Origin of the sequence: uncultured Halopseudomonas sp. (assembly GCF_963977355.1) — a bacterium.
Lineage (GTDB): Bacteria > Pseudomonadota > Gammaproteobacteria > Pseudomonadales > Pseudomonadaceae > Halopseudomonas.
On the sequence record NZ_CAXBOV010000004.1, the window covers coordinates 1 to 114,498 of the forward strand.

General features: G+C 56.1%; 106 protein-coding genes (1 of these 106 only partly in view). 62 read left to right on the top strand and 44 right to left on the bottom strand.

The features are described from left to right. The 3 genes from AAC076_RS02615 to AAC076_RS02625 all read left to right on the top strand — a co-directional run. On the top strand, positions 1-182 hold a 182-nt coding region (locus AAC076_RS02615), incomplete at its 5' end, for a hypothetical protein (protein ID WP_339842810.1). Between the two features lie 122 nt (positions 183-304). Then, the gene (bfr, locus tag AAC076_RS02620) at positions 305-769 is read left to right on the top strand and encodes a bacterioferritin (RefSeq protein ID WP_339842811.1); all 465 of its coding nucleotides are present in this window, start codon (positions 305-307) and stop codon (positions 767-769) included. Between the two features lie 324 nt (positions 770-1,093). Then, positions 1,094-2,641, top strand: a complete 1,548-nt coding sequence (locus AAC076_RS02625; protein WP_339842812.1) for an MFS transporter — start codon at positions 1,094-1,096, stop codon at positions 2,639-2,641. A gap of 83 nt (positions 2,642-2,724) precedes the next feature. On the opposite strand, the gene fusA is transcribed toward AAC076_RS02625, so the two are convergent. From fusA to AAC076_RS02640, 3 genes are all read right to left on the bottom strand, one after another. Next, positions 2,725-4,815 (bottom strand): elongation factor G, encoded by a 2,091-nt coding sequence (gene fusA / locus AAC076_RS02630; protein WP_339842813.1) that lies wholly within the window; start codon positions 4,813-4,815, stop codon positions 2,725-2,727. A gap of 326 nt (positions 4,816-5,141) precedes the next feature. After that, a complete protein-coding gene (locus AAC076_RS02635) occupies positions 5,142-6,062 on the bottom strand; it encodes a hypothetical protein (RefSeq protein ID WP_339842814.1) in 921 nt (306 codons plus the stop codon). Between the two features lie 111 nt (positions 6,063-6,173). Further along, the gene (locus AAC076_RS02640) at positions 6,174-6,941 is read right to left on the bottom strand and encodes a transporter substrate-binding domain-containing protein (RefSeq protein WP_339842815.1); all 768 of its coding nucleotides are present in this window, start codon (positions 6,939-6,941) and stop codon (positions 6,174-6,176) included. Positions 6,942-7,096: 155 nt separating this feature from the next. Here AAC076_RS02640 and AAC076_RS02645 point away from each other — a divergent pair, with 155 nt between their 5' ends. Then, complete coding sequence (locus tag AAC076_RS02645; RefSeq protein WP_339842816.1) at positions 7,097-7,885, top strand: pseudouridine synthase; 789 nt, start codon at positions 7,097-7,099, stop codon at positions 7,883-7,885. A 201-nt stretch (positions 7,886-8,086) separates the two neighbouring features. Here the strand turns inward: AAC076_RS02645 and AAC076_RS02650 are convergent, their stop codons facing one another. Genes AAC076_RS02650 through AAC076_RS02660 form a run of 3 tightly spaced genes read right to left on the bottom strand, consistent with a single transcriptional unit; the run spans position 8,087 to position 10,854 of the window. Continuing rightward, positions 8,087-8,383, bottom strand: a complete 297-nt coding sequence (locus tag AAC076_RS02650; protein ID WP_339842817.1) for a hypothetical protein — start codon at positions 8,381-8,383, stop codon at positions 8,087-8,089. A gap of 15 nt (positions 8,384-8,398) precedes the next feature. Next, the gene (locus AAC076_RS02655) at positions 8,399-9,484 is read right to left on the bottom strand and encodes a DMT family transporter (protein WP_339842819.1); all 1,086 of its coding nucleotides are present in this window, start codon (positions 9,482-9,484) and stop codon (positions 8,399-8,401) included. Further along, complete coding sequence (locus AAC076_RS02660; protein WP_339842820.1) at positions 9,481-10,854, bottom strand: NAD(P)/FAD-dependent oxidoreductase; 1,374 nt, start codon at positions 10,852-10,854, stop codon at positions 9,481-9,483. Before AAC076_RS02660 ends, AAC076_RS02655 begins: the two co-directional genes overlap by 4 nt. Before the next feature lie 491 nt (positions 10,855-11,345). On the opposite strand from AAC076_RS02660, the gene AAC076_RS02665 reads away from it, so the two are divergent. Continuing rightward, positions 11,346-12,008 carry an SDR family oxidoreductase gene (locus AAC076_RS02665; protein WP_339842821.1) on the top strand — a complete coding sequence of 221 codons (663 nt, stop codon included), beginning with the start codon at positions 11,346-11,348 and terminating at the stop codon, positions 12,006-12,008. A gap of 227 nt (positions 12,009-12,235) precedes the next feature. Here AAC076_RS02665 and AAC076_RS02670 read toward each other — a convergent pair whose 3' ends face one another. Together AAC076_RS02670 and AAC076_RS02675 are read right to left on the bottom strand one after the other, a co-directional pair. After that, positions 12,236-12,955, bottom strand: coding sequence for an extensin family protein (locus tag AAC076_RS02670; protein WP_339842823.1), 720 nt, complete (start codon positions 12,953-12,955; stop codon positions 12,236-12,238). Positions 12,956-12,989: 34 nt separating this feature from the next. Beyond that, the gene (locus tag AAC076_RS02675; RefSeq protein ID WP_339842824.1) at positions 12,990-13,610 is read right to left on the bottom strand and encodes a hypothetical protein; all 621 of its coding nucleotides are present in this window, start codon (positions 13,608-13,610) and stop codon (positions 12,990-12,992) included. A gap of 91 nt (positions 13,611-13,701) precedes the next feature. On the opposite strand from AAC076_RS02675, the gene AAC076_RS02680 reads away from it, so the two are divergent. Further along, entirely contained in the window at positions 13,702-14,835 is a 1,134-nt protein-coding gene (locus tag AAC076_RS02680; protein ID WP_339842825.1) for a glutathione S-transferase family protein, read from the top strand. A gap of 4 nt (positions 14,836-14,839) precedes the next feature. Here the strand turns inward: AAC076_RS02680 and AAC076_RS02685 are convergent, their stop codons facing one another. Continuing rightward, positions 14,840-16,108, bottom strand: a complete 1,269-nt coding sequence (locus AAC076_RS02685; RefSeq protein WP_339842826.1) for a DEAD/DEAH box helicase — start codon at positions 16,106-16,108, stop codon at positions 14,840-14,842. A 280-nt stretch (positions 16,109-16,388) separates the two neighbouring features. Here AAC076_RS02685 and AAC076_RS02690 point away from each other — a divergent pair, with 280 nt between their 5' ends. The 7 genes from AAC076_RS02690 to AAC076_RS02720 all read left to right on the top strand — a co-directional run bounded on the left by AAC076_RS02690 (position 16,389) and on the right by AAC076_RS02720 (position 21,450). Then, entirely contained in the window at positions 16,389-16,997 is a 609-nt protein-coding gene (locus AAC076_RS02690; protein ID WP_339842828.1) for a LemA family protein, read from the top strand. Beyond that, a complete protein-coding gene (locus AAC076_RS02695) occupies positions 16,994-17,761 on the top strand; it encodes a TPM domain-containing protein (RefSeq protein ID WP_339842830.1) in 768 nt (255 codons plus the stop codon). Before AAC076_RS02690 ends, AAC076_RS02695 begins: the two co-directional genes overlap by 4 nt. A gap of 19 nt (positions 17,762-17,780) precedes the next feature. After that, positions 17,781-18,398: a TPM domain-containing protein gene (locus AAC076_RS02700; RefSeq protein WP_339842831.1), complete on the top strand. Its 618-nt coding sequence runs from the start codon at positions 17,781-17,783 to the stop codon at positions 18,396-18,398. Positions 18,399-18,424: 26 nt separating this feature from the next. Further along, positions 18,425-19,126, top strand: coding sequence for a competence/damage-inducible protein A (locus AAC076_RS02705; protein WP_339842956.1), 702 nt, complete (start codon positions 18,425-18,427; stop codon positions 19,124-19,126). 43 nt (positions 19,127-19,169) lie between these two features. After that, positions 19,170-19,898: a DsbA family protein gene (locus AAC076_RS02710; RefSeq protein ID WP_339842832.1), complete on the top strand. Its 729-nt coding sequence runs from the start codon at positions 19,170-19,172 to the stop codon at positions 19,896-19,898. Positions 19,899-19,964: 66 nt separating this feature from the next. Further along, a complete protein-coding gene (locus AAC076_RS02715; RefSeq protein WP_339842833.1) occupies positions 19,965-20,660 on the top strand; it encodes a VWA domain-containing protein in 696 nt (231 codons plus the stop codon). 40 nt (positions 20,661-20,700) lie between these two features. Further along, the gene (locus tag AAC076_RS02720) at positions 20,701-21,450 is read left to right on the top strand and encodes a molecular chaperone DnaJ (protein ID WP_339842834.1); all 750 of its coding nucleotides are present in this window, start codon (positions 20,701-20,703) and stop codon (positions 21,448-21,450) included. On the opposite strand, the gene AAC076_RS02725 is transcribed toward AAC076_RS02720, so the two are convergent. The 5 genes from AAC076_RS02725 to AAC076_RS02745 all read right to left on the bottom strand — a co-directional run bounded on the left by AAC076_RS02725 (position 21,447) and on the right by AAC076_RS02745 (position 25,252). Continuing rightward, on the bottom strand, positions 21,447-21,776 hold the full coding sequence (locus AAC076_RS02725) for a hypothetical protein (protein WP_339842835.1): 330 nt from the start codon (positions 21,774-21,776) through the stop codon (positions 21,447-21,449). The genes AAC076_RS02720 and AAC076_RS02725 overlap by 4 nt on opposite strands. Before the next feature lie 46 nt (positions 21,777-21,822). Further along, positions 21,823-22,998 (bottom strand): saccharopine dehydrogenase NADP-binding domain-containing protein, encoded by a 1,176-nt coding sequence (locus tag AAC076_RS02730; RefSeq protein ID WP_339842837.1) that lies wholly within the window; start codon positions 22,996-22,998, stop codon positions 21,823-21,825. 266 nt (positions 22,999-23,264) lie between these two features. Further along, positions 23,265-23,684, bottom strand: a complete 420-nt coding sequence (locus tag AAC076_RS02735; RefSeq protein ID WP_339842957.1) for an HPF/RaiA family ribosome-associated protein — start codon at positions 23,682-23,684, stop codon at positions 23,265-23,267. A 361-nt stretch (positions 23,685-24,045) separates the two neighbouring features. Beyond that, positions 24,046-24,810, bottom strand: coding sequence for an NAD-dependent deacylase (locus tag AAC076_RS02740; RefSeq protein WP_339842838.1), 765 nt, complete (start codon positions 24,808-24,810; stop codon positions 24,046-24,048). 184 nt (positions 24,811-24,994) lie between these two features. Beyond that, the gene (locus AAC076_RS02745) at positions 24,995-25,252 is read right to left on the bottom strand and encodes a hypothetical protein (RefSeq protein WP_339842839.1); all 258 of its coding nucleotides are present in this window, start codon (positions 25,250-25,252) and stop codon (positions 24,995-24,997) included. Between the two features lie 203 nt (positions 25,253-25,455). Between AAC076_RS02745 and AAC076_RS02750 the strand changes: the two genes are divergently transcribed. Further along, the gene (locus AAC076_RS02750; RefSeq protein ID WP_339842840.1) at positions 25,456-26,088 is read left to right on the top strand and encodes a LysE family transporter; all 633 of its coding nucleotides are present in this window, start codon (positions 25,456-25,458) and stop codon (positions 26,086-26,088) included. A gap of 287 nt (positions 26,089-26,375) precedes the next feature. On the opposite strand, the gene bfr (AAC076_RS02755) is transcribed toward AAC076_RS02750, so the two are convergent. From bfr (AAC076_RS02755) to AAC076_RS02770, 4 genes are all read right to left on the bottom strand, one after another. After that, a complete protein-coding gene (gene bfr, locus AAC076_RS02755; protein WP_339842841.1) occupies positions 26,376-26,840 on the bottom strand; it encodes a bacterioferritin in 465 nt (154 codons plus the stop codon). A gap of 141 nt (positions 26,841-26,981) precedes the next feature. Continuing rightward, the gene (locus AAC076_RS02760) at positions 26,982-27,194 is read right to left on the bottom strand and encodes a bacterioferritin-associated ferredoxin (RefSeq protein WP_339842843.1); all 213 of its coding nucleotides are present in this window, start codon (positions 27,192-27,194) and stop codon (positions 26,982-26,984) included. Positions 27,195-27,264: 70 nt separating this feature from the next. Continuing rightward, positions 27,265-30,411: an efflux RND transporter permease subunit gene (locus tag AAC076_RS02765; protein WP_339842844.1), complete on the bottom strand. Its 3,147-nt coding sequence runs from the start codon at positions 30,409-30,411 to the stop codon at positions 27,265-27,267. A gap of 4 nt (positions 30,412-30,415) precedes the next feature. After that, positions 30,416-31,537, bottom strand: a complete 1,122-nt coding sequence (locus AAC076_RS02770; protein ID WP_339842845.1) for an efflux RND transporter periplasmic adaptor subunit — start codon at positions 31,535-31,537, stop codon at positions 30,416-30,418. 215 nt (positions 31,538-31,752) lie between these two features. On the opposite strand from AAC076_RS02770, the gene AAC076_RS02775 reads away from it, so the two are divergent. From AAC076_RS02775 to AAC076_RS02785, 3 genes are all read left to right on the top strand, one after another. Beyond that, on the top strand, positions 31,753-32,001 hold the full coding sequence (locus AAC076_RS02775) for a DUF2789 domain-containing protein (RefSeq protein ID WP_339842959.1): 249 nt from the start codon (positions 31,753-31,755) through the stop codon (positions 31,999-32,001). Positions 32,002-32,153: 152 nt separating this feature from the next. Beyond that, positions 32,154-34,289, top strand: coding sequence for a 5-histidylcysteine sulfoxide synthase (gene ovoA / locus AAC076_RS02780; protein ID WP_339842846.1), 2,136 nt, complete (start codon positions 32,154-32,156; stop codon positions 34,287-34,289). A 54-nt stretch (positions 34,290-34,343) separates the two neighbouring features. Then, a complete protein-coding gene (locus tag AAC076_RS02785) occupies positions 34,344-35,537 on the top strand; it encodes a pyridoxal phosphate-dependent aminotransferase (RefSeq protein ID WP_339842847.1) in 1,194 nt (397 codons plus the stop codon). A gap of 11 nt (positions 35,538-35,548) precedes the next feature. Here AAC076_RS02785 and AAC076_RS02790 read toward each other — a convergent pair whose 3' ends face one another. Continuing rightward, entirely contained in the window at positions 35,549-37,330 is a 1,782-nt protein-coding gene (locus AAC076_RS02790; protein ID WP_339842848.1) for an ABC transporter transmembrane domain-containing protein, read from the bottom strand. Between the two features lie 85 nt (positions 37,331-37,415). Here AAC076_RS02790 and AAC076_RS02795 point away from each other — a divergent pair, with 85 nt between their 5' ends. Continuing rightward, positions 37,416-38,849: a sodium-dependent transporter gene (locus AAC076_RS02795; protein WP_339842849.1), complete on the top strand. Its 1,434-nt coding sequence runs from the start codon at positions 37,416-37,418 to the stop codon at positions 38,847-38,849. Positions 38,850-39,005: 156 nt separating this feature from the next. Next, positions 39,006-40,184: a multidrug effflux MFS transporter gene (locus tag AAC076_RS02800; protein WP_339842850.1), complete on the top strand. Its 1,179-nt coding sequence runs from the start codon at positions 39,006-39,008 to the stop codon at positions 40,182-40,184. Here the strand turns inward: AAC076_RS02800 and selB are convergent. From selB to AAC076_RS02855, 11 genes are all read right to left on the bottom strand, one after another. After that, complete coding sequence (gene selB / locus AAC076_RS02805) at positions 40,181-42,025, bottom strand: selenocysteine-specific translation elongation factor (protein WP_339842851.1); 1,845 nt, start codon at positions 42,023-42,025, stop codon at positions 40,181-40,183. The two genes, AAC076_RS02800 and selB, sit on opposite strands and share 4 nt — an antisense overlap. Next, on the bottom strand, positions 42,022-43,419 hold the full coding sequence (gene selA / locus AAC076_RS02810; protein ID WP_339842962.1) for an L-seryl-tRNA(Sec) selenium transferase: 1,398 nt from the start codon (positions 43,417-43,419) through the stop codon (positions 42,022-42,024). The genes selB and selA overlap by 4 nt, the downstream gene beginning before the upstream one ends. Positions 43,420-43,521: 102 nt before the next feature. After that, on the bottom strand, positions 43,522-44,052 hold the full coding sequence (locus tag AAC076_RS02815) for a UGSC family (seleno)protein (protein ID WP_339842852.1): 531 nt from the start codon (positions 44,050-44,052) through the stop codon (positions 43,522-43,524). Then, positions 44,049-45,485 carry a hypothetical protein gene (locus AAC076_RS02820; RefSeq protein ID WP_339842853.1) on the bottom strand — a complete coding sequence of 479 codons (1,437 nt, stop codon included), beginning with the start codon at positions 45,483-45,485 and terminating at the stop codon, positions 44,049-44,051. The genes AAC076_RS02815 and AAC076_RS02820 overlap by 4 nt, the downstream gene beginning before the upstream one ends. A 136-nt stretch (positions 45,486-45,621) precedes the next feature. Then, positions 45,622-47,058 carry a methyl-accepting chemotaxis protein gene (locus tag AAC076_RS02825; RefSeq protein ID WP_339842854.1) on the bottom strand — a complete coding sequence of 479 codons (1,437 nt, stop codon included), beginning with the start codon at positions 47,056-47,058 and terminating at the stop codon, positions 45,622-45,624. Between the two features lie 253 nt (positions 47,059-47,311). Beyond that, complete coding sequence (gene fabB, locus AAC076_RS02830) at positions 47,312-48,529, bottom strand: beta-ketoacyl-ACP synthase I (RefSeq protein ID WP_339842855.1); 1,218 nt, start codon at positions 48,527-48,529, stop codon at positions 47,312-47,314. 11 nt (positions 48,530-48,540) lie between these two features. Next, positions 48,541-49,056 (bottom strand): 3-hydroxyacyl-[acyl-carrier-protein] dehydratase FabA, encoded by a 516-nt coding sequence (gene fabA / locus AAC076_RS02835; protein ID WP_339842856.1) that lies wholly within the window; start codon positions 49,054-49,056, stop codon positions 48,541-48,543. Positions 49,057-49,312: 256 nt separating this feature from the next. Then, entirely contained in the window at positions 49,313-50,881 is a 1,569-nt protein-coding gene (locus tag AAC076_RS02840) for a class I adenylate-forming enzyme family protein (protein WP_339842857.1), read from the bottom strand. 125 nt (positions 50,882-51,006) lie between these two features. Next, the gene (locus AAC076_RS02845) at positions 51,007-52,938 is read right to left on the bottom strand and encodes an ATP-binding protein (protein ID WP_339842858.1); all 1,932 of its coding nucleotides are present in this window, start codon (positions 52,936-52,938) and stop codon (positions 51,007-51,009) included. After that, positions 52,935-53,825: a hypothetical protein gene (locus tag AAC076_RS02850; protein WP_339842859.1), complete on the bottom strand. Its 891-nt coding sequence runs from the start codon at positions 53,823-53,825 to the stop codon at positions 52,935-52,937. The genes AAC076_RS02845 and AAC076_RS02850 overlap by 4 nt, the downstream gene beginning before the upstream one ends. Positions 53,826-53,921: 96 nt before the next feature. Then, complete coding sequence (locus tag AAC076_RS02855) at positions 53,922-56,042, bottom strand: TonB-dependent receptor (RefSeq protein WP_339842860.1); 2,121 nt, start codon at positions 56,040-56,042, stop codon at positions 53,922-53,924. A 215-nt stretch (positions 56,043-56,257) separates the two neighbouring features. On the opposite strand from AAC076_RS02855, the gene AAC076_RS02860 reads away from it, so the two are divergent. The 7 genes from AAC076_RS02860 to AAC076_RS02890 all read left to right on the top strand — a co-directional run bounded on the left by AAC076_RS02860 (position 56,258) and on the right by AAC076_RS02890 (position 62,351). Beyond that, positions 56,258-57,301, top strand: coding sequence for an NAD(P)H-dependent glycerol-3-phosphate dehydrogenase (locus AAC076_RS02860; protein ID WP_339842861.1), 1,044 nt, complete (start codon positions 56,258-56,260; stop codon positions 57,299-57,301). Positions 57,302-57,304: 3 nt separating this feature from the next. Further along, the gene (locus AAC076_RS02865; protein ID WP_339842862.1) at positions 57,305-57,640 is read left to right on the top strand and encodes a DUF4389 domain-containing protein; all 336 of its coding nucleotides are present in this window, start codon (positions 57,305-57,307) and stop codon (positions 57,638-57,640) included. After that, positions 57,637-58,107 (top strand): phosphohistidine phosphatase SixA, encoded by a 471-nt coding sequence (gene sixA / locus AAC076_RS02870; protein ID WP_339842863.1) that lies wholly within the window; start codon positions 57,637-57,639, stop codon positions 58,105-58,107. Before AAC076_RS02865 ends, sixA begins: the two co-directional genes overlap by 4 nt. A gap of 154 nt (positions 58,108-58,261) precedes the next feature. Next, positions 58,262-59,947 carry an AMP-binding protein gene (locus AAC076_RS02875; protein WP_339842864.1) on the top strand — a complete coding sequence of 562 codons (1,686 nt, stop codon included), beginning with the start codon at positions 58,262-58,264 and terminating at the stop codon, positions 59,945-59,947. Between the two features lie 35 nt (positions 59,948-59,982). Next, entirely contained in the window at positions 59,983-60,402 is a 420-nt protein-coding gene (locus AAC076_RS02880; RefSeq protein ID WP_339842865.1) for a hotdog fold thioesterase, read from the top strand. A gap of 176 nt (positions 60,403-60,578) precedes the next feature. Then, the gene (locus tag AAC076_RS02885) at positions 60,579-61,442 is read left to right on the top strand and encodes an alpha/beta fold hydrolase (RefSeq protein WP_339842866.1); all 864 of its coding nucleotides are present in this window, start codon (positions 60,579-60,581) and stop codon (positions 61,440-61,442) included. A gap of 63 nt (positions 61,443-61,505) precedes the next feature. Further along, a complete protein-coding gene (locus tag AAC076_RS02890; protein ID WP_339842867.1) occupies positions 61,506-62,351 on the top strand; it encodes a DUF4892 domain-containing protein in 846 nt (281 codons plus the stop codon). A gap of 7 nt (positions 62,352-62,358) precedes the next feature. Here the strand turns inward: AAC076_RS02890 and AAC076_RS02895 are convergent, their stop codons facing one another. Beyond that, a complete protein-coding gene (locus AAC076_RS02895) occupies positions 62,359-64,818 on the bottom strand; it encodes a penicillin acylase family protein (protein WP_339842869.1) in 2,460 nt (819 codons plus the stop codon). A 103-nt stretch (positions 64,819-64,921) separates the two neighbouring features. On the opposite strand from AAC076_RS02895, the gene AAC076_RS02900 reads away from it, so the two are divergent. The 4 genes from AAC076_RS02900 (at position 64,922) to AAC076_RS02915 (ending at position 69,019) form a co-directional block, all read left to right on the top strand. Next, the gene (locus tag AAC076_RS02900) at positions 64,922-65,944 is read left to right on the top strand and encodes a patatin-like phospholipase family protein (RefSeq protein WP_339842870.1); all 1,023 of its coding nucleotides are present in this window, start codon (positions 64,922-64,924) and stop codon (positions 65,942-65,944) included. A gap of 52 nt (positions 65,945-65,996) precedes the next feature. Next, a complete protein-coding gene (selD, locus tag AAC076_RS02905; protein WP_339842871.1) occupies positions 65,997-67,034 on the top strand; it encodes a selenide, water dikinase SelD in 1,038 nt (345 codons plus the stop codon). Continuing rightward, complete coding sequence (mnmH, locus tag AAC076_RS02910; protein ID WP_339842872.1) at positions 67,034-68,137, top strand: tRNA 2-selenouridine(34) synthase MnmH; 1,104 nt, start codon at positions 67,034-67,036, stop codon at positions 68,135-68,137. Before selD ends, mnmH begins: the two co-directional genes overlap by 1 nt. A gap of 120 nt (positions 68,138-68,257) precedes the next feature. Then, positions 68,258-69,019 (top strand): SDR family oxidoreductase, encoded by a 762-nt coding sequence (locus AAC076_RS02915; RefSeq protein ID WP_339842873.1) that lies wholly within the window; start codon positions 68,258-68,260, stop codon positions 69,017-69,019. 18 nt (positions 69,020-69,037) lie between these two features. Here the strand turns inward: AAC076_RS02915 and AAC076_RS02920 are convergent, their stop codons facing one another. Beyond that, positions 69,038-69,610: a Smr/MutS family protein gene (locus tag AAC076_RS02920; RefSeq protein WP_339842874.1), complete on the bottom strand. Its 573-nt coding sequence runs from the start codon at positions 69,608-69,610 to the stop codon at positions 69,038-69,040. Positions 69,611-69,708: 98 nt separating this feature from the next. Here AAC076_RS02920 and prmB point away from each other — a divergent pair, with 98 nt between their 5' ends. Next, positions 69,709-70,623 carry a 50S ribosomal protein L3 N(5)-glutamine methyltransferase gene (gene prmB, locus AAC076_RS02925; RefSeq protein WP_339842875.1) on the top strand — a complete coding sequence of 305 codons (915 nt, stop codon included), beginning with the start codon at positions 69,709-69,711 and terminating at the stop codon, positions 70,621-70,623. Between the two features lie 3 nt (positions 70,624-70,626). Here the strand turns inward: prmB and AAC076_RS02930 are convergent, their stop codons facing one another. Both AAC076_RS02930 and AAC076_RS02935 read right to left on the bottom strand, forming a co-directional pair. After that, complete coding sequence (locus tag AAC076_RS02930) at positions 70,627-71,418, bottom strand: hypothetical protein (protein ID WP_339842876.1); 792 nt, start codon at positions 71,416-71,418, stop codon at positions 70,627-70,629. A gap of 79 nt (positions 71,419-71,497) precedes the next feature. Beyond that, positions 71,498-72,265 (bottom strand): TSUP family transporter, encoded by a 768-nt coding sequence (locus AAC076_RS02935; protein WP_339842877.1) that lies wholly within the window; start codon positions 72,263-72,265, stop codon positions 71,498-71,500. 114 nt (positions 72,266-72,379) lie between these two features. Between AAC076_RS02935 and aroC the strand changes: the two genes are divergently transcribed. The 5 genes from aroC (at position 72,380) to AAC076_RS02960 (ending at position 76,298) form a co-directional block, all read left to right on the top strand. After that, positions 72,380-73,471, top strand: coding sequence for a chorismate synthase (gene aroC, locus AAC076_RS02940; protein WP_339842878.1), 1,092 nt, complete (start codon positions 72,380-72,382; stop codon positions 73,469-73,471). 28 nt (positions 73,472-73,499) lie between these two features. Further along, the gene (locus AAC076_RS02945) at positions 73,500-74,648 is read left to right on the top strand and encodes an MFS transporter (RefSeq protein WP_339842879.1); all 1,149 of its coding nucleotides are present in this window, start codon (positions 73,500-73,502) and stop codon (positions 74,646-74,648) included. A gap of 90 nt (positions 74,649-74,738) precedes the next feature. Continuing rightward, positions 74,739-75,284, top strand: a complete 546-nt coding sequence (locus AAC076_RS02950; protein ID WP_339842880.1) for a hypothetical protein — start codon at positions 74,739-74,741, stop codon at positions 75,282-75,284. Positions 75,285-75,332: 48 nt separating this feature from the next. Beyond that, complete coding sequence (locus AAC076_RS02955; RefSeq protein WP_339842881.1) at positions 75,333-75,524, top strand: PLDc N-terminal domain-containing protein; 192 nt, start codon at positions 75,333-75,335, stop codon at positions 75,522-75,524. After that, positions 75,525-76,298, top strand: coding sequence for an SDR family oxidoreductase (locus AAC076_RS02960; RefSeq protein WP_339842882.1), 774 nt, complete (start codon positions 75,525-75,527; stop codon positions 76,296-76,298). Between the two features lie 8 nt (positions 76,299-76,306). Here the strand turns inward: AAC076_RS02960 and AAC076_RS02965 are convergent, their stop codons facing one another. Next, positions 76,307-77,080: a ferredoxin--NADP reductase gene (locus AAC076_RS02965; protein WP_339842883.1), complete on the bottom strand. Its 774-nt coding sequence runs from the start codon at positions 77,078-77,080 to the stop codon at positions 76,307-76,309. Between the two features lie 98 nt (positions 77,081-77,178). Between AAC076_RS02965 and AAC076_RS02970 the strand changes: the two genes are divergently transcribed. Next, positions 77,179-78,075: a LysR substrate-binding domain-containing protein gene (locus AAC076_RS02970; protein ID WP_339842884.1), complete on the top strand. Its 897-nt coding sequence runs from the start codon at positions 77,179-77,181 to the stop codon at positions 78,073-78,075. A gap of 44 nt (positions 78,076-78,119) precedes the next feature. Here the strand turns inward: AAC076_RS02970 and AAC076_RS02975 are convergent, their stop codons facing one another. From AAC076_RS02975 to AAC076_RS02985, 3 genes are all read right to left on the bottom strand, one after another. Next, positions 78,120-78,656 (bottom strand): glycine zipper 2TM domain-containing protein, encoded by a 537-nt coding sequence (locus AAC076_RS02975; protein WP_339842885.1) that lies wholly within the window; start codon positions 78,654-78,656, stop codon positions 78,120-78,122. Between the two features lie 128 nt (positions 78,657-78,784). Beyond that, positions 78,785-81,685 (bottom strand): EAL domain-containing protein, encoded by a 2,901-nt coding sequence (locus tag AAC076_RS02980; protein ID WP_339842886.1) that lies wholly within the window; start codon positions 81,683-81,685, stop codon positions 78,785-78,787. Positions 81,686-81,729: 44 nt separating this feature from the next. Continuing rightward, positions 81,730-82,647 carry a LysR family transcriptional regulator gene (locus AAC076_RS02985; protein WP_339842887.1) on the bottom strand — a complete coding sequence of 306 codons (918 nt, stop codon included), beginning with the start codon at positions 82,645-82,647 and terminating at the stop codon, positions 81,730-81,732. 157 nt (positions 82,648-82,804) lie between these two features. Between AAC076_RS02985 and leuC the strand changes: the two genes are divergently transcribed. The 17 genes from leuC (at position 82,805) to AAC076_RS03070 (ending at position 101,498) form a co-directional block, all read left to right on the top strand. Continuing rightward, a complete protein-coding gene (leuC, locus tag AAC076_RS02990; protein ID WP_339842888.1) occupies positions 82,805-84,238 on the top strand; it encodes a 3-isopropylmalate dehydratase large subunit in 1,434 nt (477 codons plus the stop codon). Then, the gene (gene leuD / locus AAC076_RS02995; RefSeq protein ID WP_339842889.1) at positions 84,235-84,882 is read left to right on the top strand and encodes a 3-isopropylmalate dehydratase small subunit; all 648 of its coding nucleotides are present in this window, start codon (positions 84,235-84,237) and stop codon (positions 84,880-84,882) included. Before leuC ends, leuD begins: the two co-directional genes overlap by 4 nt. Positions 84,883-84,906: 24 nt before the next feature. Next, positions 84,907-85,989 (top strand): 3-isopropylmalate dehydrogenase, encoded by a 1,083-nt coding sequence (gene leuB, locus AAC076_RS03000; RefSeq protein ID WP_339842890.1) that lies wholly within the window; start codon positions 84,907-84,909, stop codon positions 85,987-85,989. Positions 85,990-86,065: 76 nt separating this feature from the next. Further along, positions 86,066-87,178 carry an aspartate-semialdehyde dehydrogenase gene (asd, locus tag AAC076_RS03005; protein ID WP_339842891.1) on the top strand — a complete coding sequence of 371 codons (1,113 nt, stop codon included), beginning with the start codon at positions 86,066-86,068 and terminating at the stop codon, positions 87,176-87,178. 76 nt (positions 87,179-87,254) lie between these two features. Beyond that, positions 87,255-88,277 (top strand): aspartate-semialdehyde dehydrogenase, encoded by a 1,023-nt coding sequence (locus AAC076_RS03010; RefSeq protein WP_339842892.1) that lies wholly within the window; start codon positions 87,255-87,257, stop codon positions 88,275-88,277. Between the two features lie 176 nt (positions 88,278-88,453). Continuing rightward, positions 88,454-91,294 (top strand): FimV/HubP family polar landmark protein, encoded by a 2,841-nt coding sequence (locus AAC076_RS03015; RefSeq protein ID WP_339842893.1) that lies wholly within the window; start codon positions 88,454-88,456, stop codon positions 91,292-91,294. Between the two features lie 3 nt (positions 91,295-91,297). Continuing rightward, on the top strand, positions 91,298-92,152 hold the full coding sequence (truA, locus tag AAC076_RS03020; protein WP_339842894.1) for a tRNA pseudouridine(38-40) synthase TruA: 855 nt from the start codon (positions 91,298-91,300) through the stop codon (positions 92,150-92,152). A 57-nt stretch (positions 92,153-92,209) separates the two neighbouring features. Next, entirely contained in the window at positions 92,210-92,821 is a 612-nt protein-coding gene (locus AAC076_RS03025; RefSeq protein ID WP_339842895.1) for a phosphoribosylanthranilate isomerase, read from the top strand. Then, positions 92,818-94,035, top strand: coding sequence for a tryptophan synthase subunit beta (trpB, locus tag AAC076_RS03030; RefSeq protein WP_339842896.1), 1,218 nt, complete (start codon positions 92,818-92,820; stop codon positions 94,033-94,035). Before AAC076_RS03025 ends, trpB begins: the two co-directional genes overlap by 4 nt. Before the next feature lie 55 nt (positions 94,036-94,090). Then, a complete protein-coding gene (trpA, locus tag AAC076_RS03035) occupies positions 94,091-94,894 on the top strand; it encodes a tryptophan synthase subunit alpha (protein WP_339842897.1) in 804 nt (267 codons plus the stop codon). 44 nt (positions 94,895-94,938) lie between these two features. Continuing rightward, positions 94,939-95,844: an acetyl-CoA carboxylase, carboxyltransferase subunit beta gene (gene accD, locus AAC076_RS03040; RefSeq protein WP_339842898.1), complete on the top strand. Its 906-nt coding sequence runs from the start codon at positions 94,939-94,941 to the stop codon at positions 95,842-95,844. Then, positions 95,844-97,133 carry a bifunctional tetrahydrofolate synthase/dihydrofolate synthase gene (gene folC, locus AAC076_RS03045; protein WP_339842899.1) on the top strand — a complete coding sequence of 430 codons (1,290 nt, stop codon included), beginning with the start codon at positions 95,844-95,846 and terminating at the stop codon, positions 97,131-97,133. The genes accD and folC overlap by 1 nt, the downstream gene beginning before the upstream one ends. Next, on the top strand, positions 97,126-97,689 hold the full coding sequence (locus tag AAC076_RS03050; RefSeq protein WP_339842900.1) for an SPOR domain-containing protein: 564 nt from the start codon (positions 97,126-97,128) through the stop codon (positions 97,687-97,689). Before folC ends, AAC076_RS03050 begins: the two co-directional genes overlap by 8 nt. A gap of 63 nt (positions 97,690-97,752) precedes the next feature. Beyond that, on the top strand, positions 97,753-98,235 hold the full coding sequence (locus tag AAC076_RS03055) for a CvpA family protein (protein WP_339842901.1): 483 nt from the start codon (positions 97,753-97,755) through the stop codon (positions 98,233-98,235). 50 nt (positions 98,236-98,285) lie between these two features. Further along, positions 98,286-99,791 (top strand): amidophosphoribosyltransferase, encoded by a 1,506-nt coding sequence (gene purF / locus AAC076_RS03060; protein WP_339842902.1) that lies wholly within the window; start codon positions 98,286-98,288, stop codon positions 99,789-99,791. Between the two features lie 47 nt (positions 99,792-99,838). Continuing rightward, entirely contained in the window at positions 99,839-101,056 is a 1,218-nt protein-coding gene (locus AAC076_RS03065; protein WP_339842903.1) for an O-succinylhomoserine sulfhydrylase, read from the top strand. A gap of 157 nt (positions 101,057-101,213) precedes the next feature. Next, on the top strand, positions 101,214-101,498 hold the full coding sequence (locus tag AAC076_RS03070; RefSeq protein WP_339842904.1) for a ComEA family DNA-binding protein: 285 nt from the start codon (positions 101,214-101,216) through the stop codon (positions 101,496-101,498). Positions 101,499-101,534: 36 nt separating this feature from the next. Here the strand turns inward: AAC076_RS03070 and AAC076_RS03075 are convergent, their stop codons facing one another. After that, positions 101,535-102,980: a methyl-accepting chemotaxis protein gene (locus tag AAC076_RS03075; RefSeq protein WP_339842905.1), complete on the bottom strand. Its 1,446-nt coding sequence runs from the start codon at positions 102,978-102,980 to the stop codon at positions 101,535-101,537. A 165-nt stretch (positions 102,981-103,145) separates the two neighbouring features. Between AAC076_RS03075 and rnd the strand changes: the two genes are divergently transcribed. Then, on the top strand, positions 103,146-104,288 hold the full coding sequence (rnd, locus tag AAC076_RS03080) for a ribonuclease D (RefSeq protein ID WP_339842906.1): 1,143 nt from the start codon (positions 103,146-103,148) through the stop codon (positions 104,286-104,288). Further along, complete coding sequence (locus AAC076_RS03085) at positions 104,285-104,578, top strand: YcgL domain-containing protein (RefSeq protein WP_339842907.1); 294 nt, start codon at positions 104,285-104,287, stop codon at positions 104,576-104,578. The genes rnd and AAC076_RS03085 overlap by 4 nt, the downstream gene beginning before the upstream one ends. A 23-nt stretch (positions 104,579-104,601) precedes the next feature. On the opposite strand, the gene AAC076_RS03090 is transcribed toward AAC076_RS03085, so the two are convergent. Then, the gene (locus AAC076_RS03090) at positions 104,602-104,835 is read right to left on the bottom strand and encodes a DUF3820 family protein (RefSeq protein WP_339842908.1); all 234 of its coding nucleotides are present in this window, start codon (positions 104,833-104,835) and stop codon (positions 104,602-104,604) included. 123 nt (positions 104,836-104,958) lie between these two features. Between AAC076_RS03090 and AAC076_RS03095 the strand changes: the two genes are divergently transcribed. Next, complete coding sequence (locus tag AAC076_RS03095) at positions 104,959-105,330, top strand: glutathione S-transferase N-terminal domain-containing protein (RefSeq protein WP_339842909.1); 372 nt, start codon at positions 104,959-104,961, stop codon at positions 105,328-105,330. 9 nt (positions 105,331-105,339) lie between these two features. Here the strand turns inward: AAC076_RS03095 and queD are convergent, their stop codons facing one another. Beyond that, positions 105,340-105,696, bottom strand: a complete 357-nt coding sequence (gene queD / locus AAC076_RS03100; RefSeq protein ID WP_339842911.1) for a 6-carboxytetrahydropterin synthase QueD — start codon at positions 105,694-105,696, stop codon at positions 105,340-105,342. A 72-nt stretch (positions 105,697-105,768) separates the two neighbouring features. Then, a complete protein-coding gene (locus AAC076_RS03105) occupies positions 105,769-106,170 on the bottom strand; it encodes a TM2 domain-containing protein (RefSeq protein ID WP_150278964.1) in 402 nt (133 codons plus the stop codon). Between the two features lie 81 nt (positions 106,171-106,251). Here AAC076_RS03105 and AAC076_RS03110 point away from each other — a divergent pair, with 81 nt between their 5' ends. The 4 genes from AAC076_RS03110 to AAC076_RS03125 all read left to right on the top strand — a co-directional run bounded on the left by AAC076_RS03110 (position 106,252) and on the right by AAC076_RS03125 (position 110,242). Next, positions 106,252-107,610, top strand: coding sequence for a YcjX family protein (locus AAC076_RS03110; RefSeq protein ID WP_339842912.1), 1,359 nt, complete (start codon positions 106,252-106,254; stop codon positions 107,608-107,610). Next, complete coding sequence (locus AAC076_RS03115; protein WP_339842913.1) at positions 107,607-108,644, top strand: DUF697 domain-containing protein; 1,038 nt, start codon at positions 107,607-107,609, stop codon at positions 108,642-108,644. The genes AAC076_RS03110 and AAC076_RS03115 overlap by 4 nt, the downstream gene beginning before the upstream one ends. Beyond that, a complete protein-coding gene (locus AAC076_RS03120) occupies positions 108,631-109,323 on the top strand; it encodes a hypothetical protein (RefSeq protein ID WP_339842914.1) in 693 nt (230 codons plus the stop codon). The genes AAC076_RS03115 and AAC076_RS03120 overlap by 14 nt, the downstream gene beginning before the upstream one ends. Before the next feature lie 124 nt (positions 109,324-109,447). Then, positions 109,448-110,242 (top strand): thioesterase family protein, encoded by a 795-nt coding sequence (locus tag AAC076_RS03125; protein ID WP_339842916.1) that lies wholly within the window; start codon positions 109,448-109,450, stop codon positions 110,240-110,242. Between the two features lie 15 nt (positions 110,243-110,257). Here the strand turns inward: AAC076_RS03125 and cmoB are convergent, their stop codons facing one another. Both cmoB and cmoA read right to left on the bottom strand, forming a co-directional pair. After that, positions 110,258-111,223, bottom strand: a complete 966-nt coding sequence (gene cmoB / locus AAC076_RS03130) for a tRNA 5-methoxyuridine(34)/uridine 5-oxyacetic acid(34) synthase CmoB (RefSeq protein ID WP_339842963.1) — start codon at positions 111,221-111,223, stop codon at positions 110,258-110,260. Beyond that, entirely contained in the window at positions 111,223-111,963 is a 741-nt protein-coding gene (gene cmoA, locus AAC076_RS03135) for a carboxy-S-adenosyl-L-methionine synthase CmoA (protein WP_339842917.1), read from the bottom strand. The genes cmoB and cmoA overlap by 1 nt, the downstream gene beginning before the upstream one ends. Before the next feature lie 349 nt (positions 111,964-112,312). On the opposite strand from cmoA, the gene AAC076_RS03140 reads away from it, so the two are divergent. After that, positions 112,313-114,498, top strand: partial view of a FimV/HubP family polar landmark protein gene (locus AAC076_RS03140; RefSeq protein ID WP_339842918.1) — the 5' portion only. Its footprint extends 22 nt past the window's final position; only the first 2,186 of its 2,208 coding nucleotides appear in the window; its start codon is at positions 112,313-112,315; the stop codon falls past the right edge of the window.

The following is a 114,498-nucleotide window of genomic DNA, read 5'->3' on the forward strand; positions in this document are numbered from 1 at the left end:
ATATCCAGCATAAAGGCAGCCGTATTGGCGGGGGCGAACATCCGATGTTCCTTGTGCTGGAAGAGTCATTAGTGATGAAGGCCGTGCCTGGCCGAGGGGGAATTATCGCAGATGGTGTCATTCTAAGGTGTGAGCGAGTCGGCAAAAATAACGGGCAGTTAGGACGGGAAAGGCTATTCTGATCAATAGGATAAGTGCGCCAAATGTTGCGCAATGGGTGCCTCGGTTAGGCCCGTTACCAATAGCAATTGAAGGATCGTTGGGGCACAATCGACTTTCGGCAAATGAGGGTGGGGAGTAACTTATGAAAGGCAATCAGGAAGTCATCGACTGTCTTGTGTCGCTGTTACGCGGCGAACTGGGTGCGCGCGATCAGTATTTTCTCCACTCGCGTCTTTACGATGATATGGGCTACAGCAAGCTGTATGAACGTATCAACCACGAAATGGAAGAGGAAACGCAGCACGCTGACGCTATTCTCAAGCGAATCCTGTTTCTCGAAGGCCGGCCCGATATGACGCCCGATGTTATTTATCCTGGCGACAACGTACCCGATATGCTCGCCTCGGATCTCCGGTTGGAGTACGAAGTGCGCGACAACCTGGCCGCGGCTATTGCCCTGTGCGAGTCACATAAAGACTACATTACTCGCGAGATGCTTGAGGTTCAGTTGGCTGATACCGAAGAGGATCATGCCTATTGGTTGGAGCAGCAACTGCGCCTGATCAAGATGGTTGGATTGCAGAACTACTTGCAGTCTCAGATCTGACCATTTCGGCCATGCCCTGTGGGGCTCGTCACGTCTCCCGCTGAATACCCCAGGCCCAACCGCTCTACCATCTACTCAAGTCAGTCCCAGCAGTCGACCCCAGGTTGAATCTGCTGGTGCGCGCCAGATGCGTGCGTGTAGCCACTTGAGAGAGTTTTGGTCGCTGGCCAGTAGACTTCGCTCTCCGGCGCTTAAACTGCTGGCACCTTCAAGTAGGCATTTTTCGCGTAACTCCTGAAGACGTTTTGAGCGGCTTGGGCCTTCTGTATCTTGCGGATACCATGCATGCGGGGGTATAAGACCCGATCCCTTCTGGAGGCATCAATGAATACCACCGATCCCCATGATCCCCTGAGCTGGCAGCCAGCCGGACGTCGCGAATGGTTGGGGCTGGCAGTGCTGGTATTGCCTACTTTGCTACTTGCGCTCGATATGACGGTATTGCACCTGGCCGCCCCGCAATTGAGTGCAGATTTACAACCAAGCAGCGCGCAGCTTCTCTGGATACTGGATATTTACGGCTTTATGGTGGCTGGTTTCCTGATCACCATGGGCACGCTGGGCGATCGGATAGGGCGTCGGCGTTTGCTGCTGATTGGTGCTTTTGCCTTTGGTGCTGCGTCGATCGCGGCCGCGTTTTCAACCACATCGGGCATGCTGATCGCTACTAGGGCGCTGCTCGGGGTGGCTGGCGCTACCCTCATGCCCTCAACCCTTTCGCTGATCCGTAATATGTTCCATGTGCCCCATGAGCGCACCCTGGCAATTACCGTGTGGATGACAGGATTCATTGTTGGTACGGCCATTGGGCCCCTTGTTGGTGGTCTTGTACTGGAGTTTTTCTGGTGGGGCGCAGTATTTCTTCTGGCGGTTCCGGTTATGGCGCTCCTGTTGCTGGTGGGCCCTTTTCTGTTGCCGGAGTTCCGCGACGAACAGGCCGGGCGTCTGGATTTTACGAGTGCACTGCTCTCGATATCCGCCTTGCTCATGGTTATCTTCGGGCTCAAGGATATGGCCCGGGACGGACCCAATTTGCTGGCTGTGCTGGCCGCGCTGGCTGGCATTACGATTGCCGTATTCTTCGTGCGCAGACAGCGCCGGCTCGCTGATCCGATGCTGGATATGGATCTGTTCCGACGCCGTGCCTTCACGGTGTCCGTGATTGCAATGTTGATGTCGATCCTTGCCTTGTCCGGCGCGTGGTTGCTGATTTTTCAGTATCTGCAGGGGGTAATGGGTTTGAGCGCCCTGGCAGCAGGCGTGGTGATGTTGCCATCGGCTATATTACAGACGATTGTTTCCCTGCTGGTTCCGCGGATGTCCCGGTGGCTTCAGCCTTCCTGGCTGGTTAGCGGTGGCTTGTTGGTGGCCGTTATGGGATTTGCCGCTCTGATACTGGTAGAGGGTGCGTTTGGCCTCTGGTGGATGATCCTGGGAACCATCCTGCTCGGTGTAGGCGTAATGCCGATGATGATTCTCGGTACTGATCTGGTCATGAGCTCCGTTCCCCCGGAGAAAACGGGCGCCGCTGCGGCTACCTCTGAAACCGCAACGGAGCTTGGAATGGCGATGGGTATTGCCGTAATCGGCAGTGTCGGGGCAGCAGTCTACCGGCGGCATATGGCCGAGCAGATGCCTGTGGGACTGAGTGCCGAACAGGTCGAAGTGGCCAGCGATACACTGGGCGGGGCGCTGGGCATCGTTCAGGTGTTGCCGGCAGAGCTGGCCGAATCGCTGCTTATTGCTGTGCAGGGGGCTTTCGCTGAAGCACTGCATGCCAATGCCCTGATAGGCGGGGCAATCATGCTCGCTGCCGCCTTACTGACGGCAGTCTTCTTGCGCGAGGTACGGGTGAGGGCGGGGGGGCATTAACGAGTCATGATGTAAAAAATGGGCACAAAAAAACGCCCCGCCGATTTTCATCGGCGGGGCGTTTTCGATTGCTGGCCTACTGCTTAGTTCTTGGCCGCTTTCTTCTCTTTCTCTTTCGCAATGATGGTTTCAGCTACGTTGGCCGGGCATGGCGCGTAGTGAGCAAACTCCATTGAGAACTGACCACGGCCTGAGGTCATGGTACGCAGCGTGCTGATGTAGCCGAACATTTCTGCCAGCGGTACATCGGCCTTGACGCGAACGCCAGTGGCACTGATTTCCTGGCCCAGGATCATGCCGCGACGACGGTTCAGGTCACCGATAACATCACCCACGTGATCTTCCGGAGCGTACACGTCGACCTTCATCAGCGGCTCGAGCATCTGCGGACCTGCTTTCGGCATAGTCTGGCGGAAGGCACCCTTGGCTGCGATTTCGAACGCGATGGCCGAGGAGTCAACAGCGTGGTAGCCACCGTCTTTCAGCTCGACTACAACGTCCAGTACCGGGAAGCCGGCCAGTGGGCCGATGCCCATCATCGAGTTGAAACCTTTTTCGATGGCTGGGAAGTATTCCTTGGGAACGTTGCCACCGGTAACCGAAGACTTGAAGGTGAAGCCAGTGTTCGGCTCGCCGGGTCTGATGACATAGTCGATCTTACCGTACTGACCGGAACCACCCGACTGCTTCTTGTGGGTGTAGCTGTCTTCAACGTCCTTGGTGATCGTCTCGCGGTAGGCAACCTGTGGCTGACCAACGAGCAGGTCCACACCGTAGGTGCGACGCAGGATGTCGACCTTGATGTCCAGGTGCAGTTCGCCCATGCCCCTGAGAATGGTTTCGCCGGAATCGATGTCGGTCTCGACACGGAAGGTCGGATCTTCAGCAACCATCTTGCCGATTGCGACGCCCATCTTCTCGGTGGAGCCTTTATCCTTCGGAGTAACCGAAATCGAGATCACGGGCTCGGGGAAGACCATGGCTTCCAGAGTACAGGGGTGCTTGGGATCACATATGGTGTGACCGGTCTGCACGTTCTTCATGCCGACGATGGCGATAATGTCGCCCGCGGTGGCAAAGCTCAGCTCGTTACGCTCGTTGGCCTGCATTTCAACCATGCGGCCTACGCGCTCGGTCTTGCCGGTGAACGAGTTGAGGACGGTGTCACCCTTGTTCAGCTTGCCGGAGTAGATGCGGCAGAAGGTCAGGGCGCCGAAACGGTCATCCATGATCTTGAACGCCAGGGCGCGGAAGGGTTCGTCTTCGGACACGATGGCGTAATCGCCGTTGGCGTTGCCTTCTTCGTCAGTCAGCGGCTGAGGATTAACTTCAGTCGGTGTTGGCAGGTAGTCGACAACTGCGTCCAGTAGCAGCTGCATGCCCTTGTTCTTGAACGCAGAACCACAGTAAGTCGGGAAGAACGCCAGTTCTAGGGTACCCTTGCGGATGCAGCGCATGATGTCTTCAATGGAAGCTTCTTCGCCTTCCATGTAGGCCATCAGAAGGTCGTCGTCCATTTCCAGGGCAGTCTCGACCAGTTCACTACGGTACTTCTCGACGTCATCGACCATGTCGGCGGGGATGTCGGTGATCTCGTAGTTCTCGGGCTGGCCAGAGGCATCCCAGATGTAAGCCTTGCGGGTCAGCAGATCGACCACGCCGGAGAAGGTGTCTTCACGGCCGATCGGCAGGGTCATGATCAGGGGCTTGGCACCCAGTACTTTCTCGACCTGGGCAGTAACGCGCAGGAAGTCGGCACCAATACGGTCCAGCTTGTTGACGAAGATCAGACGCGAAACTTTCGATTCGTTCGCGTAGCGCCAGTTGGTTTCGGACTGGGGCTCAACGCCGCCGGAACCACAGAATACGCCGATGCCGCCGTCGAGTACTTTCAGCGAACGATATACTTCTACGGTGAAGTCAACGTGGCCGGGGGTGTCGATAACGTTGAAACGGTAGCCTTTCCAGAAGCAACTAACGGCTGCTGACTGAATGGTAATACCGCGCTCGGCTTCCTGTTCCATGAAGTCGGTAGTGGACTCGCCTTCGTGAACTTCGCCTAGCTTGTGGATACGACCGGTCAGCTTGAGAATACGCTCGGTAGTAGTGGTTTTCCCGGCATCAACGTGGGCGAAGATACCGATGTTTCTGTAGAGGTTTAAGTCAGTGTTCATAGCGCTCTCTGATAAGCCGGGTGGAAATAAAGGCGCTCATCATACAGGATTAGAAGCAGTTTCGCTCTGCTTTTGCGACAGAAAGGGGGCTTTGACTCAATACAGACTTCTGACAAGCGTCCCAGGGTGCGGCGCTAGTGTATTTGTCTGCCTCTGTTTCGAGTTTTGCTGCCTCAAGAACGGGCGCTACGGTCCTGTGCATAGACCACTGGGTGTCTGAGCTCGAAGAAGCTGAACAAGGGTAATGGGAGGCTTTTCTGGGCGGTTACGGGTCAGGCCAATGGCGACCCGAAAGAGCCGCCATCATTACGTGTTACCAAGCCAAGCTAGGCAGACGCTTCTGACTCGTAGTTGGCATACGAGTGTTTCAGAGTGGCATGGTTGAGCAGCATTTGCGCCTTGAGGGTTTCTCCGCTGGCATCATAAATGCTTGATAACACCCAGTAGGATTCAGTGCGTTTACTCTCGGACAGTGCAACGATTTCACGCCGAATGAGATAGTCCTCACCAACAAAAAGCGGTCCGTCGATCATGCGGATCTCCTGATCGGCGAACAAACCAATGACCGGCTGCTTTACCGGGAACTCAGCCTCCTTGCTGGTGTACTCGGCCAGCACGCTGATCATTTCCATTGGTATGATGGCGCGGCCCCAGGGCGCGCTGCCTGGATCGGAATACCACGGGGAATTTTCGGTGATGCCTTCAAGTTTCTGCGCGAGCGAAAAGGGATAGAGGTTGCCCATATGCTGCTGGGGATCCATGCGTACCTTTTCGTCCCGAGCGCCAGTCATACCGACGTGCAGGTCAGAGAGGATGATCAGTTTCTCCGGCGGGCGCAGTTTTGCCATACGCTGATCCAGCAGGCTTTCACCCGCTTCCGGACTCAGGCTGGCGCTGGCTTCGAGCACGGGCGTGCCGTCAGCTTTTTCTGCCCAGGCTCTAACTTTAGTGGCCCCAGGTGCTGGACGCTCGACGAACGCACGAACCTGTTCACCTTCAACGACCATATTCTGAAAGTGTGCTGAAAAACACCCACGCTCGAACCAGGCCTGTCCCCATATCTCTGCGAGCAAGGGGGCAAACTGACTAAAGTGGGTAGGGCCTTCGATAGGGCCTGCTCTGAACCCCAGTTTTTCAGCCATGCTGTCGTCGTGGATGGAGGTGTGACCGCTGTATTCCTGATCGGCCAGCATTTGTTTGGGCTCACGGACTGGGCCGCACAGAAATAGGGGAGTATTGAAGCTCATCGGAAATCCTTGATATGGCTATTGAATTCAAACACACCAAGTTTAGGCGCCACTGGACATAGGCGGCAAATGGCCTGTTATTGCGGCATTCAGGGTATTTATGCAGTTGTGTTACTGGGTCAGCGCAATTGATCTTTTCTGCTCTGCATGACTGACCCGCTCGTACGCCTTGGTCAGCGATGCGGCAACGTCAGGCGCATCGAAAAGTTGGCGGGAAATGACGTAAACCAGGGGCCAGCGATCAATGGCTTCGCATTTGGAGCCAGGCTGAGGGTTATCCAGCAGGACGTGCTCTATAGGGTCGTTGTAACTGATCAGATAGTCGGCACGACCTTTCTCCAATAGCTGCATGGCTGAATCATGATCCGGGGTGACTATGGGTTCGCGGACACTGTTCTGGAAAATGTCGTCCAGTTGCGCGCGATAGGTATAGCCTCTTATCAGCACCAGTTGGCTGCGGCTCAAGTCTTCGAGCGTGTCGAGCAGTGGCGTCCCTTCGAGTGAAAACGCGCACAGAGTGATTTCGATACCGATGGAGGGGGTTTCCAGGGTAGCGTCGCTCAAAGCAGGAACCGCCTGAGAGCCTGGCCAGATATCGATTTCGCCGTTTCGCAGGCCCTTGTAGATGCGTTTGATCGGGTAGACCTTCCAATCAAGCTTCAGGCCACTTTGCGCAGCGAGACTGTTGGTCAAATCAATAACACTTCCCGCTGCTTCACCATTCTCGTCGAGATAGGCCAGCGGTGGGTAATGGAGAAACGCTGCGTTGAGGGTGCGCATCGGCTCCTCCGCACGCGGATAGCTGGTCACCAGTGCAAGGGTCAGCCCCAGAAAAAGGGAGCGTCCCAACGGATTGTCTAGAAGCGCTTTTACATTCATTTTTATATTAACAGTTCAGTTATTTAGCTTCGCCCATCAGCCTAGCTGCCAATTCCAGCGTCGTCGACAGGGAGATTGAACCCATTCGGGTTAGACTGCGCAGTTAGTGGGCGATGCAGGTTGCAGGTGAGACCGCTAGCTCAACGCGTCTTAGTATGGAAAACAGGTTTCGACTCAAGGTGACATTAAACAATCCGTTAACCGAGATTTATCGGGATCAATGGCTTCTGGTTGTGCACAAGCCCGCTGGTTTACTGGTCCATCGCAGTCCTATAGACAGGCATGAGACCGAATTTGCCCTTCAATATGCTCGCTCCTTGAACGGGGGCGAGCACGTTTACCCCGTACACCGTCTGGATCGTCCCACATCTGGATTGTTGCTTTTTGCCCGTGATCCCGAGTCGGCTAGCGTACTGGGGAAAATGTTCATGGACGGGCTTGTGCAAAAAACTTACCTGGCCATGGTGCGAGGTTGGCCGCACGAGTCGGGCGTTATTGACCATCCTCTACGCGAGCATCCAACTGACCGACGTCTCAAGCACGAAGAGCAGCCTTTAAGGGAAGCGCAAAGTTGCTACCAGCGTTTGGCTACGGTGGAAATCCCGATCGAGATTGAAGGTTACCCTGCTAGCCGCTACAGCCTGGTGGAGTTGTCTCCACAGACGGGTCGCAAGCATCAGTTACGTCGGCATATGCAGCACATAAGTCATCCGATCATTGGCGACACCAATTACGGCAGGACTCGCCACAATCATTATTTTGCCAAGCGCTTCGGACAAGGCCGCTTGATGCTGGCGGCAACTGCAATGGAGTTCATACACCCATGCACAGGGACTCCATTGGCGTTGAGCTCAATGCCAGAGGCTTCTTTTATTCAGGTGTTATCGGTTTTCGGTGAGGGATTGCCGATGCTTGACCTGATGCATCAAAGCAATCAGCTCTGATACACCAGATCTTTACACCAGCGCTGGAGCACGTGGGGGCGTCAGCGTCTTGCGGTCAGAGCTTGGTTACAAAGGTACGCGCCTGGTAAAGGGCAAGGCCACTAAGCACGATGATGACGGCGACGGCGAGCACGTCAGCCCCCGGAAAACCCCAGAAATCAGACATGTTATCTCCTAGTTGTGGATATCAAATGGCACTGGCTATGAGGCCAGTGCGGTATCGAGCATGCGTTGACGACCAAAGTCATTGAGCCTGAACTTGAACAGCACGCGACCGAGACCAAAATAGGCCTGGTCATCGAGTGTTTCTTCAACGCTCTCGATGATGCCGCTGGAGAACAGGTCGGTCAGCGTGACGCGGGTATTACCGCGCCAGTAGGCACCGCTGAGACCATATTCACCCATTAACGCGTCGGTGACTTGCCAGTCCCAAATACCCTCTTCCTGCCACTCATTGATCAGCTGGAGAATGCGGCCTTTCATATGTAGTTTGCTCATGGGTAGCTCCTTTTATCAGGTGTTGGCCGCGCTGACGGCGGGTGAGTTGCTGTCGCTTTTCACGGCACGAACGACTTCGAGCACTTCATCGCTTTCCGTGAACATGACAAACCCGCCCGTGACGAACAGGGCCAGACCTGCAAGGAAGTTCCACGCGGGAAACTCGAGGGTGAATGCGGCGAGAAAGATAACCGCAAAAAGTCCATACAACGCCGCAATCGCTTGTCCACGTCCAACCCCTATCAAAGGGAAGGACTTGTACCAGGAGACATAGCAGAAGGCGAAGGTGACGCCAGCCAGTGATAACCAGCCTATGGCTGCCCAGTTGAACGTCGCTACGACCATTTCCACGACCGGTTGGTCGGTGAACAGATAGATGGCTGGTAGAATCAGCACGATCCAGTACAGGACTTCGGCCGAGAAGCGTACGGTAATACCCACATCCGGGTCTGCGACATCCAGCCCGCGACCTGCGATTGCGCCCTCGACACCCCAGCCAATCGCCGCCATGGCGCCGCCGAGATAACCCAGCCAGCCAGAGTCCCCGGTACCGGTGAATTCACCGATGATGCCGGGTGCATAAACGGTTATGCCCCCCGCCAGGATAATGAAAATACCCACAGCTGCTCGACGGGTTATCTTCTCCTGATACCAGAGTCTGGCGAGGGTGGCGCCAACAATGGGATACATCAGCGCAGATATGGCCGCGAAAGCGCCGCCAATAAAGCCTATCGCCAGATACGAGCCAAAGATCGCCATTGGTCCACCGAAAATGGCACCAATGAAAAACCACTTGGATATGTAGCGCATCTGCCGGATGGTGCGAATGTATTCGCCCCATTTGCCCAGTACGGCATTCCAGACGAACAGAAAGAACAGCACGGCAATCGCATTGAAGGTGGTCAGTACTGCGGCGGCCAGCAGGAACTGCGCGTTGGTGTCGTAGCTCAGGTCGACATAGGGTGCTTCAAACCAGACTGCAGAGCCTGGTAAATACCAGGCACCCCACAGCACCGCGCACCACATGGCCCACATGAAGCCCCAGCGTATGCTGCTTGAAGTAAAGCGCGAACGAGCCTGGCTCAGGCCTTGTTGGCTCATGCGCTCACCTTTGTTGGCTGGATGGTCTGCCCCTCGTCAAGAAAAGCTTCGAGCGAGTCGTCCATCGCGTCCATCCATGGCGTGTGGTGGACTGGCGCCAGGGTGCCGGTCAACGTGGAGCGATAGCTCTTGTTGCGATAGCCGAGAATGTCCGCTTCCTTGTCGTGTTCCCATTGCTTGAATATGGCGGCAACAGCGGTCACATCAAAGGCGGGGTAGTCGGTCGGCTCAAGCAGATCAATTATATAAGCTGCCTGGAAGTCGATTTCATCGACGGGGTTTGCGAGTTTCAATTCGCGGTCTACCCATTCGCTGCTATCGGCGGCCATCGCTTCACCTGACGGTAGTGCAATGCGGTCAAGCATCACATCACGGGCATACCAGGCCTGGGCGTCAAACATGTTGAAGGTGTAGTACTGATCCTGCATGCCAAGGAAGAACAGCTTTGGATTGGCTAGGGACACGATTCCCTTGTACAAACCTTCCGGGTACATACGGTTGTGGGTAGTCAGTGTCATCTCGTTTGGCAGAAACGGGAAGTGATGCTGATAGCCCGTGCACAGGATGATTGCATCAACCGCTTTGCTGGTGCCGTCTTTAAAGTGTGCAGTTTTGCCGATCACTTCGGTGAGCAAGGGTACTTCGTTGAAGGACTCCGGCCAGTCGAAGCCCATGGGCTGAGAGCGGTAGCTGAATGTAACCGACCTGGCGCCGTACTTGTGGCACTGGGTGCCGATATCTTCCGCCGAGTAGCTGCTGCCAATCAGTAGCAAATCCTTGCCCTGAAACTCACAAGCATCGCGGAAATCGTGGGCATGCAGTACACGACCGGGGAACTGCTCGAGACCTTCGAAATAGGGCGCGTTGGGCGTCGAGAAGTGCCCGGTAGCCACAATAACGTGATCGAACTCTTCGGTGCTCAGCTCGTCCTGCTTGAGGTCGCGCACGGTGACTGCAAACTTGCTGGTAGCCTCGTCGTAAGCAACCCAATGCACTGCCGTATTAAAGCGAATGTGCTGCCGCATATTACTCTTGGCGACGCGCCCCATGATGTAGTCGCGCAATACAGCGCGTGGCGGATAGGAGGGAATCGGACGACCAAAATGCTCCTCGAAGCTGTAGTCGGCGAATTCCAGACACTCCTTGGGGCCGTTCGACCAGAGATACCGATACATGCTGCCATGTACTGGCTCGCCATAGGCATCAAGGCCTGTGCGCCACGTGTAATTCCACAGGCCGCCCCAATCGCTTTGCTTTTCATAACAAACGATCTCGGGGATTTCAGCACCGTCGCGTCGGGCTGCTTCGAAAGCACGTAGTTGGGCCAAGCCGCTTGGGCCAGCGCCTAGAATGGCAACTCTAAAAGTCATATAGATTCCTGATTTCAGGCGATGCACCGTGCGCCGAGCTGGATTCAGCCCGCCGACGATTTAACGCGGAGAAGAGCGCGGCTCAGACCATCAAGGGTCAAGCCATCAAGCTCTGTAGTGATGCGCACTGAGGTCGGATTTACCGATGGCGCGATGTTATGAAGGCTGCATCTGTCGTTGAAACAGAAGGCCGGGGGCGGGCTGGCCACCAATGAAACGCGAGATTTCGAGAAAACGCCGGAGGGAAGCGCTCGAACTGGTCAAGCAGCAGAAAAATACTTTGTAACTCGTATGCCAGGTCCCCACCATAACACGGTCGAGGTGTTCACCTTCCCGCTGCGTTGGGTTCGCCGCCCGGCGCATCGTTACGACGACGGCCGCGGGGCATTATGAGCGTTTGATTAGTCCGTTAAGTGCCACCCGGTTTTGAACGGGCTCCTGGCAAGGATGCTAGGCTTCTATTCTTCAAAGCCATCAATGGGAACCCTTCAATGAACAATGTACTTATTACAGGTGCCAACCGCGGAATCGGGCTGGAACTGGCTCGCTTGTATGCTAGCCGGGGTGACCAGGTAACGGGTGTCTGCCGCGAGTCATCCCCAGAACTTGACGCTGTTGCGGCAAGGGTCGTGGAGGGCATCGATGTGACCAGTGAAGCCGACGTCCAGCGTCTGGCGGATGGGCTTGCTGGGGGCTGCGTTGATCTTCTGATTAACAATGCAGGCCTTTTGCAGGATGAAAAGCTTGGCTCAATAGATTTTGATTCCCTACGCACCCAGATGGAGATCAACGCCTATGCTCCTTTACGGATGGCGCAGGCTTTGCTTCCGCTGATACCCAAGGGCGGCAAGATCGCTAATATCACCAGCCGTATGGGCTCCATAGCTGATAATGACTCGGGTGGACGCTATGGATATCGTGCTTCCAAGGCGGCCCTGAATGCCTTCGGCAAGTCCCTGGCCATGGACCTCAAGCCGAGGGGAGTTGCGGTGGCACAATTGCACCCGGGTTATGTGCAGACACGCATGGTCGGCTTTGGCGGGCATATCACGCCAGTGGAGTCTGCCCGCGGCTTGGCTGAGCGAGTTGACGCTCTGACGCTGGAGAATACCGGGGGCTTCTGGCATAGCAATGGAGACGAGCTGCCGTGGTAATACCACCCGCCAATGGATCCCCGCGTTCGCGAGGATGACGGGTATGGGGGAGCGGATTGTTCGGTTGGGCCGTAGTGCCCAAGGTCCCCGAAGCCCTGGCATACCCCGTGGCACCGCCCGTAAACACCCCGTCATTCCCGCGCACGCGGGAATCCAAACGGTGTTTCAGGGCTAACTCCCATGGGCTGTCAATGAGGTCATTCCCGCGCGCATGACTTCATTTGGATCTAGCGACAGAAGCCGTAGTTACTGGTGTCCAGATGAAAATGGTTGGCGTGGGCCTGGTTGTATTCCGGGCCCAGTACGGTGCCGAAGTAATCACAGGCGCTATCCTGAAATGCCCGCAGGAAATTTGCGGAGCCCGACTCCCCGGTTTCAGCCCAGTCATCAAGTACCGATACGCGCTCACCGTTGGCAAGACGAAAGCCTGCTATGTCAAAGGCCGAAGCTGTCGCATGCTGGCTGCGACGTCCCTCGGAACGGTTGTAAACATTACGGCAGGCAAAGCTGCCGTAGTGGTCGATTCTCTCCACTCGACTATCCATATGCGTCAATGCCAGGCGCTGCAGTTCATTCCGCTCGAACATGGTCCAGGCCACAGCCCAGGGGCAACTGACGGTGAAGGGCGAACTGAACGTGATGTCGCTGCGCTCGATCCTGACCACGTTTTCCAGGGGACACCCTGTCACCGGCGTGTAGTCGTCCAGCGAGGTATAACTGAGCGCTTTTCCAGAGGCTGTGGCCAGCGCAGCACTGCATTCAGTGGGGCTGTTGATAAGTTGCGACAGTTTCAAGCGTGTCACGGGTGTCAGGGGATGATCCACTGACAGCGGCGCCCATGGGTTCCATTCTGCAGGCAGGGCCTCCCAAGGACGCAGCAGATATATCAGCAGACACAACAGGACAAAGGCGAGGAGTTTCGATAGTCGTAAAAGGGTGGTTTTCAAATAGCGCCTCATGATGCTTTTTGCGCGTTACTGGTTAGCCGTTGTACAGGTAATAGACTCGTTTGCGTGCCGGCGCGACAAGGATCATGCCGATGCGGCCATAGGCGTAATAACTGCCTGGGGCGTTAACCAGTTCGTTGGCTTCGTCGACATAGTGCTGGCTGATCTCAATACAGAAACCATAAGCACAGATATAGTCCATTACATTCAGAGTGCTGTCTGCTTGCTGTGGTTCCCAAGGTCGCTTGGGCGCCACCGGCGTTTCTTGCCAATCTGTGTAATACCCTCGCCAGCGACGCTCCTGTTGGTCAGGGTTGGCCGGCATCGCTTCGAGATAGGTCACTCCCTCGGTGCTGATCGCATTCGCGACTGCTTCGGGTAGCGGATAGACTCGGATTCCCGCTTCGTTACCACCCGGTCCGAATCCCCAGGCTTCTTCCTTGCTATATTCCACTGTTGTCACGTTGAGGGCGTCGGGTACCGCGCTTAACTGGAAGTCGCGTTCGTAGGATTTGAATGCGATGTAAGGCCCACCGACGATCAACAGAATCACCGGCAGGGTGACACGCCACGGCAGCTTCACCAGCAGGTAAAAGGCAGCACACAACAGGGCCGCGAGCAGCAGGAAAAAACCGATAACAATCACATAAACCATGTATTCATAACGCCTATTCGTCTTGCTTACAGGACAATCTCTGCTTATAACTGCCCGACGCATAACACCAACCCGAGGGAGTCGACCGAGCATGCATACCGATAACACACCTTACATACTCTACGGCGCGCCGCATTCCCTTTATACCGGCAAGGCCCGTTGTTACCTGCGCAACCAGGGTATCCCCTATATGGAACGTGCGACTACTCATCCTGATTTCGCGGCGCGCATTCTGCCGCAGATTGGCCGAGGCATCATTCCTGTACTGGAAACACCCGATGGCCAGGTCATTCAGGATACCGTCGATATCATCGACTACTTCGAAAAACGCGGTGTGCCATATCCGGTGTATCCCGACGGGCCGCTGCAACGTGTGATCGCGGTCATCGTCGAGTATTACGGCGGTCAGTCGATGCTCAAGCATGCAATGCATTATCGCTGGTCTTACCTTGAGCAGCAGGAGAACTTTCTGGTTCATGCGTTCGCCAGCGGATCAGGTGCCGCTATGGCAGAGAAGATCATGGGGCGCATGCAGGCCTATCTACCTCGCCTGGGTGTCACCGAGCAAAGCATCCCTGAAATTGAAGCTTCCTACGAAGCGCTGCTGGCTATCCTGGACGCGCACTTCGAGCAGATGCCTTACCTGCTCGGCGATCGGCCTTGCATAGGCGACTACGGTCTGATCGGCACTCTGTTCGCGCACCTGGGGCGCGATCCGGTGCCCGCCCAGATCATGAAGCTGCAAGCACCGCGGGTATATCGTTGGGTCGAGCGGATGACGGCGCCTGGTCTGGATGTGGTTGAGTATCCAGAGCGAGACGCGCACTTCTGGCCGGGAGACGCCATACCGCCGACCCTGGAGCCTCTGCTTGAGCACATCGCCAGCGAGATTTTCCCTGAGCTGAGCGACAAGCTTGCTTTCATCGCTGAATGGGTTGCAAGGACTCGGCCAGCTGATGGCGAGCCGGTAACGGAAAAACCGCAACAACGGCAACTGGGTATGGTAAATACAACCTTCAAGGGTATACCGCTTGAGGTCGGTGTAGAGCCCTATCTGCTGTTTCTTTTGCAGCGTGCTGCGGATGTGCTGGCGGAGCTGGCCCCGACAGAATCCGAGCGTGTTGAAGCTTATCTGGAGCGCTTCGGATTAATGGCAGCGGTGCCGCAGGGGTTGGCGTACAGCGTTGCAAGGCGGAACAATATCGAGGTGTGGGCGGTGAAGTGAACCCTTAGTCGCTTTCGAACCAGTTGCCCAGATGAATCTTGCCTTTCCCTGGGCTTTTATTCGATGTGACTTTGGGTTTCTTGGGTTTTTTCGGCTTCTTGATAATCTGGCCGCCGGACACCGTCGCCGGCAAGCGGTGCACAGGCAAGAAACCGGGCTCATCGTGACGGGGTAAAATTTGATTGGTCAGTGCTTCAATCGCCGCCAATTGATCAACCTCGTCGGCACTGACCAGTGACACCGCCTCGCCACTGGCGCCAGCGCGGCCTGTGCGGCCTATACGATGCACATAATCCTCAGCGACAATGGGAAGATCAATATTGACGACTTGGGGCAGGTCGTCAATATCCAGGCCGCGCGCCGCGACATCCGTTGCGACCAGCACCTGGACTTCTCCCGTCTTGAAGCGGGCGAGGGCGCGCAAGCGGGCCGGTTGAGGTCGATCCCCATGAATGGCGTCGGCACTCAGGCCGATGGATTGCAGTGTCTGGACCAGTTGGTCCACCGCATTGCGGGTTTTGGCAAACACCAGGACCTGGCCCCATCGACGATTCGCCAACAAATGCACGAAGAGCTCTACCTTGCGTTTCTTGTCCACAGGTATAACCGATTGTGTGACTGTGGCTGCGGTCATGGTGTCTGGACTGATATCGATAATCAGCGGGTCGCGCAGCAGGTTCGCTGCCAGGGTACGAATGGCTGCTGAAAAAGTGGCGGAAAAGAGCAGGGTCTGGCGTTTGCTTGGCAGCGCGCAAAACACCTGTTGCAGCTCGTCTGCGAAACCCAGGTCCAGCATTCGATCGGCTTCGTCCAGAACCAGTATCTGCAGCTGACCGAAAGTCACCGCATTCTGACGATAGAGGTCCAGCAGCCGCCCCGGTGTTGCCACCAGTACATCCACACCCTTGCGCAAAGCCATCATCTGGGGATTGATGGAGACGCCGCCATAGACGGCGTAACTGCGCAGAGGCAATTGATCGCCGTAGGTGATAAAGCTCTGCAAAACCTGCTCGGCCAGTTCACGGGTAGGTACCAGAATCAGTGCGCGCGTCTGGTTGCTGGCAACCCGGGGACCTTCCTGCAGCAACTTGTGCAGGACCGGGAGGGCGAAACCAGCGGTTTTGCCTGTGCCCGTCTGCGCAGCTGTCATCAGATCCCGGCCTTTTAGAATGGCCGGGATAGCCTCGGTCTGGACTGCGGTAGGCGAGCTGTAATTGAGTCGGTCAAGTGTGCGCAGAAGTGGATCGAGCAGACCCAGGGAGGAAAACGTCATGGATGACATGCCAGCAAAGGAGAATCTTTACAGTTTACCCGTGGCCTGCAGGGGAAAGCGAACGCAGCAACCATTAAGGGTCGATCAAGCTTGGCCCGGCTTTGGTCTATCGTTGAATAGCGCGGAGTCTCGTCCTGATTTGTTGCAATAGAACCTTTGCGGGTTGTTCGTGTCGCCTTTCAACCCAGCCTCTTTTATGTTCTGCTCTTCATGCCGTGATGTGAATGCTCACGGACGCGATGCCGTGCAAGGCAAACGTTAATGGAATGGATAGCACAACATGCCCACTCAGTCTTTACGAATTACCTGGCAAATGACACTTGTCCTTCTGCTTGGCAGCCTGCTCGCAGGCTGTGGCATAAACAACATTCCTACCTATGACGAGCAGGTCAAATCAGCCTGGTCTCAGGTAGAGAATCAGTACCAGAGGCGTGCAGATCTGATACCCAACCTCGTTGAAACCGTCAAGGGCTTCGCTCGTCAGGAACGCGAAACATTGACCGCGGTTGTCGAGGCCCGGGCCAAGGCTACGTCGATCCAGATCAGTGCCGATGACTTGAACGATCCAGCCAAGATGCGGCAGTTCGAGCAGGCACAATCTCAGTTAACAGGTGCGCTCAGTCGTTTGATGGCTGTGTCGGAGCGTTATCCGGATCTCAAGTCCAACCAGAATTTTCTGACACTGCAGTCGCAACTTGAGGGCACCGAAAATCGTATTGCGGTGGCCAGGCGCGATTACATTGCCTCTGTGCAGCAGTACAACACTGAAATTCGCACTTTCCCGGGGCGTATCTGGCATAGCCTGATGTACGGGGACATGCCTATCAGAGAAAATTTCGAGGCCACTACCGAGGGTGCAGAGCAGGCCCCAGCAGTGCAGTTCGAATGAGTGTGCGCAAACTACTCGCGCCCTTCCAGCTGCTTGCGCTGCTGTTGTTCAGTAGCGCCGTTGTTGCTCAGGTGCCAGCTGCAGAGGTGACGCTTCCGGAGTTGACCGGCCGTGTGGTTGATCAAGCGGAGATGGTTGGACCGCAAACCGAAGCGCGCCTTACCCAAATGTTGGCGGCCCATGAGCAGGCAACGGGAGAACAAGTGGTAATTGTGACCGTGCCTGACCTTCAGGGCCGCAGTATCGAAGAGTTTGGTGTTGATCTTGGCCGTGCCTGGGGTATCGGTGAGGCTGACGAAGACACCGGGGCATTACTGATCGTGGCACGCGACGACCGCAAGATTCGTATTGAGGTGGGGTATGGACTCGAGGGTCGTCTGACCGATGCGCAGTCATCGGCCATCATCAACAGCATCATAACTCCGGCTTTCCGCGCGGGTAACTTCGAGCAGGGTATTGCCGAGGGCAGCGCCGCGATGGTCCAGGTTCTGGGTGGCGACCCGCTAAAGACTGCCAGCGGTCGACCGGTCTCCGCAGACGGTGACAAGCCGCCAGGTGGGTTATTTGTCATTCTGTTTTTCGTCGTGATTTCGCTGATACGTGGGGCCTTTGGTGGTCGCGGTGGCCGCGGCGGCGGAGGATTTGGTAGTGCCGTTCTGGCTGGCGCTCTGCTCGGCGGCATGGGTCGCGGCGGTGGTGGAGGCGGAGGTTTCGGTGGTGGCGGAGGCGGCTTCGGTGGCGGTGGCGCCTCGGGCGGCTGGTAAACTCAATCATGGATTCCAAATGACACTTCTTACGCAAGATGAACAACAGCAGGTCGCGGATGCGATTGATCGTATCGAGCTCGAGACCGACGCGGAGGTGGTAACCGTGCTTGCGGCCCGCGCCGACGATTATTATTACATTCCATTGTTATGGGCCGGGGTGCTTGCTCTGCTCATTCCGGGCCTGGTGGTACTTCTCACTGGCTGGCTGGGTGCCGCTGAGCTACTGCTCGCGCAATGGGTGACTTTCATTGTTCTTGCTTTGGTCTTTCGGCTACCGCCGGTAATTACCCGGTTGATCCCGCGCTCGGTAAGACACTGGCGCGCCAGCAATCTCGCTCGGCGTCAGTTCATAGAGCTCAATCTACATCACACCGATGGTGCTACAGGCATGCTGATATTCGTATCTGAAGCCGAGCGTTATGTGGAGATTCTGGTTGATCGGGGTATCTCCGGGCATATTGATAATGCAGTGTGGGAGTCGATTGTCGAAGCCTTCACTTTCAAGGTCCGCGAGGGCAAGGTGCTCGAAGGGTTTCTGGGCTGTATTGACTCGTGTGGCATTCAATTAAGTCAGCATGTGCCGGGTACGCATGACCGTAACGAGCTGTCCAACCGTCTGGTGGTGCTGTCCTGAACCGTCGAACGATAGGCCTCATTCTGATTGGCGATGAACTGCTCAATGGTCGCAAGCAGGATGCGCACCTGCCGGCCATGATTCCGCGCTTCGCCCAGCGAGGCCTGGAAATCGATTGGGTCAGCGTCGTAGGCGATAACCCGGGGCTTATAACGCGTGCGCTACAGGATTCACTTGGCCGGGGGGATATCGTTTTCTGTTTCGGTGGCATAGGTGCGACACCGGATGACCTTACCCGGCAGTGCGCCGCAGCAGCCCTGGGCGTGGATATCGAGTTACATCCCGAAGCGGAGCAGGAAATCCGTGCCCAGTTGGGCGAGAGGTTGAACGCCAATCACCTGCGTATGGGCGAATTTCCCTCGGGTTCTCGCATTATCCCCAATCCGATCAACCGTATACCCGGTTTTTCGATGAGAGATCACCATTTTGTACCCGGTTTTCCACGAATGGCCTGGCCAATGGTCGAGTGGGTTCTTGATCACGATTACGCCGATCTGCAGGCTCCGGGTCAGCAAGTTACTCAGACCCTTGTGCTTACTGATACGTCTGAGGGTCCGTTGATCCCACTTATGGAACAACTCTTGACCGAGTTTGCCCATCTGCGTCTTGCCTGTCTGCCCAACGCTGATGGCCGCCAGGAAGTCGAACTGAGTCTTCGGGGCACCCCCGAGCATGTGGTGGCGGGAATGGACCGGCTGCGCGAGTTATTGATTCTGCGCGAAAAGTAAATGCTAAGCTGGCGGTTAAAATCAAGCAGTGGAGGAGCTGAACATGGGTGAGTCAAAGCGTCGTCAGGCAACGGGGGAGGCGAGCCCTCCGAGGCGCAAGGAGAAAAGCCGAAACGCTATCGTGTGGGGCCTTGTGGTAGTGGTTGTAGTCGCTGCTCTGGCCCTGACCTTCTATTTGGCTACCCCTGGTACTGGCCCGATTGCACTGCCATCGGTTCCAGATGATCAGCCTGCGTTTCCCGCCGAGGTAGACCGCTTTGGAATGCAATTGGGCGATCCCGACGCACCCGTGGTAGTCCGTGAATTTGCCGATTATCAATGCCCGGCTTGCGCGCGCTTTTCAGGTGTTCTTGAGCAACTGAAAAGTGAATACATAGATACCGGCAAAGTTCGTCTGGTGTTTTTTGAAATGCCTCTGGCCCAGCACAAAAACGCAGTACCCGCCGCAATTGCAGCACGCTGCGCCGGTGAACAGGATGCGTACTGGGGCATGCACGATGCGTTGTTCACAAACCAGGCTAGCTGGAGCACATCGAGCGACCCACAGCCTTTGTTTGCTGGGTATGCCCAGGAGCTGGAGCTGCATGAGGGGCGTTTTCAACGTTGTACCTCGACCGAGCAAACACGCTCCGCCGTCGAGGACAGCCTGGCTGTGGCGAAGCAGCTGAGGGTCGTCAGCACGCCCACAGTGATTGTTGACAACATCCCGTTGACACGAAGCAACTGGGAACAGCTTTCGGGTGTTATCGAGCAACAGCTCGATAGGGACTAACACTCCGAGTCGGGGCGATGACTGGCAGGCTGCTGGTCATCGTCCATGAAACCAAGGCTATCAGATATGTCCGATAAACCGATCGCAGCTCGTTCCGATCGTAACTCGATCGATGCCTTCATCAATCAGGTGCGCTCTCTGCCTGCTCGTCCTGAGAAGGAAGGCAGGCTGATCTTTGCCCTGGATGCGACTGCCAGCCGTGAGGCTACCTGGGACCAGGCTTGCGACCTGCAAAGCGAGCTTTTTGTGACAGCGCAAGGCCTGGGCGGTTTGTCGATTCAGCTTTGCTATTATCGAGGCTTCCGCGAATTCAAGGCCACGGGCTTTGTAGGTCAGACGAGTCAATTGCTGGGTTTGATGAGCGGTGTCCGTTGTCTGGGCGGTATTACCCAGATCGGGCGGGTGTTGGGCCATGCTCTGCAGGAAACTCGCAGCAGGCCAGTCAAAGCCGTTGTGTTCATTGGTGATTGTTGCGAAGAGTCTGTTGATGAGCTGTGTCACGCAGCAGGGGAGCTGGGTATGTTGCGTACCCCGGTCTTCATGTTCCAGGAGGGCGGAGATCCCCATGCGCAAGCCGTGTTCCGTCAAGTGAGCAAGCTGTCAGGGGGCGCCTATGCACCTTTCGACCGAAGCAGCCCGCAGTTGCTGAGGGAATTACTTGCTGCAGTGGCCGTTTATGCCTCAGGAGGTGCCAAAGCCTTGCGAGATTATTCCAATAAGAGCTCCGCAGAAGTGAAACGCCTCACGCAGCAGATAAAGTAAACGTAATGCCGCGATAATATTTTTATTTGATGGAGCGTTTATGTCTGCATTCTTGCTTTTGGGGCTTCTCGTTGGCGTTGGTGGCTGGCTCTGGATACGCTCCACTCCAGCAGGCCAGCGTAAACCGGTCATTCTCAAGCTGGTGATTATAGGTACCGTTGCAGTGGTTGCCCTTCTTGCGCTGACTGGACGTTTTTACCTGGTGCTAGCACTTCTGGCCGGTTTGTTCCCACTGCTGCGCAGGATGCTTCCAGGCCTGCTGTTGGGACGATTTTTCCGGGGATTTGGTCTGCCGGGAATGGGGTCTGGCCGCAGCAAGGCCAGTACCGGCAACCAGTCCCGGGTATCCAGTCAGATTCTTGAAATGACACTGGATCATGACAGCGGCGATATGAGCGGCAGGGTGCTTGAGGGACCTTTTGCAGATCAACAACTGGCCGATCTGAGTGAAGCGCAATTTATCGAACTGCTAGGCTATTGCAGGCAGAACGACAACGACTCGGCGCGTTTGCTCGAGAGCTATCTGGATCGACGCTTTGGTGATTCCTGGCGTGCCGATGATTCAAGTGGCGAAACTGGCGGTGACTCCCGCGAGCAGGGAAGCAAAGCAGGTGCCGGATCACTGACCGAAGCCGAGGCTCTTGAGGTACTCGGATTGGAAGCGGGTGCAACGCAGGAAGAGATTATTCAGGCGCACCGTCTGATGATGCAGAAAATGCACCCTGACCGCGGCGGTAGTACCTACCTTGCCTCATTGATCAACGAGGCGAAAGACGTACTTCTCGGTTAGCCTGAGCGATTCGACGAATTCTCGGGTCCGCTTGCGGGCTCGTATTCCTTGCAGCGGACGCCGCCGGAGGAAAGACAATGCGTCACCCAGCTGGAGTCTGGCTTGATATCGAAGGGCATCTGGGGCCCGGTCAGAATAGCCTGTTTTGCATCTTCACTATTATCAAACCGCACCGGAAGATGATAGCCAGCTTGCGCTACCTGTTCGGGAAAGACGATTTGCGTACCTGGGCCGTCTGCAATACTCCAACCGTTATCGCGTAGTTTGACCGCGTAAAGCGCACGGTCGACGGGTATGGCTTCGCTGTAATCGTTGACTATATGCAATGCGATCTCCACTCAAAGCCCCCTGTAGGCAGGGGGCCATTCATGTTCAGCCCTCGACCTGAAAGGTCAGGCCGGCGTTTTTCTCCAGACGCTCAATCAGCAGCGAGCCAAGGGCCGATGCCGGTGTCCATATACCACCGGAGGCAGCGCCCGGATTTTTAACCAGACACACAGCGCTTTCGGCGATCATTTTTGATGTAGACCCGTATCCAGGATCCTTGTCACCCTTGACGCTGACCCTGAGGCTGTCGCCCTTGTCATTGGAGCCGGCAAAGAGTACGTCGTAGTAGCCGTTCTCACGCTCTTCCTTGGATGGTCCTTCCCCTGGTTTGCGTGGGTCGTTAGCCATGGATTTGTCGGCGGCTACCGCCTTCGCAGTGGCTTCACCTTTTTCGCCAGGTCCGGTCAGCATCATCTCATCGTAAACAAAGCCCTCGCCATATTCATGGCCGAGCAGGAAATTGGAACGATGGATGTTCTTGGTATTGATGGTGGCCATGACAAAAGGGGCAGACCAGCTGTTAAGGTCCTCGTCGTAGCTTGGAGCGTTACCTGAGGGCTGATCGGCGCCGGTGAAGCCCGGAGTCAGCGCGAAAGGATTGCCCAGTACTTTCATCATCTCCGGTTTTTTGGCGGCTGCGGCCATGGTGGCCTTGAAGCTGGCCAGGGTGCCACCAGAGAAGGTGCCTTTCATCGCACGAACGCGGCCTTTGATACGGGGCATGGACGAACCGAACTTTTTCTTGGCAGCTTCCTGAAGAAAGAAGGCTCCCAGATCAAATGGCACAGAATCAAAACCGCAAGAAAATACTATGCGCGCGCCGCTAGCCTTGGCGTCGTCCTGATGCTTGGCGATCATTTCGTGCATCCAGGCCGGCTCGCCACACAGATCCACATAGTCGGTGCCAGCCTTGGCGCAAGCGGCAACCACATCAGATCCGTAGAGCTGATAAGGACCCACAGTGGTCAGCAATACCTTGGTCTTTTCCACCATGGCCTTGATTGAAGCGGGCTCATTGGCATCTGCGAGCACGGTGGGAACGTCAGCGGGAATGCCCATTTCCTCACGAACACTATCAATCTTGTCCTGGCTGCGGCCAGCCATGGCCCATTTGACCTCGCCGTTGACGCCATACTGCTTGTTCAGATATTCGCATACCAGCCGCCCGGTGTAGCCGGTGGCGCCATATACGATGATGTCCAGTTCTCTATCAGCTGACATGGTTTTTCCTCTATTGCGAAGGGTGTATGAATCAATCCTAGACCAGCTCCTGCATCCATCAAGAAAAGTAGATCAGGGAGTTGCTGGCTCTGTGAGTCGACAATAGGCTGAACAGAGTCATTGCTGAAGCACTATCGTTTTGCGCCATTGGCGGATATAGATAATGGGAATTGGAGGTAGGAAAGGGTGAGCCTGGGGGGAGTGGATCAGGGGTTAGGGGACTGGAGGAGAGCAACCAGCCTGGCTGCTCTCCTTGTACCTTTGTATCAGAGCAGTTGTTCTTTTTCGAGAAACTCTTCTTCCAACAATGCATCACGATTCTCGCGGGCGGCTTCGTCATCAACTGAAGCTTCAGCCATTTTTATGGGATTACCACGTACGTCCAATTTGCCCATCAGGTGCTCCAGAGCATGCCGAGCCTTTTCTGCTGCCCCGTTGACCGCCAACTCAAGGGATTCGTCATGGTTGGTGACCGAAAGAGGCTGGTGACCACGGGGACGCATTTCAATTTGGCAGCGCTTATCTCGCGCGCCGGATTTATGACCGTTCTCATCGCTTACATGCACTTCAACTCGAGTCAGAAAGTCGTCAAAGCGCTCCAGTTCGTTTACTACGGCCGCAGTGACCCATTCCTGGAACGAGACGCTGGCAGTTTCAATCTGATGACTATTAATCAGTACTTGCATCATAGTGTAGTTCCATTTTTCCGCTGTGAAATCGTTTGGCTCATGTCACCACCGTAGAGCAGCCAAGACGGATTGGCAACTGCTCTGCACAGTCTCTTTGATGCTCGTCAGTGAAAGCTGTTTTCTGGCATCTTAATGTCTACTCCGTCGACTCGCCAGCGTTGATAACAGAAGCCAGTGTGGACCGAAAAATTGATCAACCGGCACCGACAGACACCGACCAATCTCATTACCTTGGACGATCAATTACAGAGAAAAATTCATGTTATCTGCGCGAAAAAAATCAGTAGCCCTTGGCGTCTATGATTGTTCGCTAAATACACCGACGTGCTCTACACGGTTACCTGAAAAGTCTGGTGAGTTAGCCGAAGGCATCCCTGAGCAGTATGGGTAATATCTCGGCGGCGGGTCCCTGGATTGATGATTCCCGCGGATGACTCAGAACGGGTTGCGGGTTGATATGCACCACTGAAGCGCCGTTCTTCAAAGCAATATCCGGAATCAAGGCGGCAGGCTGGACGACTCCGGAGGTGCCAATGGATAAAACCAGATCGCAATCGCCCGCTGCATCGAACGCCTGCTGGAAAGCTCGCTCTGGCAGCGACTCACCGAACCAGACAACGCCGGGCCTGACGGGATTATTGCATCGCAGACACCTGGGAGGACTGATGCTGCGATTTTCTTGCGGATTCTCCAGCCATAGCTCAGCATCAAATCGATGCGGCGCAGCGCAGACAGAACAGCGCGGGGATTGCAAATCACCGTGCAGGTGTATGACGTTACTGCTTCCTGCACGTTCATGCAGATCGTCCACATTCTGGGTAATCAGTGTGAGGCGAGGCACCCGGCTCTCAAGCTGTGCTATTGCGTTATGAGCGCGATTGGGTTGTGTGCGGTGTATCTGCCAGCGGCGCCACTCGTACCAGCTCCACACCAGGTCTGGATCACGTGCGAATGCCTCCGGCGTGGCGAGGTCCATCGGGTCATGTTTTGCCCACAGACCTGTGAGCGCATCGCGAAACGTGGGTATGCCACTTTCTGCCGAAACTCCGGCGCCGGTAAACACAACCACGTGCTCTGCCTGCTTTAACAGAGGTAAAGAGTATGCAATGTCGTCTTGGTTCATGCTTACCGGATCCTGGCATAAGACGTCTTGCTTTTTAGCTTAGACCTTGTTCGGCAAGCTTCAAAGCAGGGGTGGGTTGAACCGATGGCACACCCTGTCTCTAGCTCCTGAAGCTTTACTGCCAAGTTTTAATAAAAAAAGGGCCCTCTCGGGCCCTTTTTAGTACCTATTGCAGCAGCTCACTTTACTCGCCAACTTCAGACTCTGCGGGATAGGTCTTCTTGTACGCACTGCTATGAACCGCATCATCGGTGCCGGGCACTTCGCTGCGGGCCTTTGCATCTTCTGCCATTGACTCGGTTTCGACGCCTACGTCCGTGCCAGCACGCGGGCTCTCTTCATGGATAGTGGTAGGCGGAGTGGTGTCTTCGGCTACGACGGGGGCGGCGATACCCAATGTTGCGATGGCTGCTACGGCTGTAAGCATTTTCATGTTAATCATAATAATCTTCTCCATAGTTGGTTTCGCGGCAAGGAAAAAATACATATGCCGCTTGCCTTCACTTGAGTTGACAGAAAATGAGCACCGGAGTTCCTTTTATCTGCATCGGTAAGCTCTTTGCGCTCTCAAGGATGTCTACACAAAGCTACACACCAGGCTGGATGGAAGGGCATACTCATCCGCATACATTCAGGGGTATTCAAATGAGTATGGAAACCTGGCTGGCCTTTCTGCTGGCTTGCTGGATCATCAGTCTGTCGCCAGGGGCTGGTGCAATAGCATCGCTTTCCAGTGGCCTTAACTACGGCTTCGGACGGGGCTACTGGACGGCTATTGGCCTTCAATTCGGGCTTTTGCTCCAGATTGGTGTGGTGGCGGCGGGTGTTGGCGCGCTGCTGGCGACCTCTGAAACGGCTTTCAGTTTGATCAAGTGGTTTGGCGTTGCCTACCTTCTTTTTCTGGCTGCAAGACAATGGCGCTCTCCAGGGATGGCTGTGGATCCAGAGAGCGGTGTTCGCCCTGTAGGTCAGCCCCTGGCGCTTATGTTTCGTGGGTTCCTGGTCAATGTCAGCAACCCCAAGGCCGTGGTATTCATGCTAGCGGTCTTGCCGCAGTTCCTGAATCCTGCAGCACCAATGACCACTCAATATCTGGTTATGGCAGCCACGATGGTTGTCGTCGACCTGATCGTCATGGCCGGTTATACCGGCTTGGCTTCACGGGTGTTGCGGCTACTCAATTCGCCCGGTCAACAACGCATGCTCAACCGTGTCTTTGCCGCGCTTTTTGGCGGCGCCGCCATGTTGTTGGCTACTGTGCGGCGCGCCAGCATCTAGACTGCGCAGAATGCCTCGATGACCACCGCCATCATCAGCAATGGGTGCATGGCGTTGTTCTCCAGTGCGCAACGGAATCGACCCCTCTGAGCAGAGGACTCTTCGAATGGTTTTTGATAACGCAGAGAAGAGACTCAAGAAGTTGAATCCGGCGCCGTCCCCTCATGAAAAGGTGGGTTCCAGGCTGGTATTGGGGCGAGGGCGCAGCGATGGTGTTATCTGAAGGCGGGCACAACTTTAGGGGTAATCGGCCACCAGGGTGGTGGCCGGCCGATTCTCGTGAACTATTACATCTGTGATTGCAGGAAATTCTCCAGCCCCAGACTATTGATCAGGCTCAGCTGGGTTTCCAACCAGTCGACATGATCTTCCTGAGACTCGAGAATGTTCTCGAGAACCTCGCGACTGCCGTAGTCCCCGGCGGTTTCACAATAGGCTATGGCAGTTCGTAAATCGGGTAGGGTTTTCATTTCCAGTTTGAGGTCGGACTGAAGAATCTCGGGTACATCTTCCCCGATCAGCAACCTGCCCAGGTCCTGAAGGTTAGGCAGACCTTCAAGAAAAAGAATGCGCTTGACCAACTTGTCGGCGTGTTTCATGACATCGATGGATTCGTGGTATTCGCGCTCACCCATTTTTCCCAGGCCCCAATCCTGCAGCATGCGCGCATGCAGAAAGTACTGGTTAATGGCAACCAGTTCGTAGCCAAGAATGCTGTTGAGTTGCTGAATAACCTTTTTATCGCCTTTCATGACCCTGCCCCTCGAATGCGTTTGATAGGTGAGTCTGGAGTGCGGGATAGAGGCTGTCAATTAGTCACGTGGAAAGGGCGGGGAGTGGGAACTGACAAGATTGCCTGCTCCGACCTGTGAGTAAAAGCAGCAATCTGAAGTTCAGGCAGCAAAAAACTGGGAAGTATTCATGGTACTGGCTGATGCACCGGCGAGGCTGGATTCATTCAACAGAGATTTGCAGTCGCGCCCACACTTGCCACATTGGTTTGCTACGTCGAGCGCGTCACGTAAATCGCGCATGTTGCACGCGCCTTCGTTGATCGCGTTGCGAATCTGCTTGTCGGTTACACCCTTGCAAAGGCATACATACATGGAGTTCTTCCCATAGGTAGTCGCTATGTTCTGTATGCTAATGCTAACGAGAATGATTGTCAAACAGGATTCACTTAGTGATCTTTCCTGTTCGTTTTTGCCAGTTCAAAACCATCACGGTAAGCGCAGGCAGCATGGTCAGGGTAACCAGGGTGGCACCGATAATACCGGCCATGACTATTACGCCTACCCCCCGGTAAAGCTCACTACCGGCACCTGGGAGAAACACCAGAGGAGCCAGACCACAGATCGTCGTGATGCTGGAAATCGCAATTGGGCGCAGCCGTGACTCAACCGCCTCACGAACGGCTTCGACCGGATTCATGCCTTCATCCCGCACGTTACGGGTGGATCTGTCGACGATCAAAATGGGATTATTGACCACCGTACCCATCAGAATCAAAAAACCGAGCATAGAGATCATATCGAAGGGCTGGCTGAGAGAGCCGAGTCCCAACGCCTGCATAATCTCACCAATGAGGTTGAGTACAGCGAGCCCGGCAATGCCACCAGCAAAACCCAGGGGTATGGTGAGCATGATGAGCAGGGGATAACCCCAATGACTGAATATGGCCACCATCAACAGATAGACGATGACTAGCGCTACCAGATAGTTATCGGTCAGTGAGTCGCGAGTGGCATCAAGTTGATCAGCGGCGCCAGAAATGGTCAGCGTGACCCCGTTGGGCACCTGGCCGCTTTCCTGCAGATATCCGACTACATCCTCCCGAACAATGGCCACACCGGTTTCCAGTGCGACCGAACGCGGGGGAATGATATTAAGAGTAATAGTCCGTCTACCGTCCTTGCGACGTACTGTACTGGTATCAACCGTCTCCTCGATGGTAACCAGCTCCGAGAGTAGGAGGGTTTCACCAGCCGGCGTATGGACTGCAATCTTGTCCAGGGTTTCCAGCGTGGCGTTGGGACCCTGCTGGTTGTACAGATACATGTCGATCTTGTCGTCTTCGAGGAAGAATTCGTTGACGAATGCGCCATCGGTGAGAACCGCTACAGCAAAGCCGATATCCTCGGTGGTCATGCCAACATCAGCCGCACGATCAAAGTTGGGTTTGACCTGCAATAGCGGCTGGGCCAACGACAGGCTCGATGGTTGAGATTGAACTCTAGGGTCGTCAAAAACGTCTTCGGCTCGACTATAGGCGGCCTGAGCGACTTCATACAGGGACGCAAGGTCGGGGCCGGAAATATCCAGATTGACGCTACGGGTGCCACCGTCGTTGCTGCTGATAATCGAGCCCCGTGCGGCGAAGGCGCGCATGCCCGGGTAGGTCTCGTACTTTTGCTCCAGCGCATCCATCAGGTCGCGAATGTCCGCTGGATCCTTGGACTGGGTAATGATGCGAATACCCTGAGGGGTAACGCCCATGTTGATGTAGGCCATGGCGGGTACTTCGGTTTCTCCGCGCTGATATTCTCCGGGCTCATCATCCACAAAGGGCAGGAAGTAGGCCTGGAGTTCATCGGCATAGCCCTGCATGGTTTCTAGGTTGTAACCCGGCGGTGCGTTCATCGACGCAAAGGTCTTGGGTTCTTCGCCCTCGGGCAGATACTCGGCAGGGGGCGTCAGGAGCAGGACGATAGCCAGACTTGTTCCCAGCGTTAAAACCACGCAGCCTAGGCGCCGCGGGGCGGTAGCGATCAGCCAGCCCAGAGCGCCAATAACCCTGTTACGCACCCGCTCGCGTCCGCCGCCACTGAGAGAGCTGTCCTTGAGTTCCAGACGCGCGCTGAGGGTGGGCACCACGGTTACGGCCACCAGCATTGAAACCAGGATCGAGGCGGCGATGGCAATGGCCACGTCCGAGTAGAGCTGGCCTGCTTCTTCAGTAATAAAAACCACCGGCAAGAACACCATGACGGTGGTGAGTGATGAGGCGAGCACAGCGGGCCAGACTTTCTGAACGCCAGAGATAGCCGCGCGCAGCCGGTCCAGGCCGCGGCGGCGCTCCAGTTCGATGCTCTCCAACACCACAATACTGTTATCCAGCGTCATCCCGATGGCAAAGGCAACCCCTGCAAGGGATATGACATTGACCGTCCTTCCGAACAGCATAAGGCCCAGAAAGGCTGCAATGGTGCAGATCGGAATACCCAGCACGCCAAGCAGGGTGGCGCGGAACGAGCGCAAAAACACGTACATGATCAAGGTCGACAGCAGTGCACCGAGAATAAGATTTTTCCAGACGTTGAAAATCGACGCTTCTACATAAACAACATCATCGGCAGAAAGCTGCAGACGCATACCCGCAGGATTGAGCAATTCCCGATTGGTGAGCTCTACTTCCTCCAGCATGGCTTCCTTGATCTGGATGACATTTGAGCCGCTTTGACGTCGCACGGAGAGACTGATGACCGCGTCGCCGTTGATGAAAGAGCGATCGCGGATCTGGAAATGATCAAGACTTATTTGTGCGACTTCACCCAGACGCACCACGCTGTCACCCTCACGCTTGAGAACCATCGAGCGCATTTTGTCCAGATCCTCGAAGCGCCCTACGGTGCGCAGCAGGTAGCGTCTCTTGCCACTGTTGATTTCGCCGGCCGATACATCCTGATTGCGCTCGGCTATGGCGCTGCGTACCTCGCCCAGGGTGAGATCCCGAGCGGAGAGTTGATCAGGATCAAGGCGGATCTGTATCTGTCGCTGTGCGCCGCCACGAACCTCAATCTGGGCGACATCCGGAACGCTGGACATCCGCGTACGGACATTGTCCTCAATGAAATCACGCATCATGTCCATATCGAGGTTGCGCGGGTTGCCGGGCAGCGGTGCGACGTAGAAATACATGAACGCGTTTGCCGAGAACGACGTGGCCGTCACTCTCGGCTCATCGACATTCTCAGGATAGGAGGGCACCTGGGTAAGGGCATTGTTTACCCGTATCAGGGTTTCGGTGATGTCGACGGCGAATGGGAAATCCAGTTCGATCTCCGCCGAGCCTGTATTGGCACTGGAGGTGATCTCTTCCAGATAGGGAATGTTGCGCAGGAATTCCTCCTGCTCGATGAGAATCTCCTTTTCTATATCCTGCGGGGTCGCGCCCGGCCAACTGGTCTGAACCGTAATGGTCCGGGTTTCCAGGTCGGGGATCATCTGTACAGGAATTCGCAGCGCTGCGATCACGCCCAGTACGCAGATGATCAGTACGCTGACGGTGACCAGGATCCCGTGTCGAACTATCTGCTCGAACATGCCCTCAGCGCTCCGAGTCGATGATGTTTACCTGCTGATCTTCGCGCAATGCTTCGTTGCCTCGGGTGACTACTTCCAGGCCAGTCTCCAGGCCGGAGATGATCTCGACCTGGCCATCGAAGCTCAGCCCCGGTTGCACCTGTCGCTCGGTGACTGTGGCGCTATTATCCTCCCCAGCGCGCTTGATGACCCAGGTAGTGACCCGACCATCCGGGTATCTCAGCAATGCATCTCGATTGACGACTACCCCCCGTTCTCCGTTAGCCAGCCTGAGCGTGGCATCCACTGACATCCCGGCAATCAGCATGGGCGGACTGCTGTCTTCATTCAGTGCAACCCTGAGAAGAAATGTACGGGCACTGTCACTGCTCTGGGGCACTTTGTGCGCCACTTGGCCCGAGAAGCTCTGGTCTGGGTATGCGTCAAAGCGCAAAGTAACCGCAGCGTCTTTTTGAATCATGGGATAGAAACGCTGGGGCACCTGAAAGTCGGCGCGAAGTGGCGCGGTAGAAATGATTTGCAGCAGTCCGGTACCAGGGTCGACCCACTCACCGATTTCCACCAGTTTCTGGCTCAGTGTTCCGGGGAACGGCACTGTTACCTTGTGGCGGCGCAGCTCTGCTTCGCGTTGCCTGATCTCGGCCTCGGCCACAGCCAGGGCTGCGCGCTCGACCTCTACAAGCGATTGACGGGTGCGAATCTCGCTTGCAGCAATGTTGCGCGAGCCCAGGGCCTGAGCTTCAGAGAGGCGGCGTTCGCTATCTGCCACTCGCTCACGGACGCTGGATGTGGCTGCTCGTGCCCGCTGCAGTGCTATTTCGGCTAATTCAGGGTTAAGTTCGAGAAGCGTGTCGCCCGCCTCAAGCTTGTCACCTATGTCCACTTCAAGACTGCTTATCAGTCCTGCTACTTCCGCAGACAGGGTTGCGATTCGGGCGGCGGAAAGCGTTCCGGTCAAGGGCACTTCGTTGACCAACTCCCTTTCACGAACCTCTTCGGTGACTACTCGCGCTCCTCGTTCTACATCCTGGGCCAAGGCAACCGAAGAAAAAGAGCTACCTGACAAGCATGCTAAAGCGATGAAAGACTTCCAGGTCCAGGATCGTGCGCCTACTGTCAGGTTCATGGGCAAAAGGTCCGTTATAAATCAAAAAATCAGGATACACGTGCCCTCTGACCGCGCAACCGCAAGGGCTGGAACAGAAACGTTGTGAAGTAACTTTGTGTGCATCGCTACGCTGGTATGGAACTGATTGCCTTTATTGTCATCTCAGTTAGATAGCAATCGCTTGCTGGGACCAGTAAGCGGTTTTCGATATGACCGACCTTCAGGAGAACGAAATGGATACGCAGCACAAGAATATGCAGATACTTTTCGAGCAGTTGGGAATGGATGGAGACGACGCCAGTATCGAAGCATTTATTGCCGACCATTATCCCCTGTCAAAGGACATTAAACTGTCCGAGGCGTCATTCTGGACTCCCAGTCAGGCCGCTTTTCTCAAGGAAGAGATTGTAGAAGATGCCGAGTGGGCACCCGTTGTTGATGAGCTGAACGCGCGACTTCACGAGAATGCATCCCCTCGATAAGAGCCCGACGCCGGGCGAATGACCGCTCGGCGGAGCGATGTAATCGCTGACGACACGAATACACACGATTTTAGGAAAGCACAACGCGGGGTCGATGTCATAATTGGGGGTGAACTCAAGATCAGCGGAACCACCGCCCAAGGACCTTGCCAATGACCATTGCCGAACAATTTCATGCCTCCGGGACTGCTCTACTACAGAGGACTCCGGCCCTTGACGGCCAAAACCCGGAAAGCAAACGGGCCGAGATAGCTGACTACTACAACGCGGTCTCGGACCGTTACGAGTCCCTTTTCCAAACCCTGGCGTGTGATGAGGCCTACTATAAAAAGGCCATTCCACTGCGCCACCCCCTGATTTTCTATTACGGCCATACCGCTACTTTTTTCGTCAACAAGCTGGTGCTCGCCAAGTTGCTGCCAGAGCGCATAGATCCTCGCCTTGAGTCGATCTTTGCGGTGGGTGTGGATGAAATGAGCTGGGACGATCTCGACGAGACTCACTATGAGTGGCCCAGCGTTGCCGAGGTGAAGGCCTACCGTGAGAAGGTGCGGGCTGCCGTATTGAATCTGATTCATACCTTGCCACTGCAGTTGCCCATTACCTGGAGCGGTTCATGGTGGCCAATCATCATGGGTATAGAGCACGAGCTCATTCACCTGGAAACCTCTACCGTGTTGATTCGCCAGCATCGACTTGAGTACCTGCGTGGCGATGCTGACTGGGCTCCTTCAGGTGAGCATGGTCCAGCGCCGGTCAACGAGCTGTTGACCGTCGCTGGCGGGTCAGTAAGCCTTGGCAAACCCCGTGATGCAATCAGCTACGGCTGGGATAACGAGTACGGTCATCGGGAAGTCGAGCTGGAGGAATTCAAGGCAAGCAAGTACCTGGTGTCCAATGGCGAGTTTCTCGAATTTGTCGAAGCCGGCGGTTATCAAAATGATGCATTTTGGGACGCGGAGGGCACCCAGTGGAAACAGTTTGCCCAGGCGGCTCACCCCACCTTCTGGATTCCCGGTGCCCAATGGCACTTGAGACTGATGACAGAAGAAGTGGATATGCGCTGGGACTGGCCGGCAGAGGTGAACTATCACGAAGCCAAGGCATTCTTTAACTGGAAGGCCGAGCAGAGCGGTAAGCCTGTACGCCTTCCCACCGAAGATGAGTGGTATCGACTTTACGATGTTGCCCAGCCCGGTGAAGTTCCGAGCGATGGTCCTGCGTCAGCTAATCTGCAACTCGATCATGGTGCATCCTCGTGTCCGGTTAACCGTTTTGCCCACGGCGAATTCTTTGATGTGGTGGGTAACGTGTGGCAGTGGACCGAGACACCCATGTATCCCTATGACGGATTCGAAGTTCATCCTCTGTACGACGATTTCACGACGCCGACATTCGATAATCAACATAATCTGATCAAGGGCGGATCCTGGGTCTCCTGTGGCAACGAAACGTTGCGCAGCGCCCGTTATGCTTTCCGCCGTCACTTTTTCCAGCACGCGGGGTTTCGTTACGTGTCCAGTCATGCCAAAGCAAAAGAGCCTAATGCCTATTACGAAAGCGACCGGCAGATGTCGGAATACGCCGAGTTTCATTACGGTGATACCTGGTTCAACGTGCCTAATTTCCCGGCAGCAGTAGCGCAGCTGTGTATTGAAGCCATGGGTGAACGCCCTGCACAAAGTGCGCTGGATCTGGGCTGTGCATCTGGTCGGGCCACCTTTGAACTGGCACGGCATTTCGATCAGGTCACCGGTATCGATTTCTCGGCCCGCTTTGTCAGTCAGGGAGTTGAGATGGCAGAGCAGGGTGTGCTGCGCTACACGCTTACCGAAGAAGGCGACCTGGTGTCCTATCGCACTGCCACGCTTGAGCAGCATGGACTGGAGAACACCACAGACAAAGTCTCGTTTTTCCAGGGTGATGCCTGCAATCTCAAGCCGCAACTGACCGGCTACGATCTGATAATGGCCGTCAATCTTATAGACCGTCTGTATAATCCTGGGCAGTTCCTGGGTCAGGTCCACCAGCGTATCAACCTCGGCGGGTTGCTGGTAGTCGCCTCACCCTACACCTGGCTGGAGGAGCATACGCCGAAAGAACAATGGATCGGCGGATACAAGAAGGATGGAGAAAGCTACACGACACTGGATGGTTTGCGCGACATACTGGGCGACCATTTTGTGCAGATAGGTGATCCGCGCAAACTGGAATTTGTGATTCGTGAAACGCAGCACAAATTCCAGCACAGCTTCTCCGAGGTCACCGTCTGGGAAAGAATCCGCTGAGCTGCAGGCTTGCTGCTCGGCAGCCATAACGGCAACGCAAGGGAGAGCAATACTGTGGCGGTTAAGGCAGCAATCGATTTCGATTTTGATCGGCAGATAGAGCGCAGCAATACCAATTCGGTAAAATTTGATGCGCTCAAGGCGGTGTTCGGCAGTGAGGATGTATTGCCGATGTGGGTGGCAGATACAGATTTTGCTGCGCCTGAGGCAGTGGTTCAGGCATTGGTAGAGCGGGCGCAGCATCCCGTATATGGCTACTCGCTATATCCCGACGGTCTTTATGAGTCGATGATCGATTGGTTCGCAGAGCGCCACAGCTGGAGGATAGATCGCGATTGGATCATGATCGCGCCTGGTGTGGTTCCCTCCCTCCACGCAGTGGCAATGGCCTTTGCCGCGCCGGGTGAGGGTATTGTTGTGCAGCCGCCTGTTTACCCGCCATTTTTTGCAGCAGCGGCAAAAACGGGTCGCTCGTTGGTGATCAACCCCTTGGTTCACCGTGATGGTGAATACACCATGGACCTTGAACAACTCGAACGCTGCGCGTCACAGGCGCGCATCCTTGCTCTGTGCTCCCCGCACAATCCAGCAGGTCGGGTATGGCGCGAAAGCGAACTGCAGGACATGCTCGAAATTGCTCGACGGCACAACCTGCTGATACTTTCCGATGACATCCACTGTGATCTGACCTTCCCCGGCCACAGGCATACCATGCTGGCTTCGCTGGCTACCGAGCAAGACCAGATCATTACCGCAGTTGCACCCAGCAAGACTTTCAATATTGCCGGTATGGGGCTCTCGGCTCTGGTTGTTCCTGATCCTGCACACCGGCAAGCGTTAAAGACCACATTTGAAGCGATGCATATCGAACCTGCCAATCCCTTCAGTATTGTCGCCTTTGAGGCTGCCTACCGGCACGGCGGTCCCTGGCTGGATGCGCTGCTCGAATATCTGCAGGGTAACGTGCAACTGGTCAGCCGCTATCTTGCAGCGCACCTTCCCGAGATTCGTATGGATGAACCCGAGGGCACTTATCTGCTCTGGCTCGACTGCAGCCGTCTGGGTATGAGCGACGCCGAACTGAAATCCTTTTTCATTCACCAGGCACGAGTCGGAATGAACCCCGGCACAAGCTTCGGCGATGCTGGTAGTGGTTACATGCGTCTGAACATTGGTACGCAGCGGGCTGTTGTGCAGGAAGCACTGGAGCGTATTGCACTCGCTGTGCGCACACTGAAAAACCGCTGAGAGCTGACGTCTCAACGCCGCCCTGACGGTTGTGCCGCACCAAACTGCAGATGTGCCAGTCGTGCATACAGCGGGTTGCTTTCAATCAACTCGTTGTGTGTCCCCAGCGCAACAAGCTTTCCACCGTCAACCACGGCAATCCGGTCTGCATGCTTTACCGTGGCCAGTCTGTGGGCAATTACCAGTGTGGTCCGTCCCTTCATGAGTTGGGGCAGCGCTTGCTGGATAAGGTGCTCGCTCTGGGCGTCCAGGGCACTGGTGGCTTCGTCCAGCAGCAGGATGGGCGCATCGGTGAGCAAGGCGCGCGCAATCGCCAGGCGTTGCTTCTGGCCTCCGGACAGGCCCAGTCCCGCGTCGCCCAGGTGCGTGTCGTAGCCCTGCGGCATCTGTTGAATGAATTCATCAGCATGCGCCGCGCGTGCCGCGGCCATGACCTCGGAAAGGTCAGCCTCTGGACGCCCGTAGCGGATGTTTTCTGCCACGCTGCCGTGAAACAGTGCAGGAGTCTGTGAGACCAGAGCAAAGCAATGACGTAGATCAAGGGGATCAAGTTGGCGGATATCGCACCCTTCAAGGGTGATGCGGCCTGCCGATGGATCAAAAAAACGTAGCAGGAGATCAAACAGAGTGGATTTACCCGCGCCTGATGGACCAACCAGTGCCAGGGTTTCACCCGGGGTTACCTGCAGGCTGAAATGGTCGATCGCATTTACCTCTGGCCGGCCAGGATAGGCGAAGCTCAGGTCATCGAACCCAATATTGCCCAGCACCGCGGCAGGTAAATGGCAGCGCTCGCTTTCAGGTGGCGGAGCAATTTCGCTTTCGGTGCGCAGTAGTTCGGCGATCCGCGCTCCTGCACCGGCTGCACGTTGCAGCTCACCGATTACTTCGCTGAGGGCCCCGGCTGAAACGCCGACAATCAGGCTGTAGAAAACAAACGCTGCCAGTTCGCCACCAGTTATGCGACCGGCGATTACGTCCATTCCTCCTACCCAGAGCATGATACCGATCGCGCCCAGCACCAGTAGAATGACCACGAAGGTTAGCCAGGCACGCTGGCGAATCCGGTGGCGAGCAACCTGGAAGGCCTCCTCAACGACACCTGAGAAGTGGGCTTTGTCCTGGGACTGGTGGTTATAGGCCTGGACTGTCTTGATTTGCCCGAGTATTTCTCCCACATAGCTACCCACATCAGCTACCCGATCCTGGCTCAGGCGCGACAAAGCGCGTACCCGTCGGCCAAAAAACAGGATTGGCGCTATCACCAGGGGGATGGCAAGCATCACGATGCTGGTCAGTTTCGGGTTGGTGATGAATAGCAGTATGACGCCGCCTAGCAACATCAGCGCGTTACGCAGGGCGATGGAGACGGTGGAGCCGATTACTGATTGGAGTACGGTCGTATCTGCGGTCAGGCGCGACTGGATTTCAAGTCCACGGTTGCTCTCATAAAACCCCGGATGTAGCTCGACCAGATGATCAAAAACCTGGCTGCGTATGTCTGCGACGACTCGCTCACCGATCCACGACACCAGGTAGAAACGTGCGAAAGTCCCGATAGCCAGTGCCAGAATCAACACCGCAAAGATTGCGACGGACTGGTTGAGCAGCTCCGGTGATCGGGTTGCGAAGCCCTGGTCCACGAGCAGACGCAAACCTTGACCCAGCGAAAGGGTAATGGCTGCGGTAAAGGTCAGGGCCAACATGGCCCCGAGAACCTGCCAGCGGTAGGGCGCAATAAACCATCTGGCTAATGACAGGGCTTTTCGGGTTGAGGCAGGGGCTGAGTTCATGGCATGTCCGGTCGAGCTCGTAGGTTGCCTATGGTACTCTTGCCGGCGTTTTTTTCTCGACTATTCAGCCCTGGAACTCTTTCTGATGAGCTCACGAAATATCTGGACCCACAAAGGCACTTTTTTGCTCGCCGCCGTCGGCTCGGCGGTCGGCCTGGGCAACCTCTGGCGCTTCCCTTATCTGGCAGGTGAAAACGGTGGTGGTGCCTTTATTCTGGTCTACGCCGTAACCATCGCGATGGTCGGTATTCCGATTCTGATCGCCGAGACTCTGCTTGGCCGCTCCAGTCGTAGAAGTCCGATTCTGGGCATGCAACATCTTACCGAGAGCCACGGTACCAGCCGAGGCTGGAGGACGATTGGCTGGATGGGGGCAGTTGCCGCCTTTCTTATCCTAAGCTTCTATTCAGTTATCGCCGGTTGGGCAATTCACTACACGCTGCAGATGTTTTCCGGTGCCCTGGCTGGGGCAGACGCCACTGAGATTGGCGCATCCTTTGATACTTTGCTGGCTTCTCCGGGATTGCTGATCACCTACCACACCCTGTTCATCGCTGCCTCGGGCCTGATTGTCGGCATGGGTGTACACCGGGGTATCGAGGGCGGTCTGCGCTTCATGATGCCGGCACTCTTTCTGATTCTGCTGGTTGTACTCGGGTACGGGGTAATGGTTGGCGATGCAGGTGCTGCATTGAGCTTCCTGTTCACTTTCAATCTTGCCGATCTGACCCTGGAGGGATGGCTGGAAGCCATGGGGCAATCGTTTTTCACCCTGAGTCTGGGTATGGGCGCCATCATGGCCTACGGCGCTTACATGTCTGACGAGGCCTCGCTTACCCGTACCGCTATCGCCATCGCCCTGGTCGACACAATGATTGCTCTCATGGCCGGCGTCGCGATCTTTGCCCTGGTATTTGGCAGTGGTCTGGAGGCGGGGCAGGGGCCGGGTCTGATGTTCGTAACCCTGCCTATAGCATTCGCCGAACTACCGGGCGGTTCATTTCTGGGAGGTGTGTTCTTCATACTGGTTATCGGAGCAGCGCTGACCTCAGCCATTTCATTAATCGAGCCGGTCGCAGCCTGGCTGGTTGAGGGTTTTGGGTTCAGTCGTCCGCTGGCCGTTCTGATAATGGTAGTTGCTTGCTGGCTGCTCGGACTGCTGACGGTGTTCAGCTTCAACATCTGGTCGGAGGGCACGATTACCCATGAGTTATTTGGCCGCTCACCCTTCGATGTGCTGGAATTCATCACCAATATTCTGATGCCGTTGGGCGGATTGCTGATTGCCTTGTTTGCCGGTTGGGCACTGACTCGTGAGCAGGTCATGGCACAGATGGCGACCAATGCAAGCTGGTTTGCGGTATGGCAATTTCTTGTGCGCTTTGTCGCGCCGACTGCGGTTGCCTTTGTATTTCTGCGCACCATTCCGCAAATAGAAGGCAACGTGGTGCCCGCAGTACTTGCCTTGCTGATGATTGTTGCCTTCACCGCTGGACGGACCTTCCTGGTCCGCCGCTGATCCCAGTGCCGGACAGGCTCTTTGTCTGTCCGGCTTTGCAGTCACACCCCCAGGGCCCTTTGCTGCAACACTGTGTTTCCGGCAGTTGTGGCCGATTTCTGGCATCATGACCTGCTACGCACCGGAATCTTCCGCCGTCGCTAATCGGAACACGTCATGCCCTTCAACATACTGCTCATCCTTGGTGGGCTCAGTGCCTTCGGCCCCCTGGCGATTGATCTTTATCTGCCCGCCTTTCCAGCCATGGCTGAGTCCTTTGGTACGGATATAGAGCATATTCAACTGAGCATGTCGGTCTACTTTCTGGGCCTGGCCTCAGGACAGATTTTTTATGGACCGTTGGCCGATCGTTTTGGTCGGCGTAAACCGCTGCTCTTTGGTATCGGTCTTTTTGCCCTTGCCTCCCTGGCCTGCGCTCTTGCTCCAACACTGGAGTGGCTGCTGGCTGCCCGTTTCGCCCAGGCACTTGGTGGCTGTGCAGGCATGGTTGTAACCCGTGCCGTGGTTCGCGACCTGTGCAAACCGATTGACGCTGCCAAGGCATTCTCGCAACTGATGCTGGTTATGGGCGTTGCCCCCATTCTGGCTCCATTAGGCGGTGGCTTGCTGCTCAAGCTTGGTGGATGGCCATTGATCTTTCTTTTTCTTGCGGTCTTTTCAGCACTTTTTGCGTTTGCCGTATTCTTCGGCCTGCGCGAGACCCTTTCCAATCTTCAGCCGCCTGCGGCGCTTTCCAGTGCCTTTGGCAGATATCTGCAACTGCTGCGCGAGCCAGTGTTCATGTTCCATGCGCTGACGGGGGGCATAGCGATATCGGGTATGTTCGCCTATATCGCTGGTTCGCCCTTTATCATTATCGAGCTATACGGCGTACCCGCGGAGCATTTTGGTTGGTTCTTCGGTGCCATTGCTGCTGGTTTCATCCTGTTTGCCCAGTTCAACAGTCGCATGCTCCGGCGCCGGCCGCCCGTTAAGCTTTTACAGCGCACTACGCTTATCTATCTGGTGTGTACATTCTGGTTGCTGGGTACGGCTCTCTGGCAGCCTGATGCGCTCTGGCCTTTGTTGTTGCCATTATTCGGCAGTGTTGCGGTCGTGGCGTTGGTGCTACCCAACTCTTCGGCGTGCGCCATGGCGGGGCACGGGCATCAGGCTGGTGTGGCTTCGGCGTTGATGGGAACCATGCAGTTCATCATCGCCGGTATTACCTCAGCGCTGGTGGGTGTTCTGCACAATGGTACTGCGGTGCCAATGGCAGGGGTGATGGCCGCCTGTGGAGTCCTGGTGGTTCTTATGGCGCGCCAGGCACGTCGGGCAGGCGGGCTGGATTTCTAGCGCACTACCCGATAGCTGCCCAGCGGTCGGGTCAGGCCAACACGATCAAAATACTCAAGGACAGCCACACTGTGGTTGCGGCCAATACCGCTGCGATCACGAAAGTCTGCCGTGGAAATATGACCATCATGATGGTCTGCTGCCAGACGTCTCGCGTCATCGAACAGCCGGTCAGCATCGGCGGGCAGCAGATAGCGGTTTCGGGCTACGTAAACCAGCAGCCCTGCGATGCTGAGTCGGTCCAGCCAGGCCACTAGTTCATGCTTGTCGACTGCCAGCTGAGTGACAAGATCCCCTATCACCGGTGGACGGGGGCTGCAGTCTAGAAATGTGCGATGTACCCGGTCAAACCATTCAAGTAGCTGCGCCGCGGGCTTTGGCTCATGGGTCAGCAGGTGCAGACAAGGCCCGGTCTGCCGCAGGCGGCGCTTGTCCAGCTCCTGACGCAGTATTACCGCCAGTACTCGGCTATCTGCTGCCAGAGCCAGTTGTTCGGCCAATTGCGGCCGAGTAGGACCCAGCAGTTCAGGGCAGGTCTGGTGATACTGGGTAACCATGGCTAAAGCTTGCTCAGACAGATTATCCAGGGCTGAACGACGCCACATCCAGTCCCCAATCTGCAGCCTGTCCCGGTAAGTTGACGAAACAGCCTCTAGCCCGCGGCTGAGCGTGAATCGCTGGATATCGACACCTTCTGGTTGAACGTCGAGCATGGCCTCCAGTGCCTGATGGCTATCGACATTATCCATGGCTTTGATGACGGCAAGACGCTCAGGTTTCTGACGACCGCGCTGGGGAGCAAAGGGATCGACGATCACGCCACTGCCCAGCAGCGTTCTTGAGGCAGGATCGCGAACAATGAAGTGATCTCCGTGAAAGCAGCACAATGGCCGCTCCAGAACCCATTGACCGTAGCTGACGGAAGACTCCAATCCCTTTAGCGGCACCAATCTAGCGTTTACAACGGCGCTGCCGATATGCAGTTGTACGTTACCTCGCAGGCTCTGCTCCTTGAGACAGAGTCGTGCATCAAACCTGTTGGTAGGAGCCCTTGTTCCCTTGGCCAGAAGCTGGCTGCCGCGCCCGAAGGCAGCGTCTTCGAGGTCGCCGCTCAGGTTGATGGCGCAACGTTGGCCGGCAAGTGCCCGTTCTGCCTCCTGGTGATGAATCTGAATACCCCGAACGCGGACTAGTGCGCCGTTATCGGAAAGCTGCAGCGAGTCGCCGACTTGAATCTGACCGCCGAGCAAGGTGCCGGTGACAACCGAACCCAGACCCGGCTGCTTGAAGTGACGGTCGACGATCAGACGAGCTTGTCCAATGGGGTCCGGCTTCGGCGTAGAGGATGCCCACAATTGTAATTGCCCTTGGATCGCCTCCACTCCGGTACCGAGCAGGCTATCGACCCGAAAGCATACTGGATCACGGGCGCCTTGCTTTTGAACGAGACCCAGAACGTCCTGCTCGATTATCTGCATCTGTTCAGGTGTGGCCAGAGCGCTTTTGCTGATTACAACCATGACTTGCGGGATGTTCAGCAGCCCGATCAGCTCAATGTGCTCATGTGTTTGCGGCATCACGCCGTCGTCTGCGGCGACAACCAGCATCATTGCATCTACACAGCCGATGCCGGCGAGCAGGGTTCGCATGAATTTTTCATGGCCGGGCACATCGACAAAATCGATGCTTTGTTCCGGGGTGCCTGAAAGATAGGCGTAACCCAACTCAATACTGATACCGCGGCGCCGTTCCTCCTCAGTACGGTCTGTGTGCTGTCCAGTCAGTGCCTTGATCAGCGCTGTCTTGCCATGATCCACATGGCCGGCAGTGGCAACAATCATGTCGTCGTATCGCGGGCAAGCTGCTCGAGCAGTTGTTGTTCCTCATCCAGGCATCGAAGGTCGATGAGCAGACGGTTGTCGTGAATCCGACCAATCACAGGTATTGGCATATTCAGCAGGGCGCGCTGCAGTATCAGCAGTTGGCGGTTAGCCGAACGAGCAGGACCGCTGGGTGTGAACGCAATCGCCTCACTGGGTAATCTTTCGATCGGTAGTGAGCCACTGCCAATCTGCCCCATGACCTCTATCCTGCTTACGGTAGCCCGGTCGCGTGCCCACTGGCGCATGGCGGGAAGCAGGCGCTGGGCCTGGTCGGCAATATCAGCGTGGGGGCGGCTCAACCAGCGCAGGGCAGGCAGGCGCTTTGCCAGGGTTTCGGGGCTTGCATAGAGACGCAGCACGGCCTCGAGCGCCGCCAGGGTGACCTTGTCGCAGCGCAGCGCACGTTTGAGCGGGTTCTTTTTCAGCTTTTCGATAAGGCTGCGTTTACCAACGATAATCCCCGCCTGGGGCCCGCCGAGCAGTTTGTCGCCACTGAAGGTTACCAGATCGGCACCGGCACTCAGGCTGTCCATCGGTGTTGGCTCATAGGGCAGGCCCCACTGGCGCATGTCGATCAGGCTGCCACTACCAAGGTCCACGGCGTATGGCAGACCGTGGGCATGGGCGCTGTCGGCGAGTTCGCGCTCGGCGACGCTGGCAGTAAATCCCTGAATGACATAGTTGCTGGTATGGATGGTCATCAACATGCCTGTTCGGGAGCTTATTGCTTCATCATAGTCACGTCGGTGTGTGCGATTGGTGGTGCCCACTTCATGCAGTTTCGCCTGTGCACGACGCATGATGTCAGGGACTCGAAATGCGCCGCCGATCTCTACCAACTCCCCCCGTGAGACCAGCACTTCCTTGCCCTTGGCAAGGGTGTTGAGGGTTAAAAGCACCGCTGCCGCGTTATTGTTGACCACGGTTGCTGCTTCGGCGCCGGTCAGGCGACATAGCCAGGCCTCTACGTGACTGTCTCGGTCTCCGCGCTTGCCCCTGTCCAGATCGAATTCCAGATTGCTCGCACCCCGAGCCACATCGCACATGGCCTGTATGGCTTCCTCGGGAAGTGGCGCACGGCCCAGATTGGTATGCAGCACGGTCCCGGTAAGATTAAACACTTTGCGCAATGAGGGTGAGAGGTAGGCATGCAGCTCTCTCTCGATGTCCGCGGTGAAACTGTCTGGTTCACAGGGCTGTCTGGCAGTGCGTAACCTGTCCAGCTGATGGTTGACCAGACGCTTTACCAATGTCAGGCCATGTTGTTCTGCCAGCACGCGGATAAGGGGCCAGTTGAGTATCTGGTCCATGGCGGGGAGGGTGCGGCGGGTATCCAGCTCGGTGGTTAACACGGTGGAATGAGCCTCGTGATCGGTGAAAGAAGAGCTTCGGCTGAAGGCACCTTGGTACGGTGCCAATCAGCCTAAACTCCAGACGGGCAGGGCCCGCCACGATCACGCGCCTTGCAACGTCAATGCCTGCAGAATGTTATCCAGTGCCTGGTCTGCCAACGACCTGAGCTCATCATCGGTACGGTCCTGAATCGGGTGTTGAACGAAGACCATCTTCGGCTCCATACCCAATGCCTTGGACTGCATTTTTGCAGCATCGATGAACTCGGTAGAGGCTATGCCAACACCGGGGATCTGTCTGCCTTCCAGGTCGCCTATATCATGCATACAGCACGAGGTACAGGAACCTCAGTCGGCCAGCCCTTCTACCAGCACATCACACTCACTGGCGATCTGTTGTTTCAGATCCGTGGGTGCGATGCGCGCAAAGGTGGGCTTGCGATAGCGTTTAACCTCGATACCGCGCTCACTGAGCAGCTCGTCCAGACGATCCAGCAACACGTTGCCGCGTGCCTTGGAAATGTCCAGTAGGCCGACAGTCAGGCCGTCGAGCGTAGCCGGCCGGGTCGATAGACTTCGGCTTGCCGCAGAGCGCTCGGCGGTCGGGTCGAGCAGTACGGTTGGCGATGTCATGCCAATACCTCCTTGCTAACCGGGGTGGAGCCGGTTGGGCCAGAAGCAGCCCAGCCAGCGATTACAGCGGAAAACAGACCGGCCGGGCCACCGGCGCGCACGATCAGTAATCCACCAGGTCGAAACTTGGGTAGATCAGCACCGGCAAAATTTTCCGGCATGCCTTCAGTAATATCCTGGGCACCCATTACCAGGTCCTTGCCCGGCAGGGTCAACAGCTTGCCCAGCTCTTCATACAGGCGGGCCTTGCTCCAGCCTGCATCGGTGAAGACTCGGCAGTGCTCTGGTGAAACCACCAGCATTGCATCACCGTGCATGACAAGTTTGTGATGGTCGACCGAGCGCAGCGACAGCGCAAAGCTTCGTGCCAGAGATTCGGGCGTGCGGGATTTCTGGTCAACTATGGCCTGCACACCTTCCGCGGCGAATAGAGTCACCACTGATTGGTCTGAGGTAAAACCCCGTTCCACTGCCAATGACTCCCAGTCACTGTCTTCCGCTTCGGCAAAGCAGAAGGTGTATTTGCCCGGGGTGCCCATGGTGGCGCGATCGATTTCGCCGGGGCGGCCGCCTCCGACGTTGCGTACGACCAGTTGCAGGGCTCGGCCAATACTGGCATTGGCGCGGTTGCCCTGACCCAGGCAGTTGACGCCGGAGTTCATGCCCACCCGCTTGGCGGCGGGACCGTTCACCAGCACCAGTGGACTTGCAAACATCGTGGTACAGAGCAGACCATGCATGCCGAACTCGTCGATCAGGGCTGCTTCAACTGCCGCCAGCACCAAAGGCATGTATTCGGGTTTACAACCGGCCATGACAGCATTGATAGCGACCTTTTCCACGGTGCAGGGGACCAGATCAGGAGGCATCAATCCCAGCACGTCATCAGGTTTGCGCGAGGTACCCTGAAGCATGCGATAGACGCGCTCGGGGGTAGGCGGGACAACGGGCAAGCCGTCGCTCCAGCCCCGTTCGTGGCAGGCCTCGATCGGATCTTCGCTGTCACCTATTTCTATTTCTCGGGAACTGAATTTGATCGCACCAAAGCGAATGGCAAGCCTGTCCGCAATGCCAGGGTCCTGGGTCTTGGAACCGCAGCCCGGTCTTGATGCCGGTAGCTCGGCACCAAGCCCGGTAAGTCCGGTGAGCTTCTCCCAGTCTTCGCGAAACCAGCCGTAAGTGCGCTCGACTTCGTCTCCCTTTTCACGCTTGATCAATGTGGGAACAATTTCGCAGCCCAGTTGCCAGGACCATTCCAGGGTGTCGTCAGCGATTTGCTCTCCCTGGCCCACATCGAAATCGGCGGTATCCTGCACAATCACTGTGAGGGGAAGTGATCCACTGGCTAATTGGGTGAGCACAGGTTCGATCAGGGCGCAGGTAGGACATGCGCGCTTGAGTATGACAATGAGTCCATCAGGTAGTGTTTGCATACGTGAGTTTTAGCAGCTTATGGCTGCCAGGCAAGCACTATCATCAGGTTTTATGGGGTGAGGCCGTTGTCGCATATCGAGACAAATAACCTCGACGCTTTTTGTGCAAGCAAGGTCGTTTGTCCGATTGTCCGTTCTAAATGGCTATGCTCGGTTGCGGCTGGAGACCTCCAGTGGAATTGTCCGAGAGTAAAGCCGACAGACGGACGTCGGCGCCAAGCACGTAGCGTAATCGACCTTCCTTGTCGAACACCGGCGTAGAGAGGGTGAAGCAAAATGCGTCGGTCGCAGATGATCTGTACACAGGGCTGATGTGCGCTACGAGTTTTTCCTTGGCCGCGCGGAACCAGGGACGCGTCGACCAGTTTTTGCCACGCACGCTGTCTTTTGCCGGTAGTAGATCTGCGGCCAGAACGTTCTCGCTAACCTGTATGCCATCGGCACCTACGAGGTACAACAGTTCGAGGCGGTTGTCACGGGCGATGCACTGCTGCATTGCACGCTCAGCTTCACGGATACTAGCGCCCATGGAGGGCTCCGCGGCCAGGGCGGTGACGCTTTCCAGGATTTGTTGATGAATACCTAGCTGAAAGTCGCCAAGACCCTCCAAAAGTCTGTCGCTTTCATTACGCACAGCGTCGCTGTGTTCACGTACTTCAGTGGCACCGCGCTGCAGCTCGCTCGCAACGTCAGCCACATTTTGTACGTCCCGACTCACAGAACGCACGGCTGCGCCTATTTGCTCAGTCCCGCTAGCCATGCCGGCAACGCGTTGATCCAACTGCTCCATGGCACCCGTTGCCTGAATCAGCCCCTTGTCTACCCGCTGTATGCCTTCTCGTCCATCAGCAACTGCCAGGTGCATGCTTGCACCCGCATCGTTTAAACGCTGCATACTGGACCGAAATCCGTCGATAATCTGGCTGACCTGGTTGGTGGCTTCAGTGGTATTTCCGGCCAGACGTCTGACCTCGTCTGCAACCACCGCAAAGCCTCGACCGAGCTCGCCGGCACGAGCGGCTTCTATGGCTGCATTCAATGCCAGCAGATTGGTTTGCTGGGAAATGGTCGCGATCATGCTGATGACCTGATTGACTTCCTCTATCTGCTTGCCGAGCTGAATGATTTCGCTAGCAAGTTGTTCCTCTGTATTCTGAATTGTCTCCACTTGTTTTAATACCAGCTGGCTGTCTCCGGTGCAGTCCTTGAGCTGAACTGTGACATCCCTGGAAAGATCAGCGACCGCAGTGGCACCCGGGACCAGCTCTGCTTCGAGGCTGGCGCTGATCTCCTCGACGGCACTGGCTATCAGTTCAGAGGATTGCGCCAGTTGTTCGCCATGTTTTTCGGTGGTGCGGGCAATACTGGCAAGTTGCGGCGCGTGGGCGGCTATTCCGACTGCGGCATGCAGGCTCAATGTGATGCGTTGTTGGAGTTTGGCGGTGAATTGGCCAAGCTTGCCGACCAGGCCGGGTTGGGCGGGTATCTCCAGGCTCAGGTCCATGTTCTGAAACAGGCGGTCCAGCCGCTGTGTGTCATGCTTGCCGCTGCGGTTAAGGTTGAAGATGCCCATGGCTGCTCCTTGCGTTGGATATCAAAGTGATATTGCCTTTGTCTGCCAAGAGCTTTAGCAAGGAAGGTGCCAGCGGCTGGTGTCCTCCAGCGGGCGTGCGATCAGGCTTAGATCAGAGAAGCACCGGCAGATGTGCGCCATCTTCGGGCGGGGGGCGCTTAATTGGAGCGCTGAGGGTTTTTCCGGTGCCAGAACGCCTTCGGGCGGCCATGGCCGCCCGAAGGGATACTACTAGTCTGCTTCTAACCAAACATCAGGCATCGGCCCAGCGTTTGAGCACGAGGGTGGCGTTGGTACCGCCAAAACCAAAGCTGTTGGACATCACCAGGTTGGCGGCCTGATCAGCCTTTTCGCGCAGGATGGGCAGGTTACCGACGTTCTCGTCCAATTCGTCAATATTGGCAGAGGCAGTCAGGAAGTTGTCGCGCATCATGAGCAGACAGTAAATGGCTTCCTGTACGCCTGCGGCGCCCAGGGAGTGCCCACTCAGGCTCTTGGTTGAGCTGATCTTGGGTGGGTTGTCGCCAAACACTTCACGGATGGCCTTGAGTTCTGCAACATCGCCCACGGGGGTCGATGTCCCATGCGTGTTCAGGTAATCAATTTTACCATCCACGGTGGCTAGCGCCTGCTGCATGCAGCGCACGGCACCTTCGCCGCTTGGCGCAACCATATCGTAACCGTCGGAAGTAGCGCCGTAGCCGACAATCTCTGCGTAGATTTTGGCGCCGCGAGCGAGCGCATGCTCGAGCTCTTCGACCACGACCATACCGCCACCGCCAGCAATAACGAAACCGTCACGCTTGGAGTCATAGGCGCGCGAGGCCTTGTCCGGCGTCTCGTTATACTGGGTGGAAAGGGCGCCCATGGCATCGAACAGCATTGATTGGGACCAGTGTTCCTCTTCACCGCCACCGGCGAATACGATGTCCTGCTTGCCCATCTGGATCTGCTCCATCGCACTGCCGATACAGTGAGCGCTGGTAGCGCAAGCGGAAGAGATCGAGTAGTTGATTCCCTTGATCTTGAAGGGCGTGGCCAGGCAGGCAGAGACTGTGCTCCCCATGGTGCGTGGTACGCGGTAGGGTCCGATTTTTTTCACACCCTTTTCGCGCAGAATATCGATGGCTTCCATCTGATTCAGCGTGGAAGCGCCGCCGCTACCAGCAATCAGGCCGATTCGCGGGTTGCTGATCTGTTCTTCGGTAAGGCCGGCATCAGCAATTGCCTGCTGCATGGACACGTAGGCGAAGGCTGCAGCATCTCCCATGAAACGCTTGACCTTGCGGTCGATAACGGCCTCAAGATCCATATCGACGCTGCCGGAAACATGGCTGCGCAGACCCATTTCTGCATAGGAAGGATTGAAGCGGATGCCGGACTTGCCGGTTTTCAGGCTCTGGACAACGCTTTCCAGGTCCTGGCCGAGGCAGGAAACGATGCCCATACCAGTAATAACGACGCGACGCATGGTGAGTATCCTCAGAAGCTATCGGTAGAAGTAAACAAGCCTACCCGCAAACCTTCAGCGGTGTAGATTTCGCGGCCATCCACAGCCATGCTGCCGTCGGCAATGCCAAGGGTCAGGGAGCGATTGATGGTGCGTTTGATATGGATGGTGTAAGTGACCTTCTTGGCGCTGGGCAGTACCTGGCCGACAAACTTGACCTCTCCAGAACCCAGGGCACGGCCCTTACCGGCGAAGCCCAGCCAGCCGAGATGGAAACCGACCAGCTGCCACATTGCATCCAGGCCGAGGCAGCCTGGCATGACCGGATCACCCTCGAAGTGGCAGGCAAAAAACCAGAGGTCGGGATGAATATCCAGTTCGGCAACAATTTCGCCCTTGCCATAGCGGCCGCCCGTATCGCTAATGTGCGTAATACGATCGATCATCAGCATGTTGGGGGCGGGTAGTTGTGCGTTTCCGGGCCCGAACAGTTCGCCACGGCTGCATTGAAGCAACTCTTCCCGGTTGTACGCATTCTGTTTTGACATATTGGCTCCTGCTCATCCCCGTTCGGTGGGGCGGTATGGTTTCTGCTTGACGAGTTCAGTCTCTTCTCGTCAGCGTAAGCTAGACTGCCCGCCCGACTGGAAAGTCACAAAAAGTGCGCTACGCCGGCAGCTAAGGCGTTGAGGATACCCGCGATGACTGCCGAGAACAAAGTTTCTGTCACCTCAGCACCGCCGGGTCTGATCTGGATCAACCCTTGCCAGCCGGATTTGCATTGGCAAGGGAGGCTTGATTGGCTCAGTCCAGCTCGCCGAATTGCGCCTGAAACTGGTCGCGCAGTTCGCGTTTAAGCACTTTTCCGATTGCGCTGCGTGGCAGTTCCTCAGTGAGTATCAGACGGTTGAGACGCTGGGTCTTGCCAACGCGCTGATTGAACCACTCTCGGATACTCTCGGCCTCGGTGCTGATGCCGGGTTTGAGGACCGCATAGCCAACTGGTGTCTCGCCCCAGCTTCGCGATTGTACCCCGATGACGGTGACATCCTGCAGGTCTGGATGCTTGCGCAGTTCGAGTTCCAGGTCGCTGGGATAGATGTTGAAGCCACCCGTTATGATCATGTCTTTTCGGCGATCCATCAGGGTAAGAAAACCATCTTCGTCAAAGCGACCGACATCGCCAGTGCGAATGAAGCGCTTGCCCTCGGTATCGTACCATTCAGCTTCCGCGGTTTTTTCCGGCTTGTTCAAGTAGCCGGTCATCATTGCCGGGGAATGCCCGACAACTTCACCTACCGATCCTGGAGCCAGCTCGTTACCTTCCTCATCAATTACCCGGATGTCATGGTTTTCAAGAGGTTTGCCAACCGTGTGCAGCTTGTCAGGAAATTGATGGGCCGCGAGCATGCATGAGCCACCGCCTTCTGTCATGCCGTAGAACTCGATGAGACCGCCCGGCCAGCGCGCCAGAATGTCGGCTTTTAGTTCGGCGTGGAAGGGTGCGCTGGTGCTGAATTTCATCTGGTAGCTGGACAGGTTGTAACTATCAAAATCCTCACGTGCCATGAGCCGTTGGTACTGCACCGGCACGAGCATGGTATGGGTCACCTGATGCTGCTCTGCGAGCTTCAGATAGGCTGCACCGTCGAACTTGGCCATTAATACCACTGTGCCGCCCAGGCCCAGTGTGGGCAGGAATGAAACCAGGGTGGTGTTGGAGTATAGGGGCGTGGAAATCAGTGTGACGCAATCGGGGCCGTAGCCGAATACCAGCCCCCGCTGAATATGCGACCAACGCATTCCATGGGACTGCACAATGCCCTTGGGTTCTCCGGTGGTGCCTGAAGAATAGATGATGTTGAACGGCATCTCCGGAGTAATGGTCACTGGCTTGGGTTGGGCGTCGGCCAGCCAGGCACTGAAGCTTTCCTCGGTACGACTGTCGTCCATGCTTAGCAGGCGAACCTGTTTGTCAGCATTGACTGTCGCCAGTGCCTGATTCACGGCCTTATCGACAAACACCAGACGGGCACCTGAGTCACGGACCATGGTCATCAGGCTTTCAGGGGTCGAGGAGGGCGCTAGTGGCGCAACTACGACGCCAGCGCGCAAGGCACCGATATACAAGAGTGCATAGGCGATAGAGTTGCTGCCGCAGATCGCGATGCTGTCACCGGCGACGAGGCCGTCACGCTGCAGTGCTGTGGCCACTCGACTTGCCTGGTAATCAAGCTCGCGGAAATTGAGTTGCTTGTCTGCCTGAATGAGTGCTGGGTGTTCACCGCGCTCAATTGCATGGCGAGCGATAAGTTCGGGAAGGAGGCAAAATGGCGTTTCAAGTGTGACAGGCGTGCTTGAAGTAGCGCTCATCGATGGTCGGCCCTGTGTTGGTTGGTATGGGGATGCCTTCAGGCATGGCTATAAATAAGTAGCCGGCTAGTATCGCTTCTCTACGGGCGCTTTGACAGGCACGAAATGTCAGTCGATCAGGGACATCAATAGTTGTTCTGATCGACGCTCAGCCATGTGTCCAGGCTGCGCTGCAGGGCCTGTCGCGAGATGGGCTTGCTGAGGAAGTCCTGCATACCTGCAGCTATACAGTGCTGACGATCATCCTCAAAAGCACTGGCTGTGAGCGCAATACAGGCCAGAGGTTTGCTACCGCGGGTTTCACAGGTGGTCAGGTAACTTTTGTAAACGCTGATGCCACCAATGTCGGGCAAGTGAAGGTCCATCAGGATGATTGAAAAGTCCCGGTCTCTCTGGTTGAGCATATCCAGCGCCTGCTGACCGTTTTCCACGGTGACAACGCTATGGTTAAGAGTGCGAAGCATGCCCTCAATTACCATCTGGTTTACCGGGTTATCCTCGACCAGCAACAAGGGGCGTGGGCTGTGTATGACTTTACGCGGCTTGTAATTGATCGGTGGTGCCTGAAGCTCTGGCTCGGCAAGAGGCAGGGGGATGCCCAGCGTAAAGCAGGAGCCCTCACCCTCGACGCTACTTGCAGTCAGTTTGCCGCCCATTTTTTCAGCAAAGGTTCGAGCGATGGACAATCCCAGCCCGGTTCCACCAAAACGCCTGGAGGTGCTGTTGTCGGCCTGCCGAAAAGCATCGAACATGCTTTCCAGGGTTTGCGGTGGAATTCCGATGCCCGTGTCGCTGACGGTGCACTCGAGCCATAGATTGTCGGCAGACAGGTGTTGCCAGCTGCTGGTTACTTCAATGCTGCCCTGTTCGGTGAACTTCAGCGCGTTACCGATCAAGTTGACCAGAATCTGGCGAATACGTGTTGGATCGCCGACCACTCTTGGGCGTGACGGCTCACCATCGCATTGTACTGTCAGGCGCAGCCCCTGCTGGGCAGCGGTGTGTTCGAATATGGCAGCTGAATGGTTAATAAGGTCTGACAGGTCGAAGGGAATCTGTTCCAGCTCCAATGCGTCATGTTCTATGCGCGAGAAGTCGAGTATGTCATTGATAACTCTTAACAGATGATCGGTGGACTCGCCGGCGATCTGTACGTACTCGCTTTGCTCACTATTGAGCCTGGTGGTTTCAAGTAGCTGAAGCATACCCAGGACACCATTCATGGGTGTCCGTAGCTCATGACTCATCATGGCGAGGAATTCGGATTTCGCATTGTTAGCGGTCTCGGCCTCCTCCCTGGCAGCGGTCATCTCGGCCATGGTCCTACTTTGCTCGCTGGCAGATCGCTCCAGTGTGCTGGCAAGGGTATTGATGTTATGCATCAGCCTGCCGATTTCGTGTTGATCGCCTTCTTCAAGCCTTACCTGAAGGTTGCCTTCCTTGAGGCGTTGTACTGCCGTGCTCATTCGGGCGAGCGGCTCGGATAGGGCCTTGGCCAGGCGCAATGCAAGGAAAAGTGCGGCAATCATGACCAGTGCCGCCAGGATGAGCGCACGAAGCAGGATTTCGTGCTGTCTGCTGCTGAAGGCCTTCTCGCTCAAACCCACACGAACCTGGCCCAGATAACGGAAGCTGTCGCTGGTCCGAGGAGTGTTTTCCAGGAGAAACAGATCATTCTCAAGCTGGATTTGCTGGCGGCGGATGGCAGCGGAAAAATAGCGTATCGATTGATCTTTTGTCTCATCCAGCGTTGGCGGCAGAGCCACTAGCCGGTTTCCGTTATCGTCGAATACCTCCACACTGAGCACATGGGGGGTGTCCAGAACGCCGCTAATAAGGCTTTCCAGAGTGCTTATGTTGCCACTGATAACGCCATATTCGGCGGTTGGCGCAAGTTGTTCGGCAATCAGTTCGCCCGTCTCGCTCAGTTGCCGGTCTACGTCGTCCAGCCGTTCGGCGAGAAAATAGGTAAATACGACCAGCGCCAGTAGCACGGCAGGGAAGAGCGCGATACCTATCAAACGATTATGAATGCTGCCGCTCTGCCAGAGGCTCATCGGACGTTCTCCATTCGGGCAAGTTCTGCGGCCAGCTCGGCATCATTCGGTGGCGCAAAGCCCATGGAGCGAGCGACCTGCTGGTTACTGAGAACGGAAAAAAAGCGAGGGTATTCAAGGCTTGATGGCCTGGCAGAATGCTCAATCAGATAATCAACGCTGCGCGCCATGTCTGCCGGCGAGCTGAAAGTGGTGCTTAGGCTGCCCGCTGCGATAAAGGGAGCGCTCGGACCAATCAACACCCGGTTACGTGTATAGCTGGTCAGCAGAATGGTTTTCAGATTGTCGGCGTTGTAGATACTCTGATCATCCAGACCCATAAGTACGTCACTTCGATCAAGCGCACTGACCAGCGTGCGAGCAAGATTTTCAGGGCTGGTCAGCTCGGCCATGTTGAGCTTTACGTCATTGGCCCCGGCTGCGCTTTCCCAGCGATTGATCTGTTCCGCTTTGTTGGGACTGTGGAGTAGGGCAGCGGTGCGCAATCGCGGTATGAGCATTCTGGCCAGGCGCAGTTGACGTTCGGGTTTGGGGTTGGCCAGGACTACGCTGACGTTGGCTGGCAAGCTTTGCAACGTTGCTTCCTCAAGACCGCTCCTGCTGATGTAGGTCGCCAGGGTGGGTGTGGATTCCCCTCTTGCCAACTGCCACTCCAGGCTCGCAACCCCCATGGTGACGATGTAATCGGCCTTGACCGCCGGGCTGGATGAGTTGGAGTCGAGGTTATGCACGAGAACCTGATCTCCCGTGCGTTCGCGCACCAGCTCACTGACAAACTCTGAAGTCAGGGCCGTGCTGGCTGGCATGACGACCAGAAGCGTGTCAGCACGGGAGTACATGGCAAAGAGCCACAGCCATAACAACACCATATGGCGGCAGGTTCTCATTGCCAACGCTCCGAAACAGACGGACGCGCGTTGATCATGGCGACATTCCTTGTCCCTATCTGTCATTCGTTAACACTGCCTGTAGGCGAGGCCGTTTCAGAAATTAAGCTCAGCACTAACGTAATAATGGCTACGGTTTTCGTATAGATTTTCGGGCCAGGTAAGGCCTTCGTCATCAAGTCGATACTGCCAGGTCAATGCCAGTTCTAGGTTATTGGTAGAGCCAGCGTTGAAGCGCTTGGCTACTCGGCCGTCGAGCCGCTCGAATCGGCGCTCGTTGAGCATGTCGGCACCATAGTAGATCAAGCTGCTTTCGAACCCGGCGGGCCAGACGCGTAGCCATGCTGCCGAACCGCTGTTGCGCGCGGTCAGCCGTTGATCAAGTCTGTTTGTGGCGACAAAGTCGATATAAGCATAGGTAACACGCAGCCTGTCACGCCGGCTCATTTTCCAGTCAAGCTGCGTCTCGGCACCCTGAAAGCGACTGAAGCTATCGTTGTTGGGCACAAAATTAACAATTTGCAGCGGTTGACTGATCATGTTGCTGATCTCGTCGTAGAAAGCTTTTATGTCTACCGAGAGGGCAAGATTTGAAAAATATCCGTTGTATCCCAGTTCGTGGGAGCGCATGCGTTCTTGCTCCAGATCTCCTGGACCGCGAGCGAGAGCATAGTACTTGTCACTACCGGAAACGGGCCCGCTCAGATTGTTCGCGGTATACGTCCAGTTGGCGTTGTTTTCGTACATGTCAGGCGAACGAACTGCTTCGGAATAGACTGCACGCAAGCTGTGGGTAGGGCGCAGAAAATAATGTGCTGCCAGTCTTGGTGAAAAAGAGAAGCCGCTCAGCCTGTCTTCCTCGGCCATGGCTCCGGCATGCAGCAGCCATCGGTCATGGGGGCGATATTCAAAGTTGGCGAATAATTGACCAATCTGATTCTCGACCCGGCCATCAAAAAACGTGTCGGAGCTGGCTTCGTCATAGCGCAGGCTCCCACCAAATACTGTGCGCAGCGAGTTGGTCAGTTGCAGCGTATTCTGAACTTCCACTTCATAGCGGGTCTCGCGTAGATTCTCGTTCAGATCCCAGCAGGCTGGTTGGCCATCTCGAGCGGCCTGATGCTCGGCAACCAGGGCATCCACCAGGGGAAGCTTGTCAGCCGGCAGACCATCGTAGCGAACCAGATAATCGCTGTAGAAGGCTTGATCACCCCAGTAGCCACCGCGGTTACGCAGGATGTAATTGAGGCGGCGCGGGTATACGTTGCCCAGCTCGGCCAGCTCTCGCAGCAAGGGTGAAAATACGATGGGTGAGTCACAGGCGCGCCACTGGGCCAGGCGCTCCATATGTTGTGCGTAGGCTTTCACTTCCAGGCGGTTGGTGGGAGATAGGTCGTTCTTCCAGTGCACCTGGGCAAAGTAGTCCCTTGCTGTGGAGTCAGAATTTACCTGATGCTCAGCCATGGCGCGGTCAAACTGGAAGGATTGGTCGGAGGGTTCGGCCATCACCGTGTAATCATTTTCCAGCTGGTTACTGCCTTCCTTCGCACCCAGCTGCCATTGAAGGCTCTGCGTCGTGCTCAGGGTGGTCTCCCCCAGCAGATTGAAGGCATTCAGCCGCCTGCTGTCGCGAAAATCTTCACCGTCATCATCGAAATCAAAACCTGTGTCCTCCTTGGCGAACAGGCTCAACCGCGCAACGCTGCTCTCCATGCTGAAGCCGTGGCTGGCATACAGGTCGTTAACGCCGCGGTTACCCTGTGTGATCTTCACCTGTGTGCCCTGGCGCAATTCAGGTGGCGTTGAAATGATATTGATCACGCCCATCAGCGCGTTGGCACCATAGGCAGCGGTATTGGGTCCACGGAATACCTCAATGCGCTCAATATCTTCAATCGCAAGTGGAATGTCGGTCCAGTCCACTGTCGCCAATCCCGGCCGATAGACCGAGCGACCATCGACCAGAACCTGCATACGGCGCGCTTCGGTGGTATTGGTGCCGTGGTAATTCACATTGCTGCTGTGGCCAAGTAGATAACCGACCATCATGCCCGGTACCAGGCGCAGAATTTCGGGAATGTCACGTGCGCCGCTGGCACGGATCAGTTCCCGGTCGATAACCGTCATGCTGCCGGGAATTTCCGCGGGGGACTGCTTCAAGCGGGTTGCACTGAGAACGGAGGGCAGCTCGAGCGGCTGCAAAACGATGTCATCCATGGCAAGTGCCGGCACACTGAGAACCGCGCCGAGCAAGGGTAAGAGTCGTCTTGTCGAATAAGATGCCATTATTATGCAACCAACGTAGTCGTGTGCGGCCATATTACCTGCCATGACCGCATTTACCAGAGAACTTCGTCGGATTTTGCTGTCTAAGGCCGCCTGTGCCGCGATGTGAATTATACTGGCCACAAACCTCAGCTGAAGGAATTGGCATGACTGACAAGAAAATTTCCGTATGTGTATTGGGCGGAGGAAGTTTCGGAACCACTCTGGCCGGACTCATGGCTGCTCAGGGCGTGTCGGTTACTCTGTGGCTGCGTGACGAAAAAGTGGCTGAGCAGATTACCCTCGAGCATGAGAACAAGCGATATATGCCGGGCTTCAAGCTCGATCCTCGCCTGCAGGTAACCACCGATATGGGCGCCGCGGTGGCAGCTTCCGATATGGTTTTTCTGGCTATCCCCAGTAGTGCCTTTCGTTCGGTTCTACACGACATCGGGGCGCAATTGGCTGGCAAGGATGTGATCAGTACCACCAAGGGTATTGAGCAGCCGGGTTTTCTGATGATGAGTGAGATTGCCGAGCAGGAAGCACCGGATGCTCGGGTTGCAGTATTGTCCGGACCCAACCTCGCCAAGGAAATAGCCGCAGGCGAATTGACTGCAACAGTGGTAGCCAGTGAAGACCAGGCACTGTGCAGCAGAGTTCAGGATGTACTGGGAAGCAAGCGCCTACGCGTGTATGCGAGCCAGGATAAATACGGAGTCGAGCTGGGCGGAGCCCTGAAAAACGTATATGCGATTATCTCGGGCATGGCTGCAGCCCTGGGCATGGGCGAAAACACCAAGAGCATGCTGATCACCCGTTCCCTGGCGGAAATGAGTCGATTTGCGGTTCATATGGGGGCCAGTCCGATGACCTTCCTCGGCCTTGCTGGTGTTGGTGATCTTATCGTGACCTGCATGTCGCCCCTTTCGCGCAATTATCAGGTTGGTTATGCCTTGGGGCAGGGCCGAACGCTCGACCAGAGTGTGGCTCAGTTGGGGCAGGTTGCCGAGGGCGTAAATACCCTGAAGGTGCTAAAACAGAAATCGGATGAAGAGCAGGTCTACATGCCTCTGGTCGCTGGTTTACATGCCATATTGTTCGAGAATCAGCCCCTGGATGCGGTGATTGGCCGTTTGATGAGCGCTGAACAAAAGGATGATGTGGAATTTTCCGCATTCATGTCCTGTACACCGTTGGAAAAGGAATAAGAGATGGACGCTTTCAAACGCACGATCACATCACCGGACTATTGGTTGAGGTTGATCTATACGCTACTTCTGGCGTTGGCCTGGCAGATTGCCGAGTTGTTGCTGGTGGCGGTAACAATACTGCAACTGGTATTCAAATTGTTCAGCGGTGAGCCCGACCCACGCCTCACCGGTTTCGGTAACAGCCTCTCTCAATATGCCTGGCAAATAGGGCGATTCGTTACCTTTGCTTCCGACCAGAAACCCTGGCCATTCATGGAGTGGCCGGATCCAGAGGCCCAGTGGGTACCGGCAGCTCCTCTGGGTGAGTCAGATCCAGTCGATCCCGAAAACAAATGAAAATCTGGATTCTGCGTCATGGGCAGGCCGAGCCCATGGCAGCAAGCGATCCCTTGCGCGCATTGACTCAGCACGGTCGTGAAGAGGCAGTTAAAGTCGCGCAGCTTCTAGCAGGGGAGCCGCTGGATACTATTCTGGCGAGCCCCTACTTGCGTGCGCAGCAGACAGCTGACCAGGTTTGCCGCGCTATTTCCTATCCTCGCGCAGTCTCCACTGCTGCCTGGTTGACACCCGATGACGACCCGCGCCAAGCGCTGGATTTTCTAGCCGAGCGCACTGAACGTCATCTGCTTCTAGTAAGTCATCAGCCCTTGGTGAGTCAATTTATCAGCTTGCTCGTCGATGGCCACAAGGGGGGACACTACCCGATGCCGACGGCAGGGTTGGCCTGTATCGAAACTGATTTTCCAGCTGCCGGTATCGGGCAACTATTGATGCTGACAAGTCCCGGAGAGCTTCCCGCCTGAATCTCGAGTCTCCACACTGGCAGTTTCACTGTATCAATCCCGTCCTGTTTCGTCTTGGCAGGACCTGAACAGCGTGGGATAGTGGTTACGGGATAGGTTTATTTCAACTCGCAGTCTTATCCATAAGAAAAACAAGACAGACCGAGGTGTTGTAATGGAAGATCAGGTCAAATCGTCTGACGCTACCGCGTTGGCGGCGTTCTACCGACGCGAACGATTGCATCCGGAGAAGACCTACCTGGTTCAACCGTTGCCCGACGGTCAGGTTGAGCACTATAGCTGGGGCGAAGTAGGAACCCAGGCTCGTCGAGTTGCCGGTTACCTTGAAAGCCTCAAGCTCCCTCCGCAAAGCCACATCGCCTTGATATCCAAAAATTGCGCCCACTGGATCGTGACTGATCTGGCGATCTGGATGGCAGGCCACGTTTCCGTTCCTTTGTACCCCAACCTGACTGCCGAATCCGTACGACAGATCCTGGAGCATTCCGAGGCCCGCGCCGTGTTTGTCGGCAAGCTTGATGAATGGGACGCAATGCGGGGGGGAGTGCCGCAAAGTTTGCCAATGGTAGGACTGCCACTGGCACCGGATGATTCGAACCTCTTAACCTGGCAATCGGTACTCGACAGTCGTGATCCGATGCCGGGTTCGCCCTCCCCGGAGCCCGAACAGCTGGCGACGATCATCTATACATCAGGCACCACCGGCATGCCCAAAGGGGTAATGCTGAGCTTTCAGAACATGTACTTCTCGGCCAATAACTGTCTGCGGCTATTCAACATCAGCGATGAAGACCGTCTGCTTTCCTACCTTCCCCTATGCCATGTGGCCGAACGACAGTTTGTCGAGATCGCCTCCCTACTGGCCGGCGAAACGATCTTCTTCGCCGATACCCTCGACACCTTTCTGAGTGATATGCAGCGGGCCAGGCCAACGGTCTTTTTCGGTGTGCCGCGTATCTGGGTCAAGTTCCATCTTGGTGTTATCAGCAAGATATCCCCTCGATTGCTGGACACCTTGCTCAAGATTCCTGTTGTTGGCCGGGTTGTGGGGCGCAAGGTTCTGGAGGGGCTAGGGCTTGATCAGATACGTTACGCGGTGTGCGGCGCGGCGCCCGTGGCAGACAGCACTATGGCCTGGTATCAGAGTCTGGGATTGAGTATTGCTGAAGTCTACGGCATGACCGAGAACTGCGGTTATTCTCACTTGGGTCGCCCCAAACGCTACAAGAAAGGCTGGATCGGCCTGCCTAATCCGGGCGTCGAGTGTCGCCTCTCCGAGGAAGGAGAATTACTGGTGCGCAGCAACGGCACCATGCAGGGTTATTACAAGGAAACGGATAAAACCGCTGAAACCATCACGCCCGATGGTTTCCTGAGAACAGGCGATATCGGTGAAATAGACAACGAAGGCTATTTGCGTCTTACCGGCAGGATCAAGGATATTTTCAAGACATCAAAGGGTAAATATGTGGCTCCTGCGCCGATCGAGAATCTCCTGTCTGCCCATAGCCGGGTGGAGCAGGTGTGCGTTGTGGGCAATAACCTGCCCCAGCCGTTGGCGTTGGTGCAACTTTCCGAAGCGGGTACCCAGGAGGCGCGTGAAAACCCTGGGCAGGTTGCAGATGGCCTCGCTGCATTGCTTGAACAGGTAAATGCGGGTCTGGCACGCCATGAACAAATGAGTTGTCTGGTCATAGTGAGGGACCCGTGGACCGTCGAGAATGGCTCGATGACACCAACCCTCAAGATCAAGCGCAACGTGGTTGAAGCGACCTATCAGGACCGCTTTGAGGTCTGGTCTGTGAGCGGTAAGTCGGTGGTGTGGCAGGCAGAGGATTGATACTTGAGCGCCACGCAAAAAAGGAGGTTAGTTTGGTGAGTATCTGGAAGCAGAAAGTCGAATTTGATCAGTTGCACGGTGGGCAGAGCATCAACACGCTTCTGGATATCCGCTTCGAAGACTTTGGTGATGACTGGATCAGTGCCAGCATGCCGGTGGATCACCGCACACATCAACCCTACGGGATTCTGCATGGCGGTGCGTCGGTTGTATTGGCCGAGACCCTCGGTAGCACCGCGTCATACCTGTGTATCGACAAGGACAAGTTTTACTGCGTGGGTCTGGAGGTGAATGCCAACCATCTCAAGGCCGTTCGCAATGGCAGGGTGACGGCGGTTGCTAGACCGATTCATCTGGGGCGTACCACCCATGTGTGGGACATCCGGCTGCATAACGAAGCGGGGGAGGCGACCTGTATTTCACGACTGACCATGGCCGTTGTACCCCTCAAGTAGTGCTTGCCGACAAAGACCGGAAGCGGGTGGCGGGTTATAGCCGACTATTCATGCTGAACACCGTTACTTGTTCTGGCTAAAGACTCCACTTAGATTGCGCTCTTCAACTGGGAGTGCTCAGACTCAAGGGTCCCTCGCCAGTCCAGCCTCCGGCATGCCGAACAGGATAGTCTTCAATGCAAGCAAACAGTCATGAAGTGCGTTTTTCCCTGCCATCGCTCGAAGTGGCGGCCAAGGTATGGGGAGACGCAGATGGTCTGCCCGTGATCGGGTTGCATGGTTGGTTGGACAACGCTGCAACCTTTGATCGCCTCGCACCCCATTTACCGGGTATTCATTTGGTCGCGCTCGATTTGCCCGGCCATGGGCTCTCAGGCCATATGCCAGCTGCGGGTTACAGTCTCTGGCAGCAGGCCGCAACGGTGCTTCAGGTGGCGGAAAGCCTCGGCTGGAAGCGCTTTGCCTTGCTTGGTCATTCCATGGGGGCAATCATCAGTGGGATTCTCGCAGGCAGCCTGCCTGATCGAATCATGGGTGCCTGTCTCATTGACGGCCTGCTACCTTTTACCTCGGAAGCCGAAGAAGCGCCCAAGCAAATGGCCCGTTTTTTCGATGCCAGCCTCGCCCTGGCTGATAAGCGCAAGCCTGTCTATGACAGTGTGGCCAAAGCCGTTGATGCGCGTGCCCGGGGTGGTAACACAGCGTTAAGCCATGATGCTGCGGCCCTGCTGGTTGAAAGGGGGCTGATGCCTGAACATGGAGGCTGGACCTGGCGAACCGATCCGCAATTGATGCTACCCTCACCGATGCGTTTGACCAGCGAACATGCTGCGGCGTTTATTGAAGCTATCCAGTCTCCAGTTTGCCTGGTACTGGCCAATCAGGGTGTGATGCACAAGCATCCTCAGGTTCTAGAGCGTATTGATCGTTTTGCGCACATCACACGCCACGACATCGATGGTGGTCATCATCTACACCTCGAAGAGCAGGCCGAGGCAGTAGCAACGATATTTGACAGTTTTTTTGCCAAACTGGCGTGATTAACGGTGCCGTACGTGGGGCATCGCGATAGGCTGGAATGAAAACCACATTCAGGAGTATCGATGTCTCTCTCAGCAGTTTACCGGCACACCAAATTTTGCCTGGGGTCGCTACTTCTTGCTCCGCTGGCCGTGGCTGAATCGGTTCCAGACCGGTTCAACATTGTGCCATTTCCAGGCGCTCAGGTTACTCAGTCCGAAACGGTGCCCCAGACCGAGCACGCGGTGATTATAGGTCTGGTGCGCAAGGTCAATAATCGTCTGCGAGCCGAGAGGGAAGTGCGGGCAACAGGCGAGCTGATCAGAGTGACCTTCGAAATTCCCCGAGTACATTCAAGCACTGAGGGTTTCGAGCATGTCAGGGACCAGTTGTTGGCTCGACCGCACAGCATGCTTTATTACTGTGAGGGCAGAGAATGCGGTGCCAGCAGCCTATGGGCCAATGAAGTACTCGATAATTCCAGACTATATGGGCCGCAGGAGAATCAGGCTTATCTTTCGGTAAGGTTGGATGAGGACCCGCAACGGTTCGTGAGCGTGTACGCCATTACCCGCGGTAACCAGCGGGCTTACGTGCATGTAGATCAATTTACGCCGGATGAGGCTGTTCTGGAGCCCCTTTACCCGACCCCCGCGACCATGCTCAAGGTGCTCCACGCTAACGATCGTTTGGCTTTACCCGGTCTGCAGCTCGATCGAGCCATGGACAAGCCTGACGTGGAAGATCCTGAAACCTGGCTCAATCTGGTTAATCGGATGCTCCGTTCCGACACGCGTGTGCGAGTGGCAATCAGCGGTCAGCAGGCTCCGGCGGTGATGCAGCGTCTTATTGATCTGGACATCAGGGCTTCACGACTGGAGATAGGCCAGCCTTATCCCGACACCGGTATTGTTCTCGACAAGATCTGACGATGGTTCAGCGACGGGCCTTGCCCGGCACCAGCAAAAGATGATCGGGCAACGCCTCGATGGCAAGCCAGTCAAATAGCTGGCCACGATACCGTCCCTCGTTATAAAGCGCTGCCTGGTCATCATAATGGGGGTCCAGCGGGGCTCCTGACTGTCCCATTGGCAGAATGCTCAATGCGCCGTTGATGTCCGCCAGGTCGATCAGTCGCCGCGTTGAAGGCCCTGCCTTGATTTGATAATTCTTTTCCCCGACGTCAAATGACATGCTGTTGAGGCTCTCTTGCCCACCATCGACCGGTGTGGCTTCGCTGTCCAGAAAACCCGCCAAGGGCAAGCGTTCACTCAATGGATGCTTGTGTTGCAGAACGGCAAGCCTGCCCCAGGTCCAGTTCTGCGTCTCGATTCCGAGATCCTGCGAAAGGGATTCAATCGTCTTTATCCAGGCTTGCTCGATAGCGGCCTGGCGTCCATCCATGATGGGTTGCTGACGATTGTCCCACCAGGGTGAGGCGGGCTTCCAATACAGACTGAACAAGCTTTTCTCGGCCATAAGCGTATTGCGAAAAATGGCAAAGTTTTCTTGAAGTTCGTCAGCAAACAGGGCTTCCAGCAAATGATCCTGCCAGCGCTGATACACAGCGGCACCCACTTCGTCACGATCGAAACTGCCATCCCATTCGGCGAGAGTGGCCGCGGCCCTGGCGGCGGGCGCCCGCAGATCGGCACTGAGCAACTGATCATTGAATAGCGGCAGGGCATCCCTGAGCACAGCAAGGGCCTGAGCGCGGTGGGTGTCCAGCTGCATTGCCTTGAATTGTGATAGATCGAACGTGTCGTTGTTATTCAATAATTCCCCGAGTCGTTCCGCTCGTTCTGAAGGGGCGTAATAGCCCGGCAGGAGCCGACTTGGGTTGCTTTGCGGGTAAGGATTATTAGCGCTGAACACATGGCCTTTGGCAGGGTTCACCATTCGCGGATTGGCTGCAAATGGCTGGTACCCGCGAAAAGCGTCATCGCTGGTGCTGCCGTTGAGCAGACTGAAGCCATTGTTGCTGTTCGGCCAGCGCTTGATCAGTCCGATTGCCCACATGGCAATGTTGTCTTCAATGTCAGCATAAATCAGATTGAGGCCAGGGGAGGTATGCAGGGAGGCCGCCTGTTCAAACTCATCCATACTGCTGGCGCGGGACAACCCGTAGAACGCCTTAGCAGAATCGTTGGCAGGGTCGAGAAAGGTCCAGAAAAGGCTGACGGGCTGCTTGTCGTTTTCCAGGTCCTCGGCCGACTGGCCCAGTGGGTCGTTGATGATCGGTCCATGACGGGAGCTACGCAGTCGCACCAGGCGGTCTTCCTGGCCGCGTACCTTGATCACTTCCTCGTGAATCGACAGATCCCTCCAACCCTTTTCAGCTTCCCATACCTGGTTGAGGTTCTCCGGGTTAACCCGCTCGCGATAGAAGTCGATTTCATCGTTCATCAGCATAGTCAGGCCCCAGGCGTGGTGGCGAGTCTGACCGAGCAGGGGAAAGGGGAAGCCGCCGAGAAAATGACCATACACCTCATGCTCCGGAGTCCGGATATGGGCCTCAAACCACACCGCGGGGGCCGCAAAACCAATGTGTGGATCGTTGGCGAGCATGGGCGCACCACTATGACTGCGGCTGCCATTGACTGCCCAGGCGTTGCTGCCCAGAAACTGTCCTGCGGGCAATTGGCGTTCCACGCTGGTCACGCGGCTCAGCAGTTCGTCCGCCCATTGGCCGTCGTAGCTGCTTGCTGTTGCCTCTGCTGGAGCGCTTCTGGGTGGAATGCTCTCCGGCCAACCAGGAACCAGATCCTGCATATGTCGTCTGCCGAGCTTGCCGCGTACCTGGTCGATAAGGGCATCGGTCTTGAAAGCCTCAGCAAAGGAATAGGCCATGTAGCCCATGATGTGCGCGATGTCTTCGGTGGAGAAATAGTCGGGGCGGGTCAGCAGTATGCTGTACTCCAGCGGCTGTCCGCCCTGGTCTATATACTGGTTGATGCCATCCTGGTAGGCATTGATCAACTGTACATGGGGTTGATCAGCCTGGGTCTGAAGATATGCGGCATAGCGTCGCGCGAAGCGGTTGATGCCTAGCGAACGGAAGAATCGATCAGTCTCCAGAGAGTCGGCGCCGAAAACTTCGGACAGTCTGCCAGCCCCAATACGACGTAACATGTCCATCTGAAACAAGCGTTCCTGCGCATGTACGTATCCCAGTGTGCGGTAGGCATCGACATCGTTCTGTGCGTCAATATGCGGTACACCCCAGGCATCGTAGAACACTGAGACCGGGCCACGCAGCCCCGAGAGCTCAAGTTGCCCTTCGCGTTTGGGTTCTGCTCTGTGCAGCGACCAGCCGATCAGAGTACCGATCAACGCAAGGAGCAGCAGTACGACCAGAATTATTTTCAGGTAGCGAAATACACGGGGTGATAGCACGGAGTACCTTATGCGCCGGAGGGACTTCCGGGCATCATGCGCAGACCGGCTTTCGCCGTCAATCTCCATCGACAATCATACAGACAGGGGGGCAGAGCAACCCATGACGCAAAAAGTGGCATTGGTATTGGGCAGCGGCGGTGCCCGCGGCTACGCGCACATAGGCGTGATCGAAGAAATAGAGCGTCGGGGTTATGTGATCGAGTGCATCGCCGGTTGCTCCATGGGCGCTGTGGTCGGCGGTATGTATGCTGCTGGCAAGCTCCAGGAGTACCGTGAGTGGGTATCTGGCCTTGATTATCTGGATGTGCTGAGACTGCTTGATATCGGATTTGGCAACATGGGTGCGATACGTGGTGAGCGGGTATTTGGCAAGATCCGGGAGATCGTTGGGGAGCAGCGCATTGAGGATCTGGCTATTGATTTCACAGCCGTCGCCACTGATCTGACCAATCAGCAGGAGGTGTGGTTTCAGCAGGGCTGCCTGCATCAGGCCATGCGAGCCTCTGCGGCTATTCCCAGCCTGTTTTCGCCGGTACGTCAGGGTGATCGAGTGCTGGTCGATGGAGGTCTCCTCAATCCGTTGCCGATCGTCCCTGTGGTGTCTTCCCATTGCGATCTGATTATTGCAGTGAACCTCAACGGTACACGCATCAACGGTTACACCCTCCCGGTGATCGAGCGTCCGGCGCCAATGCGTCAGCAGTGGGACCAATGGATGGAAACACTGAGCATGCGCAACTGGCGTATGCGCCGCGACGGTATTGAGGGCAAGGACTTGGGTGACGAGCTCGATTATGTTGACGGGCCAGAGGAGGAAGTGCTCGTCGATGAGCCAGATCAGGGCGGTCCCGGCGCTGCCCAGGGAAAACCAGCCCCCGCGCACCTTACCCCCGAAGTACCTGCCGGACCGGCAAGCCTTCTGGAACTGATAAACCTTTCCTTTGAGGCAATGCAGGCGTCCCTGACCCAATACAAGATTGCCGGGTATCCGCCGGATGTAGTCATCGATGTGCCCAAGCGTCTGTGCCGCTTCTTCGAGTTCCAGCGAGCGCCGGAGCTGATCGAGCTAGGTCGGATAGTGGCTAGCGATACGCTGGATCGCTTCGAGAGTGGTAAACCCTGAGTGTCATGGGCGTGCTAAAATTCGCGCTTTACGCCCAATGCTGGAGAGCAGGATGAACGAGACAGTGCGCTTGACCGAGTACAGCCATGGTGCCGGATGTGGCTGCAAGATTTCGCCAAAAGTGCTGGATGAAATCCTGGCCGTTGGCGACGCCGGTCCCGTTTTTCCGCAATTATGGGTGGGTAATGACAGTCGCGACGATGCCGCGGTATTCGGTATCGACAGTGAGCAGGGCATTGTCAGCACCACGGATTTCTTCATGCCGATAGTCGATGACCCCTTTGACTTCGGCCGCATAGCCGCCACCAACGCGATTAGCGATATCTATGCGATGGGTGGGTCACCCTTGATGGCTATTGCGATTCTGGGTTGGCCGGTCAATGTGCTGCCTGCATCTGTCGCGGGACAGGTGATTGCTGGCGCGCGTTCGGTATGCACCGAGGCTGGTATGCCGCTCGCTGGTGGACACTCCATTGATGCCCCTGAGCCCATCTTCGGACTGGCGGTAACGGGTCAGGTTATGCGAAGCCACCTCAAGCGTAACGATCAGGCCCGCTCGGGCGCGCGTCTCTATCTGACCAAGCCACTGGGGATTGGCATTCTTACCACCGCCGAGAAGCAGAAAAAGTTGCGCCCCGAAGATGCGGGTGTTGCGCGGGATCTGATGTGCCAGCTCAACAGCGTGGGCGCCCGCTTTGCAACGCTCCCCGGCGTATTGGCAATGACTGACGTGACCGGGTTCGGGCTGCTTGGCCATCTGGCAGAAATGGCCGAGGGATCTGGCGTCAAGGCGCGAATCGAGGAGAGCCGTGTTCCCCGTCTGGCCAGTGTTGCCTATTATCTGGAGCAGGGATGCGTGCCCGGTGGGTCGGGGCGTAATTTTGACAGTTACGGCCACAAGATCGCGCCCATGCCTGAAGCCTGGCGCAATCTGCTCTGTGATCCGCAGACCAGTGGCGGCTTGTTGGTAGCGGTGGAGCCGAACGCAGACGCTGAATTTCAGGCTTTGGCTCAAGCAGAAGGATTTGATCTGCAGCCCATTGGTGAGTGTGTCGAGGCCGATGGTGGGGCCTGGGTCGAGGTTATCTGATGCGCGAGAATACTGATGATTTCCGCCGGATTTTTCTGCAATCCACGCCCATGATGGATGTAAGAGCGCCGGTCGAATTCAACAAGGGGGCATTCCCCGGTGTGCTCAACCTGCCGCTCATGACGGATGATGAGCGCCAACAGGTGGGCACCTGTTACAAGAACTCGGGTCAGGAAGCGGCCATAGCACTTGGACACAAGTTGGTGCATGGTTCGATCAAGGATCAGCGGGTCGAAGCCTGGGCCGCCTTTGCCGCGGCAAATCCCGATGGGTATCTCTATTGCTTTCGGGGAGGTCTGCGTTCCCAGCTGGTCCAGCAGTGGCTGGCTGAGGCGGGCATAGCTTATCCCCGTATTGTCGGCGGCTATAAAGCCATGCGTCGATTCCTCATCGACAGTCTTGAACACTCTGTCCAGACGTTACCACTGAATATCGTCGCCGGCCTTACAGGCACGGGTAAAACGGAGGTGATATCGGCCTTGAAAAGCAGTCTGGACCTGGAGGGTCATGCCCATCATCGAGGATCCAGCTTCGGCCGTCATGCTACCCCCCAGCCAAATCAGATTGATTTTGAAAATACACTGGCCATAGAGGCGCTGCGCGTAATCGACCAGGGAGCGAGCCAGCTAGTGCTGGAAGACGAAGGACGTATGGTGGGTAGCTGTACAGTTCCCCTGGAACTCTTTCGATTGATGCAGCAGTCGCCGCTGATTTGGCTGGAAGATAGCTTTGATAATCGCGTGGCGCGTATCCTGGGGGACTATGTGGTGGATATGCACGCCGAGTTTGCCGCGCTGCATCCGGATGATCCGCAGCAGGCATTCGAGAGCTTTGCCGAGCATCTCCTGGGTGGTCTATTGCGCATACGCAAACGTCTGGGGGGTGAGAAACAGCAGGCTTTACTGGCAATAATGGAAAACGCATTGGCAGAACAAAAACGCTCGGGTGGCGTTGACGCTCATCGGGAGTGGATAGCCTGTCTTCTGACGGATTATTACGATCCGATGTACGCCTACCAGCGCAGTGGCAAGGATGAACGGGTGGTATTCAGCGGCGATCAGTCGGCGGTAGTTGAGTACCTGGCGGAGCGGACCCGCGCTTGAATCTGCTATGCGTACATAGGTAAAGCGTATGAAGTGTGAACATCAGGGCTGATCTGGTCTAAGTATGACGTTTGGGCTGATATCATCAGATCTGATTGAAACTGTCAGGAGTTGGTACACATGAGTAAAACATTCAGCGGCAAAGTGGCGCTGGTCACCGGCGGCGCGGCAGGTATTGGTCAGGCGACAGCCGAGGCTTTCGCCGCCCAGGGCGCCCGTGTGGTGGTGTCGGATATCGATGAAAAGAGTGGCCAGTCCGTCGTTGAGGGCATCAGGGCAGCAGGCGGTGAGGCTGTTTTTGTGCGCTGCAATGTGGTCAATGCTGATGAGGTCAAGGCGTTGATGGAGGCTGTTATCAGCCACTACGGGCAATTGAACTGCGCGTTCAACAATGCTGGTATAGAGATCGAGCAGGACAAGCTGGCTGATGGAAGCGAGGCCGTGTTCGACAGCATCATGGATGTCAACGTCAAGGGCGTCTGGCAGTGCATGAAGCATGAAATACCGCTAATGCTGGCCAATGGCGGAGGCTCTATCGTCAATACCGCTTCAGTCGCCGGCTTGGGCGCCGCGCCCAAAATGAGTATCTACAGTGCCAGCAAGCATGCGGTTCTGGGTCTGACTCGCTCTGCTGCCGTTGAATATGGCAAGAAGGGTGTCAGGGTCAATGCGGTGTGTCCTGCGGTAATCGATACCGATATGTTCCGCCGCGCCGCTGCGCTGGAGCCTCGCAAGGCCGAGGTCGCCGCTGCGATGCATCCGGTGGGCAGAATCGGCAAGGCCGAAGAAATTGCGGCAGCAGTACTCTATCTGTGTTCGGAAGGTGCCGCCTTTACCACCGGCATCGCGCTCCCGGTTGACGGCGGATCTACCTGTATCTGACCATTCATGCTCGAGGGTCTATTCGTCCCGGCCCTCGAGCATGGTGCGTTTCAACAGCACATAAACCGATCCGGTGCCGCCGTGGCGCGGGGTACAGGAAGTAAAGCCGAGTACCTTGCTGTGCTGCCTGAGCCAGGTGTTCACGTGGCTCTTGAGTATCGGATTGCGGCCGTCCTTGCGTTGCGCCTTGCCGTGGGTCACCCGCACGCAGCGGATCTCCATTCGGTTTGCTTCTGCAAGGAACTCCCAGAGCAACTCCCGGGCCTTTTCCACTGTCATGCCATGTAGATCGATAGACCCCTCGAAGGGTATCAGGCCGCCTTTCAGCTTGCGTAACTGACTCTCCTGCACGCCGTTGGCAGCCCAGGAAAGCTCCTCCTCGGGTAATACATCAATGACAAACTGATCCGACAGACCATCTACTTTGAGGCGGTTGGTCGGCTGAACCGCCAGTTGCCTGGCCGCTTTGATGCGCGCTCTGTCAGCCTTTGGTTTGCCGGTGTCGGCCTGGTCGACTTTGATCGGCCGGGCACCCTTGATCGCCTGACGAAAAAGGTCGAGGTCGTCCGGATCTGTATGGTCTTTGCTCATCGTCAATCGATCACTTGGCAAAAATTGAAGTGTATCAGTAGTTTCCGGGCTCATGGAGGGTAGAATGCGGGTCTGACAGGCAATCAGGAATCAAAGCCATGCACGAACTAACCGCACTAACGACCATCCGTGATTATGTGCGACTCGGAGTAAGCCGCTTTCATGAGCAGGGGCTGTTTTTTGGGCATGGGTCTGATAATGCCTGGGATGAGGCCCGACTGCTGGTGCTTCACGCTCTTTATCTGCCCTGGGAAACGCCTGAAAGCTATCTCGATTGTCATGTTACCGAAGCTGAACGTCACATCATCGTCGCACTGCTCAATCGGCGGATAGATCAGCGTATACCTGCCTCCTATCTGACTGGCCATGCCCGCTTTGCCGGCTATGATTTTTTCGTCGACGAACGCGTTCTGGTGCCACGCTCACCTATTGCCGAACTGATTGCCAATCGATTCGAGCCCTGGCTGGAGCGAGATCCAGTGCGTATTCTGGATCTGTGCACGGGTAGTGGCTGTATTGGTATAGCTTGCGCACACACATTCGAGGACGCTGAGGTGGTCTTGGCTGACTTGTCGGCTGATGCCCTTGCCGTTGCCGAGAGCAATATAGAAGCTCATGGTCTGCAGGAGCGGGTAGAGGCGCGGTGGTCGGATGGCTTCGAGGGAATGCCGGGTGAGCGATTTGATCTGATTGTCAGCAATCCGCCCTATGTGGATGCCGAGGATATGGCAGATCTGCCCGATGAGTATCTGCATGAGCCGGAGATGGGCTTGAGTGCCGGAACGGATGGTCTGGATCTGGTGCGACGTATGCTGGCCCAGGCCGCCGATCACCTTACTGAGAATGGCGTTCTGGTAGTGGAAGTGGGCAACAGCATGGTGCATGTGGTGGCGCAATGGCCAGCGGTTGATTTTGAATGGGTGAACTTCACCCATGGCGGTCATGGCGTATTCGTACTCAGCGCAGCGCAGTGCAGGCAGCATCAGCCGTTGTTTGTGGCAAGCGTTACCTGAGGGTCAGGTGAGGACTATCCACAACAGCATCAGAGCCTGAAAGACCGCAAAAGCAATAAGACATCCGATCGCAAATCGCTGCCCGGTGTCGTTGCTCTTGTACAGGTCGATGGTGCGCTGCAACTGGGCTGTTTGTGCGGTTTGCTTGAGGTTGAGAGCCTCCTGTTCGCGCAACTGTCCCAGCAGCTCGGCCACGTGCACCATCCCGATGCGTTCGCTGTTCCATTGGCTGATCAATTCTTCAACCTTTGCAGCTCTGGCATGCCCAACGGCGGTGGGGTCTTCGGGTTCGGAAACCTCAAAGCCTGCCCTGGACAGCAATTTCCCCCGAACCTGCATGACTTCCTCGCCGGCTGTGCTGGCATCCTGCAGCTGTATTGGGGCAACAGCGTATTCGCCATAACGATGCTGGCACCACTGGATCAACTGAGCCAGCAGGAATCCGCCCATCCCACGCTGGGCTGGCTGCATACGCAGGCCGCTAACCGGTGCGAAACGCACACGCTGGTTCCTGTGGTCAACCAGCACCTCCATATGGTTGGCTCCCTCTGCAAGCGGCTCACCCTCGAGTTGAATCTGTAGTCGTAAAACCTCCAGGTGGGCGGCCTGGTCGTGAAAGACGGTTACCCGAGCCAGGCGTTCCGGCTGGGTCATTTTTCTGTTCTTGAATACTGGTTTGAGCTGTATCCAGTAGAGATCGGCAACACGCATACGCGCAAAGGGATCACGGGCGGGCTTGGCCGGCAGGTCAGTCTTTTCCTGTTTATCCTTAGCGCTGGTTCGGGTATCGCTCATCGTTTCTGGCTGCCTGGACTGGTTTCTCACTCTCGAGGTTATCGGCTGTCTATACCAATTCTGCAAGACTCTTTTTCCATCACAGCAAGTTGGCCAATGCTTGCCAGATAAGGCGAGCCGCCAGTAGCGTCAACACCAGGTTGAATATCAGGGCGAACCGCTGGTCGGTGCGCCGTTTCAACAGGTGCAGGCCAGCCCAGGTACCCAGTGCGCCTGCGGCTATCATTGCCGCAATCAGTGCAAGCCATTCGCTGAAAACAAATCCCGCTGCGCCATACACGATCGCTTTTGGCGCATGCTGCAGGGTCATCGCAGCAGCGAAGGTAGCGACCGTAGGTAGAGGTTGTTCCTGCTGCTGCTTGATGAATGCGGCCACCAGCGGTCCTGTGGCGCCTACAAACAGACTTACAAAACTGGTCAGCACGGCGGCAAGAAGGGTACCTGCTGCGCCCGTCGCTACTCTGGGGATCGGGGGTCCCCAGCAGAGCAGAAGTATGAAGCCGGCGATGCACAGCTGGATCAGGGGCAGGGGCAGGCCGACCAGAAATTGGCTGCCAAGCCAGGCTCCCAAGACGACCCCCGGCGCAAACCAGCCGATAATTCTTATGTCGATGTAACGGAAGGTCATCAGTGCCCGGCCCGCATTGGACCCCAGCTGCACAACTCCGTGCACAGGAATAATCGCCGCAGGTGGCAGAACAACGGCCATCAACCCGAGTAACAGAACCCCACCGCCAATGCCCACTGCGGCGGTAATGGCAGATGTTGTAGCGGCGGCAACGATCAATATGATGGCAGACAGACCGGACAGGTCCGCAGGGAGGAGGGCTTCTATCAGGGCCTGCATGATGACCTGCAATCAGAACAAAAACATAGCCTAGCGGGCCTCGGTCGGGCTGTCACCTGCGCCGGCCCGGCGTTATACTGCTCGGCCTCCATTATCAGACTTCAGGTTGCGCGCATGTCCGGGAATACCATTGGCACCTTGTTTACCGTCACCACGGCTGGCGAAAGTCATGGGCCGGCACTGGTTGCCATCGTTGACGGTTGCCCGCCCGGACTTGAATTGAGCGTTGCTGACTTGCAACACGATCTGGACCGCCGCAAGCCGGGTACCAGCCGGCACACTACCCAACGTCAGGAGCCCGATGAAGTCGAGATTCTGACCGGAGTGTTTGAGGGTCGTACCACCGGCTGCCCGATTGGCCTGCTGATTCGTAATACCGATCAGAAGTCCAAGGATTACTCAGCAATCAAGGATCTGTTTCGTCCAGCCCATGCTGACTACACCTACCATCACAAATACGGCGTACGCGACTACCGTGGCGGCGGACGGTCCTCGGCGCGGGAGACCGCGATGCGCGTCGCGGCAGGCGCAATTGCCCGTAAATACCTGGCCAGCCAAGGCATTACGGTGCGTGGCTATATGAGCCAGCTTGGGCCGATCGAGATACCGTTTAAAAGTTGGGAAGCGGTCCACGATAACGCCTTTTTCAGTGCCGACCCAGCCAAGGTTCCTGAGCTGGAGGCCTACATGGATCAGTTGCGCCGGGATCAGAACTCGGTGGGTGCGCGAATCACGGTTGTAGCTGAAGGAGTGCCGCCTGGGCTTGGCGAGCCGGTATTTGATCGTCTGGATGCTGAGCTGGCCTATGCCCTGATGAGCATCAATGCAGTCAAGGGCGTTGAAATAGGGGCCGGATTCGCCTCTGTGGCGCAGCTGGGTACAGAGCACCGTGATGAACTGACCCCTGAAGGATTCACTAGCAACCATGCCGGGGGCGTACTTGGCGGTATATCTTCAGGTCAGCCCATTGTTGCCCATCTGGCGTTGAAGCCGACCTCCAGTATCACGACGCCAGGTCGCTCGATTGACGTGGATGGCAATGCCGTAGAGATCATTACCAAGGGCCGACATGATCCCTGTGTAGGCATCCGCGCCACGCCCATCGCGGAGGCGATGATGGCTATTGTGCTGCTCGACCATCTGTTACGTCATCGCGGCCAGAACGCGGATGTGAAGGTAGGCACGCCGGTTCTCGGTCAACTGTAAACATGCATTCCGGATCGAATTGCTCACCGTGAGTTTGGCGCTCCCCTACTGGCGGCTGTCCGGGTTCTACTTCGCCTATTTTGCGTTACTGGGTGGAGTTGCGCCGTTTCTGGCGCTGTATTTCGATCATTTGGGTTTCAGTCCTGCCCGCATTGGCGAGCTCATTGCGATACCCATGTTGATGCGCTGCGTGGCGCCCAACCTGTGGGGCTGGCTAGGCGACGTGAGCGGTCGCCGACTGACAATCGTTCGTCTCGGCGCGCTCTTTACGGCCATGGCATTCACCGGCATCTTCTATCGGCAGGATTATCTCTGGCTAGCGCTGATCATGGCCGCGCACAGTTTCTTCTGGCATGCGGTGCTCCCGCAATTCGAAGCGATCACACTGAGCCACCTTGGACCTCAGTCGGCACGTTACAGCATGGTCAGGCTCTGGGGTTCGGTGGGTTTCATTGCCACCGTAGTGGTTCTTGGGTTGCTCCTGGATGTGTTTACCCTGGACATCTATCCGGCTGTAATGCTCGGGATCATGTTTGCGATATTCCTTTGCAGTCTGATTGTCCCACCGACGCCAACACCCATCGCGCGGCCTCGAGGTGAGCCGGTCGAGCGGTTCGTTACATTGCTGTGCAAACCGGGTGTAATCACCTTTTTCATCTGCGTAGGCCTGATGCAGCTGTCCCATGGCCCCTATTACACCTTCCTGACGTTACACCTCGAATCACTCGGCTATAGTCGTGGCCTGATCGGTCTGCTCTGGGCGCTGGGTGTGGTGGCTGAAATCGTCCTTTTCCTTTTCATGACCCGGTTATTGGCGAGGTTCAGTCTCAAGCATCTGCTTGTAGTGAGCCTGCTATTGGCTTCCCTGCGCTGGCTCTTGCTCGGTAGCCTGGCAGACAATCTGTTGGTATTGCTGCTGATACAGCTCTTACACGCAGCCACATTTGGCAGCTTCCATGTGGCGGCCATCCACTTTATCCAGCAGAGCTTCAGTGATCGCCTGCAAGGCCAGGGTCAGGCACTGTACGCCTCGCTTTCGGGCGTAGGGGGCGCGCTCGGCGCATTGTTCTCAGGTTACAGCTGGGCGTCGCTTGGGGCGCAATGGACATTTGCTATTGCCGGTCTGGCTGCACTGCTAGCCGGCATCCTTCTCTATCGAGCGTTGCCTTCCAGGTAGGCGGTTGCTCTGCCCGGAATATCCAGGCTGTATGCTCGCCTGCTGGCACCCTATACTGACCCGGCATCCACTTACTCTGGGAAGTATGTAATGTCGATTCTCGCGGTCTATGCTGACAGCCAGCTCCAGGTACCGATCAAGGTATTAACCCATCTAGAGGACATACTGCCGATTCTGACCTCGGCGGGTGTGTCATTGAAAACCGTCGGGGAAAGCATACCTGATAGCCGCACGATCACCGCGACGCAGGCTATTGAAGTATCTGGCGAACTGCTGGCGACAATGGGTGTCGAACTGTCACAGGAGTTTGCCGAGGTGCTGGAATTGAAGGGGCCTCCCGGTTACGTGGAAGCCGCTGCTGACCAGCAGCACACTGAACAGATGCTGGCTGGGGACAGCTTTTGGCTGTTTCTTGATGGAGCTGCGACACTGTGTATGCATCACGACGGCAGACTTCTGGTACTGGGTTGTAGACGCGGTGATTTGCTTGAGTTGCCCGAAGGCATGGCTCACTGGTTAGTGCCCGTGACGGCCAGGCATTGCCTGATCGTACGGATCGGGCGCTATAAGGGCGCGCTCTCGGCCGGTCCGACAGGCGACGATATAGCCAGTCGCTACCCGGTGCTTGAACTATGACCCGCTCGCGGGTCAGTGGCGTGAAATCTTTCCAACAAGGAGTTGTATATGGACGTTAATTTTGGCGGTGGCATTCTTGGCTTGATCATTCTGATACTGGATATCTGGGCGATCATCAATATCGTGCAAAGCAGTTCGGGTAATGGTGCGAAAGTACTTTGGGTCTTGCTGGTACTTCTGCTGCCAGTCGTCGGTTTGATTATCTGGTTCTTCGCCGGTCCTCGGGGCAGGGCGGCCTGAGTGGTTGAAGACGATAGCCCGGTAGCACTGGTTACCGGTGCCGCCCGGGGCATCGGCAAAGGGATCGCCGCCAGTTTGCTGAAAGCAGGCTGGTCGGTGGCACTCGCCGATATCGATGATATAAACGGCCGGGCTGCGGCGGAGGATCTGGCGAGACTTTGCGGTGCCAGCGGCCGAGTCGAATTCATCCCGATGGATGTGTCAGATGAATCCAGCGTAATGGCCTGTCTGGAACAGCTGGAAGACGATTTTGGCCGACTAGACGGCCTGGTCAACAATGCGGGAATCGCAGATCCCGACAACGGACCGGTGGAGCAATTAAGCCTTGAAGCCTGGAATCGATTGCTGGCTACCAACCTGACAGGTCCCTTTCTGGTATCCAAACACGCCATTGGATTGCTTCGCGAATCAGGCGGGGCAATCGTCAACATAGCTTCTACTCGAGCCCTGCAATCTGAGGCCAATACCGAAGCTTACGCATCGGCCAAGGGAGGCATGGTGGCACTGACCCATGCCTTGGCGGTCAGCCTGGGCTCAGCGGTTCGGGTTAATGCCGTGAGCCCGGGTTGGATTGATACGCGGGAGCTTGAGCAACAGCGTAATGATCCACTGCGCTCTGTCGACCACCAACAGCATGCAGTTGGACGGGTCGGACAACCTGGAGATATCGGATCTTTGGTGGCCTTTCTGCTCAGCCCTGCAGCTAGCTTCATCACCGGGCAGAATCTTGTCGCCGATGGCGGCATGACTCGCCAGATGATTTACGTGGAGTAGCTACAGTCTTACTTTTCCACGAACGCCCGTTCGATCACATAGTGCCCAAGATCACCATGGCGTGCCTCCTTGAAGCCCCGGCTGTCCAGTGTATGGCAAAAATCCTTCAGCATGCTTGGACTGCCGCAGAGCATGAAGCGATCCTGTTCCAGATCGAATGCGGGTAAACCAATGTCTTCGAACAGCTTCCCGCTCTCCATCAGGTCCGTAAGCCGGCCTTGAGTATGGAAGGGCTCGCGGGTCACTGTTGGGTAGTAGATCAACTTTTCACGTATTTCCTCCCCCAGATACTCATGGTTGGGGAGCTGGTTGGTAATCATGTCCTGATAGGCCAGTTCACGCACGTGGCGGCACCCATGGGTCAAAATGACCTTGTCGTATTGCTCGTACGTTTCGGGGTCCTGAATGATACTGATAAAGGGTGCGAGGCCGGTCCCTGTGCTCAGTAGATACAGGTTGCGCCCGGGCAACAGGTGGTCGAGTACCAGGGTTCCGGTCGGCTTGCGACTAATGATGATCTGGTCTCCCTCGTTGATATTTTGCAAGCGGGAAGTCAGCGGCCCGTCTGGCACCTTGATGCTGAAAAACTCGAGGGTGTCCTCGTAGTTCGGGCTGGCAATGCTGTAAGCACGCATAAGTGGACGGCCTTCCACTTCCAAGCCGATCATGATGAAGTGCCCATTCTTGAAACGAAATCCCGGATCGCGGGTGGTACGAAAGCTGAACAGGTTGTCTGTCCAGTGATGGACACTCAGTACGCGCTCGGTGTTGAAGCCTGCCATTGCCATTCCTCGGTCAGCGGATTTGCGAGCAGTGTACTGGCAAGCTAATCTATCGGTTAAACGGTTTATATAATTATATGTAATCGGAAAAATCGATAATGAAATACAGTCTAAGGCAACTGGAAGTCTTTCTCGCAACGGCTTTCCATGAAAATCTGACTCGCGCGGCGGAAAGCCTAGCCATGTCCCAGTCTGCGGCCAGCAGCGCTCTGCGCGATCTGGAAAATCAGTTTGGTATTCAGTTGTTTGATCGGGTTGGCAAGCGTTTGCAATTGAACGAACTGGGTCAGTCAATCCGGCCGCGTGCACAGGCGCTGATGGAGCAAGCCGAGAGTCTGGAGCTGGCATTGGGGCGTCAGCTTGCCAGCGGCAATCTCAAGGTTGGAGCGACCCTGAGTATCGGCAATTATCTGGCTGTAGAAATTATGGCCCGATACATGCGCGAGCAGAACGGAGCGCGGGTCAAGCTTGAGGTAGCCAATACCTCAAGTATCGTCCAGAGGGTGTTGAACTTCGAGCTCGATGTAGGTTTGATAGAAGGGGAGGCGCAGCATCCAGAGCTGGATATGTTGCCCTGGAGAGAAGATAGCCTGGTGGTGTTCTGTGCGCCTGATCACCCCTTGGCTGGCCGTCCTTGGTTGACTGACGCTGATCTGCTTGAAGCCCAATGGATTGTTCGTGAGCCAGGTTCCGGAACACGGCAACATTTCGAATGGGCCATGCACGGTCTGTTTCCTCAGCTCCAGATAATGCTGGAATTGCAGCACACCGAGGCAATAAAGAGAGCGGTCGAGGCGGGGTTGGGAATTGGTTGCCTTTCGGCTATTACACTGGTCGAGGCTTTCGAGCGGGGAAGCCTGGTTCCCCTGCCTGTCCCTCACCGTGATTTCAGACGTCGTTTTTATTTCGCCCTGCAGCGCAACAAATTCCGCAGTGCCGGAATAGAGCATTGGCTGCGCCTGTGTCGCGAGCAGGGTCAGAAGTCAGAAGGCTAGCTGAGGACTACCCGCGCCTGCAGGAGGGCGCGGGAGCTCAGATATTACTGCTGGGACAGCACTAGCTCGCCATTCTCCAGAGGTATCTTGCTGCCTGGATCTGAAGCCATACGCACTCGACCAGTCTCTTCCCCAATCGTGTAATCGACATTGTATCCCACAATCTTGTCGCTGCTGTCGTATACGGTTTCGCAACGGGTTTCGGTGGTGGTGTAGGTGTCGTTGCCCTGCATGCGTTCCTGCGTTTTGTTACCGGCATAGCCACCGGCCGCGGCGCCCGCTACCGTGGCGATCTTTTTACCGCTACCGCCGCCAACCTGGTTACCCAGCAAACCACCAACTACGGCTCCCGCCACGGTACCCAGTACTCGATTTTCATCCTGCACAGGCTTCTGTCGCGTGACAGCTACGTCCTGGCAGACTTCACGCGGGGTCTTGATGGTTTCCTTGATCGGATCCACATTGGTCACGTCTGCATGTGTGGGTGTCTTGTTTGTCATGACGGTATAGCCGGCAAAAGCGCCGCCAGCAGTTGCTACAACTGCGCCGAGCACGATGCCGGTCAACATTGATTTATTCATGTTTGAAACTCCAATACGTTAAGACCGGGCTAAACCCGAAGTGGACTTCATTGGGACAGCGTTGCAACCTAATAGTTCAACTTCTCTATGATAAACGCAATTGCTAAAAATCTCCCTGGGAGGGCAGATTACTGTGCGTGATTTTCGATCAGTTGGGTAAATTGCGCGGCGGGTACCGGTGGGCTGAAAAGATAGCCCTGGTAGGCATGACAGGATTGTTGCTGCAAGAAGGCGAGTTGCTCTTGTGTCTCGACACCTTCGGCGATGAGGTCAAGACTGAGGTTGCGAGCCATTGAGATGATGGCTCTTACGATCTCGGCATCGTTGCTGTCTTGCGTGCAGTCGCGGATAAACGACTGATCGATCTTCAACAAGTCCAAGGGTAGTTGCTTGAGGTAGCTCAGGGAAGAATAACCGGTTCCGAAATCATCAATGGCGAAGCATACACCCATAGCCCTGAGTTCATGCATCTTAGCAATGGTGTCGTTGATATTCTGAATTACGATATTCTCGGTTATCTCCAGTTTGAGGGTTCGGGCCGGCACTGACTGCTCGGTTATCGCCTGACGCACCTGGCTGACAAATTCTGGATGCCGAAATTGTCGCGGACTGATGTTGACGCTCATGCTGAAGTGCTCGGGATCGATCAGGCGCCGCGCGATCAATTGAGCCAGAAAGGCGCATGCTTCATTCAGGATCCACTGGCCTACCGCGAGAATCATTCCGCTTTCCTCGAGCACCGGAATGAAACTGGCAGGACTGATCATTCCCCTGTCTGGCTGTTCCCAGCGGATCAATGCTTCGGCCCCGATGATTCTGTTGTTCAGGGAGTCAATTTGTGGCTGGTAAAAGAGACTGAACTGGCCCATGTTCAGCGCAGCACGCAGATCGGTCTCGATGGAAAGTCGTTCGCTCGCCGCACGCTGCATGGCCTGTTCGAAAAAAGCCATGCCGTTGCGGCCGGATTCTTTAACCTTGTACAGCGCGATATCGGCCCGTTTGAGCAAATCCTCAGGGTTGTTGCCGTGTTCGGGTAACAGAACGATGCCGATGCTGCAGCTGAGTTGCAGATTGTGCCCCTCAACAATCATCGGCGCTCCGATCTCCATCAGCAGTGCCTCCGCATGGCGCTGTACAGCAACTGCCACCTCGGTCTGCGTACCCTGGAGTCCGGTGAGAAGTACCACAAACTCGTCTCCGCCTAGCCGGGAAACGGTGTCTTCCTTGCGCACCCTGGCCAGCAGCCTGGAGGTAACCTCCTGAAGGACTGAGTCGCCGCAGGAGTGGCCAAGCGAATCATTGATGTGTTTGAAATGGTCCAGGTCAAAGAACAGCAGTGCGCCATGCAGGTCATGGCGGGTCAGAAGTGCCAGGGTCTGGTTGAGTCGGTCGGTCAGAAGTAGTCGATTGGGCAGGTCGGTGAGTGCGTCATGGTAGGCAAGGTGCTTTATCTTGGCCTCAATGAGTTTCTGATCAGTAATGTCCCGGCTGGTAAGGACCATGCACTCGACGTTATTGATGATCAGGGGTTCGATGGACACGGCGACCAGAAGCTCACGTCCTTCTTTGCTTAACACGCGCATTTCCTGTTGCAATACCCGACCGTTATTCTCCAGCGTATGGATCAGTTTTGCGCGCTCATTGTAATCAGCCCATATGTTGAGTTCGCGGGCAGTGCGACCAATAACGTCCGAAGGGGTGTAACCGGTCAGGCGGGTAAAACCTTCATTGATTTCAAGGTGCATACCGCTGGCTTTCTCGGTGATGCTGATCGCGTCAGGGCTGGCTCTAAAAGCACCTGAGAATTTTTCTTCCGAAGCGCGCAGGGCGGCTTCCACCTGCTTGCGGGCGGTCACGTCCTTAAAAGCAGTCAGAACGCACATTTGACGATTGACCGTGAAAAAACTGCTTGAGACTTCGCAAGTAACCTCTCGGCCGTCCTTGGTCAAAAAGTCGAGTTCTAATCCCGCAAGGCGATTCTCCTGATGAATTTTCTCAATGACGCTGTCACGCGCTCCAGGATTTTTCCACAGGCCTACTTCTATCCCTGTCCTGCCGACTATGTCTTCTGCCGTGTACCCAAAAAAATCTGTGAAACAGCGGTTGATCTCGACGACCAAATTCGACCGGGCATTAACCAGAATATAAGGGTCTGGTGCTCTTTGAAAAAGGGCGGAAAACTTCGCCTCGCTCTTTATCAGGGCCTGCTCATTACGGCGGCGGTCGGTGATGTCGACAAGAGTCCCCACGAAGCGTTGAATCTTGCCTGTGGGCCCGCGATACAGTTTGGCTGTTGCTTCAACCCATCGGGGGGAAAGCTGGTCGGTGTTCAGACGGTAGACTAGTCGATAGCGGGGGAGGTTGTTGCGGCAGATCGAGATAAAGCTGCGGCGCAGCTGGCGCCTGTCAGCGGCGTGAATGTCGCGCATGAATGTCTTGAGTGGTCCGCTCCATGGCTCTGGAGAATGACCATGCAGCATGGATACTCGTGAGCAGCAGTGCAGCACACCGGTCCCTAGATTCCAGTCCCAGGTTCCCATTTGTGAAGCATCCAGAGCGAGGCTCAGTCGTTCCTGACTCTCGCGTAGCTTTGCCTCCACGCTGCCCGTTCTTGCCGGCGATCCAAACTTGCCCTCGTGTGCGGTAGACAGACGACACATCGTTCCGTCGATATTGACGCTGCGCATGGACACGCGGCAAATCTTCAGATGCCCGTCGCTGCAAAGTAGAATGGCTTCAAATTGATGGATACTGCCATGCAGATCAAATGCCGTCAGGAGCTGTTGGCGCTGTTCACTGCTGATCCAGATAGGTGATTGAGAGGTTAGACCTCCAACCATTTCGTCTCTCGACCATCCGAACATCTCGCAGAAAGCGTCGTTGACATCCATTACACGGCTGGTACTGGCTTCGGCCAGCATTCCAGCTACCGGCATACTATGGAACAGTATGCTGAAGGCATCGTCGCTGTTGGAAGCGTCGTCACGCGCGGGGATATAACCTTCAGGCGTGCCGGGTGTCTGGCTCATCGACCGATTCCTGGCTTCATGCGGGAATGCTTTTCCCGCTGTATTTATGACTTCAAAGTAGTAGTTGGCGTTAGAGGCGGCAAGCCAACCATCTGGGCATTATGTTTCAGTAATCGGATAAAAGCATGGCCCGCGTTTGATAGTGTTCTGCCACTATGCCAGATAACGCCGAGTTGTCGCTCCAAATGTGTGGCCGGTAATGCAAGCGTCTGTACCTGAGAGTCGAGCATGCTGCGTGGTAGAACACTCCAGGCTAGGCCGATGGAAACCATCATTTTGATGGTTTCCATGTAATTGGTGCTCATGCTGATTTGCGGCTCGACACCTATCCGGCTGAACTCTTCACTGACAATGCGACGAGTAAAAGTATTGGGTCCCGGAAAGACCGCAGGGTACTCAGCCAGACGATCGAGAGTCAGTGAGGTAACCCTCGCCAGGGGGTGATCCGGCGCCACAACAAAATCCAGGGGATCGTCCCAGATTCTTTCAGCAAGAATTGGTGGCTCGATGTTCGGCGCCAGGGTTATGACTGCCAGCTCGATATCCCCATGCAGTACTTTCTCGTAGGCTACCTCGGAGTCCAGAAATTGGATGTCCATGGTTACCTGGGGATAGCTGCGAGTGAACTCGCGTAATACCGGCGGCAGCCTGTGTAATCCGATATGGTGACTGGTCGCCATGCTGACGCGACCCTGAATAACGCTGGAAAGGTTGCTCAGTGCTCGCCGGGTATCTTCCAGGGAGTCGATGATCTCAAGGGCCCGTGGTCTTAATGCCAGGCCTGACTCGGTCAGGCTGATGTGTCTGCCAATGCGGTCGAAGAGTTTGCAGTCAAGCTGGTGCTCAAGACTGGCGATGCGTTTGCTGATGGCCGGCTGCGTCAGATGCAGTTGTTCTGCTGCGCGGGAGAATGAGCCGGTGGCTGCGACCGCTAGAAAGGCAGTCAGATTCGCGGTATCCATAACTATTCCTGATTGTAATGCAATGCATGAATATTATGAATTTGTGTTATCAAATGCCAGATCTTATTATCCATGGGAAGTTAATACTGTGCTGGCGTCATCTTCCTGATACGAATGATGTCAGTTGCCAGCACCCAGCCAGCATCAGGAGTTCAGCATGTCCGCTCAAACGCTCTACGACAAGCTCTGGAATAGCCATTTGGTCAAGCAACGCGATGACGGCTCGGCGCTGCTGTATATCGACCGCCATTTGCTGCATGAAGTCACATCGCCCCAGGCTTTCGAAGGATTGCGTCTTGCGAGCCGCAAACCCTGGCGTATAGACGCGAATCTGGCGACACCCGATCACAACGTGCCCACTACTAATCGCGCTGCTGGCGTATCCGGCATCGATGATCTGGTCTCCAAACTCCAGGTCACCACGCTGGATGATAACTGTGACGATTTCGGCATCATGGAATTTCGCATGACCGACCGGCGTCAGGGCATCGTCCACGTAGTCGGGCCCGAGCAGGGTGCCACGTTGCCTGGCATGACCATCGTCTGTGGTGACTCGCACACCGCGACCCATGGCGCCTTCGCTTCCCTGGCGCACGGTATAGGCACCTCTGAAGTCGAGCACGTGCTCGCTACCCAGTGCCTGGTAGCCAAGAAGATGAAAAACATGTTGGTCAGTGTTGAGGGCAAGCTGGGCTTTGGCGTAACCGCCAAGGATATCGTGCTGGCTGTGATCGGCAAGATTGGAACGGCCGGGGGCAACGGCCATGCCATCGAGTTTGCTGGTTCGGCGATCCGCGATTTGTCGATGGAAGGCCGCATGACAATCTGCAACATGGCCATCGAAGCAGGGGCCCGTGTGGGTCTGGTCGGTTGTGACGAGAAGACGGTTGCTTACGTGAAAAATCGCCCATATTCGCCTAATGGCGAGGACTGGGATCGCGCGGTGGTCGCCTGGAAAGACCTCGTTTCCGACACCGGTGCCGACTTTGATACGGTTGTAGAGCTGGATGCGGCAAGTATCAAGCCTCAGGTCTCATGGGGTACTTCGCCGGAGATGGTTGTCGCCGTGGGTGACAATGTGCCCGATCCTGCTCAGGAATCGGATGCAGTCAAACGCAGCGGTTATCAGCGCGCGCTGGTTTACATGGGGTTGGAAGCCAATCAGCCGATCACCTCGATCAAGCTCGATCGCGTTTTTATTGGCTCATGCACTAACTCACGCATTGAAGACCTGCGTGCTGCGGCCGCTGTCGCCAAGGGCCGAAAGGTTTCCGCCACAGTGAAGCAGGCGATGGTTGTGCCTGGCTCGGGCCTGGTCAAGGAGCAGGCTGAACAGGAAGGTCTGGATGTCATTTTCAAGGCAGCCGGATTTGAGTGGCGTGATCCTGGCTGCTCCATGTGTCTGGCGATGAACCCCGACCGGCTGCAGGCTGGTGAGCACTGTGCATCGACCTCCAACCGTAACTTCGAGGGCCGCCAGGGCAACGGAGGGCGCACTCACCTGGTCAGTCCGGCCATGGCCGCCGCCGCCGCAATCGCCGGCCACTTTGTTGACGTTCGCGAAATGCTTGAGCAGGAGATGACAGCATGAAACCCTTTACCCAGCATACCGGTCTCGTTGCACCCCTAAATCGAGCCAATGTCGATACTGACCTGATCATTCCCAAGCAGTTTCTCAAGTCAATCAAGCGGACCGGTTTCGGTCAGAACCTGTTCGACGAATTGCGTTACCTCGATGAGGGGCTGCCTGGTCAGGACGCTTCGCAACGTCCTTTGAATCCTGATTTTGTGCTCAACCAGCCCCGTTATCAGGGTGCCAGCGTTCTGCTCGCGCGCAAGAACTTCGGCTGTGGCTCCAGTCGTGAACACGCTCCGTGGGCGCTTGAAGAATACGGTTTTCGTGCGATCCTGGCGCCGAGTTATGCTGATATCTTTTATAACAACAGCTTCAAGAACGGACTGTTACCCATTGTTCTTGATGAAAAAGATATCGATGAACTGTTCGCCCAGGCGGAAGAGCAAGAAGGTTATGAGCTCACCGTAGACCTTGCGGCTCAGACGGTTATCCGTCCCGACGGTAAAACCTATTCGTTCGACGTCGATAACTTCCGCAAGCATTGCCTGCTTAACGGTCTGGACGATATTGGTCTGACCCTTGAGGATGCCGACGCCATCCGGGAATTCGAAGTTGCACACAAGCAGAACAACCCCTGGCTTTTCGGCGCCATCAAATAACGTCAGGATCTGAAAGGAAATACCATGAGCATGAATATCCTCGTACTACCCGGTGATGGTATCGGACCGGAGATCATGGCCGAAGCGGTCAAGGTGTTGAAGCTGGCGAGCGACAAGTTTGGGCTGGACGCGCATTTGTCCTTCGATGATCTTGGTGGGGCGGCATATGATCGTTACGGCTCCCCGCTGGCGGATGAAACACTTGAGCGTGCGCGTCAGGCCGACGCCATTCTGCTCGGCGCAGTCGGTGGTCCCCAGTGGGATGCTATCGATCCGGCTCTGCGGCCCGAGCGCGGCCTTTTGAAGATTCGCTCTGCATTGGGTCTTTTCGGCAACCTGCGCCCGGCGATTCTCTATCCGCAACTGGCTGACTCCTCAACCCTGAAGCCTGAGGTGGTATCAGGGCTTGATATCCTTATTGTGCGGGAGCTGACCGGTGGCATCTACTTTGGTCAGCCACGTGAACGTCAGGTGCTCGACAATGGTGAGCGCTTTGCTTTTGATACCTTGCCCTACAATGAAACCGAAGTGCGCCGCATTGCTCGCGTAGGCTTCGACATGGCGCGTATTCGAGGCAAGAAATTGTGTTCTGTAGATAAGGCCAACGTGCTTGCATCAAGCCAGCTGTGGCGCGAAGTCGTCAATGAAGTGGCTGCCGATTATCCCGATGTCGAAGTGTCCCACATGTATGTTGATAATTGTGCGATGCAACTTGTGCGGGCGCCGAAGCAGTTTGATGTCATCGTTACCGACAATCTGTTCGGGGATATCCTCTCAGATCAGGCGTCGATGCTCACCGGCTCAATCGGTATGCTGCCGTCTGCCTCCCTTGACGCCAACAACAAGGGTATGTACGAGCCCTGTCACGGCAGTGCGCCGGATATCGCCGGCCGCGGTATAGCCAATCCGCTGGCGACCATTTTGTCTGTCTCCATGATGCTGCGTTACAGCTTCAATCGCGCAGACGCTGCCGATGCTATCGAGCAGGCAGTCAGTCAGGTACTTGATAAGGGGCTGCGTACAGGGGACATAATGTCGCCGGGTTGCGAGTCTGTTGGTACTTCCGGTATGGGTGATGCCGTGGTAGCAGCGTTGAAAAACCTGTAAACTGCCCGGCTTTGTGTTGCGCCGCCTACGCTGGCGCAGCTGTCTTTGAATTTCTTACCCCCTGGGGGTTGATGCCATGAAACAGGTAGGCCTGGTAGGCTGGCGCGGTATGGTTGGTTCCGTACTGATGCAGCGCATGCTTGAAGAGAACGATTTTGCCAATATCGATCCGGTGTTCTTTACCACCTCCAACGTGGGCGGCAAGGGACCGGACATTGGCAAGGACATTCCACCGCTCAAGGACGCGTTTGATCTTGAGTCTCTGAAGCCCCTGGACGTGATTATCACATGCCAGGGTGGGGACTACACTCAGGCGGTCTATTCCAAACTGCGCGCCGAAGGCTGGAACGGCTACTGGATCGATGCCGCTTCAACCCTGCGTATGGAAGATGAAGCGGTCATAGTGCTCGACCCGGTGAATCGCCGTAACGTCGATCAAGCGCTTCGTGATGGCGTCAAGACCTACGTGGGTGGCAACTGTACTGTGAGTCTCATGCTGATGGGGCTTGGAGGGCTGTTCGAGCACGGCCTGGTCGAATGGATGAGTGCCATGACCTATCAGGCAGCCAGCGGCGCGGGCGCGCAGAACATGCGTGAACTTATTGGGCAAATGGGCGCTATCAACCAGTCTGTGGCGGCCCAGATGTCCGATCCTGCCAGTGCCATTCTCGATATTGACCGTATGGTCGCTGAGAACCTGCGCAGTGACAGCTTTCCGACCGAGCATTTTGGCGTGCCCCTGGCTGGAAGTCTGATCCCCTGGATCGACAAGCAACTTCCCAATGGTCAAAGCCGTGAGGAATGGAAGGCGCAAGCCGAGACCAACAAGATCATCGGCCGCAGCGGTCGTCCGATTCCGGTCGATGGGATCTGCGTGCGTATCGGTGCGATGCGTTGCCACAGCCAGGCGCTGACCATCAAGCTGAACAAGGATGTGCCGCTGGCTGATATTGAAGCCATGCTGGAAGCGCACAACCCCTGGTCGAAAGTGGTTCCCAATACCAAGGAAGATACCCTGCGTGATCTTACCCCTACTTCAGTAACGGGTACGCTCTCTGTGCCGGTAGGGCGACTGCGCAAGTTGAATATGGGATCACAGTACCTGTCAGCGTTCACCGTCGGTGATCAGCTGCTTTGGGGTGCTGCTGAACCGCTGCGCCGCATGTTGCGTATCCTGCAAGAGGACTGATTTTTCCGGTCCGCTGCAAAGGAGGGCATCCCGCCAGCGGCAGGATGCCCTTTGTTTTTCCAGTCGAGGAACAGTAATGAGTAAGTCCTGTGATGTTGCAATAGTAGGTGTGACCGGCATGATCGCGGATGTTCTGATCGATGTGCTGGATGATCACGACTTCTCTATATCCAAACTACACCTGGTAGACGAAGAGAAAGTGGCTGGTGGCCGCCTGATGTACAAGGGCCAGAGCCAGCGCGTTGAGCCCTTGGAGCGCTTCGATTTTTCCCAGGTGCAGTTTGTGGTGTTTCTCGGCTCGCAAGCCGTTGCGGAAAAGTGGGTGCCGCAGTGGTTATCGGCTGGTTGCTCGGTAATTGATGCCAGTGGCGGCTCGCGTGGGCAGGTTGATGCTCCGATGATCGTTGCAGATGCCAATCCGCAGGCTTTGAGCGGCTTTACTGCTCCTGGTCTGGTGGTTTGTCCGGACAGCCAGGTAGTGCAAGCGGTGCTCGCCCTGCAGCCAATATTGAAAGAGTCTGGCTTGCAATCTGTGGCAGTCGCCACCTATCAGTCGATGTCAACCCTTGACCAGGAAGCGGTGGAAGGCCTTGCACTGCAAACCGGGCGCCTGCTTAACGGGCAGCCTCCCGAAGCGGGTGCTCTCGCCAAACAGGCCGCTTTCAACCTGATTCCGCGGACCGGAGAGCTGGACGAGCATGGCTTTACCCGGGACGAGTCGCGATTGGGCGAGGATATGCGCCGGGTTCTGGATCTGCCCGATGTTTCAGTGACTGCCACCTGTGTCGTGGTCCCGGTCTTCTACGGTACAGCTGCCGTGTTACAGTTGCGGACACGCGAGATTCTTGCCGTGAAGAGGCTGGCAACGCTTCTGCGCAAGGCGCCCGGAGTGAAATTATTGGACAAGCCGGCGGATGATGGGTATCCGACGCCAGTTACCGAGGCTACAGGAAGCGATTCGGTGTGGATTGGCCGTTTACGAGCCGATCCGGTAGATCCTCATGTGCTTAATATGTGGATTGTGTCTGATAATCTTCGAAAAGGTGTCGTACTTAACAGTCTTCAGACCCTCCGGTTATTGATAAAAGACTATTTGTAATCGATACTTGCTGTGCAATTCGTATTAAGCGGTTTAAGGTTCCCCTGTTAAAAGGGTTCAGTGCTGACGAGTTATCAGATTGAGGCGTGCCGGGCTGGGGAGAAGGTTGCAGGGCGGAACGCGAACATGAAGTCTGTTGACGCGAGATAAAACGATAAAAGCAAAGGAACTTCGCTATGGTTCGCAAACTGGTTTTGGCTGTCGCCGCAGCAAGCGCTCTGATGTCTTCGAGTGTGGTACTTGCATTGGGAGTTGGCGACATAAACCTGCGTTCGTCGCTCAATCAGCCGCTTGATGCAGAAATCGAGTTGCTCCAGGTTCGGGATTTATCCAGTCAGGAGATCATTTCTGCACTAGCCACGCCCGATGAGTTCGGACGGGCAGGCATCGAGCGGATCTTCTTTCTCAATGACCTGACCTTTACGCCAGTCATCAGGCCTGATGGCAAATCAGTAATCCGTGTAACTTCCAGCCGTCCTGTTCGCGAACCTTTTTTGAACTTCCTCATGGAAGTACGCTGGCCATCTGGTCGAGTACTGCGGGAATTCACCCTGCTGCTCGATCCACCCCTTTACGATCCAGGTCCAGTCGTCGCTTCCGCCCCCGTCAGCCAGCCAGTTGTTCAGCCACGTGTTCAGCCACAAGTTCAGCCTGCGCGTGTTCCCCAGACTGCCCCGGCGCCCCAAGGCGCGTCTTCGGCGCTGAGCGCACAACCGGCAGAGCCTCTTTATCAAGCCCCTGCGGAGCAAAGCAGCGGCCAGATTCGCACTGATACCTCAGACACTCTCTGGGAGATCGCGTTACGCAACCGCCCTCAGGGTGCCTCGGTTCATCAGACGATGCTGGCCATCCAGGATCTCAATCCGAACGCTTTCATCGGTGACAATATCAATCGACTGCGTGCAGGTCAGACCTTGACGCTTCCCGACGCATCCCAGGCGGTCAGCCGTAGTCAATCCGAAGCGATCGCTCAGGTGGCAGCGCAGAATGCGAGTTGGCAGCAGGGACGGCAGGCTGCTGAGCCGGCTCAACGCCAGTTGGACGCCCGCCGCCTGGATGAGGCTGCAGCTGCGCCGCAACGTGCAACCAATGGCGATGCCCTTCGCTTAGTCGGCAGTGGTGATGAGCAGGAAGAGGGTGGTGCCGATGCGGGAACACGTAATGGCGATGGTCAGTTACGTGATGAACTGGATACGACCAAGGAAGAACTGGATTCCGTTAGACGTGAGAAAGCGGAAGCTGAAAGTCGTCTGTCTGATATGCAAACGCAGATGGAAACCCTCCAGCGTCTTCTCGAGCTGAAAGATGAGCAGTTGGCTACGATGCAGCAGGCCATGGGTGATTCGGCTGAGCTACCAGAGCCCACTGTTGATGCCCCGACTGTAGCCGCGGCCGAGGCGACCCCGGAAATCAGCGCGGAAAACGACCAGGCTGCGGATGATGGGCTTGCTGCCGACAGTCAAGATTCCATGGCAACCGATACAGCTACCCTTGATGCCGAAAACGCTGTCCAGGCTGCGGACGCAGTCCCGGCTGAAGAGACGGTACTTGCGGACGCTGAACCAGCCGCGGTGGCCGAGCCTGAACCCGTAGCCGAGATCGAGACCGAAGCAGTAGCTCAGGAGCCTGCTGAAGTGATCGAGGAGCCGGTAGTCGCTGAGCAAGACACCATGGGACTGCTGCAACGCATGATGCAGAATCAGACGTTCCTGCTCGCAGGTGGTGGTCTGATTATGCTTTTGCTGCTGCTTGTCCTGATGGCAGTAGCTCGTCGAAATGCGCGTCGGGAAGCCGACATGGCGGATAACTTCATCGCGCGGGCGGCGCAAAACAACGATCAGGATGCGGATGATTCAGATCAGTTCAATGTTGCGCTCGCTGGCTACCAGGAAGAGTCGGAGACAGAACAGAACGTTGCTGAAGACCCTTTGGTAGAGGCTGATGCGCTCATTGCCTATGGCAAGCTCGACAAGGCTGCGGACGTTCTCTGCGCTGCAATCGAACAGGAGCCTGAGCGCACCGATCTGCGTTTGAAGCTTATGGAGGTTCATGGCCTGCTGGATGATGCCCAGGGTTATTCCGAGCAGGAAGAGATTCTGAGAAAGAACGGTACCGTGGATACTCAGATCGATATGTTGAATGTGCGTTTCCCGGTCATGGCGGCAGCGTTGGCAAGTGCTGCTGTTTCTGCCGAGGAATACCCTGAGTGGGATGAGGACTTTCTGCAGGAACCAGGCTCCGACGTCGTAGTTGAGAAGGCACCAGAGGTTGAAGAGCCCAAGCCTGAAGCGGCAGCTCAGGAGTATGACTTCAGCGGTTTCGATGTTGAATCCGAGCCTGCGGCGCTTCAGGAGCCTGTTGCGGAAGAAAATCTGGAGGACTTTGACCTCGACTTCGATCTCGACGACAGTCTGGCTGAAAGCCTGGCTCAGACCGAAACGACGACGCCAGCCCCGACTGAAAAGGCGGATGATGACTTCTCGTTTGATTTCAACCTGGACGAGCCAACTGAGCCCGCCGCGGATGCAGCCCCTGCTGCCCGGATCGATAATGACGAATTCATGCTCGATGAGGATTTTGACCTGTCCCTGACTGATGAGATCGAATCAGCGAAAGAAAGTGATCCGCAGCCAGAATCCAAGCCTGATACCGAGCTGGAGCCAATGGAAGAGGAGCAGACGGTGTCGCTATCTGACAGTGAACTTGATGCCTTTGAAGCTGAACTGGATGCCTCTATGGATGAACCTGAAGCACAACTGGAAGCAGATGAGGTCCAACTCGCTGAGTCTGAAACGCCTGCTTCGGATCAGCCAGCGACTGTCGATGAAGGTGATGATGAGGACGAGTTCGACTTCCTCTCAGGTACCGATGAGTCTGCGACCAAACTGGATTTGGCTCGAGCGTACATCGATATGGGCGACAGCGAAGGTGCCAAGGATATTCTGGCTGAGGTGTTGGAGGAAGGAAACGAGCAACAGCAGCAGGAAGCTCGCGATATGATGGGGCAACTTGACTGATCAATGAGACGTTCAGACGTTGAAGCGGCCGCCCCTGAGGCGGCCGCTGTTGTTTCCAGGGTTGCTGCCTGCGTAGAGTACAGAGGCACAGCTTATCGCGGCTGGCAGCGCCAGCAGCCGGGAGTGCGAAGCGTCCAGGAAGAGGTGGAAAAGGCTCTGGGTCGGGTCGCTAACCATCCTGTAAACCTGCATTGCGCTGGACGCACTGATGCTGGGGTGCATGCCTCCTGCCAGATTATTCACTGGGACACGGATGCAATCCGCGAGCCGGCGAACTGGTTTCACGGCGCCAACGCGAATCTTCCGGCCGATATCAGCTTGTGTTGGGCCAAGGTCATGCCGGATGACTTTCACGCCCGATTTTCCGCCATGGCTCGACGTTACCGCTACGTGATCTACAACGACCCAGTCAGGCCTGCGCACCTGGCCCATGAAGTGACCTGGAATTACCGACCTCTGGATATGGAGCGCATGCAGCTTGCAGCGCAGGCACTGGTCGGTGAACACGACTTTACCTCCTACCGTGCGCTGGCATGCCAGGCCAAATCACCAGTCAAGCAAATACACCATCTGAGACTGCAGCGATTCGGTCAGTTCATTGTACTGGACATCCGCGCCAATGCGTTTCTACATCATATGGTCCGCAACATTGCTGGCGTCTTGATGCAAATCGGCTGTGGTGAGCGACCGATTGAATGGGCTGGAGAGGTTCTGGCGGCGGCCGATCGGGCTAAAGGTGGGCTGACCGCGCCAGCCTACGGACTTTACCTCGTTGATGTGACTTACCCGGAGCGCTTCCGCTTACCTGAGCGCTACATGGGACCGCACTTTCTGTCTGCGCTGAACCAGCCAGACTGACGCTCCAATGCCGATCTGTTAATATCGGTCGATATCTTTCAAGGTGTGGACAGCTTTATGGTGCGTGTAAAAGTGTGCGGTATCACCCGGCCAGAAGACGCTCTGGTTGCCGCAGAGGCCGGCGCGGACGCGATAGGTCTGGTGTTTTACGCGCCCAGCCCCCGGGCGGTTGATAGTGAAACTGCCCGAACAATCACCGACTGCCTTCCGCCCTTTGTTACTTCAGTCGGTCTGTTTGTGGATGCTGCGCCGGAATACGTCCGTGAAGTGCTGGCCAATGTACCGCTGGATCTGCTGCAGTTCCATGGCGATGAGACGGATGCTTACTGCCAGCAGTTTTCACGTCCTTACATGAAGGCTCTGCGGGTGCGGCCTGGTGATGATCTGAACGCTCTTGCCGCAAAATGGCCAGGTGCCTGCGGTATCCTGCTGGATAGTTTCAAGCAGGGCGTCCCCGGAGGCACCGGAGAGGTTTTTGACTGGTCGATGGTCCCAGCCGACCGTGCCTGGAATCTGATACTGGCCGGCGGGCTGGATGCAGATAATGTGAGGGGGGCTGTAGCCCGCTGTCGGCCCTGGGCGGTAGACGTAAGTGGTGGCGTGGAGCAGAGCAAGGGCATCAAGGATGCTTCCAAGATCACCCGTTTCATAAATGAGGTAAAAGCGTGACTGAATCAAGCAAAGTGGATTACGCCGCCATACCCGACACAAGGGGGCATTTTGGCCCCTATGGCGGTCGTTTCGTTTCTGAAACTCTGATGGACGCCCTGGAAGAGCTAGAAAGTCTGTATAACCGGCTTTCCGTCGATCCGGATTTTCAAGCCGAGTTCGACCATGATCTGGCTCATTATGTGGGCAGACCTTCGCCCCTGTATTTGGCAGAAAGACTGACCGCCAAGGTTGGTGGTGCTCAGATCTATCTCAAGCGTGAAGATCTCAATCACACCGGCGCCCACAAGGTTAACAACACCATTGGCCAGGCCCTCCTTGCCAAACATATGGGCAAACCTCGGGTGATCGCTGAAACGGGTGCTGGTCAACACGGCGTAGCTACCGCCACTGTCGCTGCCAGACTGGGACTTAAATGTCAGGTCTACATGGGCGCCGATGATGTGAAACGCCAGTCGCTCAATGTCTATCGCATGAAGCTGCTCGGCGCAGAGGTTATTCCAGTCACCTCTGGTTCCAGGACCCTCAAGGATGCCATGAACGAAGCCATGCGTGACTGGGTTACCAATATTGATGACACTTTCTACATCATAGGCACAGTGGCTGGGCCGCACCCCTATCCAAAGTTGGTGCGAGATTTCCAGTGTGTAATCGGTCGTGAGGCAAGAGCTCAGTGCCTGGCACAGTATGGGAAGCTTCCCGATGCGCTGGTTGCCTGTGTTGGCGGTGGCTCTAACGCCATCGGATTGTTTCATCCGTTTCTCGAAGATGAGTCCGTGGCAATGTATGGGGTAGAAGCCGGAGGGCTTGGCCTGGAAAGTGGCAAGCACGCAGCGCCCCTCGCAGCTGGGCGTCCAGGCGTGTTGCATGGAAATCGTACTTATCTGATGGAGGATGAGGGCGGGCAGATTATCGAGACTCATTCGGTATCGGCAGGCCTTGATTATCCTGGCGTTGGACCTGAGCACAGCTGGCTGAAGGATCTGGGGCGCGTTAATTACGTTAACGCCACGGATGAAGAAGCCTTGACGGCTTTCCGCGAGCTGACTCGTATCGAAGGGATCATGCCGGCGCTGGAATCTGCGCACGCGGTTGCTTATGCAATGAAACTGGCAGCCACCATGCGCCCTGATCAGACCATCGTGATCAATCTGTCCGGTCGCGGTGACAAGGATATTCATACTGTGGCCGACATTGACGGCATTGGTATTTGATACTTGCCCAATGCAGTGCATGAGCGTGCGATAAAAGACGTATAACGAGAGTGTAATGAGTCGAATACAGCAGTGTTTTGAACAGTTACGCAGCGCCAACCGCAAGGCGCTGATCCCCTATGTGACCGCTGGTGATCCGCAGCCGAGCAATACGGTGTCGCTGATGCATGATCTTGTCCAAGCAGGGGCCGACATTCTGGAACTGGGCGTTCCGTTTTCAGATCCGATGGCAGACGGTCCGGTCATCCAGTTGGCAATGGAACGTGCGCTTGTCCACCACGTCCGCCTGGTAGATGTGTTGGAGATGGTCAGGCATTTTCGTGAGACGAACCAGTCCACCCCTGTAGTACTCATGGGATACCTTAACCCCATTGAGCGCATGGGTTACGAGACCTTTGCCGAAGCCGCCAAAGCCGCGGGTGTCGACGGGGTCTTGACGGTGGATCTCCCGCCGGAAGAGGCGGATGATGTGGTTAACCTGTTCCAGGGCTGTGGTCTGGACACCATTTATCTTCTCTCACCGACCACTACGCTGGATCGGGCGGCTAAAATCTGCAAACGCGCCAGTGGTTACGTTTACTATGTTTCACTCAAGGGTGTGACCGGATCCAGTGCACTGGACGTCAATGCAGTAGCAAGCAAGCTCGAGTCCCTGCGTACTGTGACTGATCTGCCTATTGGCGTGGGTTTTGGTATACGCGACGGTGCGACAGCAGCTGCCGTGGCTTCGGTTGCCGACGGGGTCGTGGTAGGCTCGGTGTTGGTCAACCAGATCGCAGAACATGCAAGTCAGCCCGAGCAGGGACGGCAGGCGGTCAGCAAGATAATTCGTGAGATGCGCACTGCGATGGATGCTTGAGCAGGCGCAACCCGATTGGTCAAGAAAACAGATAAGGATTGGCAATGAGCAACTGGCTGGTGGACAAACTGATTCCCTCTATCGTGCGTTCCGAAGCACAGAAGAGCAGCGTGCCTGAAGGGCTTTGGCGTAAGTGCCCGTCCTGTGACGCAGTGCTCTATCGTCCGGAGCTGGAAAAGAATCTGGATGTGTGCCCCAAGTGCACGCACCACCTGCGTATCAATGCGCGTCGCCGTCTGGATATTTTCCTTGATGAAGAGGGGCGCAGCGAAATCGCCGGCGAACTCGAGCCAGTGGATCGCCTGAAGTTTCGCGACAGCAAGAAGTACAAGGACCGACTGACTGCAGCTCAGAAGGATACCGGTGAAAAGGACGCGCTCGTCGTCATGCAGGGTACTCTCAAGGGCAGCCCTATTGTTGCCAGTGCATTCGAGTTCAATTTCATGGGCGGTTCCATGGGCAGTGTCGTCGGAGCGCGTTTTGTAAGTGGCGCGGAAACGGCCTTGCGTGAGCGTATTCCTTACGTCTGCTTTTCTGCTTCTGGCGGAGCGCGGATGCAGGAGGCTTTGTTTTCTTTGATGCAGATGGCCAAGACCAGCGCTGCCCTGGCGAAGATGAAGGAGGAGGGGATTCCATTCATCTCGGTCATGACCGATCCGGTTTATGGCGGCGTATCGGCCAGCCTGGCGATGCTCGGAGACCTTAATGTCGCAGAGCCTAACGCCCTGATCGGTTTCGCCGGTCCCAGGGTAATCGAACAGACCGTTCGTGAAAAATTGCCGCCCGGATTTCAGCGCAGTGAATTTCTCCTGGCCCATGGTGCTCTGGATATGATCGTGCCGCGGGGCGAGATGCGTGATCGTCTGGCCAGCATTCTGAGTATTCTTACTGATCAGCCAGCACCCGTTGCACAGCTGGAGCTGGATGAGTCCGAAGTCGGAACCGCTTGATGCCGACTGCTGATCTGGCGGGCTGGCTGGCCCGCCTGGAAAAGCTTCATCCTACCGATATTGAAATGGGTCTGGATCGTGTTGCCGAGGTGGCTCGGCGTATGGGTATCCGGCAACCCGACTCACGGGTCTTTACCGTTACCGGCACCAATGGCAAGGGATCTACCTGTGCTGCGCTCGACAGCCTCTTGCGCCGTTCGGGTCTGAGAACAGGTGTTTATACCTCGCCTCATCTACTGACATACAACGAGCGGGTCAGTATTGACGGTCAACCGGCCTCCGACCATCAGTTGTGCGATACCTTTGCTGCAATAGATCTGGCTCGTGCCGAAATATCGTTGACTTACTTCGAATTCGGCACCCTTGCGGCACTTTATCTTTTTCAGCTTGCCGATCTGGACGCCTGGGTACTCGAGGTTGGATTGGGCGGGCGTCTCGATGCAGTGAATATCATTGATCCGGATGTGGCGGTCGTCACCAGCATCGGTCTGGATCATCAGGAATATCTTGGTAATACCCGTGATTCAGTCGGCTTCGAAAAAGCGGGCATTCTGCGCGCAGGAAAACCACTGGTCTGCAGTGAAACTGATTTACCGCCGTCTTTTGTCTCGGCTGTCGCGCGGCTTCAGGTCCCTGTTAAGCAGCGAAACAGCAACTACGGCTGGGATTCCAGTGGTAATAGCTGGGCGATATGGGGCGTAGGCCCCCAATCTACGCCCCGGCGCATCGATGGTTTGCGACCAGTGCATCTTCCCCGTGACAATCTCTGCAGCGCCTTGCAGGCTTTCTGGGCAGCAGGTCTGGATCTGCCGGACAATCTGGTCATCGAGTCGCTAGAGGCGGCCCGGGTTGTGGGCAGGCTGGAACAGCGCACTATCAGTTGGCATGGGCAGCCCCGCAGGCTCTTGCTGGACGTGGGTCATAATCCCCATGCAGCACACTTTCTTGCCGAGCAACTTCGGTCCAGACCGCTAGACCGCCATGCGGTTTTCGGTTTGCTGGCAGACAAGAATCTGGCTGGCGTTGTGCATCCATTGCTAGGGGTGTTCGACGGCTGGGCTGTCGCGCCTCTGGACAGTCCGCGTACTCGCCCGAATCTCGAGCTGGTTACTCATCTGACGGCGTTGAGCGAGCGTGCCGAAGCCTTTGGGTCGATACCCACTGCTCTGGAGCAGGTGCTGGAAAATACACCTGCAAGCACTGAAATCGTAATTTTCGGGTCGTTTTTCTCCGTTTCAGCCGCCATACTCTGGCTGGACCAACAGACACGGGAAGTGAGCAATGGATGATAAGTTGAAGCAACGTCTGATAGGTGCGTTGGTGCTGATTATTGCGGCGGTGGTCTTCCTGCCGATGCTTCTGTCCGGTCAGGATGAAACCGTGCGCGTGGAGGTTGAAGTTCCTGAAGCGCCTGTGATGGATGAATCCGAGATCAGAGCCGCAGCGCCGATCGAACTGCCCCAGCCAGAGCCCGTCCCCGGCATTCCTGGTTCCGACGAGACCCCTGTGCCCGAGACGCCACAGGTACCGGTCGAAACCGTATCTGCCCCCGAGCCGCCCCAGCCAGAAGTAGCAGCCCCGGCGATTGTCCAGGGTAACTGGGTCGTCCAGTTGGGTAGTTTTAGCAGCGCAGCCAATGCAGAGTCGCTGCGCGATACACTGGTATCGCAGGGCTACAACGCTTACACCCTGTCGGCCAGGGTGGATGGCAGCGACATTACTCGGGTCTTTGTTGGTCCGCTGATTGACCGGGCAGGGGCTGGCAAACTCCGTGACGAGCTGGCAAAAAGGCACGGCATGCAAGGACTGGTGACTGCCTATGACGTGGGTACTGGCAAGCGATAGCGGTTTCGAAGCGGGTAGGGGCTCTGATAGAATATTGGCCTGTTCTTTTTCAGGTGTTACATCGTGACGTTAGGCTGGGTCGATTGGGCCATTATTGCCATCATTGCCGTGTCGGCCCTGATCAGTCTGGCCAGAGGTTTCGTCAAGGAGGCTTTGTCCCTGCTGACCTGGGTTGTTGCCGGGTTGGTCGCCTGGATGTTCGGCGGGGCATTGGCAGGCCATCTTTCGCCTTTCATTGAGACTCCGTCAATCCGGGTCATCGTTGCCTGCAGTATCCTCTTTATTCTTACGCTGTTGCTCGGCGGCCTGATCAACTATCTGATTGGCCAGTTGGTGCGAGTGACAGGGCTGAGCGGCACGGATCGCTTTCTCGGCATGATTTTTGGCGCCGCGCGCGGCGCGCTATTGATTGTCGTCGCAGTGGGCCTGCTCAGCCTTGCCCCTGTCGAGGGTGATGTGTGGTGGCGGCAGTCCGAGCTGATCCCCCATTTTCTTCTGGTGGCCGATTGGTCCAAGAATATGATTCTCGGGTTTTTCGGTCGCTGATTCTTGCGCTTATCAGCAGAAAGCGTAGTCCGCAAAAGAGGTATTGAGGCATGTGTGGCATTGTTGGCATAGTGGGCAAGTCGAACGTCAATCAGGCACTTTACGACGCTTTGACCGTGCTGCAACATCGTGGCCAGGACGCCGCCGGCATCGTAACCTGTGATCGGGGCCGTCTTCATTTGCGCAAGGATAACGGACTGGTCCGGGACGTCTTTCATCAGCGGCATATGCAGCGGCTGGTGGGTAACATGGGCATAGGCCATGTGCGCTACCCGACCGCAGGGTCATCCAGTTCAGCTGAGGCTCAGCCGTTCTATGTGAACTCCCCCTACGGCATCACCCTGGCTCACAACGGCAACCTGACCAACGTCGAGCAGTTGTCACGGGAGATCTACGAGTCGGATCTGCGCCACGTGAACACCAATTCCGATTCCGAAGTACTGCTCAACGTATTCGCCCATGAATTGGCCCGCGGCGGAAAGCTGCAGCCAGGCAAGGAAGATATCTTCAATGCCGTACGCGCTGTTCATGCCCGGTGCACAGGTGGCTATGCTGCCATTGCCATGATCACCGGTTACGGTGTAGTAGGATTCCGTGATCCCCACGCCATTCGTCCTATCGTTTTCGGCAAGCGCGAAGGCGAATACGGAACCGAGTACATGATTGCGTCGGAGAGTGTATCGCTGGATGTTCTGGGCTTCGACCTGATCAGGGATCTGGAGCCCGGTGAAGCGGTTTATATTACCGACAAGGGTGAGTTGCACACGGCCCAGTGTGCAGACAACCCGAGCTACTCACCCTGTATTTTTGAGCATGTGTATCTTGCTCGTCCCGATTCCATGATCGACAACGTGCTGGTATACAAGGCACGACTGCGCATGGGTGAAAAACTGGCCGAAAAAATACTACGGGAAAAACCTGACCACGGTATCGATGTCGTTATCCCGATTCCCGATACCAGTCGAACTTCCGCTGTCGAGCTGGCAAATCATCTGGGTGTGAAATTCCGTGAGGGGTTCGTCAAGAACCGCTACATCGGTCGTACCTTTATCATGCCTGGGCAAGCTGCGCGCAAGAAATCCGTGCGCCAGAAGCTTAACGCCATCGAACTCGAGTTCCGGGGCAAGAACGTTCTTCTGGTCGACGATTCCATTGTGCGCGGCACGACGTGCAAGCAAATCATCCAGATGGCCCGCGAAGCGGGGGCTGCCAAGGTGTATTTCTGCTCTGCCGCACCTGCGGTGCGCTTCCCCAACGTGTATGGCATCGATATGCCGAGTGCCCACGAGCTGATCGCACATGGCCGTACTACTGACGAAGTAGCCGAACTGATTGGCGCAGATTGGTTGATCTACCAGGATCTACCGGATCTGATTGATGCGGTAAGCGAGGGTAATCCAAAGCTCACCCGTTTCGATTGCTCGGTATTTGACGGTGACTATGTAACCGGCGACGTTAACGAAGCCTATCTCGGCAAGATTGAGCAGGCACGTAACGATGCAGCCATGTCGACAAGCGAAATGGGCAACGCTGTGATCGAGCTGCACAATAACTAGTTACCCGATACTGCTTAACAGATACCGACAGCATAGGTGAGTCTGATATGACTGAAGAATGGGATGCTGGCCGACTCGACAGTGACCTCGAAGATGCCGGATTCGATACATTAGCGGTGCGTGCGGGGCAGCGCCGTGGTCCCGAGGCGGAGCATGGCGAAGCCTTGTTTCTGACCTCCAGCTATGTATTCCGTAGCGCAGCGGATGCCGCAGCCTGCTTTTCCGGCGAAGCCAAGGGTAATGTCTATTCGCGTTATATGAATCCCACTGTGCGTACTTTCGAGGAGCGCATGGCTGCCCTCGAGGGCGCTGAACAGGCCGTTGCTACAGCATCCGGCATGGCTGCGATCATGGCCATGGTCATGAGTTTGTGCTCTGCCGGCGATCATGTGCTTGTATCGCGCAGCGTCTTCGGGGCCACAGTCAGCCTGTTCGATAAGTACTTCAAACGCTTTGGTCTGGAGTATGACTATGTTGAGCTGACCGATCTGCACGGCTGGAAAGCGGCCTGCAAGCCCAATACTCGGCTGTTCTTCGTTGAATCACCCTCCAATCCGCTGGCTCAATTGGTGGATATCCGCGGCCTTGCCAAGATTGCCCAGGAGCAGGGCGCCTTGTTGGCCGTGGACAACTGTTTCTGCACACCTGCTCTGCAGAAACCATTGGAGTTGGGAGCGGACCTGATTATTCACTCAGCCACCAAATACATTGACGGCCAGGGACGGTGTCTCGGTGGCCTGGTTGCCGGTCGTCGTGAGCACATGCAGGAGGTTGTCGGTTTTCTGCGTACCGCTGGGCCGACTCTTAGCCCGTTCAACGCCTGGGTATTTCTCAAGGGGCTTGAGACCTTGCGGCTGCGCATGCAGGCACACTGCGCAAGCGCTCAATATCTGGCAGAGTGGCTTGAAGTGCAGCCAGAGGTCGAGCATGTGTACTACGCCGGTTTGCCCAGCCATCCGCAGCATGAGCTTGCTCGAGCTCAACAGAAGGCGTTTGGCGCGGTGGTCAGTTTCGAGGTTCGCGGTGATCGCGCTGATGCATGGCGCTTTATTGATGCGACGCGATTGATGTCCATCACAGCCAATCTGGGCGATAGCAAAACCACGATTACTCATCCGGCGACGACTACACACGGACGCCTCACTCCGGAAACGCGGGCCACTGCGGGTATCAAGGAGAATTTGATCAGGCTGGCTATCGGGCTTGAAGAAGTCGAGGACCTGCAGGCAGATCTGCAACGTGGACTTTCTGCACTATCACTATGATTTGATTTGCGTTTTTGCCAAACGTTTCACATTAGAACGAAAAAGGCATTTTTATTGGGATAGTGCTGTTTTAAGTTGGTCGAGCCGCAGGGAAGCGGGTCAAGCCTGCCATGCAGTACCCGGCAGTGCGGCATCAAACCAACAAGGAGACTATCAAATGAGAAATATCTTTCTGGCATTGTGCCTTTCCCTTTCTGCCCTTTTCACCTTGCCTGCCATGGCAGAGCCTTTAGAAACGTCCATGGTCAGCGTCAATATCAATGAAGCCAGTGCAGCAGAGATGGCTGAAGTATTGCAGGGAGTAGGTGAATCCAAGGCACAGGCTATTGTTGATTACCGGGAAGAGAACGGTACCTTCGGCGCTGTCGAGGACCTGACTCAGGTCAAAGGAATCGGGCCCTCTACCCTCAAGAACAATGAAGCACGCATAGCTCTGGAGTAAGCAACGTCACTGAGCTCATCACCTTGGGTGGTGAGTTCAGGTCCGTAATCGGCTTACCGAATCGCTCAACTGATGTGCCAGCGTCGCTAGCTGTTCACTGGTCGAGGCACTCAGCAAGGTCTGCTCTACTGTTCTTTCAGTTACATCCCGAATCTGTACGACGCTCTGGGTAATAGCTTCTGCGGCCCGACTTTGTTGTTCAACGGCAGAAGCGATCTCGCTATTACCATCACGAATCTGGCTGACAGCCGTGGTAATGACCGTCAGGGATTGCCCCGCTTCATTACTCTGTTCAACCGAGTCGTGCGTCAGGCCGGCGCTGGCTTGCATATCCTGAACGGCATCCGCCGTACCGCCCTGTAAGGCTTCAATCATTCTTTGTATTTCATCAGTAGAACTCTGAACCCGCTGAGCCAAGGCTCTCACCTCGTCGGCGACGACAGCAAAGCCTCGGCCTGATTCACCCGCGCGTGCGGCCTCTATAGCAGCATTCAGCGCCAGCAAATTAGTCTGTTCGGCGATGCTTCGAATCACGTTCACGACGCCACTGATTTCATGGCTATGGCCCTGCAGTGTCTCCATATGCCGCGTACAGCGGTCAATACTGGTAGCCAGGCCAGCAATAGTGCTGGTAACACGGGCAACCTGATCGCGTCCGTTTCGTGCCAGGTCGTCTGCCTGCAGGGACTGGTCCCGGGTTTTCGAGCTGTTAGAGGCTATGTCCTGCACTGTCGCACTCATTTCATTTACCGCCGCGGCGACCATGTCGGTCTCGCCCTGCTGGCTGATCATGCCGTCGCGTACGCGGCTCATCACTTGAGCGAGTTCGGAGGCGCCCTGATCAAGCTGTTCGGCAGCTTGACGTACGGCACCGACTACCTGCTGTTGGGACGCTTGCATCGAATTGAAGGCCCGGCCAATGGAGCCGATTTCGTCCTTGGCCTCTGCCTGGGCGCGCAGCGTGAGATCGCCGCTTTCCTGGACTGCCAGCATGATGTCCCGCACAGCAATGATATGGCGGGTAATAAAGCTGATCAGTAGCTGGGAGACTATCAGTACCGCGAGCATCAGCACGAACACTGCGGCTGCATAGACGGGAGCGCGGGCCATCATCAGTTCGAATAGATCAACGCGTTCTACCCCCAGTAGGCGAAGATCACCGCCACGGCGGATGATCCATGCGCCGGTCAGTGCCCCGGCGCTCTGGAGATCCAGTTTCTCCGCGGGAATCCAGGTTGCAACAGAGGCAGCTGAGGCGGCGGCTTGCATGGTCGTCGTGGGTTCCAATCGCTTCAGCCCTGGAACGGGGGTATCCCCATGGGGCGCTTGAATCATGGCCTGAGCCATATCACGGCGCTGGTCCTGAAGGCTTTCCTGCTCAATCACCAGTGCGACAAGTACCAGCACCAGGGTGCTGACGAAAGCTACGGAATTGACGGCCCAGAACTTGTACTTAAGAGGAATATGCTGAAGAAAAACCATGCCTGCTCCTGATGGTTATGGTTATACGCCGGGCTGCGATTATAGAGCCACCAAATTGGTATCGGTTGACGCGGATCAAACTTGATCGCAATCCATGATTTTTGCTGCGCCGCGAACCGGTGATTCATCGGTTATACTGCGCTGCTGAAAAAGGAACACGTTGATATGACCCAATCGCCTGACCCCCTGATGATTGATCAGGATGCCGAATTAGCTCGTTGGTGCTCACAGTGGCTAGAGCGGCCCTATGTCGCGGTAGACACCGAGTTCGAACGAACTGAAACCTTCTATCCGATTGCCGGCCTGATTCAGGTCAGCGACGGGACGCAAGCGTTTCTCGTCGATCCGCTGGCAATAAGCGATTGGGCCCCTTTGGTCGAAGTACTGCGTAGCCCGAATGTGATCAAGGTCCTACATTCGTGCAGTGAGGATATCGAGGTTTTCCTCAAGCTGTGTGGCGCAGCTCCGGCTCCGCTGTTTGATACCCAGTTGGCGGCCGCTTATCTGAACATGGGTTTCTCGATGGGTTATTCGCGTTTGGTCAAGGCGCTGCTGGATATCGATCTGTCCAATGAAGAAACCCGCTCCAACTGGTTGCAACGCCCTCTGAGCGATTCACAGCTCAAATACGCGGCCGCTGATACAGTGCATCTTGCTGAGCTTTATCAACTGATGGCGCCCCGTATCGAAGTAGCGGGTCTGACACCCTGGCTCCTAGAGGACACGGCCGAGCAAGTGGCTGCAGCCCAACGTATTCAAGAACCGGAGACGGCGTACAAGAACGTCAAGCAAGCCTGGCGACTGAAGCGCGAAGAGTTGGCCGTGCTCAAGTTACTGTCCAGCTGGCGTGAGCGTGAGGCCCGCAGACGCGACCAGGCACGTAACCGCATGCTGCGTGAGAGAACCCTGTGTCCGCTCGCCCAGCGCCAGCCAGATAATCTCCAGGCGTTGTCACGCATTGAGGATATGCATCCGCGTACGGTACGTCAGCACGGCAACGAGATTCTCGAGCTCATTCGCGAGGGGCAGAAGATACCTGCGAGTGAATGGCCGGAGCGGTTGCCTGAGCCGCTCCCCGCGGAGGCCAACAAGCTGCTGAAAGCTTTACGCAAGGTAGGGCAGGGGCATGCCGAGCGTCTGAACATTGCTCCCGAGATTGTGTTACGCAAGAAAACTATTGAAGCGCTGGTACGAACTGGCTTTCCCGGAGGTCCGTATTCCCTGCCGGAGGAGTTCATCGGCTGGCGACGTGAGTTGATGGGTGATGAGTTGTTAGCCATTGCCAATGCCAAGGACGCCAACCAATGAAAGTGATGTGCTCTATCTACCGCAGCAAGCGCAAGCAGGGTATGTACCTGTATGTGCCGCGTAAAACTGATCTGACCAAGCTTCCCGAATCCCTTATGCAGCTCTTTGGCAAGGCGGAGCTGGCCATGGATCTGGTATTGACCGAGCAGAGGACTTTGGCGCGGGAAGACATCCACAAGGTTCTGGCCAACCTTGAATCCCAGGGCTATCACCTGCAGATGCCACCCAGGGAAGACGAATATCTGATCCATCTGCCCGACGAGCTGATGTACCGCAACGATCCGATCTGAACGTTGCGGTTCAGGTACTGCGGCTATTGGCTTCGATACGGGCGAGGTTCAGAGCGCAGAGGGTCGAGCAGATAGCTAAGGCCGTTGTGATCGATTTCCTGCATCAGGGCTAGCAGCCGTCCTATTTCGCCAGAGGGGAAGCCTTCGCGGGCGAACCAGTTCAGATAGTGTCCCGGCAGATCCGCTATTACCCGTCCCTGGTATTTCCCAAAGGGCATTTCTCTGCTCACCAGTAATAGAAGATCCTCTGGGGCCATTGTTCTCTCCCGGTTACAAAGTCGTAGGGTAGCAACTGCTGCCTGGCAGGCTGATGGACGCAAACTCGCGTACCCTGTCCGCCATTACATCTCTACCATCACACACAGCAAACAGGATTCAATATGATAGCTAAAGCGCTGCGCAACGGCCTGGGTAATCTGATCATCTTTATAGACTTCATTACCCGTCCGAGAAAGATGAAACGGACCCCCGAAAATCAGGCAGCGGTAGATCAGGCTGCGGCCGGGCTAGAGCTCTATCAATTCAGGGCTTGCCCCTTCTGCGTCAGAACCCGCCGCACGCTGCACAAATTGAACGTACCTGTGACACTCAAGGACGCCAAGAATAATGCCCAGGATCGTCAGACACTGCTCGAGCAGGGCGGCAGAATCAAGGTGCCATGCCTGCGAATCGAGGAAGAGGGTGAGGTAACCTGGTTGTACGAATCCAAGGTAATTGGTGCCTACCTCGAGGACCGTTTTGCAGCCGCCTGATAATCGGCTTCAAGCTCCACGGTATACACAGCCGCTGGTGCAGGTCTCCCTGATGGTGATCTGACAGAGCTCAGGCAGCAATGGCTTGAGCTCTTGCCAGATCCACTTTGCCAGAACTTCGCTCGTAGGGTTCTCAAGGCCAGGAATGTCATTGAGATAGTTGTGATCAAGAACCTCGTAGATAGGCTTGAAAATGGCCTTGAGTTCGCCAAAGTCTCTTATCCAGCCAGTATGCGGGTCTGGTTCGCCTTGCACGTGTACGCCAACCTGAAACGAATGACCGTGCAGCCGGCCACATTTATGACCCTCGGGTACATGGGGCAGGCGATGGGCTGATTCGAACGTGAATTCCTTGAATATTTCCACGGGACTACCTTAATGCGGGGGCTGTGTGAGGAACGCAATTCTACCCTAACAAGCCCCGTACTCGCAGCGCCCCTACCATTCGCGCTGCATATTGCGGGTAGAAATCTGTTCATTGAGCGTCCAGTAGTCATATAAAACGCCCAGCAGGAACAGGCCGCCGGTGAAGAAATACAGTATTGCTGTTATCCATTTGCCCATGTAAAGGCGATGGGCGCCAAAAATCCCCAAAAAGGTCAGGAGTACCCAGGTCAGATTGAAGTTCACTGGCCCACTACGGAACCGCCTATCGGCGCTGCGGTCCATCGAAGGGATCAGAAACAGATCCACAATCCAGCCAATCAGAAAGAATCCCAGAGTGAAGAACCATATCGTGCCGGTAATGGGTCTGCCGTAGTAGAAACGATGAGCTCCCATGAAACCGAAAATCCACAAAAGATAGCCGATAGTCTTACTGTGCGTGTCTGAATAGGCCATCAGGACCGACCTCTGATTGAATGGTTGACTGTGCGATACTGTGAAAGAGGGTAGACCATAAATGATTATCGGGGCATCTGCATGGCGACTGCCGAAACTGTGAACTGGATCAAAAAAGCTCAGGACAGGATTACTCGTCTGGGCAGCCATACCGTGCGCGTCGGAGTAACCGGGCTAAGCGGTGCAGGGAAGACAACCTTCATTACCAGTCTGATCAATCAACTGGAAAATCATCAGCGCGGCTTACTCGCCAGGCGCGCACCCTTCGATCGACTGGTTTCCGTACGCTGGCAACGCGAAGGTGTAACACGGCCCTTTCACTATCTCGAAGCGCTTGGTGCGTTGGCATCCAGCCCGGCACAATGGCCTTCCTCAACAGCAGATCTGGCGCGGGTCGTGATCGATCTGCAGTTCCGACCGGAGGGCTTGCTGAAAAACCTGCAGGGCAATCGCTCGCTTCGTATTGAGTTGCTCGATTATCCAGGAGAATGGTTACTCGATTTACCCTTGCTGGGTCTGGAATATGGGCAGTGGTGTGAACAGATGGCTGCATTGCTCAACAGTGAGCCGCGGAAATCACTGGCTGGCGATCTGCATGACAGGCTGGCGGATATCGATCCGGCAGGCACCTGCGATCAGTCGCTGTTGAGCCAACTGACTGCGGACTGGACCTCATTCATGCTTCGGTGTCGTGCAGAGGCCGGCCTGTCACGCAATCAGCCGGGACGTTTCCTGCTTCCAGGCAGTGGCGTTGCTGCAGACATGCTGCTCTTCGTGCCCCTGCTCGCTGCCAATCGCTATAGCGAGGGACCTGCGGGGAGTTGGTGGGCGCAGTGTGAAGAGCGTTTCAATTACTACCGGGATTTTGTTGTGAAAGGTTTTTACGATGCGCATTTCAGGCAGCTTGATCGACAAATTCTCCTGGTCGACATGCTGACACCCATGCAGGCTGGACAAGCCGCATTGGCAGACCTGAAACAAGCACTCGAAGAGGTTATGGGCAGTTTCCGTTACGGCCGCAATTCGTTGCTACAGCGCCTGTTCAGTCCGAGCATCAGTCGAATGGCTATCTGTTCCACCAAGGTGGACCAGGTTGCGCCTGCCCAGCAGCGGTCCGTGCAGCAGTGCCTGGAGGATCTGGTGACTGACAGTATCTCCGAGGTACGACACGGTGGCGTGGAGGTACAGGGATTTCCCCTGGCTGCCATTCGGGCAGCTGATCAGGAAGGTGAAACGATGATTGGTGGTCTGGTGGGCCAGACTGCGTTTATCCGCTATCAGCCAGTATCGGTCCCGTCACATCTGCCCCTGGATCTGCAGTTCGCTGGTCCCAGACTTCTGCATCTCAGGCCCCCGTCAGGACTGCATCGCAACGAACCTTTTCCGCATTTCCGGATGGATGAACTGGCCGGCTGGATTCTGGAGGGCCGCCAACCATGAAGACCGATCGGGAAAAACAGCAGGACGGGCCGCAGATCCTCGAGACGTGGGAGCCGGCGCCTGAGCAGGTGCAGCAGGATGCTCGCGTGCTGGAAGAGGTTGAATATCACTTGCGTCCAACGGGGACCTCGGCACCCATGCCGACCGGCATTGATAATGCGCCGCCATTGAGTCCCTGGCCCCGGCGACTGGGTCTCATGGTGCTGTCAGTGGTACTCGGCGGCGCGGCAGTGGAATGGACCCAGTGGTCTCTCGCTGCATGGTCGTGGAACCCTTTGGCTGGCGCCCTGCTTGGTGGCGTAGGAGTTTTGCTCGCGGGCACCGGCCTGCTTGGCTGGAATGCGGTACGCCGCCAACGTCAGAGACTGAGTGCCCTGGAGCAGCTCCGTAAGGAAATGCGCATGGCCTTGCGCGTTCCAGAGGAGCGCTTGGCCCTGGATTGGCTTGATCGATTGCAGGCGCTGTACGCCGACACGCCATTGGCGGAATCGATGAATAGCGTCTGTGCGGATCTAGACCAGTCCTATACTGCCGAAGAAATCAGCCGCCGGTTAAATTCACAGTTCTATCAACCGCTGGATGTTCTTGCTCGCCGGTTGATCCGTAATGAATCGGTAGGGACCGGCATGCTGGTCGCCACCAGCCCCTGGGTCTCGGTTGATCTGATTCTGGTGGTCTGGCGCAATATCCGCATGATGCAACGGGTTGCCATTTGCTATGGGTTGCCCATAGGTCAATTGGGTAAGTGGCGCCTGGCCAGGCACGTACTGCGTAACATTGCCCTGGCCGGAGGTAGCGAGATGGCCATTGGCGCACTCAGCGACAGCGTTCTCTCGGGGCTGATGGAAAAGCTCGCGGCGCGGGTGGGGCAGGGTATAGGTATAGGGCTTTACAGTTCACGTCTGGGTCACTTCACTCTGGACCTGTGCCGCGCCGTGCCCTTGCCGGACAAGAGCGGGCTGGCTGAAGATAATCGCGGTATCATACAAGGCATCAGGGAAAGGCTGGGACGTACATCGGATGACAGCATATAAATCACGCACGCGATGGTTGTTCGAGCGCTGGTTGAAAGAACGCACAACGGAACTTGGCAAGCGCTGGGATAAATTGAAGTCGCAGTTTGTCCCGGCTGACTGGCCTGCACGCTGTGAACGAGTCAAGCGCGTACCCGATGGCGATTACGGCCAATGGCAGCCACGTGCGGGCTCAAGCAGTGCCGAGTTGGTTTTGTTGCTCGGTTCAGTACCCCTCTACCAGAGACGTTGGTTGGCCACCCTGCTGGACTCGCCCGCTGCTGGTGCGCGATCCCTGGTGGAAGCGCTGGAGCGCCTGCAGCTGGACTGGCGGAGTCAGATCGATCCTCTTCACAGTCATCGAGAGTACGCCAGACAGTTGAGCATTCTCGCCGCCCGATTGGATTTGCCCACGGTAGCGGAAGCGGCGTATCTGGAGAATGAGCAGCAGATTCATGCCGCCGTGGATGAGCTGCTCTTCGCCTCACTGCCAATGCGCCTGCGGGCGGAACTGCTTAACCGCTATACCCCGGGCAGCGGCCACTATATTGCATGGTGGCATCAGCGTTTACTGGCTAGAGCAGGTGAGCCAGAGCACGGCCTGGAAGGTCTGGGTGCCGACGATTGGCCGGAAATGCCTCCGGCCTGGCTGGCAATAGGCTGGCTCTGCGGTCTAAGGTTATTCTCAGTTACTCCTTAGCAGCACCTGCTTCAATGGGCCATTCATAGCTGCGCATTTCCCTTTGCTATGATGGCCCGTTCTGCTTTTCCGTCCTGTGGACATGCCCTAATATGCCCGCAACGTACATTATGGGACCAGAAAAATGACATTTGCCGAATTACTCGCTGCGCTCGCCAGATCGCCGGAGCAGGAAGTAGTCATTCCCGCCAGCTGGGCTCAGGGGCGGGCCTCCTATGGTGGTCTTGTGGCAGCGCTCGTCTATCAGGGAATGCGGGCGGCATTGTCAGATGATCGACCTGTGCGTTCGCTGGCTATTACCTTTGTGGGGCCTGTGGCGCCGGGAGAAGCCATGCAGGTAGAGGCTCAGGTACTGCGCGAGGGGAAGGCAGTCACGCAAATGTTGGGCATGGCGCGCCAGAACGGTCAGGTAATGTGTATCGTCCAGGGCAGTTTCGGTGCCTCGCGTGAATCTGACGTTTTCCTTCCGAGCGAGCCTGCTCCTACGGTCAAAGCCGTCAACGATTGTGTCGAGATGCCCTATGTCGAGGGAATGACGCCGGTTTTCCTGCGACATTTTGCGGTGCGCTGGGCCTTGGGCGACATGCCGTTCACGGGCAGCAAGAAGCGTGAAATGGGAGGCTGGATGCGTTTTCGCGAGGATGAGGGTGCCGTGCATGAAGCGCACATACTCGGGCTTGTGGATGTCTGGCCGCCAGCCGTTCTGCCTCATCTCAAGCGGTTTGCTCCCGCGAGCTCGCTGACCTGGACCATAGAGTTCGTGCAGCCGCAGCCGGACCTGGGGAATACCGACTGGCTTCTCTATCGGGCCAATATCGACCATGCACGTGATGGCTACGGCCATACTTCAGCCATGGTTTGGCGGGAAGACGGGACACTTGTCGCCATCAGCCGCCAGACGGTCACGGTATTTGGTTAGGTTTTATTCGGCCGATTAGGGCTTGCGCGCCATCAGTGTTGCACGCAGTGGGGCAGGGTGGCCCTCGACGGTCAATTCGGGGTTCAGTGGGTCCAGGAAATCAGTAAGCGACTGAAAGCGCATCCACTCGGTGCTGCGCTGCTCGGCGGTAGATGTCGCGTTCAGATCAATGCAGCGCACATCCGTGAATCCGCTGCGTCGCAGCAGTTTTTCCAGCATGGCGACAGAGGGCAAAAACCAGACATTGCGCATCTGCGCGTACCGGTCCTCCGGAAGCAGGCAAGTGTCTGCGTCGCCCTCAACGACCAAGGTTTCCAGCACCAGCTCACCACCCGGGCGCAGGCAGGCCTTGAGTTGCAGCAGATGATCCACGGGCGAGCGACGGTGATACAGCACACCCATGGAAAACACGGTATCGAAGCCGCCAGCAGGTTCCGGCAAATCCTCAAGAGTAAAAGGCAGTTGCCAGACCGGGGCATCTGGAATGTATTTTTTTACTGCATTAAATTGGTTGAGAAACAGAAGGTTAGGATCGATACCTATAACTGTTTCGGCTCCGCCGCCCCACATGCGCCACATGTGGTAGCCATTACCACAGCCCACGTCCAGGACCTTTCTGCCCCTTAGATCCACATGGGGGCTCACCCGCTGCCATTTCCAATCGGAGCGCCACTCACAGTCCACCATGAGACCGAATACCTCGAAAGGGCCCTTGCGCCAAGGTTGCAAAGCGCGCAAGGCGTTTTTGAGTTGTTCGCTTTCTTCTGCGTCGAGATCCCCTGCTGATCCCACACGCACGGTGGCAGTCACATCCAGAGAAGTGGTGCGGGCAGGCGGCAACTTTGCTACCGCTGCTTCCCAGCGGGCCATGTCGCCATGATTGACGCCTTCTAGTCGCTGTTCAAGAGCCTTTGGCAGGTCGGTCAGCCAATGTGTCAGGCTGGTCTCTGCCAGATGTAGATATAAAGCTGAGTAATCGATCACTTGTGGGCCATCATCGAACAGAAATTGAGGGACTGAAACCAGATATGGCTGCGGCTGAAGCCTGCCTGAGACAACCTGTCCTGATGCACTTCAAGGGTGTCAGGCTGCATGACTTTTTCAATGGCACTGCGCTTCTGAGCAATCTCCAGTTCGCTGTAGCCGTTCGCCCGTTTGAAAACGTAGTGCATGGTTTCCAGACTCAGTTGGGTGTGGGGGTCAGTGAAGGCCAACTTCTCCGAGAGAACCAGCAACCCGCCGGGAAGCAGTGCCCGATGGATATCCGTCAACAACTTCAAGCGTCGGGGAGGAGGGATGAACTGCAGGGTGAAGTTGAGCACCACAACCGAACAGGGCTGCAGCGCCAACTCGGAAATGTCAGCTTCGATGACCTCTACTGGCGTCAATTGCTCAACCATGGCGTCCTGGGCAAGCAGGTACTCCTGGCAGCGATTGACCATGGGTGCAGAGTTGTCTGCGGCAATGATCCTACAGCCCGAGGCTCGCACATGACGACGCATTGACTGTGTCGCGGCACCCAACGAACAGCCCAGATCGTATACCAGGCTGTCTGGTTGGGCGTACTGTCCGGCAATAAGGCCTATGGTTTCAATAATGGTCGGATAGCCGGGAACCGATCTTTTTATCATGTCAGGGAACACACGCACGACTTCGTCATCGAATGCGAAGTCGCTGATCTGAGCAAGTGGCTTTGAAAAAAGCTTGTCTGTGTCGGTCATTGCCTGTTTCCAACCTGGCAGAAAAGCAGGCATATTACCGGAAGTGGCTGCACTTGACAGGATCTGACCCTGACTGCTTCACTGCGTCGTCGTGATGGCTACCGGCCATGCTCCATGTGAAGGATCCCGGATCAAAGCCTGTCATGGGAATGGCGCTGATATTCAGTTGTCTTGTTTGCGCGGTTTTTTTGACATTTCAGGTCGTTTTGCTGTTCGTTTACGTCTCGAGCGGTGGCATACTGTCCTATATTGGGTTGCAGAACGAAAACTATTGACGCTCCCCAAAGGGAATGCGACGGATAGCGCAAGTGGTGGTATCGGTGCCACTTACAGGAAAAGAGGAAAGGGTATGGCAGTCAAACGCCAAGTGATTGTTGGAGTTGCCTCATTGGCTGCTCTGTATGTGGGAGTAAGTAATGCACTGGGTCTGGGGGAAATGCGACTTGATTCTTCGCTGAATCAACCGCTGAGCGCCACGATTCAGCTGCAGGATGCGCAGGGCCTTTCTGCCTCTGATATCATCGTGTCACTGGCCGCACCTGACGCTTTTGACAGGGCAGGTATCGACCGTCCGTTCTTTCTGAATGATCTGCGCTTTGTGCCAGTAGTCGAAAACAATCGACTTCTCATTCGCGTGGAATCTACTCGACCGGTCCGTGAGCCCTATCTGAACTTCCTGGTAGAATTGCGACGTCCTGGCGGTCGGATGCTCCGCGAGTACACGGTGCTCCTAGACCCACCACTGTATGATCCGCAGAAGGTTAGCGTCACTGCCCCTGCCGCTCCTCGGACCCAGGCACGTGTCACCAGTGCGCCTGCTACCGCAACTGCTCCTGTTGCATCCAGGGCCGATCAGGCAATCACTCAACCTGCCAGTACTGCACTCCAATCGCTGCCCGATCTTCAGCCACAATCAGACGCCCAGCAGTACACCACTGTGGCCGGTGACAGTCTGTGGGACATCGCGGTCAGCCAGCGTCCCGATAGTTCAGTGCCGATCCGCGTGAGCATGTCAGCGATACACGCACTCAACCCTGAGGCCTTTATTGGGGGTGACATCGACAAGCTGCGCCAGGGCCATACCCTGACGATGCCGACCAGGGAGCAACTTGTTACTGCCGGGGCGCCCCGAAGTCTGCTGGAGCGCTCGGACTCTGCGCAAGAAGCGGTTGTAGAGGCTCCGGCTCCTCCCTCTGCTGTCGAAGAACCTGCAGCCGCAGTCGCACGTCCTGAAGAGGACGTCAGCGAAATGGCTGAAGCGCAACCGGTCGAGGATGCGGAACCTGCTACTGACTCGATGTCCGATGCGCCGGAAGTCGCCGCCACTAGTGAAGCGATCCAGGACGATGCGCCTATTGCCGATGCGGTACCCGTCGAGGACCCAGATAGCGCTCAGGTGCGTTTGAGAATCGAGGAGACTACCCTCGAGGCAGTTGATGCAGACTCCGCAGCCCTGCTGGGCAGGTTGAATGCCCTGGAAAGCCGATTCAATGTCTTGCTGAGCGAGCTGGATGCCCGTGACGCCCAGATTGCCAGCCTCCAGGCAGAGCTTGAAGTGCTTCGTGCGGCCAAGGCGGCCGAAGCCGAAATGGATGAAGAGCTCGCCGGTATGGCGGGGGCAGGTTCAATCGGAGCCGGCGATGCTGGCTCTGGACCCTCGGCCGCAGGTGGAAGCGATGATCCTACTGCCGGTGCGGTAGCAGCCAACGTTCTGCCCGGAGAAGAACCTGAAACATCACAGGGTTCCTCCTGGCTGAGTTGGTTGACCTTGCCTTTGGTCTTCATTGCTTTCCTGTTGGGCTGGTTGCTGTCCCGCCGCCGTCAGCAGGAAGAAGAGCCTGTGGTTGCTGCACGTGAAGTTGAAGATGAATCCCATGGTGGCTTCTCATCGAATGTCACTACCGTGCCGGCTATGGTTGCCAGGCCGGTTGCCCAACCGGCCAAGGCCATTGTCGATCCTCTGGATGGTGTAGAGCTGTATGTCACCTATGGTCGCTTTGCTGAAGCACGCACCATGCTCGACAAGGCTATCGATGAAGAGCCCGAGCGTCTTGACCTGCGTTACAAGCAGTTGCGAGTCCTGGCTGAGCTGGGTGATGGTGCTGCTTTTGCCGAGCAGGAAGAGGAAGTGGTTGAGCTTGGCGGAGACGTTGAGCGTATCGATCAGATCAAGGCTCGTTTTCCTCTGTTGTTCAACGATCAAGGTGATGTGGTCGAAAAGGTTGACCGAGTCGAGCCTCTGCTGACCGACGAGGAAGATGATTCCGAATTCCGTTCTGGTATCGAGGAAGAACACGACGAATCAAATACCAGCCAACTGAATCTGAACGATTTCACTCTGGACCCTGACTGGGATCTGATTGATGGTCTGAGTCCTGAGCCGATGCGCAAAAGTACTACGCGTGAGGCAGTGAGTGATACCGACAGGACCATTTCGGAAGAGGAGTTCGAGAGCAGCCTGCACAAGTTCCCGCAGGTGGAAGAGCTTGACGACGATCGGGACAAGCACTTTAGTTCGACCGATTACGAAGATCA

What these genes read in the sequence shown, in the direction of transcription:
- leuB (WP_339842890.1), top strand. Translation starts at nt 84,907, where the DNA reads ATGAGCATGAATATCCTCGTACTACCCGGTGATGGTATCGGACCGGAG.
- cmoA (WP_339842917.1), bottom strand. Translation starts at nt 111,963, where the DNA reads ATGACCGACACAGACAAGCTTTTTTCAAAGCCACTTGCTCAGATCAGC.
- AAC076_RS02975 (WP_339842885.1), bottom strand. Translation starts at nt 78,656, where the DNA reads ATGAATAAATCAATGTTGACCGGCATCGTGCTCGGCGCAGTTGTAGCA.
- AAC076_RS02765 (WP_339842844.1), bottom strand. Translation starts at nt 30,411, where the DNA reads ATGTTCGAGCAGATAGTTCGACACGGGATCCTGGTCACCGTCAGCGTA.
- AAC076_RS02965 (WP_339842883.1), bottom strand. Translation starts at nt 77,080, where the DNA reads ATGGCAGGCTTCAACACCGAGCGCGTACTGAGTGTCCATCACTGGACA.
- AAC076_RS02770 (WP_339842845.1), bottom strand. Translation starts at nt 31,537, where the DNA reads ATGAACCTGACAGTAGGCGCACGATCCTGGACCTGGAAGTCTTTCATC.
- AAC076_RS03075 (WP_339842905.1), bottom strand. Translation starts at nt 102,980, where the DNA reads ATGGTTTTTCTTCAGCATATTCCTCTTAAGTACAAGTTCTGGGCCGTC.
- AAC076_RS02750 (WP_339842840.1), top strand. Translation starts at nt 25,456, where the DNA reads ATGAGTATGGAAACCTGGCTGGCCTTTCTGCTGGCTTGCTGGATCATC.
- AAC076_RS02690 (WP_339842828.1), top strand. Translation starts at nt 16,389, where the DNA reads ATGCCCACTCAGTCTTTACGAATTACCTGGCAAATGACACTTGTCCTT.
- AAC076_RS02715 (WP_339842833.1), top strand. Translation starts at nt 19,965, where the DNA reads ATGTCCGATAAACCGATCGCAGCTCGTTCCGATCGTAACTCGATCGAT.
- AAC076_RS02665 (WP_339842821.1), top strand. Translation starts at nt 11,346, where the DNA reads ATGAACAATGTACTTATTACAGGTGCCAACCGCGGAATCGGGCTGGAA.
- fabB (WP_339842855.1), bottom strand. Translation starts at nt 48,529, where the DNA reads ATGCGTCGCGTCGTTATTACTGGTATGGGCATCGTTTCCTGCCTCGGC.
- AAC076_RS02915 (WP_339842873.1), top strand. Translation starts at nt 68,258, where the DNA reads ATGAGTAAAACATTCAGCGGCAAAGTGGCGCTGGTCACCGGCGGCGCG.
- AAC076_RS02900 (WP_339842870.1), top strand. Translation starts at nt 64,922, where the DNA reads ATGACGCAAAAAGTGGCATTGGTATTGGGCAGCGGCGGTGCCCGCGGC.
- AAC076_RS02680 (WP_339842825.1), top strand. Translation starts at nt 13,702, where the DNA reads ATGCATACCGATAACACACCTTACATACTCTACGGCGCGCCGCATTCC.
- AAC076_RS02875 (WP_339842864.1), top strand. Translation starts at nt 58,262, where the DNA reads ATGGAAGATCAGGTCAAATCGTCTGACGCTACCGCGTTGGCGGCGTTC.
- AAC076_RS02640 (WP_339842815.1), bottom strand. Translation starts at nt 6,941, where the DNA reads ATGAATGTAAAAGCGCTTCTAGACAATCCGTTGGGACGCTCCCTTTTT.
- prmB (WP_339842875.1), top strand. Translation starts at nt 69,709, where the DNA reads ATGCACGAACTAACCGCACTAACGACCATCCGTGATTATGTGCGACTC.
- mnmH (WP_339842872.1), top strand. Translation starts at nt 67,034, where the DNA reads ATGCGCGAGAATACTGATGATTTCCGCCGGATTTTTCTGCAATCCACG.
- AAC076_RS02740 (WP_339842838.1), bottom strand. Translation starts at nt 24,810, where the DNA reads ATGAACCAAGACGACATTGCATACTCTTTACCTCTGTTAAAGCAGGCA.
- AAC076_RS02795 (WP_339842849.1), top strand. Translation starts at nt 37,416, where the DNA reads ATGAGCTCACGAAATATCTGGACCCACAAAGGCACTTTTTTGCTCGCC.
- AAC076_RS02930 (WP_339842876.1), bottom strand. Translation starts at nt 71,418, where the DNA reads ATGAGCGATACCCGAACCAGCGCTAAGGATAAACAGGAAAAGACTGAC.
- AAC076_RS02800 (WP_339842850.1), top strand. Translation starts at nt 39,006, where the DNA reads ATGCCCTTCAACATACTGCTCATCCTTGGTGGGCTCAGTGCCTTCGGC.
- AAC076_RS02820 (WP_339842853.1), bottom strand. Translation starts at nt 45,485, where the DNA reads ATGCAAACACTACCTGATGGACTCATTGTCATACTCAAGCGCGCATGT.
- AAC076_RS02745 (WP_339842839.1), bottom strand. Translation starts at nt 25,252, where the DNA reads ATGATTAACATGAAAATGCTTACAGCCGTAGCAGCCATCGCAACATTG.
- AAC076_RS02720 (WP_339842834.1), top strand. Translation starts at nt 20,701, where the DNA reads ATGTCTGCATTCTTGCTTTTGGGGCTTCTCGTTGGCGTTGGTGGCTGG.
- bfr (WP_339842811.1), top strand. Translation starts at nt 305, where the DNA reads ATGAAAGGCAATCAGGAAGTCATCGACTGTCTTGTGTCGCTGTTACGC.
- sixA (WP_339842863.1), top strand. Translation starts at nt 57,637, where the DNA reads ATGAAAATCTGGATTCTGCGTCATGGGCAGGCCGAGCCCATGGCAGCA.
- AAC076_RS02950 (WP_339842880.1), top strand. Translation starts at nt 74,739, where the DNA reads ATGTCGATTCTCGCGGTCTATGCTGACAGCCAGCTCCAGGTACCGATC.
- selD (WP_339842871.1), top strand. Translation starts at nt 65,997, where the DNA reads ATGAACGAGACAGTGCGCTTGACCGAGTACAGCCATGGTGCCGGATGT.
- AAC076_RS02735 (WP_339842957.1), bottom strand. Translation starts at nt 23,684, where the DNA reads ATGCAAGTACTGATTAATAGTCATCAGATTGAAACTGCCAGCGTCTCG.
- AAC076_RS02695 (WP_339842830.1), top strand. Translation starts at nt 16,994, where the DNA reads ATGAGTGTGCGCAAACTACTCGCGCCCTTCCAGCTGCTTGCGCTGCTG.
- AAC076_RS02760 (WP_339842843.1), bottom strand. Translation starts at nt 27,194, where the DNA reads ATGTATGTATGCCTTTGCAAGGGTGTAACCGACAAGCAGATTCGCAAC.
- AAC076_RS03120 (WP_339842914.1), top strand. Translation starts at nt 108,631, where the DNA reads ATGACAGCATATAAATCACGCACGCGATGGTTGTTCGAGCGCTGGTTG.
- AAC076_RS03115 (WP_339842913.1), top strand. Translation starts at nt 107,607, where the DNA reads ATGAAGACCGATCGGGAAAAACAGCAGGACGGGCCGCAGATCCTCGAG.
- AAC076_RS02865 (WP_339842862.1), top strand. Translation starts at nt 57,305, where the DNA reads ATGGACGCTTTCAAACGCACGATCACATCACCGGACTATTGGTTGAGG.
- AAC076_RS02790 (WP_339842848.1), bottom strand. Translation starts at nt 37,330, where the DNA reads ATGAACTCAGCCCCTGCCTCAACCCGAAAAGCCCTGTCATTAGCCAGA.
- AAC076_RS02825 (WP_339842854.1), bottom strand. Translation starts at nt 47,058, where the DNA reads ATGGGCATCTTCAACCTTAACCGCAGCGGCAAGCATGACACACAGCGG.
- rnd (WP_339842906.1), top strand. Translation starts at nt 103,146, where the DNA reads ATGACCCAATCGCCTGACCCCCTGATGATTGATCAGGATGCCGAATTA.
- AAC076_RS02650 (WP_339842817.1), bottom strand. Translation starts at nt 8,383, where the DNA reads ATGAGCAAACTACATATGAAAGGCCGCATTCTCCAGCTGATCAATGAG.
- AAC076_RS02645 (WP_339842816.1), top strand. Translation starts at nt 7,097, where the DNA reads ATGGAAAACAGGTTTCGACTCAAGGTGACATTAAACAATCCGTTAACC.
- AAC076_RS02955 (WP_339842881.1), top strand. Translation starts at nt 75,333, where the DNA reads ATGGACGTTAATTTTGGCGGTGGCATTCTTGGCTTGATCATTCTGATA.
- AAC076_RS02635 (WP_339842814.1), bottom strand. Translation starts at nt 6,062, where the DNA reads ATGAGCTTCAATACTCCCCTATTTCTGTGCGGCCCAGTCCGTGAGCCC.
- AAC076_RS02730 (WP_339842837.1), bottom strand. Translation starts at nt 22,998, where the DNA reads ATGTCAGCTGATAGAGAACTGGACATCATCGTATATGGCGCCACCGGC.
- AAC076_RS02860 (WP_339842861.1), top strand. Translation starts at nt 56,258, where the DNA reads ATGACTGACAAGAAAATTTCCGTATGTGTATTGGGCGGAGGAAGTTTC.
- AAC076_RS02675 (WP_339842824.1), bottom strand. Translation starts at nt 13,610, where the DNA reads ATGGTTTATGTGATTGTTATCGGTTTTTTCCTGCTGCTCGCGGCCCTG.
- AAC076_RS02885 (WP_339842866.1), top strand. Translation starts at nt 60,579, where the DNA reads ATGCAAGCAAACAGTCATGAAGTGCGTTTTTCCCTGCCATCGCTCGAA.
- AAC076_RS02685 (WP_339842826.1), bottom strand. Translation starts at nt 16,108, where the DNA reads ATGACGTTTTCCTCCCTGGGTCTGCTCGATCCACTTCTGCGCACACTT.
- AAC076_RS03085 (WP_339842907.1), top strand. Translation starts at nt 104,285, where the DNA reads ATGAAAGTGATGTGCTCTATCTACCGCAGCAAGCGCAAGCAGGGTATG.
- AAC076_RS02625 (WP_339842812.1), top strand. Translation starts at nt 1,094, where the DNA reads ATGAATACCACCGATCCCCATGATCCCCTGAGCTGGCAGCCAGCCGGA.
- AAC076_RS02660 (WP_339842820.1), bottom strand. Translation starts at nt 10,854, where the DNA reads ATGACTTTTAGAGTTGCCATTCTAGGCGCTGGCCCAAGCGGCTTGGCC.
- AAC076_RS02890 (WP_339842867.1), top strand. Translation starts at nt 61,506, where the DNA reads ATGTCTCTCTCAGCAGTTTACCGGCACACCAAATTTTGCCTGGGGTCG.
- AAC076_RS02655 (WP_339842819.1), bottom strand. Translation starts at nt 9,484, where the DNA reads ATGAGCCAACAAGGCCTGAGCCAGGCTCGTTCGCGCTTTACTTCAAGC.
- trpA (WP_339842897.1), top strand. Translation starts at nt 94,091, where the DNA reads ATGAGTCGAATACAGCAGTGTTTTGAACAGTTACGCAGCGCCAACCGC.
- AAC076_RS03065 (WP_339842903.1), top strand. Translation starts at nt 99,839, where the DNA reads ATGACTGAAGAATGGGATGCTGGCCGACTCGACAGTGACCTCGAAGAT.
- fusA (WP_339842813.1), bottom strand. Translation starts at nt 4,815, where the DNA reads ATGAACACTGACTTAAACCTCTACAGAAACATCGGTATCTTCGCCCAC.
- truA (WP_339842894.1), top strand. Translation starts at nt 91,298, where the DNA reads ATGAGACGTTCAGACGTTGAAGCGGCCGCCCCTGAGGCGGCCGCTGTT.
- AAC076_RS02935 (WP_339842877.1), bottom strand. Translation starts at nt 72,265, where the DNA reads ATGCAGGCCCTGATAGAAGCCCTCCTCCCTGCGGACCTGTCCGGTCTG.
- AAC076_RS03010 (WP_339842892.1), top strand. Translation starts at nt 87,255, where the DNA reads ATGAGTAAGTCCTGTGATGTTGCAATAGTAGGTGTGACCGGCATGATC.
- AAC076_RS02700 (WP_339842831.1), top strand. Translation starts at nt 17,781, where the DNA reads ATGACACTTCTTACGCAAGATGAACAACAGCAGGTCGCGGATGCGATT.
- AAC076_RS03110 (WP_339842912.1), top strand. Translation starts at nt 106,252, where the DNA reads ATGGCGACTGCCGAAACTGTGAACTGGATCAAAAAAGCTCAGGACAGG.
- folC (WP_339842899.1), top strand. Translation starts at nt 95,844, where the DNA reads ATGCCGACTGCTGATCTGGCGGGCTGGCTGGCCCGCCTGGAAAAGCTT.
- AAC076_RS02710 (WP_339842832.1), top strand. Translation starts at nt 19,170, where the DNA reads ATGGGTGAGTCAAAGCGTCGTCAGGCAACGGGGGAGGCGAGCCCTCCG.
- bfr (WP_339842841.1), bottom strand. Translation starts at nt 26,840, where the DNA reads ATGAAAGGCGATAAAAAGGTTATTCAGCAACTCAACAGCATTCTTGGC.
- AAC076_RS02850 (WP_339842859.1), bottom strand. Translation starts at nt 53,825, where the DNA reads ATGAGAACCTGCCGCCATATGGTGTTGTTATGGCTGTGGCTCTTTGCC.
- AAC076_RS02985 (WP_339842887.1), bottom strand. Translation starts at nt 82,647, where the DNA reads ATGGATACCGCGAATCTGACTGCCTTTCTAGCGGTCGCAGCCACCGGC.
- AAC076_RS02980 (WP_339842886.1), bottom strand. Translation starts at nt 81,685, where the DNA reads ATGAGCCAGACACCCGGCACGCCTGAAGGTTATATCCCCGCGCGTGAC.
- AAC076_RS03025 (WP_339842895.1), top strand. Translation starts at nt 92,210, where the DNA reads ATGGTGCGTGTAAAAGTGTGCGGTATCACCCGGCCAGAAGACGCTCTG.
- AAC076_RS02840 (WP_339842857.1), bottom strand. Translation starts at nt 50,881, where the DNA reads ATGAGCGCTACTTCAAGCACGCCTGTCACACTTGAAACGCCATTTTGC.
- AAC076_RS02855 (WP_339842860.1), bottom strand. Translation starts at nt 56,042, where the DNA reads ATGGATGACATCGTTTTGCAGCCGCTCGAGCTGCCCTCCGTTCTCAGT.
- AAC076_RS02920 (WP_339842874.1), bottom strand. Translation starts at nt 69,610, where the DNA reads ATGAGCAAAGACCATACAGATCCGGACGACCTCGACCTTTTTCGTCAG.
- AAC076_RS03050 (WP_339842900.1), top strand. Translation starts at nt 97,126, where the DNA reads ATGGATGATAAGTTGAAGCAACGTCTGATAGGTGCGTTGGTGCTGATT.
- AAC076_RS03090 (WP_339842908.1), bottom strand. Translation starts at nt 104,835, where the DNA reads ATGGCCCCAGAGGATCTTCTATTACTGGTGAGCAGAGAAATGCCCTTT.
- asd (WP_339842891.1), top strand. Translation starts at nt 86,066, where the DNA reads ATGAAACAGGTAGGCCTGGTAGGCTGGCGCGGTATGGTTGGTTCCGTA.
- fabA (WP_339842856.1), bottom strand. Translation starts at nt 49,056, where the DNA reads ATGTCAAAACAGAATGCGTACAACCGGGAAGAGTTGCTTCAATGCAGC.
- accD (WP_339842898.1), top strand. Translation starts at nt 94,939, where the DNA reads ATGAGCAACTGGCTGGTGGACAAACTGATTCCCTCTATCGTGCGTTCC.
- AAC076_RS03070 (WP_339842904.1), top strand. Translation starts at nt 101,214, where the DNA reads ATGAGAAATATCTTTCTGGCATTGTGCCTTTCCCTTTCTGCCCTTTTC.
- AAC076_RS02845 (WP_339842858.1), bottom strand. Translation starts at nt 52,938, where the DNA reads ATGAGCCTCTGGCAGAGCGGCAGCATTCATAATCGTTTGATAGGTATC.
- AAC076_RS03095 (WP_339842909.1), top strand. Translation starts at nt 104,959, where the DNA reads ATGATAGCTAAAGCGCTGCGCAACGGCCTGGGTAATCTGATCATCTTT.
- AAC076_RS02775 (WP_339842959.1), top strand. Translation starts at nt 31,753, where the DNA reads ATGGATACGCAGCACAAGAATATGCAGATACTTTTCGAGCAGTTGGGA.
- AAC076_RS03125 (WP_339842916.1), top strand. Translation starts at nt 109,448, where the DNA reads ATGACATTTGCCGAATTACTCGCTGCGCTCGCCAGATCGCCGGAGCAG.
- AAC076_RS03105 (WP_150278964.1), bottom strand. Translation starts at nt 106,170, where the DNA reads ATGGCCTATTCAGACACGCACAGTAAGACTATCGGCTATCTTTTGTGG.
- leuC (WP_339842888.1), top strand. Translation starts at nt 82,805, where the DNA reads ATGTCCGCTCAAACGCTCTACGACAAGCTCTGGAATAGCCATTTGGTC.
- aroC (WP_339842878.1), top strand. Translation starts at nt 72,380, where the DNA reads ATGTCCGGGAATACCATTGGCACCTTGTTTACCGTCACCACGGCTGGC.
- AAC076_RS02970 (WP_339842884.1), top strand. Translation starts at nt 77,179, where the DNA reads ATGAAATACAGTCTAAGGCAACTGGAAGTCTTTCTCGCAACGGCTTTC.
- AAC076_RS03015 (WP_339842893.1), top strand. Translation starts at nt 88,454, where the DNA reads ATGGTTCGCAAACTGGTTTTGGCTGTCGCCGCAGCAAGCGCTCTGATG.
- purF (WP_339842902.1), top strand. Translation starts at nt 98,286, where the DNA reads ATGTGTGGCATTGTTGGCATAGTGGGCAAGTCGAACGTCAATCAGGCA.
- leuD (WP_339842889.1), top strand. Translation starts at nt 84,235, where the DNA reads ATGAAACCCTTTACCCAGCATACCGGTCTCGTTGCACCCCTAAATCGA.
- selB (WP_339842851.1), bottom strand. Translation starts at nt 42,025, where the DNA reads ATGATTGTTGCCACTGCCGGCCATGTGGATCATGGCAAGACAGCGCTG.
- ovoA (WP_339842846.1), top strand. Translation starts at nt 32,154, where the DNA reads ATGACCATTGCCGAACAATTTCATGCCTCCGGGACTGCTCTACTACAG.